The organism is Pseudomonas fluvialis, from assembly GCF_002835605.1.
Classification (GTDB): domain Bacteria; phylum Pseudomonadota; class Gammaproteobacteria; order Pseudomonadales; family Pseudomonadaceae; genus Aquipseudomonas; species Aquipseudomonas fluvialis.
The window spans coordinates 1-113496 of record NZ_PIYS01000023.1 but is presented as its reverse complement, the minus strand read 5'-3'; the positions used below and the strand labels follow the sequence as shown (position 1 = coordinate 113496).

Genomic DNA, 113496 nt, shown 5'->3' with positions numbered 1-113496 from the left:
TTTCGCGTGAGCGATGCTCACAGGTATAGACGCAGATCAGCCCGGCCCGTCGTTACCGCAGCAAGGCGCGCAACTCGGCCTGCACCGCTGCCGTCTGCGGGCGCACGCCACGCCACAGGGCAAAGGCCTCGGCGGCCTGCTCGACGAGCATGCCCAGGCCATCCAGGGTACGCGCCGCGCCCTGGGCGGCCGCCCACTGGTTGAAGGCGGTCGGCGCGGCGCCATACATCATGTCGTAGCACTGGCTGTGTCCGGCGACGATCAGCCCGTCGGGGAGCGCCGGCAGCTCGCCGGCAAGGCTCGCCGACGTGCCGTTGATGATCAGATCGAACGGCTCACTGAGCGCGGCAAAACTGCTGGCGCGCAGCGCACCGAGGTCGGCGAAGTCCACGGCCAGCTGCTCGGCGCGGGCCAGGGTGCGATTGGCCAGCACCAGCTCGGCCGGCTGCTCGGCGAGCAGCGGCGCCAGCACGCCGCGCACCGCCCCGCCGGCACCAAGCAGCAGGATGCGCTGGCCGGCCAGGCGCAGCCCGGCATTCTCGCGCAGGTCACGCACCAGGCCGGCACCGTCGGTGTTGTCGCCGAGCAGGCGGCCATCGGCCAGCTTCATCAGGGTGTTCACCGCACCGGCGCGCTGGGCCCGCGCACTGAGCTGGTCGGCCAGGGCAAACGCCTGTTCCTTGAACGGCACGGTGACATTCGCCCCCGCGCCCTCGCGGAAGAAGGCCCGCAGGCTGCCGGCAAAGTCATCCAGCGGCGCGAGCAGCGCCTCATAGCTGAGCTGCTGGCCGGTCTGCGCGGCGAACAGACGATGAATCAGCGGCGATTTGCTGTGGCTAATCGGGTTGCCGAACACGCAATAACGGTCCATCAAAAACCTCTGCATCAAATGTGTGCTGAACGCCTCGCGAATGAAGTTCAGGCACGGCGAAAGCGCGCGAGGCAGCGGCGCTTACGGGGGGTACAGCCGCCCGCCGAGCCCGCGTTCAACGCCGCCTGGCCGAACACCGCAGCGTTCAGGACGGATTGGCCAGCCAGTCGCGATCCTGCAGGAAGTATTCGGTCAGGCGCGCTTCCTCGCTACCCGGCGCGGCCTTCCAGTCGTAGCCCCAGCGCACGCGCGGCGGTAGCGACATGAGGATCGACTCGGTTCGCCCGCCGGACTGCAGGCCAAATAGCGTGCCACGGTCGAATACCAGGTTGAACTCCACATAGCGCCCGCGGCGGAACGCCTGGAATTCGCGCTCGCGCTCACCGTAGGGGGTCAGCTTGCGGCGCTGCACGATCGGCAGGTAGGCCTCCAGGTAGGCATCGCCGATGGCACGCATGAAGGCGAAGCAGGTCGCGAAGTCCCACTGGTTGAGGTCATCGAAGAACAACCCGCCGATGCCGCGCGGCTCGCCCCGGTGCTTGAGGTGGAAATAGCGGTCGCACCACGCCTTGAACTTCGGATACACCTCGGCACCGAACGGCGCGCAGGCGGCACGCGCCACGCTGTGCCAGTGCACGCAGTCTTCCTCGAAGGCGTAGTAGGGGGTCAGGTCGAAACCGCCACCGAACCACCAGACTGGCTCCTCGCCGGGCTTCTCGGCGCTGAAGAAGCGCACGTTGGCATGCGAGGTCGGCACATAGGGATTCTCCGGGTGCATCACCAGCGATACGCCGAGCGCCTGGAAGCCCCGCCCGGCCAGCTCCGGGCGATGGGCGCTGGCCGAGGGCGGCAGGCTGTCACCAAAGACATGCGAGAAGTTGACCCCGCCCTTCTCGATCAGCGCGCCATTTTCCAGCACCCGCGTCCGTCCACCGCCACCGCCGGGGCGCTGCCAGGCGTCCTCGATGAAACACGCCTGGCCATCTTCGGCCTCCAGCGCCGTGCAGATGCGCGTCTGCAGGTCCAGCAGGTAGGTTTTGACGTTGTCGATGATCTCGCTCACGCGGGGTACTCCGGGCCAATTCAGGCGCGCAGCATAGCACTGGGCAGCACCGGCTTGACGCCAGCCGCGCCAGGCGTTTGCATGACGGCCCTGTGTAGCCCTGTCGAGGAGTCCGCTCATGTCCTGGCGTATCCAGTTTTCCCAGCACGGCCCTGCCGAAGTCCTGCAATGGCAGGAGCAGCCCGACACGCCGCTGGCCGCCGATGCCGTGCGCGTGCGCCTGCAGGCGATCGGCGTGAATTTCATCGACTGCTACTACCGCAGCGGCCTGTACCCGGTAGCCAGCCTGCCCAGCGGCCTGGGCAGCGAGGGCGCCGGGGTGATCGAGGCGGTCGGCAGCGCCGTGCAGGGCTGGCAGGTGGGTGAACGGGTGGCCTATGCCACGGCGCCGCTGGGTGCCTATGCCGAGTACCAGGATGTGCCGCCGGGCTGCCTGCTGCGCCTGCCGGAACAGATCAGCTGCGAGCAGGCCGCCGCCGGCCTGCTCAAGGGGCTCACCGTGCAGTACCTGCTGCGCCAGACTTACCCGGTGCAGGCCGGCCAGTACCTGCTGTGGCATGCCGCCGCCGGCGGCGTCGGCCTGCTTGCCTGCCAGTGGGCGCGTGCCCTGGGTGCCCGGCTGATCGGCGTGGTCAGCTCGCCGGCCAAGGCGGCGCTGGCCCTGCAGCACGGTGCCTGGGCGGTGATCGACCGCAGCTGCGAGGATGTCCGCGAGCGCGTGCTGGAGCTGACCAACGGCCAGAAGTGCCCGGTGGTCTACGACTCGGTGGGCCAGGCCAGCTGGAGCACCTCGCTGGACTGCCTGCAGCCGCGCGGCCTGCTGGTCAGCTTCGGTAACGCCTCGGGCCCGGTGGAGGGCGTCAACCTGGGCCTGCTGGCGCAGAAAGGCTCGCTGTACGTCACCCGCCCCAGCCTGTTCCACTACGCCAACAGCCCGACCGCGCTGCAACAGATGGCCGACGAACTGTTCGGCCTGGTGGCCAGCGGCCAGCTACACCTGCAGGGCAGCCAGCGCCTGGCCCTGCGCGATGCGGCACAGGCGCATCGCCTGCTGCAGAGCGGACAGAGCAGCGGCTCGCTGGTCCTGCTGCCCTAGTGGCCCGCAGCGGATCACGATCCGCCGCTAGCAGGCCGTTGAAAAACGTGGGCGAGGCAGCCAGTGCAAGGCAAAAACAGGCGAAAAAGCGGAGTTTACGAGCTGTAAATGAGCATTTTGAGCCTGTTTTTAACGCAGCAATGGCAACGTAGGTAGTTTTTCAACAGCCTGCTAGGCGTTGAAGCGTTGCTCCAGCGCCGCCAGCACATCGCGGCGCTGCTGGATGAAATCGGCAAAGGCGCGGGCCACCGGCGACAACTGCCGGCCACGCTGGCTGACCAGGCACCAGCTGCGTTGCAAGGGCAACTCCTGCACCGGCAACTGGCACAGCAGCCCACTGGCCAGCTCGCGCTGCACGGCATGCCGCGGCAGCAGGGCCAGGCCCAGGCCGGCCAGTACGCCTTCGCATTGCGCCTCGCTGGAGCCGATTTCCAGTTGCTGGGCAAAACGCACGCGCTTCTGCTGGCAATATTCCTCGCACGCCCGGCGGGTGCCGGAACCCACCTCACGGACCAGCAGCGGATAACCGCTGAGATCGGCCAGCGACAAGCTCGACGCCGCGCAGAGCGGATGCCCGGCGGCAGCCACGGCAATGATCGGGTTGCTCAGGAAGGGGTAGAAATCCAGGGCCATGTCCGTCGGCACCTGGGTCATGATCAACAGGTCATCGCGGCTCTGCCCCAGGCGGCGCACCGCCTGCGCATGGTTGACCACGGCCAGTTGCAAGCCGACTTCCGGATACGCCTGGCGAAAGGCCGCGAACAGGTGCGGCAGCATGTACTTGGCGCTCGATTCCAGCGCCAGGTTGAGCTGGCCCTGCAGGCTGCCGGCCAGGTCGGAGAGCTGCATGTCGAGCACCTCAAGGCGGGCAAACAGGTCGCGGCTGGCCGCCTGCAGGGCTTCCGCGGCGGCGGTCAGGTGCAGCTGGCGGCCCTGGTAGTCGAACAGCGGCTGACCGAGGAGCTCTTCCAGCTGGCGCATCTGCAGGCTGACCGCCGGTTGGCTCAGCGCCATTTCCTCGGCCGCACGGCTGTAGGAGCGGCTTTCGCATACCGCGCGAAACACCTGCAACTGGCGCAGGGTCAGGCGACTAAGGGCTTTGCGCATGGGCTTCTCCGGCGCGTTTTCCAGAAAATATAAGTTTTAACTTATACACCGCCTAATAAATTGTGATTTTTATTTATCAAGGCCGGCGACTAGCCTGTCGGACAACCGCCTGAGCGGCCCCGCAGCCAAAGGAGCCTGCCCCTTGCTGAAGAAAATCCTCATTGCCAACCGTGGCGAGATTGCCGTGCGCATCGTGCGTGCCTGTGCCGAGATGGGTATCCGCTCGGTTGCCGTCTATGCCGAAGCCGACCGCCATGCCCTGCACGTCAAGCGCGCCGACGAAGCCCACTGCCTGGGTGACGACCCGCTGGCCGGCTACCTGAACCCGCGCAAGCTGGTCAACCTGGCCGTGGAAACCGGCTGTGATGCGCTGCATCCCGGCTATGGTTTTCTCTCGGAAAACGCCGAACTGGCGGAAATCTGTGCCGAACGCGGGATCAAGTTCATCGGCCCCAGCGCCGAGGTGATCCGTCGCATGGGCGACAAGACCGAGGCGCGACGCAGCATGATCAAGGCCGGCGTGCCGGTCACCCCAGGCACCGAAGGCAACGTCGCCGACCTCCGCGAGGCGCTGCGCGAGGCCGAGCGCATCGGCTACCCGGTGATGCTCAAGGCCACCAGTGGCGGCGGCGGCCGTGGCATCCGCCGCTGCAACTCGCGCAGCGAGCTGGAAGCGGCCTATCCGCGGGTGATCTCCGAGGCCACCAAGGCCTTCGGCAGCGCCGAGGTGTTCCTCGAGAAGTGCATCGTCAATCCCAAGCACATCGAGGCGCAGGTGCTCGCCGATCGCTTCGGCAACACCGTGCACCTGTTCGAGCGCGACTGTTCGATCCAGCGGCGCAACCAGAAGCTCATCGAGATCGCCCCCAGCCCGCAGCTCACCCCCGAGCAACGTGCCTACATCGGCGACCTGGCGGTACGTGCCGCGCAGGCGGTGGGCTACGAGAATGCCGGTACCGTGGAGTTCCTGCTCGCCGACGGCGAGGTGTACTTCATGGAGATGAATACCCGGGTGCAGGTGGAACACACCATCACCGAGGAAATCACCGGGCTGGACATCGTCCGCGAGCAGATCCGCATCGCCAGCGGCCTGCCGCTGTCGGTACAGCAGAGCGACATCATCCACCGTGGCTATGCCCTGCAGTTCCGCATCAATGCCGAAGACCCGAAGAACAACTTCCTGCCCAGCTTCGGCAAGATCACCCGCTACTACGCCCCCGGCGGCCCCGGCGTACGCACCGACACGGCGATCTACACCGGCTACAGCATTCCGCCGCACTACGACTCGATGTGCCTGAAGCTGATCGTCTGGGCGCTGACCTGGGAAGAAGCCCTGGATCGCGGCCTGCGCGCCCTCGACGACATGCGCGTGCAGGGCGTGAAGACCACCGCACCCTACTACCAGGAAATCCTGCGCAACCCGGAGTTCCGCAGCGGCCAGTTCAACACCAGCTTCGTCGACAGCCACCCGGAGCTGCTGGATTACTCGATCAAGCGCAACCCGTCGCACCTGGCCATCGCCATCGCCACCGCCATCGCCGCCCACGCCGGCCTTTAAGAAAAAGCCGCCTGAGACTAGAGGCTGAACGATGGACTCGTTCTCCGTCCAGCTTTCAGCCTCTAGCCTTCAGCGAGGAGAAAAACACATGAGCATCAAAAAGATCACCGTCACCGATACCATCCTGCGCGATGCCCACCAGTCGCTGATCGCCACGCGCCTGCGTCTGGAGGACATGCTGCCGATCTGCGCCAAGCTCGATCAGGTCGGCTACTGGTCGCTGGAGGTGTGGGGCGGCGCCACCTTCGATGCCTGCGTACGCTTTCTCAAGGAAGACCCCTGGGAGCGCCTGCGCCAGCTCAAGGCGGCACTGCCCAATACCCGCCTGCAGATGCTCCTGCGCGGGCAGAACCTGCTCGGCTATCGCCACTACAGCGATGACGTGGTGCGCGCTTTCGTCGCCAAGGCGGCGGTCAACGGCATCGAGGTGTTCCGCATTTTCGATGCGATGAACGATGTGCGTAACCTGCGCACCGCTATCGAGGCGGTGAAGGCCGCCGGTAAACATGCACAGGGCACCCTCGCCTACACCACCAGCCCGGTGCACGACACCGCAGCCTTTGTCCGCCAGGCCGAAGCCATGGCGGCGCTGGGCGTGGATTCGCTAGCCATCAAGGACATGGCCGGCCTGCTCACCCCCTACGCCACCTTCGAGCTGGTGCGTGCGCTCAAGGAGCGGGTCAGCCTGCCGGTGTTCATCCACAGCCACGACACCGCCGGCATGGGCGCGATGGTGCAACTCAAGGCCATCGAGGCCGGTGCCGACCACATCGATACCGCCATCGGTGCCATGGCCTGGGGCACCAGCCACCCGGCCACCGAGTCGATGGTCGCCGCGCTGCGCGACACGCCCTGGGATACCGGGCTGGACCTGGCCCTGCTGCAGGAGATCAGCCAGTACTTCCAGCAGATCCGCCTCAAGTACCACCAGTTCGAAAGCCCCTTCACCGGCGTGGATACCCGCGTGCAGGTCAACCAGGTACCGGGCGGGATGATGTCCAACCTGGCCAACCAACTGAAGGAACAGGGTGCCCTGGGACGCATCGACGAGGTCTTCGCGGAAATCCCGCGGGTCCGCGAAGACCTTGGCTTCCCGCCGCTGGTCACGCCCACCTCGCAGATCGTCGGCACCCAGGCGGTGTTTAACGTGCTGGCCGGCGAGCGCTACAAGACCATCACCAACGAGGTGAAACTCTACCTGCAGGGCCGCTATGGCCAGGCGCCCGGCCCGGTCAACGAACAGCTGCGCGCCCAGGCCATCGGTCACGAGGACGTCATCGAGGTGCGCCCGGCCGACCTGCTCAAGCCGGAGCTGGCCCGCCTGCGCGAGGAAATCGGCAGCCTGGCGCGCAGCGAGGAGGATGTGCTGACCTACGCCATGTTCCCCGACATCGGCCGCAAGTTCCTTGAGGAACGCGCCGCCGGTACCCTCAAGCCGGAAGCCCTGCTGCCGCTGCCGCAGGCCGGCGCTCCGGCAACGCCCGGAGGTGACGGCGTGCCCACCGAGTTCGTCGTTGACGTGCACGGCGAAAGCTACCGCATCGATATCACCGGGGTCGGCGTGAAAACCGACGGCAAGCGCCACTTCTACCTGTCCATCGACGGCATGCCGGAAGAAGTGGTGTTCGAGCCGCTCAACCAGTTCGTCAGCGCCGGCGGCAGCAAGCGCCAGCAGGCCAGCGCCGCCGGGGATGTCAGCACCAGCATGCCGGGCAATATCGTCGAGGTGCTGGTCAAGGTCGGTGACCCGGTCAAGGCCGGCCAGGCACTGCTGATCAGCGAGGCGATGAAGATGGAAAGCGAGATCCAGGCGCCGATCGACGGTATCGTGCAGGCCGTGCATGTCGCCAAGGGCGACCGGGTCAATCCGGGCGAGCTATTGCTGGAGATTGCCCCGTAAACTACCACCCGCCTGTTACCTGCGGAGCGCGTCATGGGTCTTGATCCCGTCGTACTGTTCTTTGTCTTCGGCCTGGCGGCCGGGCTGCTGAAAAGCGAGCTGAAACTGCCACCGGCGCTATATGACACCCTGTCCATCGTGCTGCTGCTGGCCATCGGCCTGCACGGCGGCGTGGAGCTGGCCGAGCAGGCCAGCCTGGCGCTGCTCGGCCAGTCGGCACTGGTCCTCGGCCTGGGCATCGTCCTGCCGCTGCTAGCCTTCGCCCTGCTGCGCGGGCTGCGCTTCGACCGCATCAACGCGGCGGCGGTGGCAGCCCACTATGGCTCGGTGAGCGCCGGGACCTTCGCCGTGGTGGTGGCCTACCTGGCGGCGCGGGAAATCTTCTTCGAAAGCTACATGCCGCTGTTCGTGGCCATCCTGGAGATTCCGGCGATCCTCGTCGGCATCCTGCTGGCCAAGGGCGTCTCGCGGGATACCCAGTGGAAGGAGCTGGGCCGGGAAATCTTCCTCGGCAAGAGCATCATGCTGCTGCTCGGCGGCCTGCTGATCGGCGCGGTGGCCGGCAAGGAAGCCATCAAGCCGCTGGAGCCGCTGTACACCAGCATGTTCAAGCCGGTGCTGGCGTTCTTCCTGCTGGAAATGGGCCTGATCGCCTCCGGCCAGCTCGGCACCCTGCGTCGTTTCGGCCTGCGCCTGGCCGCCTTCGCCCTGCTCATGCCGCTGCTCGGCGCCCTGCTCGGCGCCCTGCTGGCCCGGGCCATGGGCCTCAGCCTGGGCGGTACGGCGATGCTCGCCACCCTGGCCGCCTCGGCGTCGTACATCGCCGTGCCGGCGGCCATGCGCCTGGCCTTGCCGGAGGCCAATCCGTCGCTATCCTTGACCGCCTCACTGGGGATCACCTTCCCCTTCAACATCCTGATCGGTATCCCGCTCTACTGCTGGCTGGCCGAACAACTGATCGCCTGGGGATTGTGAGATGACCGCCCATACCCGCACGCTGCTTACTGTGATTTGTGAGGCAGCGCTGGAAAAGAAACTGCTGGCCGACCTGGAAAACCTCGGCGCCCCGGGCTGGACGCTGTCCGATGCGCGCGGCCGCGGCTCGCGCGGCGTGCGCAGCGCCGGCTGGGATACCGAAGGCAATATCCGCCTGGAGGTGATCGGCTCACGCGAACTCGCCGAACGCATCGCCAGTCACCTGCAGGCGCGCTACTACGCCAACTACGCCATGGTCTGCTACCTCGCCGAGGTGCAGGTGCTGCGCCCGGAAAAGTTCTGAGTCAGCGACGCGCAGCACGTACACCCTCGGCGAGTTGCCGGCACAGCCGCAGCACCCCGTCGATGGCCTGCTGCGGGGTGGCCGCCGTGGCGATCTGGTCGACCAGCGCCGAGCCCACCACCACGCCCTCGGCGCGCCGCGCCACCTCGGCGGCGTGCGCCGGGGTGCGGATGCCGAAGCCGATGCACAGCGGCAAATCGGTATGCCGGCGCAGCCGGGTGACGGCCTCCTCGACCTGCTCCATGCTCGCCGCGCCGGCACCGGTCACGCCGGCCACCGAGACGTAGTAGACGAAGCCGGAGCTGCCGTTGAGCACCACCGGCAGGCGGGCATCGTCGGTGGTCGGCGTGGTCAGGCGGATGAAGTCGATGCCAGCGGCCTGCGCCGGCTCGCACAGCTCGTCGTTATGCTCCGGCGGCAGGTCGACGATGATCAAACCATCCACCCCGGCGGCCTGGGCGTCGGCGACGAAGCGTTCCACGCCATAGGCGAAGATCGGGTTGTAGTAGCCCATCAGCACCAGCGGCGTCTGGCTGTCGTCCTGGCGGAATTCGCGGACCATCTGCAGGGTCTTGAGCAGGTTCTGGCCATTGCCCAGCGCACGGATGTTGGCCAGCTGGATCGCCGGGCCGTCGGCCATCGGGTCGGTGAACGGCATACCCAGTTCGATCACATCGGCGCCGGCGGCCGGCAGGCCCTTGAGGATGGCCAGCGAGCTGGCGTAATCCGGGTCGCCGCCGGTGACGAAGGTCACCAGGGCGGCGCGGTTCTGCTGTTTCAGCTCGGCAAAGCGGCTCTGCAGGCGGCTCATACGTGCTTCTCCTGTTCGCTCATGTGGTGCATCACGGTCTGCATGTCCTTGTCGCCACGGCCAGACAGGTTGACCACCATCAGGTGCTCCTTGGGCAGCTTGGCCGCGCGCTTGAAGGCTTCGGCCAGGGCATGGGCGGACTCCAGCGCCGGGATGATGCCTTCCAGGCGGCAGCACTGGTGGAAGGCTTCGAGGGCTTCGTCGTCGCTGATCGGCACGTATTCGACGCGTTTGATCTGGTGCAACCAGGCGTGCTCGGGGCCGACGCCGGGGTAGTCGAGGCCGGCGGAAATCGAGTGCGCGTCGGTGATCTGGCCGTCGGCGTCCTGCAGCAGGTAGGTGCGGTTGCCGTGCAGCACGCCCGGCATGCCGCCGGCCATGCTCGCGGCATGCTTGCCGGTGTCCACGCCATGCCCGGCCGCTTCGACGCCGACGATCTGCACGCCTTGGTCATCGAGGAACGGATGGAACAGGCCGATGGCGTTGGAGCCACCACCGATGCAGGCGACCAGCGAGTCGGGCAGGCGGCCTTCCTTCTCGAGGATCTGCTCGCGCACTTCGTTGCCGATCACCGACTGGAAATCGCGGACCATGGCCGGGTACGGGTGCGGGCCGGCGGCGGTGCCGATCAGGTAGAAGGTGTTGTGGACGTTGGTCACCCAGTCGCGCAGCGCTTCGTTCATCGCATCCTTGAGCGTGCCGGTGCCGGCGGTGACCGGGATCACCTCGGCGCCGAGCAGCTTCATGCGGAACACGTTGGCCTGCTGGCGGTCGATGTCGGTGGTGCCCATGTACACCACGCACTGCATGCCGAAGCGCGCCGCCACGGTGGCGGTGGCCACGCCGTGCATGCCGGCGCCGGTCTCGGCGATGATGCGTTTTTTGCCCATGCGCTTGGCCAGGAGGATCTGGCCGATGCAGTTGTTGATCTTGTGCGCGCCGGTGTGGTTGAGGTCTTCGCGCTTGAGGTAGATCTTCGCCCCGCCGAAGTGCTCGCTCAGGCGCTCGGCGTAGTACAGCGGGCTGGCGCGGCCGATGTAGTCGCGGTGGAAGTAGGCCAGCTCTTCGAGAAAGGCCGGATCGACCTTGGCCTTCTCGTACTCGGCGGCCAGCTCGTTGATCAGCGGCATCAGGGTTTCGGCGACGAACTGGCCACCGAAGCGACCGAACAGGCCCTTGTTATCCGGGCCGGTGCGTAATGAACTCATGGCAGTGCTCCTGCGCTTACCCGCCGACACAGGGCGGCGGGCCTGGGGTAAAGGTCGGTGCGCCACGGCAAATCCCCGCCACACACCACAGCCAGCTTCTCGCAAAGAGAAGTACATGCCGGCCATTCTACCCCTGGCGAGCCACTGGAAAAGCGATTAGATTGCCACAACCCGTCAGGAAATCTCACAGATACCATGAGCCGCGACCTGCCTCCGCTGAATGCCCTGCGCGCCTTTGAAGCCACCGCCCGCCTGCTCAGCGTCAGCAAGGCGGCTGAGGAGCTGAACGTGACCCACGGGGCAGTCAGCCGGCACCTGAGTGCCCTCGAAAGCCAGTTGGGGATCGCCCTGCTGGGCAAGGAGGGGCGTGGCATAAAACTCACCGATGCAGGACGCCGCCTGCGCGACGCCAGCAGCGAGGCCTTCACCCGCCTGCGCGACTGTTGGGGCGAATTGCAGCAACAGCAGGCCGATGCGCCCTTCGTCCTCGGCTGCCCCGGCAGCCTGCTGGCGCGCTGGTTCATCCCGCGCCTCGACCGCCTGCAACGTGACCTGCCGGAGCTGCGCCTGCAACTCTCGGCCAGCGAGGGTGAACTGGACCCGCGACGCCCCGGCGTGGATGCCACGCTGTGCTTTGCCGAAGCGCCCTGGCCGGCCGACATGCAGGTGCTGGCACTGGCCGAAGAACGCATCGGCCCGGTACTCAGCCCGCGCTATGCCGGCTTTGCCCGCCTGGCCGCTGCCGCACCGACGGTGCTGCTCGGTGAGCCGCTGCTGCACACCACCTCGCGTCCGCAGGCCTGGCCACAATGGGCGCAGGCGCAGGGCCTGGACGCCGGGCAGCTGCAACGGGGCCAGGCTTTCGAGCACCTCTATTACCTGCTGGAAGCCGCCGCCGCCGGACTGGGCGTGGCCATCGCCCCGCAAACCCTGGTCGCCGACGACCTGGCCGCCGGGCGCCTCGCCGCGCCCTGGGGGTTTGTCACCACCCGCGCCCAGCTCAGCCTGTGGCTGCCGGCACGCCAGGCCGACCCACGCGCGCTGCGCCTGGCACAGTGGTTACAGAAGGAACTGGCCTCAGCGGGCCAGTGACTGCTCGCCGAGCGTGGCCGGTTGGCTGGCTGGCGGATCGATGCGCGCCATCTGCTCGGCAATCCACGCCTCGGCGCGCTGGTTCAGCTCGGCAATCGAGCGCGAGTCCTCACCCTTGGCATACAGGGGCGGCCCGTAGATCACATCGATGCAGCCGGGGGTCTTGCTCCAGCCCTGCTTGGGCCAGAAACGTCCGGCGTTATGCGCCACCGGCAGCACCGGCAGGCCGGCATGCGCGGCCAGCGCCGCGCCACCGCGCGAGAACTTGCCCATCTGCCCCACCGGCACCCGCGTGCCTTCCGGGAAGATCAGCACCCAGGCACCGGCGCGCAGGCACTCGTCACCGCGCCGGGCCAGTTGCTTGAGTGCCGCCTTGGGATTGCTGCGGTCGATGGCAATCGGCTTGACCATGGCCATCGCCCAGCCGAAGAACGGCACATAGAGCAGCTCGCGCTTGAGTACCTGGGTCAGCGGGGCCACGCGGGCGGAGAGAAAGAAGGTTTCCCAGGTGCTCTGGTGCTTGGCGAGGATCACGCAGGGTTGCTGGGGAATATGCTCGGCACCCTGCTCGCGGTAGTCGATACCCGCCACCCATTTGCACAGCCACACCGCCAGCCGGCACCAGGCCTGGGTGATGAAGCGGGCGCGCTGAGCAAACGGCAGGAAGGGGCCGATCAGTACGCTGAGGGTGCCCCAGATGCAGGCACTGGTCGCCAGCAGCAGGTAGAAGACAACGGTTCTTGCGGCCTGCACTGTCGACATTCCCATGATCCTTTATAAGAGCAACTGGTCAGCGATCGCCGCCAGATCTTCGAACACCAGCGTCCCGGCTGGCAAGGACTTGCCCAGGGTGCGCAGGCCTTTGCCGGTTTTCACCAACACAGGCTGGCAATGGACGGCGCTCGCCGCCTGCAGGTCACCGATACTGTCGCCGACAAACCACACCCCGGGCAGCGCGCAGCCATAGTGCGCAGCGATCTGCTCGAGCATGCCGGGCAGCGGCTTGCGGCAACCGCAGCCGTCATCGGGGCCATGCGGGCAATGCACGATCAGCCCGACCTCGCCGCCCTGCTCCGCCACCAGCTGGCGCAGGCGGGCGTGCATCGACTCCAGGGTCGCTGCATCGTAGTAGCCGCGGGCCAGCCCCGACTGGTTGGTGGCCACCGCCACGGTCCAGCCGGCCTTGCTCAGGCGCGCGATGGCGTCGATCGCACCGGGGATGGGAATCCACTCGTCGAGCGACTTGATATAGGCGTCGGAGTCTTCATTGATGACCCCGTCGCGGTCGAGAATCAGCAGCTTCATAACCACAAGCTCCCAGCGATACACGCCAGGCCACGGCGCACAACCTGCCGCCGCCCGCCTGGCGCGTGCCGCTGCCGGGGTCAGCCCAGCAGTGAAATATCCGCCACGCCGAGGAACAGGCCACGCAGCTCGGCCAGCAGGGCATAACGGTTGGCGCGTACGTTGGCATCCTCGGCGTTCACCAGCACCGCTTCGAAGAAGCCATCCACCGGCTCACGCAGGCTGGCCAGCTGGCTCAGGGCCAGGTGGTACTGGCGCTGCACGGCCAGCGGCTGCACCGCATCGCGGGCATGGTGAATGGCCGCATTGAGGGTGAACTCGCTGGGATTGTCGAAGAAATGCGCCGACGCCGAGGCCGGCAGCTGGCCTTCGGCCTTGGCCAGGATGTTCGACACGCGCTTGTTGGCGGCCGCCAGGGCAGCGGCTTCCGGCAGCTGACGGAAAGCCTGCACGGCCTGCACGCGCTGGTCGAAGTCCAGCGGCGACGCCGGGTTGACCGCACGCACCGCCTGGTAGACGGCAACGTCTACGCCTTCGTCCTCGTAGCGCGCACGCAGGCGGTCGAAGATGAAGTCGAGCACCTGTGCGGCCAGGCCGGCGGCCTTGACGCGCTCGCCGTACTGTTCGATGGCAAAGGCCACTGCCTGCACCAGGTCGAGGTCCAGCTGCTTCTCGATGAGGATGCGCAGCACGCCCAGCGCGGCGCGGCGCAGCGCGTAGGGGTCCTTGGAGCCGGTGGGCAGCATGCCAATGCCGAAGATGCCGACCAGGGTGTCGAGCTTGTCGGCCACCGCCACGGCCGCGCCGGTCAGGGTCTGCGGCAGCTCGGCGCCGGCGCCACGCGGCATGTACTGCTCGTTGAGCGCCTTGGCCACGTCCTCCGGCTCGCCGTCGTGCAGCGCGTAGTAGTAGCCGGCAATGCCCTGCATTTCCGGGAACTCGCCGACCATCTCGCTGGCCAGGTCGCACTTGGAGAGCAGGCCGGCACGCTCGGCGCGCGCCGGGTCAGCGCCGATCTGCCGAGCGATAAAGCCGGCCAGCGCGGACACCCGCTTGGCCTTGTCGAACACGCTGCCCAGCTGGGCCTGGAACACCACGTTGGCCAGGCGCTCGTTGCGTTTTTCCAGCGGCTGGCGCTTGTCCTGCTTGAAGAAGAACTCGGCGTCGGTGAGGCGCGGACGCACCACCTTCTCGTTGCCGGAAACGATCTGTGCCGGGTCTTTCGACTCGATGTTGGCCACGGTGATGAAGCGCGGCAGCAGCTTGCCGTTGCCATCCAGCAGGCAGAAGTACTTCTGGTTGTCCTGCATGGTGGTGATCAGCGCTTCCTGCGGCACCTCAAGGAAACGTTCCTCGAAGGAACAGACCAGCGGCACCGGCCATTCGACCAGCGCGGTCACTTCATCGAGCAGCGCCGGCGGCACGATGGCGCTGCCGTTCTCGGCCTGGGCCAGCTGCTCGACGCGCGCGGCGATCTGCGCGCGGCGTTCGGCGAAGTCAGCCAGCACATAGGCGCTGCGCAGGTCCTCGGCATAGCTGGCCGGGCTGCTGATACGCACTTCGTGGTTGGCATGGAAACGGTGCCCGCGCGACGTGCGCCCGGCCTGCTGGGCGAGAATCTGGCAATCCACTACGGCATCACCGAACAGCATCACCAGCCACTGGGTCGGGCGCACGAACTCTTCCTTGCGCGCCGCCCAGCGCATGCGCTTGGGAATCGGCAGGTCGGCCAGCGAGGCCTCGACAATCCCCGGCAGCAGGCTGACCGCCGCTTGCCCGGCAATGCACTGGCTGAACTTGAGCTTGGCGCCCGAGCGGTCGATCTCGGCCAGGTCGACACCGCACTTCTTGGCAAAGCCCAGCGCGGCCTGGGTGGGGTTGCCGTCCTTGTCGAAGGCCGCCTGTACGGGCGGGCCATCGAGGTTCAGCGTGCGATCCGGCTGCTGCGCCTGCAGGCGCTCGACAAGCACGGCCAGACGGCGCGGCGCGGCGTAGTAGCGGGCCTGCAGGTAGTCCAGACCGGCACTCTTGAGGCCTTTCTCGACGCCGGCCAGGAAAGCCTCGCCGAGGCTCTTCAGGGCTTTCGGGGGCAGCTCTTCGGTGCCCAGTTCAACCAGAAAATCTTGGGCGCTCATTATTCGGCCTCCTTCAGCTTGGCCAGCACTTCATCACGCAGTTCGGGGGTGGCCATCGGGAAGCCGAGCTTGGCGCGGGCCAGCAGGTAGCTCTGCGCGATGTTCCGCGCCAGGGTACGCACACGCAGGATGTACTGCTGACGCGCGGTCACCGAGATGGCACGGCGGGCATCCAGCAGGTTGAAGCTGTGGCTGGCCTTGATGACCATTTCGTAGGCCGGCAGCGGCAGCTGCAGCTCCATCAGGCGGTTGGCTTCCGACTCGTAGAAATCGAACAGCTCGAACAGCTTGTCGACGTTGGCGTGTTCGAAGTTGAAGGTGGACTGCTCCACCTCGTTCTGGTGGAACACGTCGCCGTAGGTGACCTTGCCGAACGGGCCGTCGGAGTAGACCAGGTCATACACCGAGTCGACGCCCTGCAGGTACATGGCCAGGCGCTCCAGGCCATAGGTGATCTCGCCAGTGACCGGGTAGCACTCGACGCCGCCGACCTGCTGGAAGTAGGTGAACTGGGTGACTTCCATGCCGTTCAGCCAGACTTCCCAGCCCAGGCCCCAGGCGCCCAGGGTCGGCGATTCCCAGTTGTCCTCGACGAAGCGGATGTCGTGCACGCTGGTGTCGACGCCGATGCGGCGCAGCGACTCCAGGTACAGGTCCTGGATGTTGTCCGGGTTCGGCTTGAGTACCACCTGGAACTGGTAGTAGTGCTGCAGACGGTTGGGGTTCTCGCCGTAGCGGCCGTCGGCCGGGCGGCGCGAGGGCTGCACGTAGGCAGCGTTCCAGGTCTCCGGGCCGATGGCGCGCAGGAAGGTGGCGGTGTGGAACGTACCCGCGCCCATTTCCATGTCGTAGGGTTGCAGGATCACGCAGCCCTGCTCGGCCCAGTAACTCTGCAGGGCGAGGATCAGGCCTTGGAAGGTGCTCACGTCGGGCGTAGTCTGGCTCACGAATATCACCGGTTTGGATGCTTGGGCGTAAAACCGGCGAGTATACCCGATCAACCCCGCCCGCAACGCATGGACAGGCCGATGCCCCGCTGCTCCTGGTGTAGCCAAGACCCCCTGTATATCGCCTACCACGACGAAGAGTGGGGCGTACCCCTGCGCGACCCGCAGCGGCTGTTCGAGTTGCTGTTGCTGGAGGGCTTCCAGGCCGGCCTGTCATGGATCACCGTACTGAAGAAACGCGCGCGCTACCGCGAGGTGCTGTGGCATTTCTCAGCCGAGCGGCTGGCACGGATGAGCGACGCGGAGATCGAGGAACGCCTGCAGGACCCGGGGATCATCCGCAACCGCCTCAAGCTGCGCGCCGCCCGGCAGAATGCCCAGGCCTGGCTGCGCCTGGATGACCCGGTGGCGATGCTCTGGTCGTTCGTCGCCGGCACACCGCAGATCAACCACTACGCCAGCCTCGCCGAAGTGCCCAGCGTCACCCCGGCTGCCGAGGCGATGAGCAAGGCACTGCGCAAGGCCGGCTTCAGCTTCGTCGGCCCGACTATCTGCTACGCCTTCATGCAGGCCGCCGGGATGGTCATGGACCACACCCTGGACTGCCCGCGCCACGCGCAACTGGCCCACGCAACGCGCTGAACGCCGCGCTCAGCGACCCTCACGCAGGGCCAGCACATGGGCCATCAGCGCCTCGCTCTGGCGGCGCTGCTCGGCGGCATCCAGCGTCGGGTTGTCCAGCACCTGGTCGATCTGTGCCAGCAACGCCGCCTGCCGCTCCACCTTGGCTTCCAGCTGGCGAATGCGCTGCAACTCCCGCCAGCCCCAGAGGCCAAGCAGCAGCAACACGCCCAGCAACAGCCCCGCCATCGTCCACAGCCAGCCCGCCTGCATCATTGAGTTCCTCCAGCCTTTGCATGCCCGCCACCTTAGCAGCCCGCCCCGCAGGCGTCTGTGCAGACGACGAATGAGACTTGCCGGCTCCCCGGTGCGCATGTTTTGATTCGCGCACTTTTTCTTACGAACCGAAACTTTCGCATGTCGAAACGCAACACGCCGCAACGTCGCCACGCCATTCTGGCCCTGCTCAACGAGCAGGGTGAAGTCAGCGTGGACGCCCTGGCGCGGGCCTTCGCCACCTCGGAAGTGACCATTCGCAAGGACCTCGCCGAACTGGAGAAAAACGGCCTGCTGCTGCGTCGCTACGGTGGCGCGGTGACCATGCCCCAGGAACTGATCGGCGAGCCGGCGCAGCCGGTATCCGCTGGCAAGCAGGCCATCGCCCGCCTGGCTGTGGGGCTGATCCGCGAGCACGCACGCATCATCATCGACAGCGGCAGCACCACCGCGGCGATGATCCCCCAGCTTGGTCATCAGCCCGGCCTGGTGGTGATGACCAACTCGCTGAACGTGGCCAATGCACTGCGCGAGCTGGAGCACGAGCCGGTGCTGCTGATGACCGGCGGTACCTGGGACCCGCATTCCGAGTCGTTCCAGGGCCAGGTTGCCGAACAGGTGCTGCGCTCCTACGACTTCGACCAGCTGTTCATCGGCGCCGCCGGCCTCGACCTGGCCCGCGGCACCACCACCTTCAATGAACTGCTCGGGCTGTCGCGGGTCATGGCCGAAGTGGCCCGCGAAGTGATCGTCCTGGCGGAAAGCGACAAACTCGGGCGCAAGATGCCCAACCTGGAGCTGCCCTGGGGCAGCATTCATACCCTGATCAGCGACGAGCGCCTGCCCGGTGCGGCGCGTCGCGAACTGGAGGCGCGCGGTATTCGTGTACTGCTGGCGCCCCTTCCTCACTGACAAGGAGCATTGCCTATGTGTGGCATCGTTGGCGCCATTGCCGAGCGGCAGGTTAGCGCGATTCTGGTCGAAGGCCTCAAGCGCCTCGAATACCGTGGCTACGACAGCGCCGGGGTAGCGGTATACACCGACGCCGGGCAGCTGCAGCGCTGCCGGCGCACCGGCAAGGTCGTCGAGCTGGAACAGGCCCTGCAGGCCGAGCCGCTGGTCGGCCGCCTGGGCATCGCGCACACCCGTTGGGCCACCCACGGCGCGCCGAGCGAAGCCAACGCCCACCCGCACTTCTCCAGCACTGACCTGGCCGTGGTGCACAACGGCATCATCGAGAACCACGAAAGCCTGCGCGGCGAACTGCAGGCGCTGGGCTATGTGTTCAGCTCGCAGACCGACACGGAAACCATCGTCCACCTGCTGCACCACCTGCTGAAAAGCCACGCCGATCTGGCCGATGCGCTCAAGGCCGCAGTCCGCCAACTGCATGGTGCCTACGGCCTGGCGGTGATCAGCGCCGCTCAGCCAGACCGCCTGCTCGCCGCGCGCAGCGGCAGCCCGCTGGTGATTGGCCTGGGCCTGGGGGAAAACTTCCTCGCCTCCGACCCGCTGGCCCTGCGCCAGGTCACCGACCGCTTCATCTACCTGGAAGAAGGCGACATCGCGGAAATCCGCCGCGACAGCCTGCAGATCTGGGACGCCCAGGGTCAGGCCGTGCAGCGCGACATGGTGCAGTACCACGAGCAGGCGGAAGCCGCCGACAAGGGCGAATACCGTCACTACATGCTCAAGGAAATCCACGAGCAGCCCAAGGTGGTACAGCGCACCCTGGAAGACCGCCTGGCCGCCGACCACGTGCTGACCCAGGCCTTCGGCCCGCAGGCCGGCGAGCTGTTCGGCCGCGTGCGCAACGTGCAGATCGTCGCCTGCGGCACCAGCTACCACGCCGGTCTGGTCGCCCGTTACTGGCTGGAGGCGCTGACCGGCGTGCCCTGCCAGGTGGAAGTGGCCAGCGAGTTCCGCTACCGCCAGGTGGCCGTCCAGCCCGACGCGCTGTTCGTGACCATCTCGCAGTCCGGGGAAACCGCCGACACCCTGGCCGCCCTGCGCAATGCCAAAGATGCCGGCTACCTGGCCAGCCTCGCCATCTGCAACGTCGGCACCAGCTCGCTGGTACGCGAATCCGACCTGACCCTGCTGACCCGCGCCGGCCCGGAAATCGGCGTCGCCTCGACCAAGGCCTTCACCACCCAGCTGGTCGGCCTGCTGCTGCTCACCCTGGCCATCGGCCGCGCCCGAGGCAGCCTGCCGGCCGCCGTCGAAGCCGATGCGGTGCAGGCCCTGCGCGGCCTGCCGGGCCTGCTCAAGCAGGCGCTGGACATGGACGGGCAGATCGAGAAAGTCGCCGAAGCCTTCGCCGAGAAGCACCACAGCCTGTTCCTCGGGCGTGGCGAGCAGTACCCGGTGGCCATGGAAGGTGCGCTCAAGCTCAAGGAAATCTCCTACATCCACGCCGAAGCCTACCCGGCCGGCGAGCTCAAGCATGGCCCGCTGGCGCTGGTCGACAGCGACATGCCGGTAGTCACCGTGGCGCCCAACAACGAGCTGCTGGAAAAGCTCAAGTCCAACCTGCAGGAAGTACGCGCGCGCGGCGGCCAGCTGATCGTCTTCGCCGACCGCGACGCCCAGCTGGAAAACGGCGAAGGCACCCGCGTCATCAACATGCCGCACAGCCACGCGCTGCTCGCGCCTATCCTCTACACCCTGCCGCTACAGCTGCTGTCCTACCACGTCGCCGTGCTCAAGGGCACCGACGTCGACCAGCCGCGCAACCTGGCCAAGTCGGTGACCGTGGAATAAGCAGCGCCAAGCCACGCTCTGCGGGGACGCCAGCCAAGCGGCTCGCGTCCCCGCCGTCTTTGCGGGCCTGCCTGTTCTATGTAGCGGGGGCGCCACAAACACGCTGCCGTGAGCGCAGCGTTTTTAATCCGATCGCCAAACACCGGACACGCGAGGCCTGCCCCTGTTGTCCTTGCCTATCGTGCAATGTGCGCTGTGCTGTAGCTGCTGATGCGCGGCGTTATGCACGCAGCACTTCGATAAACCACTTGGGCTGCATGGCGTCAAAGTCATAACGAATATTGGCAGGCAGGTAGCTCGCCGAGTCCAGCACACACGGCTTGTTATCCATACGCCTGAACACAACCCAGTGCCAGAAATGAATACCCTGTTCCTGATGATGCTTGATGGACAACAACGCCAAATCCGGCAAGGTCTCCCAGGCTACAAAAGGAATTTCGCTCGTCGAAGTTTGCACCCCGGCCTGTGCCAACAGCCGGCGAACATACTGGGTATCGGACCACAAGGCTTCATCCGACGCATAAATGCCCATGCCGTTAGCGATAGCCTGCATCTCCGCATAGGTCTTGCCAAGAATATTGGCAACCGCAGCAATGCCGCACCCGCTGGTTTCTTCCTGTATGACCGGAGTATGCATTGGCCGTCCTTAATATTTGGCCAAGGGACGCGCTTAAAGCCGTCCCAGTGAGCAAATTTAATTAGTTGTTAGGTACTTCGCTATCTGATCTGCGCAACAGGGAACAGGCCACGATTTAAGCAGAGCGAAAACGTGACCTGCCCTCTATGTCTCTTTTTAGCCCTATTCGTACTCGATATAACCATTCATTGCGTTTTCAGCATCATGGTTAAAACTGATTTCCAGCCTGGTTTTACCCTCGGCAGACTTGGACAGTCGGTAACTACCCTGAGTAACCATGACATTGTTGCCTGGCGGCGTATAAAGCGTGACGTTTTTCTTGTTATCAAGATTCCCGCCCGCCCCGGAAAAATCCAGCTTGCTTATCAGGATGCTCGGTGTAGCCACCATGAAGCAGTTATCTTGCGGGCACGCGTCGGCATAGATAGCGATTTTCTCTTCCGTTCTATTGCCGAAATCCACCACTTGGCGATGCACATGCCGGGCCTGCCAAGGCTGGCCGTTGATCACGCCCTGCATGGGCTGATCTTTAAACTCATAACAATACTGCTGGGTGGGTTCTACTCCCGCCATCTGCTTCATCTGGGCTTGCAGCGTTGCCATGAAATTAACCTTGGGCACGCCATCTTTCTGGACAACGATGGTCGGCACAATTACCTCAGGGTAACAGTGCCGGACAAATTTAACGTTGACCCCATCCTGGGTGGCATCGAGGACTTCATAGCTTTCAATGGCCAGACTGATATTGGCCAGGAATTCAGCCTGCCGCGGGTCACTCAGCAGCGGCTTCAGGGCTTCCGAATCACCGGCCGCCATGGCCTGCCAAAACTGCTTGACCAGATCGACATTGGCGTCCTGCTTGGCACAACCCAGCAAGAGTGAAGCCATGAGAACCATCCAGACAACTTTCATATCGATATTTCCTTATGAACCAGAGTTATTTCAGACTTTATATAAGCGCAGCCAAATGGAATTCTTCATAACCCCACAACCAACGCCGCCTACTTCAATAAAATCATAATAAATCAAAGCGTTACCCTTCACTCGAACCACTTCCCACTATTCGCGCGCAACCTTTCTATACGATTTGATTGCTGGCACGAACCGCTGTTTGCTTCAGCGGCACCATTGCTGTTCGCAGGGTACGCCGTCGCGGTTGCCATCCATTTTTGTTGCAGGGCAGTTGTGCAGGAAAAAGCGGGCTTCTTCGCACGAGGTCATTTGTGAGCAGTGCGTGCGCCCATCGCAACGATAACGGCTGGCGCTGGCCTGCTGGGGCGCCAGGCGGGATGGGGTGGTGCTGGCGGGCGAGCTTTCCGGGGTTAGCCAGGCAAACAGCCTGTCCACTGACAGCCAGGACAGGGCTGGCTGAATAACCACCGGGCTGCCCAGGGTTGAGCCGTCTGCCGCGATATTGGTAATCACCGGGCTAGCACTATGCCCGGGGTAGAAGTGCCAGCCCGCTGCGGCCAGCAATATCAGTACGAGGAGTTTTTTCATGCTGCAGTCCTTTGCATAAAAGGTGGCCGCGCTCTGCTGGGGTGCGCAGGCGTTACCGGAGGATGGGGCCACGCAGTATCGCGGATTTGCCCAGCCCCCGGCCACGCGCCTCTTTAGCGCCCTGTTACAACTGGCGCTTGTCGGATTATGACCAACAGTCATAGCATGACCGGCAGTCACGATCACTCAGGCCTGCCTCATGCGTTATCAGGAACACCTCTTTCAACAACGTGAAGGGCTCTTGCTGGCCGCCGCGCGCCAGTTGTTCCAGGCACAGCCCTGGGACCGCGTGACCATTGCCGAGCTGGCCCAGCAGGCGGGGATCGGCAAGGGTACGGTGTACAAGCACTTTCCCAGCAAGGAGGCACTGTATGCGCGGCTGGTGCTGGACCGCTCGCAGCAGCACCTGCAGGAGCTGCGCGAGGTAGCGCGCCAGGCCCCGGCCGGGCAGGCCATGCGCCAGGTGATCCAGCGCGCCTTTGCCCAGTTGCTCGCCGACCCCCTGCAGGCGCAGTTGTGCCAGTTGTGCGACCGACCGGCCTTTCAGGCGCGCCTGGAGGAGGATTGCCGGGCGCAGTTCATCACCCTGGAAGGGCAGTACCTGGCGCTGTTCAGCGAGCTGCTGCAAGACAGCTTTGCCGAGCTGGCGCTGACCCCCGAGGCTGTCCAGACGCTGCTGTGGGGCATCGAGGCCTGCTTCAACGGGGTGATCGCGCGAATTGCCTCCGGGGGCTTTGCCCACTGGGCCGAGCCGATCGAGCTGGAGGCGTATTTCGCCCGAGTCACCGACTTCATCATCGCCGGCCTGCATGGCCAGGCGGCTGCGCAGCACCGCGCGCCCATCCCTCACGAGTAATCGCCATGTTCGCCTTGTTGCGTCAACGTCCCTGGATCATCGCGCTGCTGATTGCCCTGCTGTTGCTGGCCTGGCTGTTCAGTGGCGAACGCCTGGTCGCGCGTGACGACGCGGCGCCGGACAGCCCGTCCAGCGCGCCGCCCGCCGGGCTGGCGCGGGTTGCGGTGGAGTGGCTGGAAGCCCAGCCGATGCAGCGCGAGCAGGTGGTGCAGGGGCAGATCGAAGCCTGGCGGCGGGTCGAGCTGCGCGCCCAGGTCAGCGCCCGCGTGCAACGCCTGGACCAGGACAAGGGCCAGCGCGTGGCCGAAGGCCAGTTGCTGCTCAGCCTGTCGCCCGATGAACGTCCTGCGCAACTGGCGCGCAGCGAGGCCGAGGTACGCCAGCGCGCCAGCGATGTGCGCGCCGCCGAGCAATTGCGCCAGCGCAGCCTGATCTCCGCCAACGAACTGCTGCGTCTGCAGAGCGAGCTGGCCAAGGCCCGCGCCGAGCTGGACAGTGCGCGCCTGCAAATGCAGTACACCGCCGTGCGCGCGCCCTTTGCCGGCATCTATGACCAGCGCATGGTCGAACTGGGCGATTTCGTGCAGCCGGGGCAGGCCCTGCTGACCCTGGTGGATATCGACCAGCTGAAGGTCAGCGCGCAGATTGCCCAGCAGCAGGTCGGCCAGTTGCAGCTCGGCCAGACAGTGCGCGTGGTGCTGCTGGATGGCCGCGAGCTGAGCGGCGAGCTGCACTTCATTGCCGCCGCCGCCGACCCCGGTTCGCGCAGCTTCCGTATCGAGGTGAAAGTGGCCAATCCGCAGGGCCTGCGCCTGGCCGGAGCCAGCGCCACCCTGCATATCCGCACCGGCGAGGTGCCAGCACATCGCCTGTCGCCGGCGCTGCTTAGCCTGGATGCCGCCGGCCGCCAGGGAGTGAAGTGGGTGGATGAGCAGCAGCGCGTGGTGTTCAGCCCGGTCGAACTGCTCAGTGTCGACAGCCAGGGGGCCTGGGTAAGCGGGCTGCCGCAGCGCCTGGCGCTGATCACCCTCGGCCAGGGCTTTGTCGAGCCGGGCCAGCAGGTCGACAGCCAACCACGCGAGGCCCACTGAGATGCATGGCCTGATCGCCGCCGCCCTAGACCGTAGCCGCACCAGCCTGTTGCTGCTGGCGTTTCTCATGCTCGGCGGCCTGGCCGCCTATATCGCCATGCCCAAGGAATCCAACCCGGACGTGGCGATTCCCATCATCTATGTCTCGGTGAGCCTGGAAGGCATCAGCCCGGAAGATGCCGAGCGCCTGCTGGTACGGCCGCTGGAGCAGGAGCTGCGCAGCCTGGAGGGGGTCAAGGAAATGCGCGCCATGGCCAGCGAGGGACATGCCTCGGTGACCCTGGAGTTCGATGCCGGCTTCGACGCCAAGCAGGCCCTCGCCGATGTCCGCGAGAAGGTCGATACGGCGCGCAGCAAGCTGCCCGAGGAAGCCGACGAACCGACGGTCAACGAGGTCAACGTGGCGTTGTTCCCGGTGCTCTCGGTGGGCCTCTCCGGGCCCATCGCGGAAACCGAGCTGGTGTACATCGCCCGGCGCCTGAAGGAGCGCATCGAGGGCATCCCCGAGGTGCTCTCGGTGGAGATCGGCGGCGACCGCGAAGACCTGCTGGAGATCGTCGTCGACCCGCAGGTATTGGACAGCTACGGCATCGACTACAACACGCTGTTCACCCTGGTCAGCCGCAACAACCGGCTGGTTGCCGCCGGCAGCCTGGATAACGGCGCCGGGCGACTGAGCATGAAGGTTCCAGGGGTCATCGAAAACCTCGACGACGTGCTGAGCCTGCCGGTCAAGGTGGTGGGTGACAGCGTGGTGACCTTCGGCGACGTGGCGACCATCCACCGCACCTTCAAGGACCCCACTGGCTTCGCGCGCATCAATGGCCAGCCGGCCATCGTCCTGGAGGTATCCAAGCGCAGCGGCGCCAACATCATCGCCACCATCGAACAGGTCAAGGCACTGTTCGCCGAGGCCGCCCCGCAGCTGCCGGCCGACCTGCAGGTCAGCTACATCATGGACCAGTCGCAGGAAGTGCAGAGCATGCTCAGCGACCTGCTCAACAACGTGCTGACCGCCATCGTCCTGGTGCTGATCCTGGTGGTGGCGAGCATGGGCCTGCGCTCGGCGCTGCTGGTCGGGCTGACCATTCCGGGAGCCTTCCTGGCCGGCATCCTGCTGATCTGGATGCTCGGCTTCACCCTGAATATCGTCGTGCTGTTCAGCCTGATCCTGGTCGCCGGCATGCTGGTGGATGGCGCCATCGTGGTTTCCGAACAGGCCGACCGGCACCTGCACGAGGGCCAGAGCCCACACCAGGCCTGGCTGAATGCCGCATCGCGGATGGCCTGGCCGGTGATCGCCTCGACCGCCACCACCCTGGTGGTGTTCCTGCCGCTGCTGTTCTGGCCGGGCGTGGTCGGCCAGTTCATGAAGTACCTGCCGGCCACGGTCATCCTCTGCCTGCTCGCCTCGCTGGCCATGGCCCTGGTGTTCCTGCCGGTGCTCGGTGCGCTGAGCGGCGGCCAGGCCGCCCCCCAGGCGCCGCACGCCAGCCGCGCCGGGCAGGCCTACCGGCGCGTGCTGGCAAGCCTGCTGCGCCGCCCCGGCCTGACCCTGCTGGGAATGCTCGGGCTGATTGCGCTGATCTATGTCGGCTACGGCCGGTACAACCATGGTGTGGAATTCTTCCCCGATGTCGAGCCGGAAAGCGCACAGATCTGGCTGCGTGCGCGCGGCGACCTGTCGGTGCAGGAAAAGGATGCGCTACTGCGTCAGGTGGAAAGCCGCGTGCTGGGCATGCGCGAGGTCAAGGCACTGTACGCCCGCTCGCTGGCCCAGGCGGATGGCCAGTTGGGCGCCGATGTGGTCGGCGTGCTGCAGTTCCAGTTTGTCGACTGGCACCAGCGCCGCCCGGCCAAGGCAATCCTCGCCGACATGAGCCAGCGCACCGCCGGCATACCCGGGGTAGTGCTGGAATTTCGCAAGCAGGAACAGGGCCCCAGCGACGGCAAGCCGGTGAAGTTGCAGATCAGCGCGCAGGACCCGGCGCTCGGCGAGCAGTGGGTCACGCGTATCCGTGAGGAAATGGCCCGCCTCGGCGGCTTCACGGATATCGAGGATGACCGCGCACTGCCCGGCATCGAATGGCGCCTGCAGGTCGACCGCGAAGCCGCTGCGCGCTTCGGCGCCGACGTACTGAGCGTGGGCAACGCCGTGCAAATGCTCACCAACGGCCTGAAGCTGGCCACCTACCGCCCCGAGGACGCCACCGACGAGGTGGATATCCGCGTGCGCCTGCCCGGCAGCTGGCGCTCGCTCGACCAGTTGGGCCGCCTGACCCTGAATACCAGCGCCGGCCAGGTGCCGCTCAGCCACTTCGTCGACCTGCAGCCGGCGCCCAAGGTCGGCACGCTGCGCCGTGTCGACGGTAACCGCACCATCACCCTGCAGGCCGACCTGGCCGAAGGTGCGCGCCTGGACGAACGCCTGCGCGCACTGCGTGCCAGCCTCGACAGCCTGCCGGCCACAGTGCAGGTGCAGTTTGCCGGCGAGGATGCCGACCAGCGCGAGGCAGCCACCTTCCTGATGACCGCCTTCGTGGTGGCGATCTTCCTCATGGCCATCATCCTCGTCACCCAGTTCAACAGCCTCTACCAGGCCGGCCTGGTGCTGTCGGCCATCGTGCTGTCCACCGCCGGGGTGCTGCTCGGCCTGCTGGTCAACGGCCAGTCGTTCGGCATCGTCATGGTCGGCATGGGGCTGATTGCCCTGGCGGGTATCGTGGTCAACAACAACATCATCCTTATCGACACCTACAACCTGCTGCGCCGCCAGGGCCTGCCTGCCGCACAGGCGGCGCTGGAAACCGGCTGCCTGCGCCTGCGCCCGGTCCTGCTCACGGCGGTCACCACCATCCTCGGCCTGGTGCCGATGGTACTGGGCGTGAATGTCGACCTGCTCAGCCCCAGCCTGGGCTTCGGCGCACCCTCAACCCAATGGTGGACCCAGCTATCCAGCGCAATAGCCGGAGGCCTGGCCTTCGCCACCCTGCTGACCCTGCTGCTGACCCCCTGCCTGCTGGTACTCGGCGCACGCTTCGAGCGCCGCCCGGCCAACCAAGCGGTGCCGGACGAGGGCTAGCCAAAGGCGTATGCGATAGGCGGCAGACCACGATTTCAGCAGAGCGGAACGTGGTCTGCTCCCTCATTTTGACCTGTGATCGATTGAGCGCTTGGCCCCGCTACGCGAACTACAGAATGGCCAGGGCAAGAAGTCCACAACAGGCCGGATAGTCGAATGCAACCGCGCTGACGGCAGGTGCAAAAGCAACGCTTTGCTCACTACTTGCGGGGAGAGTCCATATACAATTGTTATGCTCGCGGTTTCACTGCTACCTTCTTTTTCCTGCCCCAAAACTGCCCTTATAAAGTAATCGTGAGTCGAGCAGGTCTTCACTTTTTTCTCTGACTGGCTCGGAGGTGGGTAATATTTCTGGCGTCGGTTTTTTCTTTTTCGTCTATTTTCTTTGCGCCGAATTTTCTTTTCTAACGCGCCAATACTTTTTAGATTGAAATCTTTAAGAAGATTTTTGGCCTTTATTGAAAGGGGGCTAGCTTTGGTTTCTGGATAGTTCTCATTTAGGCTGGATAAGCACTTGTGGAGCTCTAGTAGGAATGCTTTCGAAGGTGTCTGGTCTGAGCGCTCATGACCTCGTAGTAAATCTCGAATTTTTTCAAGAGCTATTTGTTTTTCAGTGAGATCAATGCGAAACATCAGGCAGCCCTTAATGCATAACGTGTAGCTAAGGGGCGCGCCGAAGGCGCGTCCCAGCGACCAAAGGGAGCGAACTTGAGCGTAGGGTTAGAGCTTTGCATACTCAATTTGCTGGCCTGGTTGGATATAGCCATACACACGAAACCCATCTGAGATTTCTTCTGTTGGTACATGGACTCTGTCGAGCACAGAGAGCACGCTATGCCTTTGTTCATTTGATTCGGTACGAATTTCAACCCATTCGGTAAGTTCGTACCCTCCTTCTCGAAAGTGGTAGTACCACTCACGATCCCACGGGGTGACGAATCCGTTTTCCCAGCACTTTGTGCGCCACGCGGGTGCTGGTTCAAGTTCATACATAGCCAAGCGCAATTCATCCCACTTCGTGTTGTTCATCACAGGAATAAGGTGGGGCGGAGTTTTCATGATTGGCTCTAACAGTGATTAGACGGAATTCTTTACTAACGCGATAGTAGCGACTTCCATCTAACTGCGCAGCCTACGCCACTCCACCCACCACAAAACCAAAACAAATCAATACCTTACCCGCCCCATCCCGCCGCTTAACGTATTCGCGCGACGTCTGTTTTATGCCTGGCCTGTGCCAAATACCGCGAGCGCGTAACGTCGCCGGGTGGCGGGGTCAGCATGGCTTGGCCGCTTGCGTTGTGTTGCCGGGGCTGGCGCTGCGCCCCCGCCGCCCGGCACACGGGAAAAATGCGGAGTTGTGCCTGTTTCGCGTGTCTGCCGGCGGCTGGCTAGTGCTTCGCTGGCGGGCCGCGACTACCATGCCGCATCGACAAGGATGCCCCTCCATGACCTGGCTGTTCTATACCCTGCCACTGCTTCTGCTGCTCGCCGCCATCTGGATTTACAACCGCCTGGTGTTCAACCGGCAGCGGGTGGCCGAGGCCTGGAGTGGTATCGAGGTGCAGCTCAAGCGCCGTTCCAGCCTGATTCCGCCGCTGGTCGAGTGCGTGCGCCAGTACCAGCAGCATGAGCAGGACACCCTGCTGCAAGTAACCCGTCTGCGCGAACAGGCCGAGGCCCTGCAGGGTGCGGCCAGTGCGGCGCGCAGCCAGGCGGAAAGCCGCCTGGGGCAGAGCCTGCGCCAGCTCTGCGTGCGCCTGGAAAGTTATCCGCAGTTGCAGGCCGACCGTCACTACCTGGAGCTGCAACAGGCGATCAGCGACTGCGAGCAGCATATCCAGATGGCCCGCCGCTATTACAACGGGGCGGTTCGGGCGCTCAACGTGCTGGTCGAATCCTTGCCGAGCAACCTGGTGGCGCGCCTGTGCGGCTTCCAGATGGCGGCCTATTTCACCCTGGACGACGCCAGCCAGGGCGAGTCCCCCCGTCTGGAGTTCTGAGATGCGCCATTACTGGAGCCGCCTGCTGCTCTGCCTGGGCCTGTGTCTACTGGCCGCCGGCCTGCACGCCGAGGAGCGCGAGCTGATCGAGGACTTTGCGGTGACCCTGCGCCTGGATACACAGGGCATGCTGCAGGTCAGCGAGCGCATCACTGTGTATGCCACCGGCCAGCAGATCCGCCGCGGCATCTACCGCGACCTGCCGGTGCGCTACCGCCTGCCGGGCGGTTTGTGGCGGCAGACTCCGATCGAGCAGTTCAGCGCCAGCCGCGATGGCCGCCCGGAAAGCGTGCACCGCGAGCGCCAGGGCTCCTACGAGCGCTTCTACCTCGGCTCGCCCTATGAGCTGCTGAAGCCGGGGCGCTACACCTATCAGTTGAATTACCGGGTCGATGCCCAGCTGATCGCCCATGCCGAGCGTGACGAGCTGTACTGGAACGTCACCGGCAACGACTGGCAGTTCCCGATCCTGCGTGCCTCGCTGTTCTTGCAATTGCCGGATGGCGCGCAGATCGCCCAGGTGGCCGCCTATACCGGCAGCCGGGGTGAGCAGGGCGAATCCTTTGCCGTGCTGCAACAGGGCAACAACAGCTTGCGCCTGCGCACCAGCGCGCCTCTCGCGGTGCAGCAGGGGCTGACCGTGACGGTGGACTGGCCGCGCGGGGTGGTCGTGCGCCCCGACTTGGCCCAGCGCAGCCTGCGCCTGTTGTTCGACAACCCCGGCAGCAGCCTCGGCCTGCTCCTGCTGCTGGTCAGCCTGGGCTATTACCTGCACCAGTGGCGCCGCGTGGGCCGCGATCCGCAGGCCGGCCTGGTGATTCCGCGCTTCCAGGGGCCGCACGGGCTGCTGCCCGCAGAAGTTGGCTACCTGTGGCGGCGTGGCCGGCAGAGCGAGGCCGAGGCGCTCAGCCTGAGCTTCACCGACTGGGCGATTCGCGGCCTGCTGTTGCTCAAGGACCGGCCCCGCGCCGAAGGCTTTGTGCTGCAACCCGGCAAGCTCGACAGCGCCGAGCAGCAACCCGCCGAACAGGCGCTGCTGCGCGAGCTGTTCCCGCAGGGCCGGCAGAGTGCGGCGCTGACCCTCGGCACGCGCTATGAAAAGCGCCTGGCGGCACTCCAGGATGCGCTGCAGGAGCACCTGCAAAGCCGCGCCAAGGCGTGGTACGCGCGCAATCGCCGCGACTGGGCCTATGGCCTGTTGCTGGCGTTGCCCGGCATGCTGCTCAGCGTGGTACTCAGTGTCGAACCGGGGGACGAGCTGGGCATGGCCATCGCCGGCATGCTGTTCAGCGTCGGTTTCGGCCTGCCGGGCGCGCTGGTGGTGCGCGTTGGGCTCAGCGATAACCAGTGGAGCGGGCGGCTGATGCTGCTGTTCTTCGGCGGGATGTTCGTGCTGGCTGCCTGCCTGGGCCTGGCCTTTTTGCTGTCGGCCACCAGCCTGCCGGTCTGGCTGCTGCTGGCCGGCTACCTGGCGCTGCTCATTGGCTTCTATTTCTGGCTGGAAGCGCCCAGTGCGCTGGGCCAGCAACTGCTCGATGAGCTGGCCGGCTACCGTGAGTACCTGAGCCTGGCGGAAAGCGACAGCCTGGCCCGTGCTGGCGATGCCCCGGCGATGAGCATTGCTCTCTACGAGCAACACCTGCCCTATGCCATGGCCCTGGGCGTGGAGGCGCGCTGGACCGCGCGTTTCAGCCAGGCCATCGCCACCGGGCTGATCGAACCCGGCGAGCAGGGCTACCAGCCACGCTGGTACGACTCGCGGCGGCCGATCAGCTCGCCTGCGGCCCTCACCGCCAGCCTGGGCAGCAGCCTGGCACTGGCCAGCAGCAGCGCCAGCACACCGCCGGCGAGCAGTTCGTCGAGCAGCGGCAGCTCCGGCGGCGGCTCCTCCGGGGGTGGCAGCGGCGGCGGCGGTGGCGGCGGCTGGTAGGGGCAACATGCCGCAGGGCGCGGCCCGTCTGCGCGCCTGCGCTACACTGTTCCTTTGTCGGGGTTGGCGTATCATGAGCGCCGCTTCCCGGCTCACGCCAACCGCAGCGGGTGCCGACCGACTCCCAGAGCAAGGCCCGACCTTGCCCAACGCTTTCATTCAGGATGCCAACGCATGGGGCCACATCGCGTACACCAGCAGATCTTGCGCAGCCACCACCTGTTCGAACCGCTCAGTGAAGAACAGCTCGACGAACTGCTGGAGTCCAGCCAACTGCTCAACCTGGAGAAAGGCGACACGCTGTTCATCCAGGGCGAGAAGGCGCAGTCCTTCTACTTCATCATTTCCGGCTGCGTGAAAATCTACCGCCTGACCCCGGATGGCCAGGAAAAGATCTTCGAGGTGATCGGCGACCGGCAGACCTTCGCCGAAGCGATGATGCTGATGGACACCCCCAACTACGTGGCCTCGGCGCAGGCGGTGGGCCCCAGCCAGCTGTTCCGTTTCTCCAACGCCGCCTACATGCGCCTGCTGCAGGCCAACCAGCGGCTGACTTTCGCGCTGATCGGCAAGCTGTGCATCCGCCTGCACCAGCGCCTTAACGAGATCGAAACCCTGTCGCTGAAGAACGCCACCCACCGCGTGGTGCGCTACTTCCTCGCGCAGCTGGCACAGCTGCCGGACGGCGAGACGCGCATCGAGCTGCCGGTGACCAAGCAGCTGGTGGCCGGGCACCTGTCGATCCAGCCGGAAACCTTTTCGCGGATCATCCGCCGCCTGAGTGACGAGGGCATCATCGACCTCGATGGCCGGCAGATCACCGTGCTCGACCGCGCGCGCCTGGAGCAGTTCGAGTAAGCCTTGATCGCCGTCATGCACGCTCGCCCTGGCCGGCTGGCACTGTAGCGACACAGGAGGGCAGCATGGCCAAGTGTTTGTATTGTCAGCAGGACAACCCCGCCACGGCGGATGAATGCGAGAACTGCGGGATGCCGCTGCCGCGCCTGGCCGAACAGGCCGCCGAGCGCAAGCAGCGGCGCTTCCTGTGGTTCTGCATCGGCTTGACGGTGTTTTGCGCGGTGATCATCGTGTGGTTCCCGCGCACCATCAGCTGAGTGTTCCGCACCTTGCACAACGCCCCGCCAGTCCTGCTGGCGGGGCGTTGTCGTTTCAGTCGCGGGTCAGCTGGCGATACAGCTGCGGCAGGCGGGTCGGCAGTTGCTCGGGCTGGTGGATCAGCGTGTAGCCATTGGCGCCGAACATGTACGGCAGGTAGGCACCGGCCTCGCGGTCGATGGTGATGCAGAACGGCAGCAGGCCCTTGCTGCGCGCCTCGAGCACCGCCTGGCGGGTGTCCTCGACACCGTAGCGGCCTTCGTAGAGGTCGATATCGTTGGGCTTGCCGTCGGTGACCAGCAGCAGCAGCTTGCGCCGTTGCGGGCAGCCTTCCAGTTGCCGGGTGGCCTGGCGGATCGCCGCGCCCATGCGCGTGTAGTAGCCGGGCTTGAGCGCCTGGATGCGCCCGCGGGTGTCGTCGTTGTAGCGCTGCTGAAAGCTTTTCAGCTCCTGCAGACGCACCTGCTGGCGACGCAGCGAGGAAAAGCCGTACAGCGCAAAGTCATCACCGACCGCCGACAGGGCCTCGCCAAACAGCAGCAGGCTGTCGACGATCACGTCGATCACCCGGCTGTGGTTGTTGAGGTGCGCATCGGTGGACATCGACAGGTCGGCCAGCAGCAGGCAGGCCAGGTCGCGCCGGGTGTTGCGCTGCTCCATGAACAGGCCGCGCTCGGCACACTGGCCGTGCTGGCGCTCGACGTGGAAGTCCAGCCAGGCCTGCAGGTCCAGCTCGCTGCCCTGCGGCTGGCCGCGCAGCCACTGGCGGGTATGCCGCAGGTTCTCGAATTGCCGGCGCAGGCGCCGGGCCAGCGGCGCGAGGTGCGCAGGCAGGCCCTTGGGTTCGCTGCCACGCGGCAGCATCAGTTGCAGGTTGACGAAGTCATCGATGAGCTGCTGCTTGCGGTAGTCCCACTCCGGCAGCTTGATGCCCGGGCCCAGCGGCAGGTCGTCGAAATCCGCGGCCGGCAGGTCGAGGTCGAGCTTCAGCCCGCCGCCCTTGCGCATGCGCTTGCGCGACAGGGCCAGTTCGTCGAGGTCTTCGGCAACCCGGCTGGCATCGAGGTCTTCGCTGTCGTCTTCGCAGCGGTCCAGCTCGACGTGCTCGGACCAGCTGAACAGGTTTTCCAGGCGGAACAGCAGCAGACCGTCCTTGCCGCTCTGCTCCTCGATACGCTTGCCGCGCTTGCGCAGCTTGCTGTCCTGGCGCGGCGGCTGGCCGCCCTGCTCTTCGCCGTTGTCTTCGCTCAGCTCGCTGCTTTGCGGCGCGCCGAGGTTTTCCGCCGGGTACAGCCACATCGGCAGCGGCCAGGGCGCCCGCTCGCTGCGCGGGAACTGGCTGACACTGCCCGGCTCACGCAGCGCCTGCTGCAGGGCGCGCTCCAGCGCGGCTTCCTCGCGCGGCAGCTGCGCGGGGTCCGGGCGCAGAGGCAGGTGCGCTTCGACCAGGCGCTGATAGCGCGGCCGTAGCGCGGGGAATTGTTCCAGCAGTTGCTGGGTCCAGCGCTGGTTGTCGCGTGCCCAGTGGCGCATCGGCCCGGACTGCGCGGCGAGCAGCGCCAGCCAGCGGTACAGCTCCTGGTTCAGCGCCACCTGCGGGTACACCGCCAGGCTGGCCGGCAGGCGCAGGTTGTTGCTGTCGCACCAGGCCACCGGCAGTTGCTGGCAGGTGCCGGCGACCTGTTGCACCAGGTTGCGGCGCACCAGCAGTTCGCGAGCACTGGCGGCATCGACACTGACCCCGGCGGCACCGCCGAGGGCTCTGAACAGTAAGGCCAGGGAACGCTGCATGCTCTGCAGCTCGACCCGGGCCTCGGGGAAATCGGGGCTGGCGCGGCGGGTGATGAAGCGGTGCCAGGCACTGCCGACCCATTCTTCCAATTCGACGGTAAAGGCCATGATTCACCTGCACAGTCGGGGCACCCCCCGGCCAGTTGTGGCGTTTCCCGCAGGGAACGCTCCGTTACAGACGACTACGGCCCGCTGTACCAGCCGGGCCGTAATCCGTGGCTAGCTACCCAAGGGGTCAGGCGCTGGCCACTACACCACCTTCACGACGCTGACGGAAGCTCATCAGGTAGCAGATCAGGCCTACCAGGAAGAACACCCCGGCAACCAGACGCAGCCAGAAGAACAGCGCCAGCTGGTCAGCCGTGTTCATGAAGGACATGGCCGCCCCGTCAGCCGGGATACGCTGCAGCCATACCTGCACCACGCCAGCGGCCGTCAGGAACAGGGTGATCAGCACCATCGAGATGGTCATCAGCCAGAAGCCCCAGACCTCTACGCGCTGTGCCTTCGGACCCGGTGCTTCACCCAGGCCACGCAGGCGCGGCATGGCGTAGCTGATCATGGTCATGACGATCATCGCGTAGGCGCCGTAGAAGGCCAGGTGGCCGTGTGCGGCGGTCAGCTGCGAACCGTGGGTGTAGTAGTTGACCGGAGCCAGGGTGTGCATGAAGCCCCACACGCCCGCGCCGAGGAAGGCAGTGACCGTGGTGCCCATGGCCCACAGCGAAGCCACCTTGTTCGGGTGTTCGCGACGGCGACGGTTAACCATGTTGAAGGCGAACAGCACCATGGCGAAGAACGGCAGCGGTTCCAGGGCCGAGAAGATCGAACCCAGCCACAGCCACACGGGCGGCGCACCGATGAAGAAGTAGTGGTGACCGGTACCGATGATGCCGGTGATCAGCGCCATGGCGATGATGACGTACAGCCACTTCTCGACCACTTCGCGGTCAACGCCGGTGACCTTGATCAGCACGAAGGCCAGCATCGAACCCATGATCAGTTCCCACACGCCTTCTACCCACAGGTGTACGACCCACCACCAGTAGTATTTGTCGCGCGCCAGGTTCTCCGGGTTGTAGAAGGAGAACAGGAAGAACACCGCCAGGCCGATCAGACCGGTCATCATCACCACGCTGACGGTGGTCTTGCGACCTTTCAGCAGGGTCATGCCGATGTTGTAGAGGAAGCCCAGGGCCACCACGACAATACCGATCTTGGTAATGGTCGGCTGTTCAAGGAACTCCCGGCCCATGGTTGGCAGCAGCTCGTTGCCAGTCATCTTGGCCAGGCCGGCATAGGGCACCAGCAGATAGCCAAGGATGGTCAGCACGCCAGCGCCGGCGAACACCCAGAAGAGGATCAGCGCCAGTTTCGGGCTATGCAGTTCGCGGTCGGCTTCCTCGGGAATGAGGTAGTAGGCCGCGCCCATGAAGCCGAACAGCAACCAGACGATCAGCAGGTTGGTATGCACCATGCGCGCTACGTTGAACGGAATGAGCGGGAACAGGAAGTCACCGATCACGTATTGCAGACCCATGATCAGGCCGAACAGTACCTGCCCGACAAACAGCATCATGGCAAACACGAAGTAGGGCTTGGCCACGGCCTGCGATTGGAATTTGAGATGCGGATTCATGACGGTCATCTCTCAGCCCTCCTTGTTCGGCGGCCAGTTGTTGGTATCGATCTTCGAGGTCCACTTGAGGAACTCGGCCAGATCGTCCACTTCCTGCTCGCTCAGGTTGAACTGCGGCATCGCCCGACGACCGGGTACGCCCAGCGGCTGCGCCTTCATCCACGCGTGCAGGAAGGGCACGAAGGCCGCATCGCCGCCGCGACGGACGAACACGTTGCCCAGCTCGGGTGCGAAGTACGCACCTTCACCCAGCAGCGAGTGGCAGCCCACGCAGTTGTTTTGTTCCCAGACCAATTTGCCGCGAACCACTGATTCGTTCATTTCCGATTCATTGGTTCGTTCTGGAAAGGTCTGCTCGGTGTGATAGGTCAAGGCCAGGAATAACAGGAAGAAGAACACGCTTCCCCCGAAGTAGATATTCCGGGCCATACCCTTGGTGAAGGTCTCGGACATGATTGTCCTCCTAGTGGCTGTGCGATTCCATTGTAGGGAGGGGGGGTCGCCAATCCGCTTGATGGGAATCAAGAAGTCCTTGATCGAATTACTCGGATTAGCCGTCCTACAGGCGCTGGCGCGCCACGCACCGGCTCAGCGCAGGGCGATGCTGAGCCAGATGGTCAGGCCCAGGCTGAGCGGCCAGCCGAGCATCAGGCCACGCCAGAACCAGTTGGCGTGGCGCATCTCCATGAAGCCGTCGATGATCAGCCAGGCCTTGCCCAGCGCCACCAGTAGCACCCCGCCGGCCAGCAACGGCGTGGCCCCGGCCGCGCCCAGCTCGACGGTGAGCAGGGACAGCAGCAGCAGGCCCAGCCAGCACAGCAGCAGGTATTTCCAGGAAGCCATGCGTTACCTCAGTTGAGTACGTAGACCAGCGGGAACAGCACCACCCACACCAGGTCGACCATGTGCCAGTACAGCACCCCGGACACCAGGCCACTGCACTGCTGCGGCGCATAGGCCAGGCGCCAGCAGCGCCAGGCCATGAAGGCGAGGATCAGCATGCCCAGCAGCACATGCAGGAAGTGGAAGGCGGTGAGAATCCAGTACAGGGTGAAGAAGGTGTTGTGCTCCATGTCCAGCCCGGCCTGCAGCAGGTGCGCGTACTCCTGCAGCTTCAGCCACACGTACACGCAGGCGCTGCCCAGCGCGGCCAGCAGCCAGCCCGCCGCCTGCCGCGAACGGGCGGCACGCACCTGTTCCACGGCCAGCGCGGCAAACAACCCGGAGGTCAGCAGGCTGAGGGTCAGGGCCAGGCCGGTGGAGGTATCCAGCAGCGCCCGGCTGGCCTGGAACAACTCCAGGCGCAGCGCCTGGGTGACCGCAAAGGCCACGATGCAGATACCGAACACCGTCAGCTCGGCGAGGATGAAGAACCACATCGCCAGGTCGCCAGGCAGGCTGGCGAACAGGCCGGGACGCTGCAGATCGGAACCCTGCAGCGCCTCAGGTGAAGTGGACATCGACCACGTCCATCAGCGCCGCCACGGTCTGCGGATCATCCGACAGCGGTTCGGCCAGGCAGGCCAGGCAGGCCTCGCGCGGTGCCATGCCGGCCTTGATCATGCGCGCGGCGAAGATCAGCAGGCGGGTCGAAGCCACTTCTTCCAGATCATGCTGTTCCAGACGGCGGAGTGCCTGACCGAGCTTGACCACCTGCGCCGCTAGCGCGGCATCCACCTGTGCCTCGTTGGCGACGATGCGCTCTTCCTCCGCCGCCGGCGGGTAGTCGAAACGCAAGGCGACAAAGCGCTGCCGGGTACTCGGCTTCATGCCCTTGAGCAGGTTCTGGTAACCGGGGTTATAGGACACCACCAGCATGAAACCGGGCGGCGCCTGCAGGGTTTCCCCGGTGCGTTCGAGGAACAGCTCGCGGCGGTTATCGGCCAGCGGGTGGAGGACCACGGCGGTGTCCTGGCGCGCCTCGACCACTTCGTCGAGGTAGCAGATGCCGCCTTCGCGCACCGCGCGGGTCAGCGGACCATCCTGCCACCAGGTGCCCTGCGCGCCGATCAGGTGGCGCCCCACCAGGTCGGCGGCGGACAGGTCGTCATGGCAGGCCACGGTGTACAGCGGCAGGCCCAGGCGGTGCGCCATGTACTGCACGAAACGGGTCTTGCCGCAGCCGGTAGGCCCCTTGATGAGGACCGGCATGCCATGTTTCCAGGCCTGCTCGAACAGGGCTTCTTCGTTACCCAGGGACTGATAGAACGGCGTTGCAGTGCTCACTGGGGGCACCTCGCAATAGCTGAAAGACGGCTGCACGGTAGCTGCGACAAGGCGTCACGCTCAAGGCCCATAGCAGATTCTCTTGATTGCAATCAAGCGAGCATTTACGCGGCGCTGAATAGGATGGCAACGCGCACCAAGCATTTACCCGGGAAACAGCAAGAAAGCCGTCACTTAGCCGGAGTCGCCTACGGCTCCACAGGAGAAAGACCATGAGCATTGCAGGAAAACCCATCTTGGCTGGCGTTGTCGCCGGCTTTTCCCTGCTCGGCCTGTCCATTGCCCAGGCGAACACCGCGCCGGCGATGACCGATGCCGAGAAGGAAGCCGCCAAGCAGATTTATTTCGAACGTTGCGCCGGTTGCCACGGCGTGCTGCGTAAAGGCGCCACCGGCAAGAACCTTGAGCCGCACTGGAGCAAGACCGACGCCGACGGCAAGAAGACCGAGGGCGGCACCCTCAAGCTGGGCACCAAGCGCCTGGAAAACATCATTGCCTATGGCACCGAGGGCGGGATGGTCAACTATGACGACATCCTCACCAAGGAAGAAATCAACATGATGGCGCGCTACATCCAGAACACCCCGGATGTGCCGCCGGAGTTCTCCCTGCAGGACATGAAGGACAGCTGGAAACTCATCGTTCCGGTTGACCAGCGTCCGAAGAAGCAGCTGAACAAGATCAACCTGAAGAACGTCTTCGCCATCACCCTGCGTGACGCCGGCAAGCTGGCCCTGGTCGACGGCGATACGCACAAGATCTGGAAGATCCTCGACACCGGCTACGCGGTACACATCTCGCGCCTGTCGGCTTCCGGCCGCTACGTCTACACCGTGGGCCGCGACGGCCTGACCACCATCATCGACATGTGGTACGAAGAGCCGACCACCGTGGCCACCGTACGCCTCGGTTCCGACGCCCGCTCGGTAGACACCTCCAAGTTCAAGGGCTACGAAGACAAGTACCTGATCGGTGGTACCTACTGGCCGCCGCAGTACTCGATCATGGACGGCGAAACCCTGGAGCCGATCAAGGTCGTTTCCACCCGTGGCCAGACGGTCGACGGCGAATACCACCCCGAGCCGCGCGTGGCGTCCATCGTCGCCTCGCACATCAAGCCGGAGTGGGTGGTCAACGTGAAGGAAACCGGGCAGATCATCCTGGTTGACTACACCGACCTGAAGAACCTCAAGACCACCACCATCGAGTCGGCCAAGTTCCTCCACGACGGCGGCTGGGACATCTCCAAGCGCTACTTCATGGTTGCTGCCAACGCCTCCAACAAGGTCGCGGCGGTGGACACCAAGACCGGCAAGCTGGCCGCGCTGGTCGACACCGCGAAGATCCCGCACCCGGGTCGCGGCGCCAACTTCATCCACCCGCAGTTCGGCCCGGTATGGACCACCGGTCACCTGGGTGATGACGTGGTTTCGCTGATCTCCACCGCTTCCGATGATCCGAAGTTCGCCAAGTACAAGGATCACAACTGGAAGGTGGTGCAGGAACTGAAGATGCCGGGCGCCGGCAACCTGTTCGTGAAGACCCATCCGAAGTCGAAGAACCTCTGGGCTGACGCGCCGATGAACCCTGAGCGGGAAGTCGCCGAATCGGTCTACGTCTATGACCTCAACGACCTGAGCAAGGCACCCAAGCGCCTGGACGTGGCCAAGGACTCCGGCCTGCCGGAAAGCAAGGCGATCCGTCGCGCCACTCACCCCGAGTACAACGAGGCGGGTGACGAAGTGTGGATCTCCCTGTGGGGCGGCAAGACCGACCAGTCGGCCATCGTGATCTACGATGACAAGACCCTGAAGCTGAAGAAGGTGATCACCGATCCGGCCATCGTCACGCCGACTGGCAAGTTCAACGTGTTCAACACCATGCACGACGTGTACTAACCAGTCCACTGGCGCCTGAAAGACCATCCCACGCCCTGTGCGTGGGATGGTTAAGGACATCACCATGAAACTTTTCAAAGGCAAAGACAGCCTGTGGGGCAAACTCAAGCAGCCGAGCGTTCGCTACTCGCTGGGCGTACTGCTGCTGGTTGGCTTCGTCAGCGGGATCATCTTCTGGGGCGGTTTCAACACAGCCATGGAGATGACCAACACCGAGCAGTTCTGCATTTCCTGTCACGAGATGCGTGACAACGTCTACCCGGAATACAAGGAAACCATTCACTACACAAACCGCACCGGCGTCCGTGCGGTCTGTTCCGATTGCCACGTCCCCAAAGAGTGGACGTACAAGATGATCCGCAAGATCGAAGCCTCCAAGGAAGTCTGGGGCAAGCTGGTTGGCACCATCGACACCCGCGAGAAGTTCGAAGCCAAGCGCCTGGAGCTGGCTCGCCGCGAGTGGAAGCGCATGAAGGCCAACGACTCGCGTGAGTGCCGCAACTGCCACAGCCTGGAAAGCATGGCCAGCGAAAAGCAGAAGCAGCGCGCGCGCAAGCAGCATGAAATGGCCCGCGAAGACAACCTGACCTGCATCGATTGCCACAAGGGTATTGCCCACCACAAGCCCGAAGGCATGACCGACGAAGACGAAGAATAAGCGTCGCCGCACATGTGGATTGGCCCAACGTACCGAATGAGGAACACGCTATGCACAAGACCCTGATGGCTACCGCGGTTAGCGCCGCCCTGAGCCTGGCCGCCGGCACCGCCCTGGCCGCTGCACCGGCCGACTGGAGTGGCATCCAGGCCAAGGAAATCACCCTGTTCTATCCCGGCACCTCGGCGATGGAATGGATCACCAAGGGCACCGAGCACGGCGGCGCACGCGCCCTGAGAAAAGGCGAGACCTGCGCCGACTGCCACTCCGAGGAAGCCGCCGATGTCGGCAACCTGATCGTCAGCGGCGAGAAGAACGAGCCCAGCCCGATCGCCGGCAAGGCCGGCTTCATCAATGCCAAGGTGCAGGCCGCGCATGACGGCGAGCAGCTCTACCTGCGCTTCACCTGGCAACAGCCGAAAGCCTCCGGGGCAGCGCCCATGGATGCCGACAACCCGGTGAAGATCGCCTACCTGCTGGAAGACGGCGGCAAGGTTGAGCTGGCCGAACAGGGCGGCTGCTGGGGCAGCTGCCACGGCGGTGTACGCACCATGCCCGGCGGCGACGAACAGAAGACCAAGTACGTCAAGGATGGCTCGCTGGCCAACGGCGTGTACTACGACCTCAACCAGTGGCGCAGCGGCGAGAACAAGGCCTACGACGGGCATATCGCCGAGGCACGGGTCATGGAAGGCGGCACCGCCCTGGTCGGCGCGGAAGGCAGCCAGAATGGCGACACCTGGAGCGTGGTATTCACCCGCAAGTTCACTGGCGGTGAAGGTGACGTGAGCCTGGCCTCCGGCAAGGTCTACAACTTCGGCTTCGCCATCCACGATGACAGCGCCACCGGGCGTTATCACCACGTCTCGCTCGGCTACAAGCTGGGTATCGACGCCGAGGCCGACATCACGGCCAGCAAGCAGTAAAGCGTGGCGTTGTCGGGCCTCGACAAGCGGCCCCGCAGCGCCCAGGCCGACCTACCCGGTCGGCCTGGTTTTCCTCGGCCCTGCGGCCATGGCCGGCCGGGCAGATGCCAGCGGCTTGACTGGAGTCAAGGACTCCCCGCCTACCCGCCGGCATCCTGTAGCCATGTTGTACGGCAACATCGTGGTGCTGGTGACACTGACCGCTAGGCGGATATGATCAAATTTCGAGCAGGATGCTCTGTCGACTGATCAGGGAAGCCGTGTCGAGCCACTACCGTGCTGCCTTGTGCACACACCCGGTACAGCCTGTGCCGAACAAACCGGCACGCGGCCACGCCTTGTGCCCATAAGCCTTGAGGAAACCGTTCATGAAAAAACTGCTGATTCCGCTGTTTGCCGCCGGTGCCGCCCTGGCCTTCCAGCCGGCCATGGCCGCTGATGGCGAAGCACTGTTCAAGAGCAAGCCGTGCGCGGCCTGCCACAACGTCGACATGAAAATGGTCGGCCCGGCCCTGAAGGACGTCGCCGCCAAGTACGCCGGTCAGGAAGGCGCTGCCGCGCTGCTCGCCGGTCACATCAAGAATGGTATCTCGGGTGTCTGGGGTCCGATCCCGATGCCGCCAAACCCGGTTACCGAAGAAGAAGCGCTCACTCTGGCCGAGTGGGTGCTTAGCCTGAAATAAGCCATAAGGAGCACGCCATGCACGCCCTACGCAACGCAGTTCGCGCCCTGGGCCTGGTTACGGCGTCGCTCCTGCTGGTTCCCTCCAGCCAGGCCGAGGCGCTGTCGACGGCGCAACAGGCCCGGCTGGAACACCTGCTGGTCCAGGACTGTGGCTCATGCCATGGCCTGCGCATGACCGGCGGCCTCGGCCCGGCGCTGACCCTCGACGCCATCGGCCACAAACCCCGTGACAGCCTGATTGCCACCGTGACCCACGGGCGGCCCGGCACCGCCATGCCCGCCTGGAGCGCCCTGCTCAACGAGCAGGAGATCGCCTGGCTGGTCGACACCCTGCTGCAAGGATATCCCAAGCCATGAAGCGTCCCCTGTTGACCCGCCTGCTGGCCCTGGCAGCCGGCAGCCTGCTGCTCAGTGCCTGCATCAGCCAGCCCGGCCCCGCGCCCCGCGCCACCGGCGACCTCGGCCTGGTCATCGAACGCGCCAGCGGCAGCGTGCAGCTGATCGAAAGCACCGGGCAAAGCAGCCTGGCGCGCATCGAAGGCCTCGGCGACCTGTCGCATGCCTCGGTAGTGTTTTCCCGCGACGAACGCTACGCCTACGTGTTCGGCCGCGACGGCGGACTGACCAAGATCGACCTGCTCGAGCAGCGCATCGACAAGCGGGTGATCCAGGGCGGCAACAGCATTGGCGGCGCCATCAGCCAGGACGGCCGGCTGATCGCCGTGGGCAACTACGAACCGGGCGGCGTCAAGGTCTTCGATGCGCAGAGCCTGGAGCTGGTTGCCGACATCCCCAGCACCGCGCTGCCCGATGGCAGCCGCAACTCGCGCGTGGTCGGGGTGATCGACGCTCCCGGCCAGCGCTTCCTGTTCGCCCTGTTCGATACCGCGGAAATCTGGATCGCCGACTTCAGCCAGGGTGATACCCCGCAGATCACCCGTTTCGAGCAGATCGGCAAGCAGCCCTATGACGACCTGCTGACCCCGGAGGGCCGCTACTACATCGCCGGCCTGTTCGGCGAGGACGGCATGGCCCTGCTCGACCTGTGGTACCCCGAGCGCGGCGTACAGCGCATCCTCGATGGCTACGGGCGTGGCCAGCAGGCCCTGCCGGTGTACAAGATGCCGCACCTGGAAGGCTGGGCCATCGCCGGCAACAAGGCCTTCGTGCCGGCCATCGGTCAGCACCGCGTACTGGTCATGGACACCGAGCGCTGGCAGCAGCAACACGCCATCGAGGTTGCCGGCCAGCCGGTATTCGTCATGGCCCGCCCGGACGCCCGGCAAATCTGGGTCAACTTCGCCTACCCGGACAACCATCGCGTGCAGGTGCTGGACAGCGAGACCTACGAAATCCTCGCCGACCTGGAACCCGGCCCCGGCGTGCTGCACATGGAATTCACCCCGCGCGGCGAGCAGCTCTGGCTGTCGGTGCGCGATGCCAACGAAATCCAGGTCTGGGACCCCTATCGCCTGGAGCTGATCAAGCGCCTGCCCGCCGACAGCCCGAGCGGCATCTTCTTCACCAGCCGCGCGCACAAGACGGGGCTCTGACATGCACCTCGACGACCTCAGCCGCCGCCTGATCGACCGTTTCCAGCACGGCCTGCCACTCTGCGCCGAGCCCTACGCGGCGATGGCCCGTGAACTGGACTGCAGCGAAGCGGCGGTACTCGACGCGCTGGCCCTGCTGCAACAGGCCGATGCGCTGTCGCGGGTCGGCCCGGTGTTTGAACACAGCCGCGCCGGGGCCAGCACCCTGGTGGCCCTGGCCGTTCCCGAGGAACGTCTGGAGCAGGTGGCAGCGCAGGTCAACCAACACCCCGAGGTCAACCACAACTACCTGCGCGAGCATCGCTACAACCTGTGGTTCGTCCTTACCGCGCCGCACCGCGCGCAGATCGACCAGGTGCTGGCACAGATCGCCGCCGAAACCGGCCTGGCCCCTCTGGACCTGCCGATGCAGCGCGCCTACCGCATCGACCTGGGTTTCCCCCTAGGAGACGCCCCATGAGCCCAACCCTCGACACAGCCCAGCAACTGCACCTGCGCAGCCTCCTGGAAGTCGGCCTGCCGTTGCACAGCCAGCCCTTTGCCGTGCTCGGCGAGCTTATCGGCGCCACCCAGCAACAGGTGCTGGAGCAGGTGCAGGACTGGCAGGCACAGGGCCTGTTCCGCCGCTTCGGCCTGGTCCTCAAGCACCGCGCCCTGGGCTTCCGCGCCAACGCCATGCTGGTGCTGGACATTCCCGACGCGCTTGTCGAACGGGTCGGCGAACAGCTCGGGCAGACGGCCGGCATCAACCTCTGCTACCAGCGGCCGCGGCGTCTGCCGCACTGGCCGTACAACCTGTTCTGCATGGTGCATGGCCGCGAGCGCACCCAGGTCGAGGCGCGTATCGCCGCGATTCTCGCCGCGCACGGCCTGCAGGACTACCCGCACCGCCTGCTGTTCAGCAGCAAGGCCTACAAGCAATGCGGCGGCCGCTATGCCCCGCAACAGCCGGAGCGTGCCTGTGGATGACTTCGACCGCCGCCTGATCAACCGCCTGCAACACGGCCTGCCGCTGCTTGCCAACCCCTGGCGGGTGCTGGCCGAGGAACTGCAGAGCAGCCCGCAACAACTGCGCCAGCGTGTGCAGGAGCTGCTCGATGACGGCACGCTAACCCGCTTCGGGCCGATGTTCGACATCGAGCATTTCGGCGGTGCCTTCACCCTGGCCGCCCTCTCGGTGCCGGAAGCGCGCTTCGACGCCGTCGCCGAGCAGCTCGCCGCCCTGCCCGAAGTGGCACACAACTACCGCCGCGAACACGCCTGGAACATGTGGTTCGTGCTGGCCTGCACCACCCCGCAAGGCATCGACGCGTGCGTGGCGCGCATCGAAGCCCTGACCGGCCTGCCGGTACTCAACCTGCCCAAGGAGGAGACCTATCATGTCGGCCTGCATTTCCCCCTCTGAACAGGCGCTGCGCCAGCAACTGCTGGCACTCAGCGAAGCCGGCCTGCCGCTGGTCGACGACCCCTGGGCCTGGCTCGCCGAACGCCTCCAGTTGTCCCTCGATGACTGCCTGGCGCTGCTCCAGCGCCTGCAGGGCGAAGGCGCCATCCGGCGCATTGCCGCGGTGCCCAACCACTACCGGCTGGGCTATCGGCACAACGGCATGACCGTATGGGACGTCAGCGACGAGGAAATGGCCCGCCTCGGCCCGCTGGTCGGCAGCCAGCCCTTCGTCAGCCACTGCTACCGCCGACCGCGCCGCGAAGACTGGCACTACAACCTGTTCGCCATGGTGCATGGCCGCACGGCCGAGGAAATCGACGACTACCGCCAGCGCATCCGTGAGCTGCTCGGCAACGCCTGCCGTGCCGACGACATGCTGGTGAGCAGCCGCATCCTCAAGAAAACCGGGTTGCGCGTAGCCAGCCGCACAGCGGGAGATACACCCACCGTTTAAGTTGTTTTTGGTCAAGGAGCGCCTGCCGCCCCTGGGCAATCCTGAACGCCAACAACCCCTGTTGCTGGCCGACTGCCCTGAAGGAGCGCGCCATGTTGAGAATCAGCCAATACCTCCGCGCCGTTGCCGGCCACAGCCCCGCCCCGCGCGTGGCCAAGCCCGGCAGCACACGCGCGCCGGTGGTGATCTGGAACCTGTTGCGCCGCTGCAACCTGACCTGCAAGCACTGCTACGCCACCTCGGCCGACAGCGAGTTTCGCAACGAACTGGACACCACCGAGGCGCTGGGGGTCATCGACCAGCTGCACGAGGCCGGGGTTCGTGTGCTGATCCTCTCCGGTGGCGAGCCCCTGCTGCGCGACGACATCTTCCAGCTGGCCGACTACGCCCGCGACAAGGGTTTCTACGTGGCCCTGTCGACCAACGGCACGCTGATCGACGAACAGAACATCGAACGCATTGCCGCCGCCGACTTCGACTATGTCGGCATCAGCATCGACGGCCTGGAAGCGGTGCATGACGAATGGCGCCAGCTCAAGGGCAGCTTCGCCGCGTCGATGCATGCAATCGACCTGTGCCGCGCGCGTGGCATCCGCGTCGGTCTGCGTACCACCCTGACCCAGCACAACTACCCGCAACTGCCGGCACTGCTGGAACTGATGCGCGCGCATGACGTGCAGAAGTTCTACCTCTCGCACCTCAACTACAGCGGCCGTGGCAAACGCAGCCGCGGCGCCGACGCGCACGCGCAGATGACCCGCGACGCCATGTGGCAGATCTTCGAGCGTGCCTGGCAGGACGTCGAGGCCGGCCGTGACACGGACTTCGTCAGCGGCAACAACGATGCCGACGCCATCCTCCTCCTGCAGTGGGCCGCCGAGCGCCTCACTGCCGCGCAGGTCGCCGCGCTGGAAGACATGCTGCGCGCCTGGGGCGGCAATGCCTCGGGGGCCGGGATTGCCAACATCGACAACATTGGCGATGTCCACCCGGACACCTACTGGTGGCAACACACGGTCGGCAACGTGCGCCGCCAGCGCTTCCGCGACATCTGGCTGGATAACCCGCAGCCCCTGCTCCAGCAACTGCGCCAGCACCCCCGCGCCGTCGGTGGCCGTTGTGGCGAATGCCGCTGGCTGGCGATCTGCAACGGCAACACGCGGACCCGCGCCTGGGCGGCCGGCGACCTGTGGGCGGAAGACCCCGGTTGCTACCTCAGCGATGCGGAAATCGGCCTGCCCACGGCCACCCAGATTCCCTGCCGTGCGGTGTCCTGAACACCCCGGCCCACCCGAACAGCCAGGCCTGCCACAGACGGGCCAGCCACCGATGAGAAGCGAGGAGCTCGCATGGACCGTTCAATTCATCTGCCCGCCGCCCTGCAGGCCAGCCTGCAGCCCGGTGAAGTCGCCCTGGTCGGTGCCGGCCCCGGCGACCCCAGCCTGCTCACCCTGCGTGCCTGGAGCCTGCTGCAACAGGCCGACACGGTGGTCTACGACCGCCTGGTGAGCAGCGAGCTGATGGCCCTGCTGCCCGAGCAGCTGACCCGCCACTACGTCGGCAAGGCCAGCGGCTATCACAGCCTGCCGCAGGAACAGACCAACCAGTTGCTCGTCGACCTGGCTCGCCAGGGCCTACGTGTGGTGCGTCTGAAAGGCGGCGACCCGTTCATCTTCGGCCGCGGTGCCGAGGAACTGGAGTTCCTCCTCGCCCACGGCATCGACTGCCAGGTAGTCCCCGGCATCACCGCCGCCGCCGGCTGCACCGCCTATGCCGGCATCCCGCTGACCCACCGTGACCTGGCCCACTCCTGCCAGTTCATCACCGGCCATCTGCAGCAGGATGGCGAACTGCAACTGCCCTGGAGCAGCCTGGCCGACCCGGGCAAAACCCTGGTGTTCTACATGGGCCTGGCCAGCCTGGGGGTGATTTCCCGGCAACTGATCGCCGCCGGGCTGCCCGCCGACACCCCCGCCGCACTGATCGGCAAGGGCGCACGCGCCGACCAGCAGGTGGTGCGCGGGCACCTCGGGGGCCTGGCCGAACTGGCCCAGGCCAACCAGTTGGCCACGCCGACGCTGACCGTGATCGGCCAGGTGGTCGGGCTGTTTGCCGGGCAGGACCTGCAATTTCCGGCGCGCTACCTGGCGCAGCGGGCCGCCGAGCAGAGCGCCGACAGTCCGGCACTGGTCTGCTGCAAGTAACTCATTATCCAAGGAGGCCCCATGCGCCTGATTCCCTTCGCCCTGCTGCTGGTGGCCAGCAGCCTGCAGGCCGCCAATGCGCCGGCCACGGCCGACAGCGCCGCGCTGTACCAGCAACACTGCCAGGGCTGCCATGGCCTGGAGCGACTGGGTGGCGCCGGGCCAGCGCTCCTGCCGGAAAGCCTCAGCCGGCTGAAGCCAGCCGAGGCCCACCAGGTAATCCGCGACGGCCGCCCGGCCAGCCAGATGGCCGCCTATGGCGCGCTGCTCGACGAAGCACAGATCGCCGGGCTGGTCGACTACCTGTACCAGCCGGCCGCCCAGCCACCGACCTGGCAAGCGGCGGATATCCGCGCCAGTCAGCGCCTGCTGGTCGACCCGCAGACCCTCAAGGACACCCCGCAACACGGCGCCGACCCGCTCAACCTGTTCGTCGTGGTCGAGGCCGGCAACCATCATGTGCGCATCCTCGATGGCGACCGTTTCGAGGAACTGGCGCGTTTCCCCTCGCACTTTGCCCTGCACGGCGGGCCGAAGTTTTCCCCCGATGGCCGCTTCGTCTACTTCGCCTCGCGCGATGGCTGGGTCAGCGTGTATGACCTGCACAACCTGACCATGGTCGCGGAAACCCGCGCCGGGCTGAACACCCGCAACCTCGCGGTGAGCAACGACGGGCGCTGGGTGCTGGTTGGCAACTACCTGCCCGGCAACCTGGTGCTGCTCGATGCGCGCGACCTGTCACTGGTCAAGATCATTGATGCACGCGGCCAGGACGGCACACCGTCGAGGGTCAGCGCGGTGTATACCGCACCGCCGCGCGACAGCTTCGTGGTCGCCCTGAAGGATGTGCAGGAAGTCTGGGAGCTGTCCTACGCCGGCGAGCCGGACTTCCAGCCGCGGCGCATCGTCGCCCGCGACTTCCTCGATGACTTCTCCTTCACCCCGGACTACCGCCACCTGCTGGCCACCTCGCGCAAGGCGCATGGCGGGCAGGTGATCGACCTCGACGCCGGCAAGCCGGTCGCCGACATCGAGCTGCCGGGCATGCCGCACCTGGGTTCGGGAATCTACTGGAAGGTCGATGGGCGCTGGGTGTTCGCCACGCCCAACGTCAGCAAGGGGCTGATCTCGGTGATCGACCTGCAGACCTGGAAGCTGATCAAGGAGATCCCCACCGAAGGGCCGGGCTTCTTCATGCGCAGCCACGCCAACTCGCCCTATGCATGGACCGATGTGTTCTTCGGCCCCAACCAGGAAGCAGTGCACGTGATCGACAAGCAGAAGCTGGAGATCGCCCATACCCTGCGCCCCATGCCCGGCAAGAACGCCGCGCACGTCGAGTTCACCCGCGATGGCAAGCACCTGCTGCTCAGCGTATGGGATACCGATGGCGCGCTGATCGTCATCGACGCGCAGACCCTCAAGGAGGTCAAGCGCATCCCCATGAACAAACCGTCGGGCAAGTACAACGTCGGCAACAAGATCGAGTACGCCGAAGGCACCTCGCACTGAGTGGCGCCCCAGGCCCCCGTCGCGACAGCGGCGGGGGCCTTGTTTTTTACACGGTGCGCGAGAAGCGGCCCTTCTGCTCGCCGCCCAGGTAGGCGTCGAAGGCCATCGCCACGTTGCGCATCATCAACTGGCCCTGCGGCAGCAGGATGACTGCCGTGTCGGTGATCTGCACCAGACCGTCGGCTACCGGCTCGGCGAGTTTTTCCAGCGACTCGGCGAAGTACTCGCGGAAGACGATGGCGTGGTTGGCCTCGATCTTGGCGAAGTCGATACGCCCGTGGCACATCAGGTCGACGATCACTTCGCGGCGCAGCCGGTCATCGTCATTCAGACGGTAGCCGCGGTGCACCGGCAGCAAGCCCTGGTCGATGCGCGCGTAGTACTGCGAAAGCTCCTTGACGCTCTGGCTGTAGCTGTCGGCGACCATGCCGATCGACGACACGCCGAGGCCGATCAGGTCGCACTGCGCATGGGTCGAGTAACCCTGGAAGTTGCGCTGCAGGGTGCCTTTTTCACGGGCGATGACCAGCTCATCGTCGGGCAGGGCGAAGTGGTCCATGCCGATGTACACATAGCCGGCGGCGGTGAGCCGGGCGATGGTCAGTTCGAGCAGTTCCAGCTTGCGCTCCGGCGGCGGCATGTCCTCGCGGCGGATCAGCCGCTGCGCACGCACCAGCTCAGGCAGGTGCGCATAGCTGTAGGCGGCGATGCGGTCCGGGCGCAGGGCGATGATCTTGCTCAGGGTGGTGTCGAAGCTCGCCACGGTCTGCAGCGGCAGGCCGTAGATCAGGTCGACCGACACCGACTTGAACTTCGCCGCGCGGGCAGCAGCAACCAGGTCGTAGACCTGCTGCTCGCTCTGCAGGCGATTGACCGCCGCCTGCACCTTCTCGTCGAAATCCTGCACGCCGAAGCTCAGCCGGTTGAAGCCCTGCGTACGCAGTTCGGCGATACGCGCGGTATCGATGGTGCGTGGGTCGACCTCGATGGAAAACTCGTGGTTGTCGCTCTCATCGAGGTTGAAGTGCTCGCGCAGGCAGCTCATCAGCTCGCTGAGCTGCTCGCTGGTCAGGTAGGTCGGCGTGCCGCCACCCAGGTGCAGCTGGGTCAGCTTGCGCGACCTGTCGAACAGCGCAGCCTGCAGGGCAATCTCGCGCTTCAGGTAGTCGAGGTACTCGACCGCGCGGTGGGTCTTCTGGGTGATGATCTTGTTGCAGGCGCAGTAGTAGCAGAGGCTCTTGCAGAACGGGATATGGATATAGATCGACAACGGCTTGGCCGGCGCCTGGTTGCTCAGGGCGGCGGCACGCTTGTAGTCATCCTCGGCGAAGGCCTGGTGGAACTGCGGCGCTGTCGGGTAGGAGGTGTAGCGCGGCCCGGGGCGGTCATATTTCTCCACCAGCGCGCGGTTGAAAGTCAGCGTTGAGTCCATCGGTAACCTCGAACATCGAATGGGGCGGCCCGTCACGGCGGGCAACGACCGGGCAGCAGGCTGCTGCACCGGGCCATGTCGTAGCGGCAACACGTGCCGCGCTGGCTGCAAGGATACCGTCTTGTGCAGGGGATTTTCTTGATCCGACCCCAGCCTTGCGCCGAATGGCGCAGGCCGGGGTGCCGGCTGTCAGCGTCCGTCGGCGAGCACCGCGCCCTCGACCGCACGCACGCGGATGCCATCGCGCTCAACCTGCTGGCCTACGCTGAACTCGGCAGCCGGCGAGCGCACCTGGTACTGGGCGCCGTCGTCGCCCTGCACCAGGTAGCCGTTGCCGCTCAGCCCGGCGCTCTGTTGCACGCTGCCGCCGGCAAAGAATCCGGCGCCGGCGCCGACCAGTGCGCCGATCGGGCCGCCTGCCGCGCCGCCCAGCAACAGGCCGGTGAGGCTGCCCGCCACGGCACCGCCGGTGTTGTCCGGTACTTCGGCAACGATCTGGTCAGCCTGCAGCGCGCCGCTGCCGGCCAGGGTGATAGTCAGAACCAGGGTACGGATTGCTTTCATGGCACTACTCCAGGGGTTGGCCGGGATATCCGGCCGCTGTTTTTTTCCAGTCCATGATTCGTGCCAAGGCGCAGGGCTTGCCAAATCAGTAGTTTGCTGATGCATGTGTTAAGGGAACAACACGGTTTTGCTGTTAAACGCACAACAGGTTGTCGATATGACCCCCAGTCCCTTGATTCCGGTTCTGCTACCCCTGCTCGATGACCTGGCCCGCGACATGCCCCAGGACGAGCGCTACAGCCGCCTGCTGCAGGCCCTGCAACAGCTCATGCCCTGCGACGCGATCGCCCTGCTGCGCCTGGAGGACGAGCAACTGGTGCCGCTGGCGGTGCGCGGCCTGTCGGCCGATGCCCTGGGCCGGCGTTTTCGCCTCGACGAGCACCCGCGCCTGGCGGCGCTGCTCGACAATGGCCAGGCCATGCGTTTCGCCGCCGACTGCACGCTGCCCGATCCCTACGATGGCCTGGTCGAAGGCCCTCATTCGCAGCTGGCCGTGCATGACTGCCTGGGTTGCCCGCTGTATATCGACGAGCGGCCGTGGGGCCTGCTGACTCTGGACGCCCTGGATGCGCGCTGCTTCGGGCGCATCGCCCTCGACCAGCTGGATGCCGTGGCCCGCCTGGCCGCCGCCACGGTGAAGGCCGGCGAACGCCTGAGCAGCCTGCAGCAGCGTGCCGACGACCAGCATCGCCTGGCCGAGAGCTATCGCCAGGTCGCCGGACAGGTCGCGCCACGCGAGCTGATCGGCAACAGTGCGGCGATGCAGCGCCTGCAGGAAGAAATCAACCTGCTCGGCAAGAGTGAGCTGCCGGTGCTGATCAGCGGGGAAACCGGGGTAGGCAAGGAACTGGTGGCACTGGCCATCCAGCGCAGCTCGCCGCGCGCCGGCAAGCCGCTGATCAGCATCAACTGCGCCGCACTGCCGGAAACCCTGGTGGAAAGCGAATTGTTCGGCCATGTGCGCGGCGCGTTCTCCGGGGCACACAGCGAGCGGCGCGGCAAGTTCGAGCTGGCCCACGGCGGCACGCTGTTCCTCGATGAAGTCGGCGAGCTGCCACTCAGCGTACAGGCCAAGCTGTTGCGGGTGCTGCAGAGCGGCCAGCTGCAGCGGGTCGGCTCGGACCGCGAGCACCAGGTGGATGTGCGTGTACTGGCAGCCAGCAACCGCAATCTGCCCGAAGAAGTACAGGCCGGGCGCCTGCGCGCCGATCTCTACCACCGCCTCAGCGCCTACCCGCTGCACGTACCGCCGCTCCGCGAGCGCGGCCGCGACGTGTTGCTGCTGGCTGGTTTTTTCCTCGAACAGAATCGCCCGCGCCTGCATCTGCGCGGGCTGTGCCTGAGCCTGCCGGCACACAGCGCCCTGCTGGCCTACCACTGGCCGGGCAATGTGCGCGAGCTGGAACATCTGATCGGCCGCGCCGCGCTCAAGGCGCTGGGCCGGCAGCGCGGCGAGCGCCCGGAGATCCTCAGCATCGAGGCCAGCGACCTCGACCTGCCGCATACCCGGCCCTGCCAGCCCTGCCCCGCCGATCCGCCGATGCCGGCCGCGCCAATCCGCGACCTGCGCCAGGCGGTGGATGACTACCAGCGCCAGCTACTTTCCGGCGCCCTGCAACGCCAGCAGGGCAACTGGGCGGCGGTGGCCCGCGAGCTGCGCGTCGACCGCGCCAACCTGCATCGCCTGGCCCAGCGCCTGGGGCTCAAGGATTAATCGCGTACCTGCCAGTTATGCCGGCTGCACGCCACCGCGTCGTGGGCATGCAGACTCTCGGCATGCACCACGCGCACCTGGAAACCGCTCAGGCCCGGCTGATCGAGCAGGCAACCATGCAGGCGCCGCGCGGCGTCTTCGCAGAACATCAGGTTCTGCCCGTTGGCCAGGGCAAAGGCCTGTTCGTCGGCGCGCTTGACCGCGGTCTGCACGGCGGTGCCCAGCGCGGCTTCGCAAGCCTCCAGCAGACGGCGCGCCGGCAGCTCGTCCTGCGGCATCTGTAACTGCACCGCAACCTGTGCCTGGCTGCGTTGGCTGTGCGGGGTGGCCAGGATGCCCTGGCTGCTGCCCAGCCACTGGCGCACGGCCTCGGCCTGCAAGGGCTGCTCGGCAAAGTCTGCGGCAAACTGCTCCTGAATCAGCTGGCGGGCCAGGGCGGCCGAGCAGGGGCAGGTCGAGGAATAGGCAATCTGCACCTGCAGTTCCACGTGGAACCCCTGTTCATCACGCTGCGCACGCACCTGCAGGGGGTAGTGCTTCCAGCCCTGCAGCGGGCTGAGTAACGCCGGCCGGCGCAGCAGCCAGTCAATCTCCAGCTCCAGGTAGGCGCGTTGCGACAACCCCTGATGACTGCTCAGGAACTGTTGCAGCAGCCGTTGCAGCACAGCCGGAGTAAGCGGCTCATGCTCGAGCACCTGCAACGCCAGGTACAGGCGCGACATATGGATGCCGCGCGCATCCGCCTGGTCCAGGCTGACCCCGGCATGCGCGCGCGCTGCCAGGCGCTGACCGTCCAGCAACAGGGGAATGGCAATCTCGCGCATGCCAACCCAGCTCAGGGTCTGCTGGAGGGTGGCACCTTGCGCGGCAATATCGGGAAGTTTCAGGGTGGTCATGCGTGGTTATCGAGCCCGGACAGATAAAGTGTTATGTTATAACACAGAAAACCTACCCGGCGATCCTGCCACCCCACGAGGCCCCCATGCACCCGCGTCTTCCTGTCACCCTGCTCTCCGGCTTTCTTGGCGCCGGCAAAAGCACCCTGCTTGGCCACCTGTTGCGCAACCGTGAAAACCTGCGGGTCGCGGTGATCGTCAACGACATGAATGAAGTGAATATCGATGCCAGCGACCTGCGCCAGGGCGTGAGCCTGCAACACGGCGAGGAACGCCTGGTCGAGCTGAGTAACGGCTGCATCTGCTGCACCCTGCGCGAAGACCTGCTGGAGCAGGTCAGCCAGTTGGCCCGTGAAGGGCGCTTCGACTACCTGCTGATCGAGTCCAGCGGAATTTCCGAGCCACTGCCGGTGGCGGAAACCTTCACCTTCCGCGACCAGCAAGGCCACAGCCTGTCCGACCTGGCGCGCCTGGATACCCTGGTCACGGTGGTCGATGGCGTGAACTTCCTGCGCGACTACCAGGCCGCTGAAGAGCTGCCCAGCCGCCTGGGCACGCACGATGCCGAAGAGGAACGTGCCGTGACCGATCTGCTGATCGATCAGGTGGAATTTGCCGACGTCATCCTGATCAGCAAGTGCGACCTGATTTCCCAGGCCGAACGCGAGGAGTTGCAGGCGATTCTCGCCGGCCTCAACCCACACGCCGAGATCTACCCGATGGTCATGGGCCAGGTACCCTTGTCACGCCTGCTCAACACCGGGCGCTTCGACTTCGCGCGCGCTGCCCAGGCCCCCGGCTGGCTCAAGGAACTGCGCGGCGAACATATCCCGGAAAGCCAGACCTACGCCATCCGCTCGCAAGCCTACCGCGCCCGCCGCCCGTTCCATCCACAACGCTTCCATGACTTCGTCGCCCGCGAATGGGACAACGGCCGTCTGCTGCGCTCCAAGGGCTACTTCTGGCTGGCCAACCGAGCCGAGGAAGTATGCAGCTGGTCGCAGGCCGGCGGCCTGTTGCGCCATGGCTACGCCGGTCGCTGGTGGCGCTACACGCCGCGCGAAGACTGGCCAACCGATGACGACTCGCTGCGGGCCATCCAGCGCGAGTGGCAGGCCGAGAGCGGCGACTGCCGCCAGGAACTGGTGTTTATCGGCCAGCACATCGACTTTGCCCGGCTGCACGCCGAACTGGATGCCTGCCTGCTCGACGACACGGAAATGGCCGCCGGCGAGGCCGCCTGGCAGCACTGGCCAGACCCGTTCGGCATCACCCACAGCAGCCTATAGGTCATCCTCAACCGGCCATCTTCAGCCCCACCACCCCGGCGATGATCAGCCCCAGGCTGAACAGACGCAGGGGGGTGAGGGTTTCACCAAACAGCAACACCCCCAACAGCGCGCTACCCAACACACCGATGCCCACCCACACCGCATAGGCCGTGCCCAGTGGCAGGTGGCGCAAGGCCAGGCTGAGCAGCCACAGGCTGACCAACAGTGCCAGCAGGGTAGCCAGGCTCGGCCAGGGCCGGGTAAACCCTGCGCTGTACTTGAGCCCCACCACCCAGGCCACTTCGAACAGCCCGGCACACAGAACAATCCACCAACTCATAGACGACGCTCCTCATGGGGTCGTCCCCGGTATGGGTTAACTGCCTGTGCGGCGTATCCGTCAGGCCGATCACCTGGCCGGGCGCAGGTCGTCCCGCGCGGCTGCCAAGGATAGCGCCTTTGCCCGGCAAGGCCAGCCGTTTCGCCGTGTTGCCCGGCGCACAGGGCAAGTGCCGACCACTCGGCAGTTTTGCGTATTCGAGTGTGAACCGTTGCCGGCTCTGGCGGTGCGCCGCTGTCGACAGGCCGGCCACTGGGAAATACTCGCAGCCCGTGCCTTCCCCCTGCCGACGAGGTTTCCATGTTTCCGGCTCACCGCCTGCTGCTGGCCATGGCCGCAGCTTCCAGTATCGCCCTGTCGCCTTCGGCCCTGGCCCTCGGCCTGGGCGAGGCCAACCTGCACTCGGCGCTGGGCCAGCCTCTGCGCGCAGACATCCCGCTGCTGGACAGCCGCGACCTGACTGCCGAAGAAATCATCGTGCGCCTGGCGTCGCCTGAAGCCTATGCACGGGCCGGCCTGTCGCGCCCCGATCAATTGCTTGGCCTGCGCGTCGCCGTGCAGCGCCAGGGCGGCCAGTTCCAGGCCCGCCTGAGCACCCCGCAAGCCATTCACGAGCCGTACCTGGGCCTGCTCCTCGAAGTGGTCTGGCCGGGCGGCCAGCAGGTGCGGGAATACAGCCTGCTGCTCGACCCGCCGCATTACCAGCCGCAGCTGCCGGCCGGCACCCTGCTCGCCCAACCGGCCAGCCCGCACGCAGCGCTCAGCAAGGCGCCGACGCAGTCGGCCAGCCGCCCGGCTACACAGCACGCCGCACAGCCCGGCGGCCAGTACCGTACCCAGGCCAATGACCGTCTGTGGGACATTGCCCAGGCGGTGCGCGGCGCAGCCACCCCGCACCAGGCGATGCTGGCGATCCAGCAGCTCAATCCACAGGCGTTCATCGACGGCAATATCAATCGCCTCAAGCGCGACCAGACCCTGCAACTGCCCAGCACCGAGCAGATGCAGGCCATGGCCGCCGGCCAGGCCTTGCAGCTCAGCCAGCAACAGCAGCAGGCCTGGCAGAGCAGCCAGCGCCAGCTTGATGCGCGTCCCCGTCAGCAGGCCGCGACCGCGCCCTCGCACAGCAACAGCGGCGATACCCTGCGCCTGGCCGGCAGTCCGGGTAGCCAGCAGGGGCGCGGCGAACAAGGTAGCGAAAACACACAACTCAGCGAGCAGCTGGCCAAGGCCGAGGAAGGCCTGGACCTGGCACGCCGCGAAAACGCCGAACTGCACAGCCGGATTGCCGACCTGCAGTCGCAACTGGACAAGCTGCAGCGCCTGCTGCAGCTCAAGGACAGTCAATTGGCTACCCTGCAGGCACAACTGGCAGCCCAGCAAGCGGCTCAGCAACCGCTGGCACACACTCAGCCCTGATCCTCACCACGTCTTGCGACAATGCCCGCGCTTGCCTAGTCTGCCCACAGCAGGCCAGGCAGGCACGCGCTGCCAGCCCCTCTCGGCACATGGAGCATGACATGGACCCTCTGTTCAACGGCGACAGCAAGATCGACGTCTATCCCCTACTGCTCAAGCTCTTCGAGCTGGGCGGCTCGGACATGTTCTTCAGCGTCGGCACGCCCCCCCAGGTGAAGATCGAAGGACACATGCATGCCCTGCCGCTGCCCGCGCTGAAGGCCGGTGAAGTACGGCAGATGGCCTACCAGTTGATGAACGAAAAACAGGCCGCCGAGTTCGAACGCGATCTGGAAATGAACCTGGCGGTGAGTGTCAGCAACTCCGGGCGCTTCCGCATCAACCTGTACTACCAGCGCGGCGAAGTCTCGATGGTCGCGCGACTGATCAAGAGCCAGATTCCCAGCATTCGCCAACTCGGCCTGCCCGCTCCGCTGGAAAAACTCGCGTTGCTCGACCGCGGGCTGATCCTCGTTACCGGCGCCGCCGGCTCCGGCAAGTCAACGACCCTGGCGGCCCTGCTCGACCTGCGCAACCGCAGCAAGGCCGGACACATCATCTGCATCGAAGACCCGATCGAGTTCCTCCACCAGCACCAGAAATCGGTGATCGACCAGCGGGAAGTCGGCCTGGATACCCACAGCTTTGCCGCGGCCTTGCGCAACGTACTGCGCGAGGCACCGGATGTGATCATGCTCGGGGAAATCCGCGACCTCGACAGCATGCAGCACGCCTTGCACTACGCGGAAACCGGCCACCTGTGCATCGCCACCCTGCATGCCACCAGCAGTACCCATGCCCTGGAACGCGTGGTGCGCTTCTTCCCCGAAGAGGCTCGCCAGCAGATTCTCGCCGACCTGGCGCTCAACCTGGCCGCCGTAGTCGGCCAGCGCCTGGTGCCGACCCTGGATGGCAAGCGGGTCGCCGCCGTGGAGTTGATGCTGGCCAGCTCGCACATCCGCGACCTGATCCAGCGTGGTCTGCTGGAAGACCTGCGCGAAGCGGTGTCCCGCTCGACCACCCAAGGCATGCAGACCTTCGACCAACACCTCTACCAGCTCTACAGCAGTGGTCGCATCAGCGTCGAGGAAGCCATTCGCCACGCTGATTCACGCACCGACCTGACCCTGAAGATTCGCCTCGGCCACGGCCAGATCGGTGACAGCGGCGAACTGCAGCTGATGGATGAGCATGCCCCTCAATAGGCTGTCCAGACACCGCGATACTGTCGCTCGCAGGCCGGCTTGAGCAGGCGGGCATCGCTGGCCACCCCGTAGTAGTGCACATCCTGGCGATACAGCGTGCCGGCCACCTGGGCGTCACGACAGATGCCGAAGGCACCGATCGGGCACTGCTCGACAAAACTCACGGTAACCTGCTGCCCCTTGAGTTGCGGCGCACAGAAACCTTCGCGGAACATAGTGGCAGGAATGCTGCGATTCTGCTGGCAGACCTTGACCTGCACCCCGGCGCCCTGGCTCTCGACCACGCAGGCCTGCGCCAGCACCTCGGCCGATCCCAGCAACAACCCCCACAACAGCCAGACACGCATACTCGCCACCCCAGCAGGAAAACCGCGACTCTAGGGGCTGCGCACCCGCTGGCGCAAGCCATGGCCAGCACGCCCCGTTGCATTAAGCCAATCAGCCACTAGCATGCGCACATCCCCATTGCGAACCCACGCCATGCTCGCGCACATCCCCACACACCTGATCGCCGGTCCACTGGGCGCCGGCAAGACCAGCCTGATCCGCCAGCTGCTGGCCGACAAACCGGCCGACGAACGCTGGGCCATCCTGATCAACGAGTTCGGCCAGATCGGCCTGGATGCCGCCCTGCTGGGTGGCAGCCGCGATGGCATCAGCCTCAGCGAAGTTCCCGGCGGCTGCCTATGCTGCGTCAACGGTGCGCCCTTCCAGGTCGCCCTGGCGCGCCTGCTACGCCAGGCCCGCCCTGATCGCTTGCTGATCGAACCCTCCGGGCTTGGCCATCCGGCGCAGCTGCTTGAGCAACTGCGCGACAGTCCCTGGCAGCAGGTGCTCGCCCTGCAGCCGCCAGTTGTGGTGCTCGACGCCGCCGCACTGGCACACGGCGAGACACTCGCCGACAGCCAGGCAGATAGCCTGCCGCTGGCCGGCCTGGTGCTGCTCAATAAACAGGAACAACTCGATGCACCTCAACGCGCGGCCCTGCAGCAACGCTTCGCCGCCTATCCGCTGCACTGGACCAGCCAGGGCCAGTTGCCCTTCAGCGCCCTGCCAGGACATCAGGCGCGGGCGGGCGAAGCGGCCGATGCCAGCCTCCCCGACAGCCCGCCGAGTAGCCCCGGATTGCTCTGGCGTGACCCGCATCACCCCCTCTGCCAGTACCAGCAACAGGAGGCGGGCTGGAGTATCGGCTGGCGCTGGCACCCCAGCCAGCGCTTCGAGCTAGCACACCTGCAACACTGGCTACAGGCCCTGCCCTGGCGGCGTGCCAAACTGCTGGTCCACAGCAATGCCGGCTGGCTGTCGGCCAACGCGCTGGCCGGACAGCCATTGCACTGGCAGGCCAGCGAGTGGCGCCGCGACTCGCGTATCGAGCTGATTTTCCACGAGGCCCAGGCGCTTGCCGCGCTGCAGGAGGGCCTGGCCGCCTGCCGGCTGGAGAGCCCTCAGGGGTAACGCCGGAACCAGTCGAGGATCAGCTCCGGCGCCTGTTCCAGCCATTCGTGCCCGGCCAGCCAGTCGGTATGCCGGGTACTGCTGATGCCTTGCTCCTGCAGACGCTGGTAGTACAGATTCATGCTCCACCAGGGCACCGTCATGTCGACGAAACCATGCAGGAACAGCGTCGGCGGATGATCCGCGGGCAACACCTGCGGCACAGTGCACAACGGCCCGCTGCAGGTCGCATAAGAAGCCGACTGGATGGCCAGCGCACGAAACTCCCCGGCAAAGGACACGGCCATACGACTGCTGTTGTAACCGCCGCTGGAAATTCCCGTGGCGTATTTGCGCTGACTGTCCAACGGACCAAACTCGCCCGCGGCGATGGCCGCAAACACATTGCCGAGGAAGTGATAGTCCGTGCTGTGCGTGTAGTGCTGGGCCAGTCCGGGGAGATTGGTTTGCCAGAACAGATCGGCTGGCGCGCTGGGTGCCACCACGGCAAAGCCGTTATCCAGCAGACGCTTGATCAACTGTCCTTCGTGGTAACCGCCAAAGGGCATCACGCTGTAATAGGTGAAATCATTGAGCGGGAAGAACGACCCCTGGTAGACCAGCACCACCGGCCAGCCTTGTGCCGGCGGTACGCCCAGCGGCAGCTGGTAGATCACCTTGCGCTGGCCGACCAGCCCGGAATCAATCCAGCGACTCTGGTAGCTGCAACTGATCTTGCCCATCAGCAACAGCGAAGGCTTGCGTTCGCTGCAACGCGACGCCGCCCACGCCTGGCCACAGGCCAGACAGCACACCACCAGCAGACAACACACCCTGCTCCACGCTGACATTCGCTCACTCCCTTGCCAAGAAAGCACTAGCTTAGCAAGGCGCTGGCGGGGTACTTAGAGCCTGAAGAAACTGACCCGTTCAGTGAGCCGGTTGGCCAGGGTAGTCAGCTCGCGGCTGGCCACCGCCACCTGCTCGGAGCCCGCCGCGGTTTCCAGGGTCGCACGATGAATGCGATTGATGTTCTGGTTCACCTCTTCGGCCACCGCACTCTGCTCTTCGGAGGCACCGGCAATCTGCGCATTCATGCTGTTGATCGCCGTAACCTCACTGCGAATCTGGTTCAGCGCCTGCTCGGCCTGCCCGGTTTGCTGCACGGTCTGCTGGGCCAGCTCACGGCTGCTGCGCATCACCTCGGCCGCCTTGCCGGCGCCCTCCTGCAGCTTGCCGATCATGCCGCGGATTTCCCGCGTGGAATCCTGGGTACGGTTGGCCAGGGAGCGGACTTCATAGGCCACCACGGCAAAGCCACGACCATGTTCGCCAGCCCGTGCTGCTTCGATGGCGGCATTCAGCGCCAGCAGGTTGGTCTGTTCGGCGATCGAGGTAATCACCTCGATGATCTTTCCGGATCAGCGTAATCAGCAGCATCAGCGAAAGAATCAGGCCGAAACCAAGGCTCAGGCGTTGGGCGATAGTCAGTTGTACGGGCATTCAATGCGCTCCTCGAGCCATTCAGGCTGCGACAACGTGCTGCGAACCAAAAGACAGAAGATCAAGCAGAGCAGACTTATACAAAACAATCATAATTGTCCAACCATGAGCTAGGCGGAACATCAAAACTACTTGAACAACCCAGAAAACAAGGGCACGCCTACTAAGACTAGGTGGACAAGTCAGCTCATGTTGTACAAATTCTTCTATCGCACCCATCGCGGGAATGCATGACGACGGCCCGCGCTTTACACTCCCAAGTCAGTTCAACGACGAGACCCGCCATGCACTTGCTGCCTTGGTCGCACCCCACTTCAGCCGGTTTCACCCTGCGTGGCTGGCACACCCCACCCTCCGGCAAGCCACTGCTGCATTTTCTGCACGGCAATGGTTATTGCGGCCGGGTGTACAGCCCGCTGCTCAATGCGCTTTGCGAAGACTTCGACCTGTGGCTGTGCGATGTTCAGGGGCACGGCGACAGCGATCATGGCGGCCGCTTCCATGGCTGGAACCGTAGCGCCGAACTGGCTCTGGAAGCCTTTACCGCCGGCTCTGGCGACTTCGCCGACGCACCGCGTTTCGCCCTCGGCCACAGCTTCGGCGGCGTGCTGACCAGCCTGATGCTGGCCCAGCAGCCGCAGTTGTTCAGGCGCGCCGTGCTGCTCGACCCGGTACTATTCAGCCCGGCGATGATCGGCGTGATGGCCTTGTCCGACGTGGTCGGCCTGAGCCGTCGTACCAGCCTGGCCAGCAAAGCGCTGAAACGCCGCAGTAGCTGGCCGGATCGCGCCGCCGCCCACGCCGCATTGCATGGTCGGGGCATGTTCCGTGGCTGGGACGAAGCGGCCTTCGACGCCTACATACAGCATGCCCTGAAAGACACTGCGCAAGGCGTCGAGCTGAAGTGCCGACCCAGCCGCGAAGCGGATATCTTCAGCTCCTTCCCCAAGCGCCTGTGGCCGTCGCTGAGCAAAGTCACTACGCCCACCCAGGTGCTCTATGGCCAACACAGCTATCCCTTCGTGGCCCGCTCGGTTGCCCGCTGGTGCGCCGGCAATGCGCATGTCAGCGCCCAGGTAGTGGCCGGTGGGCATTGCTTCATGCAGGAGTTTCCCGAGGACAGCGCGGCACGCGTGCGCGCTTTCCTGCTGGACGCTCGCTGATCAGTCGGCCTTGCGCTGATCGATACGCGGGTGGCTGCGCCGCCAGTCATCCATCTGGATGACCTTGCCGCCCGCCTCGCTGGCTGGATTGAAGGGATGCGCATCCAGTTCGATACGCGCCAGCTGGCGACCATAGAGTGTCAGTCGACCGTGCAGCCGCTGCTCGCCGGTCACCGTGAACTCGAAGGCATAGCGCCGCGCCAGGCGCCAGCGCCCCTGGCTGTCGCGCTGCCAGCTGAGCCCCTGCAAGGCGACATTGCCGTCCAGCAGCTCGATATCCAGCCGCTGACAATGCTGTCGCGCATAATGCAGGGCGCACTCGCCGATGCCACGCCCACGCCACCACCAGGCCGCCAGGCTGCTCAACAGCAGCAGTACGAAGATATCCGCCAAGCTCAGCATCACGTCCTCCCCTCTCTACCAGGCAGCTTAACCCAGGCCGCCACAGGCTGCCGCCTCCCCTGGCATCTGCGACAACTTGTCACTATGCTCATGACAACCCGCCTCCTAGCATGCAGGCGTACCCCCGTTTCCTCGCAAGGAATTTGGCACTTGTCCAAACCTGCTCGTCTCCGTCCTGGCAACTGGCTGGCCATCTTGGCCATGTGCCTGCTGCTGAGCGGCCCCTGGCTGTCCCAGGGCCTGCTCACGGAAGCGGCTGCCCTGCCGGGCTGGCTGAACGAGCTGGCCTGTGGCGAGCAACACGATGGCGCACCGGCGAGCATGCCGGAAGCGTGGGAGAAATGCGGATACTGCGTACTGCTGTTCAGCGCGCCAACCCTGTCTCCCGACCTGCATCCCGCCACGTTGCATGCCCTGCGCACAGCACATGTGCTGCATAGCCGCCTGCCGGATAGCCCCTTCGCGCGTGCCCCCTACCCCGACGCCCCAACCCGCGCACCACCCCGCGCTGTCTAGGCGCTGCCTGCCTCGCGTTACGCCCGGCTTCCGGCAAGTTGCCCGGCGTCCAGCCCAATCATGCGCGGTGAGCGCTACAGGGGGCGCGGAGCATGCACACCACCCCCGAGCTTGTGTTTCCACTGTTTTGCGCTCTCTTAGCTGCCGTGCCGCAAGGTCCGGCAACTTGGGAAGGGGAGAGCAAAGCGCCTGCCGTCAGGCAGGTTCTTTGACCGGGCGCCCCGTCGCCCGGTCTTTTTTCGCGCCCCGCCATACTCCAACCGCCTCACCCTCCTCGATGGCCGCAACAGCCTCTTGATCAATCGCAAGGTTATGCCTCGCCTCCCCGGCTAGTTTAGTGCTCCGGGTACCGTCGCCTGGCTGTTTAGCGCACGGTCATCCACCCAGCCCGTGCCACTTGCGCGAGATTCCTTGCCATGAAGATCAACCTGCCGGTCAGCCAGCGTGAAGTACCGGTCGATGCCCAGGCCAATATTCTCTCCACCACCGATCTCAAGGGTGCCCTGACCTACGCCAACGATGACTTCGTGGAGATCTGCGGCTTCAGTCGCGACGAATTGCTCGGCCGCAATCACAATCTGGTACGCCACCCGGACATGCCAGCCGCAGCCTTTGCCCATCTCTGGCAAACCCTCAAGGCCGGCAAAAGCTGGATGGGTCTGGTCAAGAACCGCTGCAAGAACGGCGATCATTACTGGGTCAGCGCCCATGTCACGCCGGTTTTCCGGCATGGCCAGGTGGTGGAATATCAATCGGTACGCCGTGCGGCCAGCGCCGAGCAGGTGGCCCGTGCCGAGGCACTTTACGCACGCCTGCGCGACGGCCAGTCACCTGCTGCGCTACGCCGGCCACGCCTCTCGCTGGCCATGCGCCTGAGTTTGCAAGCCGCACTGCTGAGCGGCAGCGCCAGCCTGCTCGGCCTGTTTTGCGGCGCACTCTCGGCGGCTAGCGCGCTCCTGCTCGGTGCAGGCCTCAGCCTCGGCCTGGGGCTGTTGTTGCATCTCGCCCTGCGCCCTTTGCAGGCGCTGTTACGTGAGGCCCGCGAAGTGGCCGACAACCCGCTCAGTCAGTACCTGTACTGCCAGCGTAATGACGAATTTGGCCAGCTCGGCTTTGCCCTGCTCAGCCTGCGGGCCGAGGCGGGCTCGGTGATCGGGCGAATCGCCGATGCCACCCGCCAGTTACGTAACGAGGCCGGCGAACTGGCCGGCGCGGTGGAGTGCAGCTCACACGCAACCCTGCAACAACAAGGGGAAACCGAACAGGTAGCCAGCGCCATCAGCCAGTTGGCCGGCAGTGTGCAAGAAGTTGCTCGCCACGCCCAGCACAGCGCCTGTGCGGCCAGCGAGGCCGATGCGGAAGCCTGTGACGGGCTACAGATGGTCGAACAGACCTGCCAGCTACTCGACAAGCTGGCCGAGGAAGTGCAGCAAAGTCACCAGGTCATCGAACAGCTGGCCGAGCATAGCCACACCATCAATCAGGTGCTGGACGTAATCCAGGGTATCGCCGAGCAGACCAACCTGCTGGCGCTGAACGCCGCCATTGAAGCGGCGCGAGCCGGTGAGCAGGGTCGCGGCTTTGCCGTCGTGGCGGATGAAGTGCGCGGCCTGGCCTCGCGCACCCAGCAATCCACCGCGCAAATCAACAGCATGATTAGCCAGCTACAGGAAGGTGCCAGCCAGGCCGTGCAGACGATGCAGCGTAGTCGTAGCCAGGCCGAAGCCGCCGTGCACCAGGCCCTGCAAACGGCCAATGCCCTGCAGGGCATCAACCAGCGGGTGACCCGCATCAGCGACATGAGCTTGCAAATCGCCGCTGCCGTGGAGCAGCAGAGCGCCGTCGGCGAGGATATTCAACGCAACCTGGGCGGTATTCGCCAGGCCAGCGAAAGCAGCGTGGTCGCCAGTAGCCAAAGCCGTCACAGTGCGCGCCAGCTGGCCGATCTGGCCAGTCGCCTGCAGCTGCTGGTCGAGCAGTTCCATGGTTCAGCCCAGGGCACACGCTTGCCGCCCACCTGACAAGTCGGTAAAACGCCAGCCATCGATGCCATCTGGGCCTGGCCATGCTGGTTGCTCCCTTATCTCCTCGCCCGTCTCGGGCCACCTGGCTGTTGCTGGCTTCGCTGTACTGCGCCCAGGGTTTGCCCTCCGGCCTGGTCGCGCATGCCCTGCCCGCCCTGCTGCGCCAACAGGGCGTTGACCTGGCGCTGATCGGCCTGCTCAAGTTGCTCGCCCTGCCCTGGCTGCTCAAGGCACTGTGGGCGCCCTGGGTAGATCGCTGGCGGCATCCCCGCCTCGGCCATGCGCGCGGCTGGATTCTTCCCCTGCAAGGTAGCGTGGTGCTCTGCCTGGCGCTGCTCGCCCTGCTCGATGGGCCGCGTCTGCTGAGTGAGCAGTTCAGCCTGCTGCTGGGCCTGCTGCTGTTGATCAACCTGGCTGCCGCCACCCAGGACATCGCCACTGACGGGCTTACCGTGCGCCTGCTCAGCGAGCGCTGGCGAGGCCTGGGCAACAGTGTGCAGGTCGGCGGCTACAAGATCGGTATGCTGCTGAGTGGCAGTGGCCTGTTGCTGCTGGTCGGGCAGATGGGCTGGAACCTTGCGCTGGCCAGCCTGGCCCTGTTGCTGGCCGCGCTAACCCTGCCGGTGTGGCACTGGCAGGAACGCCCCAACCCGGCACCCGAACAGGCCGCCAGCGGTCCTGCGCTGTTGTGCCAGCACTATCGCGGCTTGCTCAGGCAACCGGGCATGGGCGCCTGGCTGGCCCTGCTGATGAGCTTCAAGCTGGGCGACTCCCTGGCCTCCCCCATGATCAAACCCATGCTGGTCGACCTGGACTGGGGCCTCGGTGCACTGGGGCAACTGACGCTGCTCAGTAGCCTGTGCGGCATCCTCGGTGCACTGGCCGGTGGCTGGCTATATGCCCGTCTGGGCGCCTGGCGGGCCCTGCTGCTGGGTGGCGTGTTGCAAGCGCTGACCTTGGCCAGTCTGGCCAGTCTGACGCAAGGTGCGGCGGATAGCCTGGTGTATAGCCTGGCACTGCTTGAGCAGGCCGCCGATGGCTTATCCAGCGTCGTGCTATTCGCCGCCATGATGCGCCAGTGCCGGAGCGCCCATGAGGGTGCGGACTTCACCCTGCAGGCCAGCCTGCAATTGCTGCTGGCCGGACTGGTCGGCGCCACGAGCGGCCTGCTGGCCAAGGCTATCGGCTACCCGGGGCTGTTCCTCACGGCCGGGCTGCTCGGTCTGCTGGCGCTGCTGTTGCTTTATCCGGCGCGCTTGCGACTCAGCGCGAACACGCCAGCCAGAGCGTCTGTTGACGCTGCACCGCACCACTCAACTCCAGTTCGGTAAGCTGCGCCAATACCTCGGACAAACTCTGCCCGCTGGCCGCTGCCAGGCTTTCACTGCTTTGTGGGGCGGCATGCAGCAAGGCCAGCAAGGGCGACTCGCTGATAGGCAGCTCAGGCAGGACCGCTGCGGCTGGTGGCTGATACTGCCAGTTGTGCAGGCTCTGCAGCAGATCATCGACACGTTCCACCAGTTGCGCCCCATCGCGAATCAACTGGTGGCAGCCCTTGGCACCCGGATGATGGATAGACCCGGGAATGGCCCAGACCTCCCGCCCCTGCTCGGCAGCCAGGCGTGCAGTAATCAGCGAGCCACTGGCCAGGCCCGCCTCGACCACCAGCACACCCAGCGAGAGGCCGCTGATGATGCGGTTGCGCCGGGGGAAGTTACTGGCCTGCGGCGCACTGTCCAGTGGCAACTCGGAAACCAGTGCGCCACCCTCGGCGGCGATACGCAGCGCCAGGGCCTTGTGGCGCGGCGGATAGATCTGGCATAGACCCGTGCCCAGCACCGCGACGGTACGCCCACCCACCTGCAAGGCTCCCTGGTGTGCCGCGCCATCGATACCCAGCGCCAGCCCGCTGGTAATGACAAAGCCGGCCGAAGCCAGACTACGGGCAAACGCCTCGGCCGTCTGCAGGCCAGGACGGCTGGCATTGCGACTGCCCACCAGAGCCAGCTGCGGACGCTCCAGCAACCGCGCATCCCCCTGCACAAAGAGCAGCGGCGGTGCATCGTCCAGCTCGGCGAGCAACGCTGGGTAGTTGTCATCATCGAACATCAGTAGCTGTTGACCGGGCTGTTCCAGCCAGGCCAGCGCGGCGGCGGCCCGCTCGCGGACCTCGTCGCAACGCCGCGCCGCGGCACTGCTGGCCGGCAAGCCCAAGGCGCGCCAGGCCGACGCCGGCGCACTGAGCGCGGCACTGGCACTGTCGAAGGCGGAAAACAGTCGGCGGAAACGCTTGGGCCCAAGTTGCGGCAGGCAATGCAGGCGCAGACGCGCTTCCAGTTCGGCAGGCGAAAGGCAGGTCATGCGGATCATCCTTGATCGGCAGGCAGAATGAAAAACCCCGGCAGTGCCGGGGTCGGTGGTTCAGGGGTTCTTGACCTTGTCGTTGACGCTGAGCTGTCGGTTGGCCATCAACACCAGGCCGTAGCTGAGCTTGTCATAGGTGCGGAACACCATGAGCAGGCCGGAGCGCTCGTCCGGGATCTTCACCCGGTCGCCAGCCACTACGTCACGCACGGTTTCCCCGGTCTTGTAGATGGCCAGTACGTGGCCCTCGGCCAGGCCGTCACGGGTGCCCTTGTTGATGGTCACCACATCGAACTGGCCGATCTGGTTGACGCCGCGCGGCACATCGAGGATCACCCCGTCGATGGTTTCGCTCGGCTCGCTGGGCATGAAGGTGGAGTTGATCGGACGCTCTTCGCTGACGAACAGGCGATCACCCAGACGAACTTCCTGGGTAGTCCGGGTCAGCTGCAGGGTAGCAATATCACCTTCGACCTCTGCCAGGTCAGCACCACCGATGTCATCGGCGTTGATGCCGAGGAACTCCTGGGTCACCGGGTCGGTATAGGTCTTGCCCTGGCGGAACAGACCGTAGGAAGGCTGCTGGTCATCGAAAGAACCGCGGGCATAAATACGATCGCCAGCGCCACTGACCACCCGCTCCTGGTTGCCCGCTACCACGTAGGGGCGCTGCGCGAACTCTTCCGCGGTATTGATGATGCGGTTGCTGAGCAGGAAGCTGTTGATCTTCTCCAGCGGGATCGCCGGGATAGCTTCAGCCAGCGGCGTACTGCGCACCTGCGGCGACAGCTTGATGGTGCCGCGCGATTCGCCGCGGTTGAGCACCAGGCGCGGCTGGCCATCGATATACACCAAGCTGAGCACGTCACCCGGGTAGATCAGGTGGGGGTTCTTCACTTGCGGATTGGCATGCCAGATTTCCGGCCACTTCCAGGGCTGACTGAGGAACTTGCCGGAGATGTCCCACAGGGTGTCACCACGGACCACGGTGTAACTCTGCGGATGGCCATCCTTGAGCTGGACTGCTGCCTGGGTCAGGCCGCTGGCGGCCAGCATCAGCAGGGCGAGTAGTGATTTCCTCATGCGGTGAATCCCTTTATTATGTGGCGGACGCCTGAAAGCCGCAGAACTCGCGGCCTGAAGCCGTTTTTCAATGCTGCTCATCATCTTAGCAGCGGATTTTGACTTTATTCCACAAGTGCATCACAAACGTATATGGCGATTCTGAACATACTCGAATTCCCCGATCCCCGTCTGCGCACCATCGCCCAGCCGGTGGACGTGGTCGATGATGCCCTGCGTCAGCTGATCGACGACATGTTTGAAACCATGTACGCCGCGCCCGGTATCGGCCTGGCCGCGACCCAGGTCGACGTACACAAGCGCCTGGTGGTCATGGATCTTTCGGAAGACAAGTCCACACCGCTGGTGTTCATCAACCCGGAGTTCGAAGCGCTGACCGAGCAGATGGACCAGTATCAGGAAGGCTGCTTGTCGGTACCCGGCTTCTACGAGAACGTCGACCGTCCGCAAAAGGTCCGTATCAAAGCCCTGGATCGTGACGGCAAGCCCTTTGAAATGATCGCCGACGGCCTGCTCGCGGTGTGCATCCAGCACGAATGCGACCACCTCAACGGCAAGCTGTTCGTCGACTACCTGTCGCAACTCAAGCGCGATCGCATCAAGAAGAAGCTGGAAAAACAGCATCGCCAGCGCGCCTGACCGCGACATGCCAAAGGCTTGCCACAGCAAGCCTTTTTTATTTTTACCGGACCCCGATAGCCATGCGTATTGTCTTTGCCGGCACCCCGGAATTTGCCGCCCAGCACCTCGCCGCCCTGCTCGCCGCCGGCTTGCCGGTCGTCGCCGTGTACACCCAGCCGGACCGGCCCGCCGGGCGCGGTCACAAACTCATGCCCAGCGCCGTCAAGCAACTGGCCTTGCAGCACGGCATCGCCGTGTACCAGCCGCAGAGCCTGCGCGATCCGCAGGCACAGGCCGAGCTGGCCGCGCTCAAAGCGGATCTGCTGGTGGTGGTCGCCTACGGCCTGATCCTGCCGCAGGCCGTACTGGACATTCCACGCCTGGGCTGTATCAACAGCCATGCCTCGCTGCTGCCGCGCTGGCGGGGTGCTGCGCCGATCCAGCGCGCCATCGAGGCCGGCGATCAGCAAAGCGGCGTGACCGTCATGCGCATGGAAGCCGGGCTGGACACCGGCCCCATGTTGCTCAAGGTCAGCACACCGATCAGCGCCACAGACACCGGCGGCAGCCTGCATGATCGCCTGGCTGAGCTGGGCTCGGCGGCCGTCGTCGAGGCGGTCAGCCAGCTGGCGGCTGGGCAACTGCCCGGCGAGGCACAGGACGATAGCCTGGCCACCTACGCACACAAACTGAACAAGGACGAGGCGCGCCTCGACTGGAGCCGTCCCGCCGTCGAGCTGGAACGCCTGATCCGCGCCTTCAACCCCTGGCCACTGTGCCACAGCAGCCTCAACGGCGAGCCGCTGAAAGTCCACGCCGCCCAGCTGGGCGATGGCCATGGCCAGCCCGGCAGCATCCTCGCTGCCGACAAGAACGGCCTCTCTGTCGCCTGCGGCACAGGCGCATTGCGCCTGACCCGCCTGCAGCTACCCGGTGGCAAGCCACTGAACTTCACCGACCTGTACAACAGTCGTCGCGAGCTGTTCGCCATCGGCCAGGTGCTGGGCGCATGAACCCGCGTCTGGCGGCTGCCCGCGCCCTGGCCACGGTTCTGCAGGGCAAAGCCTCGCTGGGTAGCAGCCTGCCGCCGCTGTTGGACAAGGTCGAGCCGCGCGATCGGGGCCTGGCCCAGGAGCTGGCTTTCGGCACCGCCCGCTGGCAACCGCGCCTGCAGCTGCTCGCCGAAAAACTGCTGCAAAAGCCCTTCAAGGCCGCCGACCGCGACGTCGAAGCACTGCTACTGGTCGGTCTGTATCAGCTGCTGCATACCCGTATCCCCGCGCATGCCGCCATCGGTGAGACGGTGGCCTGTGTCGACAAGCTGAAGAAATCCTCGCTCAAGGGTCTGCTCAATGGCGTGCTGCGCAACGCCCAGCGCGACCATGAGGTGCTGTTTTCCGAGCTGGACCGCGACCCGGTATTGCACACTGCACATCCGCGCTGGCTGCAGAAACGCCTGAAGGCCGACTGGCCGGAACACTGGCAGGCGATCTGCGCGGCCAATAACCAGCATCCGCCGCTGATCCTGCGCGTCAATCGTCGCCAAGCCAGCCGCGAGGCCTACCTCGCCGAACTCCATAACGCCGGCATCGAGGCCGCGCCCTGTATCTTCAGCCGCGACGCTATCCGTCTGCTGCAGCCCTGCGACGTGAAGACCCTGCCGGGCTTCATGAACGGTCGGATCAGCGTGCAGGACGAAGCCGCCCAGCTGGCCGCCGACCTGCTCGACCTGGCCCCGGGCCAGCGCGTGCTGGACGCCTGCGCCGCACCCGGCGGCAAGACCTGCCACCTGCTCGAAACCGAGCCCGGCCTACAGGAAGTCATCGCCCTGGACCTGGAGCCCAGTCGCCTGGCCCGCGTCGAGGAGAACCTCGCTCGCCTGCAGCTGCAGGCCACCCTGGTCGCCGCCGATGGCCGCGACGTGGCCGCCTGGTGGGACGGCAAGCCGTTCCAGCGCATCCTGCTCGACGCCCCCTGCTCAGCCACCGGGGTGATCCGCCGCCATCCGGATATCAAGCTGACCCGCCAGGCCGAGGATATTGCTGCGCTGGCCACCCTGCAGGGCGAACTGCTGGATGCCCTGTGGCCGACCCTGGAGGTCGGCGGCGTGCTGCTGTATGCCACCTGCTCAGTGCTGCCTCAGGAGAACAGCGACAACATCGCCGCCTTCCTGCAACGCACGCCCGGCGCGCGCGAGCTGGATATCACCGGTACCTTCGGCCTCAAGCAGGCCCATGGCCGCCAGTTGCTGCCGCAGGCCGATGGCCACGACGGTTTCTACTATGCCAAGCTGATCAAGATTGCCGCGTCGCCTCGCGGTTAAGGAGCGCTTGTGAAGATCATCATCCTCGGTGCCGGCCAGGTCGGCGGCACGCTCGCCGAACACCTGTCCGGGGAAGCCAACGACATCACCGTGGTCGATACCGATGCCGAGCGCCTGCGCGATCTGGGCGACCGCCTGGATATCCGCACCATTGTCGGTCGCGGCTCCTTCCCCACCGTGCTGCGCCAGGCCGGTGCCGACGATGCCGACATGCTGGTAGCCGTCACCAACAGCGACGAGATCAACATGGTCGCCTGCCAGGTGGCCTATACCCTGTTCCACACCCCGACCAAGATCGCCCGGGTGCGCGAAGCCGCCTACCTGACGCGCAGCGGCCTGTTCGACAACGAAGCCATCCCGGTGGACGTACTGATCAGCCCGGAACAGGTGGTGACCAACTACATCAAGCGCCTGATCGAATACCCCGGAGCCCTGCAGGTTATCGACTTCGCCGAGGGCAAGGCGCAGCTGGTGGCGGTGCGCGCCTACTACGGCGGCCCGCTGGTCGGCCAGCAATTGCGCCAGCTGCGTGCGCACATGCCCAACGTGGATACCCGCGTGGCGGCGATCTTCCGCCGCAACCGGCCGATCATGCCGCAGGGCGATACGGTGATCGAAGCCGATGACGAGGTGTTCTTCATTGCCGCCAAGGGACACATCCGTGCGGTGATGAGCGAAATGCGCCGCCTCGAGGACAGCTACAAGCGCGTGGTCATCGCCGGTGGCGGACATATTGGCGAGCGCCTGGCGGAAGCCATCGAAAGCCGCTACCAGGTGAAGATCATCGAGATGAATCCGGCGCGCTGCCGTTACCTGTCGGACACCCTGGACAGCACCATCGTCCTGCAGGGCAGCGCCTCGGACCGCGATCTGCTGGTTGAGGAAAACATTGCCGAAGCCGACATTTTCCTCGCCCTGACCAACGACGACGAGGCCAACATCATGTCCTCGCTGCTGGCCAAGCGCCTTGGCGCACGCAAGGTGATGAGCATCATCAACAACCCGGCCTATGTCGACCTGGTGCAGGGCGGCGAGATCGACATCGCCATCAGCCCGCAGCTGGCCACCATCGGCACCCTGCTGACCCACGTGCGCCGCGGCGACATCGTCAGCGTGCACTCACTGCGCCGTGGCGCGGCGGAAGCCATCGAGGCCATTGCCCACGGCGACGCCAAGTCCAGCCGGGTAGTCGGCCGGATGATCGAGGACATTGCCCTGCCTCCCGGCACCACCATCGGCGCGATCATCCGTGACGAGGAAGTGCTGATCGCCCACGACGATACGGTGATCGAGTCAGGCGACCATGTGATTCTCTTTCTGGTGGACAAGAAGTACATCCGCGATGCCGAGCGGCTGTTCCAGGTCGGCCTGACCTTCTTCTGAGGCAGGCCTGCGGCGGCGTGTTGCATGGCCGGGGCTGCTCTGGCACCCGGCACACCCGGCGGGTTATTCGCTCACAAAGCGCAGGCCGACGCCCATCGGCTCGACACGCACCACTTCCATGAGCAGGATCGGCGCTTCCATCGGCAGCCCCTGCACCTGACCGCGCACCCGGTCACCCACGGCGAGCAGGCCGCTCTGTTCGAGCAGCACATAGACACCGCTGTCGGAGATATCGCGGGTCATCACCATCAGCTCACCATGCTGCGGGTGTTCGATGCGCAAACGTACCTTGAGCGGGGTACGTACGGTCTTACGCTGGTTATCCATGCCAGGCCTTTTATTCTGTGACAGGAGGCTGGGGCTGACAGTACCCGAGGCGGCAAGCGGCCATCAATACAATTTCGCGGCACCCGGCGGGCGCTTCTTGAAACGCTTCATGCTCCACATGTACTGACTGGGGCAGGCACGTACCTGGCGTTCGATACCCTGGTTGAGCGCCGCCACCGCCGCCTCGACATCCTCGCCATACAGTGCCTCTGGCGCCGCCTCGATCACTACCCGGTAACCCTTGCCGTCATCCAGGCGCAACGCATGAATGAATAGCGCCGTAGCCTTGTGCCCCTGCACCAGGGAGGGTACGAATTTGCTGGTCAGCGTTGGCACGCCAAAAAACGGTACGAACACCCCACTGGACAGGCTGGGTTCGGGGTCGGCGGCAATACCGGCCACCCCCCCCTTGCGCAGGGTCTTGATCAGATTGAGGATGCCTTCCTTGGTCGAGGGTGCCAGCTGGTTACCCAGTTGCGTACGCTGGCGCACCAGCAGTTCATCCACCGCACGCAGCTTGGGCGGACGGTAGAGAATGATTGGCTGGCACAGCGAACAGACGTATTGCAGCAGCAGTTCCCAGTTCCCCAGGTGGCTGCTCACCAGAACCACGCCCTTGCCCTCGGCCAGCGCCTGCTGGAGCAGTTCGCCTCCCTCGACCTGGCGAATCTGCTGCAGCGACTTGGCCGCCGGCCAGATCCACGCACAGGCGCTCTCCGTCAGAGTCCGGCCGATGTCACGCAGACTCTGTGCCGCCAGGCGTTCACGAGCCGCTTCGTCCAACTCGGGGAAACACTGCGCCAGGTTGATGCGTACCACCTCGCGGGAGCGATTGGGCAGCTTCCACATCAGCCAGCCAATCAAGCTGCCCACCGCCTGGGCAGCACGCCACGGCAACAGCGCAAACAAACGCAGGAAGGCCACTACCAAGGCGCCTTTGATTCTTTCCACGGCACACTCCTCACTCGGTGCAGGTCCGCATTGTAGCCGCAAGGTACGCCTGGCCGGGACAAATAGCCCACGAATGGTTAAGGTTTGCCCCTGTGCCATGCCCGCACCACGAGGCCTTGCCATGCAGATCGAGCTTCTGGAAATCCACGATCACCTGAGCCGTCATCCACCCTTCGATACGTTGCCCGAGGCGGCTCTGCAGCAGCTCGCCCAACAGGCCCAGGTCAGCTACCACAAGGCCGGCAGCCCGCTGCTGGAACTCGGTCAGCCGCTCAACGAGCTGTATTACATCCGCAGTGGCGCCGTGGAAACCTACAAGCGCAACGGTGACCTGCATAACCGCCTGGGCGAAGGCGATGTGTTCGGCCAGGCCGCCCTGCTGGGCCGCCACAAGGTACGCTTTGCCGCCCGCGCCATTGAGGACTGCCTGCTGTACTGCCTGCCCGGCGCGCTAATCGAAGCGCTTTGCGAGGAGCACGACAGCCTCGCCGAGTTCCTCGAAGCCGAAGGCCAGTCACGTCTTAAGTCCGCCGTAGAAAACCAGGGCCAGGCCAGCCAGCTGATGCAGATTCGCCTGCGCAAGCTGCTTAGTCGCGAGCCGGTCAGCGTGGCCCCGGATTGCCCGGTACAAGAGGCTGCGCAGGTAATGGTCGAGCACAGCGTATCCTCGCTGCTGGTTGTGCAGGAGCAGGCCAACCAGCCCCCCGCCATGCTGGGCATTCTTACCGATCGCGATTTCCGCAGCCGGGTGCTGGCCGCCGGTTTGCCGCCCAGTACGCCAGTCAGCGCGGTGATGAGCGCTGAACCGATCAGCCTGCAAGCCGACGCCTCAGTGTTCGACGGCATGCTGTGCATGTTGCGCCACAACATCCATCACCTGCCGGTCATGCAACGCCAGCAACCACTGGGCGTGATCAACCTGGCCGATATCCTGCGCTACGAATCACGTAGCAGCCTGTACCTGGTCAACAACATCTTCAACCTGCAGTCCGTGGAAGAGCTGCAGCGCCTGGTACCCGACCTGCAGGCCACCTTCCTGCGCATGGTCAATGACCAGGCTACCGCACAGATGATCGGCCAGGCCATGAGCAGCATTGGCCGGGCCTTTTGCCAGCGCCTGCTGGAGCTGGCCGAGCAGCGTCTGGGACCGCCCCCGGTGCCCTACTGCTTCATGGTCGCCGGCTCGATGGCCCGTGACGAGCAACTGCTGGTCACCGATCAGGATAACGCCCTGGTACTCGATGACCGCTTCGACCCGGCCCTGCATGATGAGTACTTTGCCGAACTGGCCCGCCTGGTGTGCAACGGCCTGGCGGCGTGCGGTTATGCCTATTGCAAGGGCGGCATCATGGCCAGCAATCGCCAGTGGCGACAGCCGCTGCATGTCTGGCAAGGCTATTTTCGCCAGTGGATCGAACATCCCGAGCCGCGGGCACTGCTCAACAGCTGCATTTTCTTTGATCTGGATGCCGTTTACGGGCAGCACGAACTGGTCGCACAACTCCAGGAACAGCTCGCCGAACAGGCCAGTCGCACCCCGCACTTTCTCGCCAGCATGGCGCGCAACGCCCTCAACCGCACCCCGCCACTGGGCTTCTTCCGTACCTTCGTGATGGAGAAGGATGGTCGGCAGAAAAACATCATCAACCTCAAGGGCCGCGGTACCGCGCCGCTGACCGACCTGATACGTGTACATGCGCTGGCCTGTGGCAGCACCGCGCAGAACAGCCTGGCTCGCCTGGAAGCCCTTGCCCAGGCCCAATGGCTGCAACCCCAGGTCCTTGAGCAACTACGCTATGCCTTTGAGTTTCTCTCGCTGGTGCGGATCCGCCATCAGGCGCGGGCACTGGAAGCCGGCCAGCCGCCAGACAACTACATCGAGCCGGAACACATCAGTGCCCATGAGCGACATAACCTCAAGGAGGCCTTTCAGGTGATCAGCCATGCGCAGAAATTCCTGCGCTTCCGCTACCCCAGCGTACCCATGCGCGGCCTATGAACCTGCATCCCGGCAAGTTGGGCTGGCCGGCCTTCTATGCGTTGCAGGCCCGCACCTGCCGGAATCCGGCCTTGCGCGCCTATTATCAGGCCGGCTGCCCGGCGGCCGAACTGGCCATCGGCGCAGCGCCGCTGCTGGCTCTCGACGTGGAAACCACCGGGCTGGATGCCCAGCGCGATGCCATCGTCAGCCTCGGCCTGATTCCCTTCGATCTGCAACGCATCCGCTGCAGCGAGGCACGCTACTGGGTCGTCAACCCGCAACGCGAACTGCCGGAACGCTCGGTCACCATCCACCGCATTACCCACTCGCAGATCCACCAGGCACCGCCTTTCGCGGCTATCGCCGAAGAGCTGCTGGAGGCTCTGCGGGGTCGCCTGGTGGTTGTCCACTATCGCACCATCGAACGCCTGTTCCTGCACAAGGCGGTACGCCAGGCACTGGGCGAGAGCCTGAGCCTGCCGATGATCGATACCATGCAGCTAGAGGCCAGTCTGCAACGCCGGCAGCACCCGCCAGGCTGGCTTGACCGCCTGTTCGGCCGGCACCCCGTCTCAGTGCGCCTTGCCGATAGCCGCCGGCGCTACAACCTGCCCGCCTAACAGGCACACCATGCGCTGAGTGATGCGCTGGCCTGTGCCGAGCTGCTCCAGGCGCAGATCGCCCATCACTACAGCCCGCACACGCCACTGCGCCAACTCTGGTACTAGCCACGCGGCTCGCTGGCCAGGCCCTTGACGATCGCCACGCAGCCTACCAGCAGCACCAGGGTGAACGGCAGGCCAGTGGACACCGCCATGGCCTGCAAGGCATTGAGACCGCCTCCCAGCAGCAGGGCAATGGCGATCAGGCCGATCATCAATACCCAGAACACCCGCTGGGCGAGTGGCGCATTGACCTTGCCACCGGCCGTGATGGTATCGATGACCAAGGCCCCGGAGTCCGCTGAAGTAATGAAGAACACCAGTACCAGGACAATACCCAGCAGGGATGTCAGGGCCTGCCAGGGTAGCTCGCCGAGCATGACAAACAACTTCAGCTCAAGGGCCGCCTGTTGCACGCCCGGGAAGCCCTCGACCAGCCACTGGTGCAAGGCCGTGCCACCAAAGGCACTCATCCACAGCACCGAGACCAGCGTCGGCACCAGCAACACCGCGACCAGGAATTCGCGTACCGTGCGGCCGCGACTGACCCGCGCAATGAACATGCCGACAAATGGCGACCAACTGATCCACCAGGCCCAGTAGAACGCCGTCCAACCCTGGCTGAAGTTCAGATCCTCCCGGCCCAGCGGGTTGGCCAGCGCCGGCAGGTAGTGCAGGTAGGCCAGCAAATTATCGATAAAGCCGCTGGCAATCAGCAGGGTTGGCCCGGCGATGATCACAAACAGCAAGAGCAACACTGCCAGCCCCATGTTCAGTTGTGACAGGCGCTGCACTCCACGATCCAGGCCGGCTACCACTGACAGCAGGGCGATCCCGGTAATGCTGAGGATCAGCAAGACCTTGCTGGTATCGCCCACCCCCCAGCCAAACAGGCGGTCAAGCCCGGCCAGGGCCTGCTCGGCACCAATCCCCAGCGACGTCGCCAGACCGAACAACGTGGCAAATACCGCGAGGATATCCAGCAGATGTCCCGGCCAGCCCCAGACCCGCTCACCCAACAGCGGGTAAAAGATCGAGCGGATCGACAACGGCAGGCCCTTGTTGAAGGAAAACAGCGCCAGAGCCAGGGCCACGATGGCATAAATGGCCCAGGGATGTAGCCCCCAGTGGAAGATGGTTGCCGCCATGCCCAGGCGCACGGCTTCTGCGGGGTTACCGGCGGCCGCCCCCAGCGGCGCCCAATCGCCACGCAGGCCATTGTCCTGCAGTTGCGTCCCGCCCAGGGCGGCACTGGCATGTGACATGGGCTCGGCCACGCCATAGAACATCAGGCCAATGCCCATGCCGGCAGCAAACAGCATGGAAAACCAGCCCAGGTAAGTGTAATCCGGCTGGGCCTGCACGCCGCCCAGACGCACGCGGCCCAGTGGCGAAATGATCAGCCCCAGGCAGAGCAGCACAAACAGATTGCCAGCACTCAGGAAGAACCAGGCCAGCTGGCTGGTCAGGGTATCGCGCAGGGCATTGAACAGCGGTGCAACCTGATTCTGCAAGGCCAGGGTAAGCAGCAGAAAGAGCAGGACGCTCAGCGCAGAAATGCTGAAAACCTTGCCATGGATATCGAGGGCGATGGAGATACGCCCCTGGATGTTGTCCTGGCCGACTACATAGTCGGTGTCGATCAGGTTGGCAGCCCCGGTCGGGGCGGGAATACCGTCGGCAGTGACGGTGGCGGCGTTGAATGTCGTGTCCGACGTAGGGTGTTGGCCCATAGGGTTGCTCCTGTAACGTTGGCACGCGTAAAGCGCACAGCGGGCAGTAGCGCCCGAACGAAAGGTCGCCTGATAGCGGCGACCTATTACAGGGTAACAAATGATTGCTTTTTTGTGGGCTTGGCGCGATCAGCTGTGCACCACCCGACACGCAGCCAGGTAGTACACAGGTGAAGATTCAGCGCTGCTTCTGCGGACGTTTCCAGCTTTCGATGACCCGCTGCCGGGCACGCGCTACCGCCAGACCCTGCTCGGGCACATCACTGGTCACCACCGAACCGGCTCCGGTGGTCGCACCGTCACCCAGGCTGAGCGGCGCGACCAGCGCGGTATTCGAACCAATGAACACATCCTCGCCCATCACCGTACGGTGCTTGTTGGCGCCATCGTAGTTGCAGGTGATGGTGCCGGCGCCAATGTTGCTGCGTGCGCCGACCTCGGCATCGCCCAGGTAGCTGAGGTGGCCGGCCTTGGCGCCTGCGCCGAGCACAGCGTTCTTCAACTCGACGAAGTTACCGACATGCGCGCCCGCACCCAGCCGGCTGCCCGGCCGCAAGCGGGCGAACGGCCCGCAGTCGGCGCCCTCACCCAGCTCGGCACCGTCCAGATGGCTGTTGGCTTTGACCTGTGCCCCGCGGCGCAGAATGGAGTCCTTGATCACGCAGTTGGCACCGATCTGTACCCCGTCCTCGATAAGCACCTTGCCTTCGAGGATTACGTTGACATCGATGAGCACGTCGCGCCCGGCCTGCACTTCGCCACGCACATCGAAACGCGCCGGATCGCGCAGCGTCACACCCTGCGCCATCAACTGGCGCGCCCCACGCCACTGGTAGTAGCGCTCCAGCTGGGCCAGCTGCAAGCGGTCGTTGGCCCCCAGTACTTCCATTTCCTCGGCCGCGGTTTCCGTGGCCACGCGCAGGCCATCGGCAACCGCCATGGCAATCACATCGGTCAGGTAGTACTCGCCCTGGGCATTGCTGTTGGACAGGCGACCCAGCCACTCGCCCAGACGCTTGCCCGGTACGGCGAGGATGCCAGTATTACCTTCGCGAATCGCCCGCTGCGCCTCGCTGGCGTCCTTGTGCTCGACAATCGCCTGCACCTCACCCGCCGCATCGCGAATGATCCGCCCATAGCCGCTCGGATCGGCCAGCTGCACGGTAAGCAGGCCCAGTTGCTGCTCGTTGACCTGCTGCAGCAGCGCCGCGAGGGTTTCCACTCGGGTCAGCGGCACGTCGCCGTAGAGGATCAGCACCTTGTCGGCGTCCACCTGGGGCATCGCCTGGGCCACCGCATGGCCGGTACCGAGCTGCTCGGCCTGCAGCACGAAATGGATATCCTCGGCCGCCAGGCGCTGGCGTACCTGCTCGGCGCCGTGGCCAATCACCACATGGATCTTGCGCGGTGCCAAAGCGCGCGCCGTATCGATGACATGCCCCAGCATGGACTTGCCCGCCACCTCATGCAGTACCTTGGGCAATGCCGAGCGCATGCGGGTACCTTGTCCGGCGGCGAGAATGACGATATCCAGCGACATCAGGGCTACTCCTAGAATCGGCCCCGGCAAATACACCCGGGCGTAGAAAAAGAAAAAGGGTAGCCAAGGCTACCCTTTTACCAAACCGCGCTAAAGAGCCTGGGCTTAGCCGTGGCCGAACTTCTTGCGCAGTTGCTGCACGGTACGCAGCTGGGCCGCTGCTTCGGCCAGACGCGCCGCCGCAGAGCCGTAGTCGAACTCGGCACCCTTCTCGTGCAGAGCCTTTTCCGCGGCCTTGACCGCTTCCTGGGCTGCTGCTTCGTCGAGGTCCTTGGCACGCGTGGCGGTATCGGCCAGCACCTTCACCATGTTCGGCTGCACTTCGATGAAGCCGCCGGAGATGTAGAAGATGTCTTCCTCGCCACCCTGCTTGATCACACGCACCGGACCGGGCTTGAGATCGGTCAGCAGCGGCGCGTGCCCCGGGAGAATACCCAGGTCGCCAAGGTGCCCGTGGGCGATGACCATTTCCACCAGCCCCGAGAACAGCTCTTCTTCCGCACTGACGATGTCGCAATGGACTGTCATAGCCATGATTTTGCCTCGGTTATCAGGTCGAACGGCGGGCCAGCCCGCCGTCCGCTCGAACGCCCGTTACCGGGCGCACGCCAGTTACAGTTTCTTGGCTTTCTCGATGGCTTCGTCGATACCGCCAACCATGTAGAACGCTTGTTCCGGCAGGTGGTCGTAGTCGCCATTGAGGATGCCGGAGAAACCACGGATGGTTTCCTTCAGCGAAACGTACTTGCCCGGCGAACCGGTGAAGACCTCAGCCACGAAGAACGGCTGCGACAGGAAGCGCTGGATCTTACGCGCACGGGATACCAGCTGCTTGTCCGCTTCGGACAGTTCGTCCATACCGAGGATGGCGATGATGTCCTTCAGTTCCTTGTAGCGCTGCAGCACGTACTGCACACCACGTGCGGTGTCGTAGTGCTCCTGGCCAATCACCAGCGGGTCGAGCTGACGGCTGGTGGAGTCCAGCGGGTCAACGGCCGGGTAGATACCCAGGGAAGCGATGTCACGCGACAGTACGACGGTGGCGTCCAAGTGGGCGAAGGTGGTCGCCGGGCTCGGGTCGGTGAGGTCGTCCGCAGGAACGTATACGGCCTGGATCGAGGTGATCGAACCGGTCTTGGTGGAGGTGATGCGCTCCTGCAGAACGCCCATCTCTTCAGCCAGGGTCGGCTGGTAACCTACTGCCGACGGCATACGGCCGAGCAGTGCGGATACTTCGGTACCGGCCAGGGTGTAACGATAGATGTTGTCGACGAACAGCAGTACGTCACGACCTTCGTCACGGAACTTCTCAGCCATGGTCAGGCCGGTCAGCGCCACGCGCAGACGGTTGCCCGGCGGCTCGTTCATCTGGCCGTAAACCAGGGCTACCTTGTCGAGAACGTTGGAGTCCTTCATCTCGTGGTAGAAGTCGTTACCCTCACGAGTACGCTCACCCACGCCGGCGAACACGGAGTAACCGCTGTGCTCGATGGCGATGTTACGGATCAGTTCCATCATGTTTACGGTCTTGCCGACACCGGCACCACCGAACAGACCGACCTTACCCCCCTTGGCGAACGGGCAAACCAAGTCGATTACCTTGATACCGGTTTCCAGCAACTCGTTGCCACCCGCCTGGTCGGCGTAGGACGGCGCAGCGCGGTGGATTTCCCACTGCTCTTCTTCGCCAATCGGACCGGCTTCGTCGATCGGGTTACCCAGCACGTCCATGATCCGGCCCAGGGTCGCTTTACCGACCGGTACGGAGATGGCCTTGCCGGTGTTGGTCACATCCAAGCCACGCTTGAGGCCTTCGGTGCTGCCCATGGCAATCGAGCGAACCACGCCGTCACCCAGCTGCTGCTGGACTTCCAGGGTGGTTTCCGCGCCGACTACTTTCAGCGCGTCATAGACATTCGGCACGGCATCGCGCGGGAATTCCACGTCGATTACGGCGCCGATGATTTGAACGATACGTCCGCTACTCATCTTGGGTTCCTCTGAATATTTGAACCGTTCTTAAACCGCGGCAGCGCCGCCGACGATTTCCGAAATTTCCTGGGTGATCGCCGCCTGACGGGCCTTGTTGTAGACCAGTTGCAGGTCGCTGATGAGCTCACCGGCGTTGTCGGTGGCGTTCTTCATCGCGATCATCCGTGCGGCCTGCTCGGCTGCACAGTTCTCTACCACGCCCTGATACACCTGGGACTCGATGAAACGAACCAGCAGAGCATCCAGCAGTTGCTGGGCATCCGGCTCGTACAGGTAGTCCCACTTGCCCTTGCGTGCGTCCGCTTCTTCCTCGTTGGAGGCCAGCGGCAGCAGCTGATCGAGGGTCGGCTTCTGGGTCATGGTGTTGATGAACTTGTTCGACACCAGGTACAGACGATCCAAACGTCCTTCGTTGAAGGCATCCAGCATCACCTTGACGCTGCCGATCAGGTCATTGATCGACGGCTCTTCACCGATGTTGCCGACTGCCGCCACGACGTTACCGCCGTAGCTACGGAAGAAGCTGGCACCCTTGTTACCGATCACGCACAGGTCGGCTTCAACGCCGCTGTCGTGCCACTCTTTCATGTTCTTGATCAGGGCTTTGAACAGGTTGATGTTCAAGCCACCGCATAGACCACGATCCGAGGAGACGACGATGTAACCCACGCGCTTGACCGGGCGATCGACCATGTATGCATGGCGGTATTCCGGGTTGGCATTGGACAGATGGCCAATTACCTGACGGATCCGCTCAGCATAGGGGCGGCTGGCAGCCATGCGCTGTTGGGCCTTGCGCATCTTGCTGACCGCCACTTTTTCCATGGCGCTGGTGATCTTCTGCGTGCTTTTGATGCTCGCAATCTTGCTGCGAATCTCTTTTGCGCCTGCCATTTGACACCTATCGGGTTAGCAGGCGGGAGCCTTGCGGCTCCCGCTGCGGCTTACCAGGATTGGGTGGCCTTGAACGACTCGATACCGGCCTTGATGCCTGCATCGATTTCGTCGTTGAAGTCGCCCTTCTCGTTGATCTTGGCCATCAGGTCGGCCTTCTCACGGTTGAAGTAAGCGATCAACGCCTGTTCAAAGGCGCCCACCTTGGCCACTTCCACGTCGGTCAGGAAGCCACGCTCGGCGGCATACAGGGACACGGACATGTCGGCGATGGACATCGGCGCATACTGCTTCTGCTTCATCAGCTCGGTAACGCGCTGACCATGCTCCAGCTGCTTACGGGTGGCTTCGTCCAGGTCAGAAGCAAACTGGGCGAAAGCCGCCAGTTCACGGTACTGAGCCAGGGCGGTACGGATGCCACCGGAGAGCTTCTTGATGATCTTGGTCTGCGCTGCACCACCCACACGGGATACCGAGATACCGGCGTTGACGGCCGGACGGATACCCGAGTTGAACATGGCCGATTCCAGGAAGATCTGACCGTCGGTGATCGAAATCACGTTGGTCGGAACGAACGCGGAAACGTCACCCGCCTGGGTTTCGATGATCGGCAGAGCGGTCAGAGAACCGGTCTTGCCCTTCACGGCGCCATTGGTGAACTTCTCGACATACTCTTCGGAAACGCGGGAAGCGCGCTCCAGCAGACGGCTGTGGAGATAGAACACGTCGCCCGGGTAGGCTTCACGGCCCGGCGGACGGCGCAGCAGCAGGGAGATCTGGCGATAGGCCACAGCCTGCTTGGACAGGTCGTCATAGACGATCAGGGCGTCTTCACCGCGATCACGGAAGTATTCGCCCATGGTGCAACCCGAGTAGGGTGCGAGGAACTGCAGGGCAGCGGATTCGGAAGCCGAAGCAGCGACCACGATGGTGTTGGCCAGCGCGCCGTGTTCTTCCAGCTTGCGTACCACGTTGGCAATGGTCGACTGCTTCTGACCAATGGCAACGTAGACACACTTAATGCCGCTGTTCTTCTGGTTGATGATGGCGTCGACGGCCAGAGCGGTCTTACCGATCTGACGGTCACCGATGATCAGCTCACGCTGGCCACGGCCGACCGGGATCATGGCGTCAACCGACTTGTAGCCGGTCTGTACCGGCTGGTCGACCGACTTACGCCAGATCACACCCGGTGCCACTTTCTCGACCGCGTCGCTGGCTTGAGCATTGATCGGGCCTTTGCCATCGATCGGGTTGCCCAGCGCATCGACTACGCGACCCAGCAGTTCCGGACCTACCGGAACTTCCAGGATGCGGCCGGTGCACTTGGCGCTCATGCCTTCGGTCAGGCTCAGGTAGTTACCCAGAACCACGGCACCGACGGAGTCTTGCTCCAGGTTCAGCGCCATACCGTAGACGCCGCCAGGGAATTCGATCATCTCGCCGTACATCACATCGGCCAGGCCGTAGATGCGGACGATACCGTCGGAAACGCTGACGATGGTGCCCTCGTTACGGGCCTGGGCAGACACATCCGATTTCTCGATGCGCTGCTTGATAATTTCACTAATCTCGGAAGGATTCAGTTGCTGCATGCCATGACCCTCAAATCAGGATTTCAACGATTCGGCCAACTGGCTCAGTTTGCCGCGGACCGAACCGTCGACAACCACGTCGCCGGCGCGGATTACCACACCACCGATCAGCGCAGGATTGACTACCTGCTGGAGGTTGACGGTGCGATCTAGCCGCTTGGAAAGGGCGGCAGCCAAGGTATTCAGTTGCTCGGTGCCGAGCTCAAAGGCAGTTTCAACCTGCGCTTCAAGGGTTTTCTCGGCGTCAGCCTTGAGCTCTTCATAGAGCTCCCGCACGGTCGGCAGGACATCCAGGCGATCATTCTCGCCCATGGTCAGGACAAAATTGCGGAAGGCTTCGTCGATGTCGCTGCCAAACAGGCGAACCACGCTCTGTACCTTGCTTTCGCTGGTCAGGCGCGGATCTTTCAGCAACGCTTCGACTTCCGGAACTTCGACGGCCACAGCCGCCAGGTTGAGCATGGCAGACCAGGCATCAGCCTTGCCTGCAGCCCTGGCAAACTCGAAAGCGGCTTTCGCGTAAGGCCGAGCAAGCGTCTGGGTATTGATCATCGCTTGCCTCGCTTAGAGTTGGGAGGCCAGTTTTTCGACCAGATCGTTATGTACCTTGGCGTCCACCTGGGACTCCAGAATCTTCTCGGCACCCAGCACAGCCAGAGCGGCTACCTGGGCACGAAGCTGATCCTTGGCACGATTCACTTCCTGTTCGATTTCAGCGCGAGCCGCATTGACCAGTCGCTCGCCTTCGGCGCGCGCCTGCTGCTTGGCTTCCTCGACGATTGCGCTGGCGTGCTTGTTCGCCTGCTCGAGGATTTGAGTAGCCTGCTCCTTGGTCTCACGGAGGGTGTTGGTCACCTTTTCCTGAGCCAGTTTCAGGTCTTGCTGCGCGCGGCCTGCGGCATCCAGACCCTCGGCAATTTTCTTCTGGCGCTCCTGCATGGCCTTGGTAATGGGCGGCCATACGAACTTCATGCAGAACCAGACGAAAATAGCGAAGGCGAACGTCTGACCGAACAGCGTCAAGTTAATGTTCACAGCGATTTACCTCGTGCTATCTCGTTCGACGCGGTTGTCAATTTCACGGCGACGGGGCTCGTCGCGAGACGAACCCCGTGCATAACCAGAAAATGCTTAGGCAGCGACAACGAAGATGAGGTACATCGCGATACCAACACCGATCATCGGTACGGCGTCGAGCAGACCGGCCATCAGGAAGGTCTTGGTTTGCAGCTGGGGAGCCAGCTCCGGCTGACGGGCGGTGGATTCCAGCAGTTTGCCACCCAGCAGGGCGAAGCCAATGCCGGTGCCCAGAGCACCCAGACCGATCATGATAGCGGCGGCGATGTAGACGAGTTCCATGTAAAGCTCCTGAAGCTAAGGGTTAAGGTTTTTGGTTAAAGCGTTGCACTGGTTTCAGTGATGTTCTTCATGGGCAGAGCTGAGATACACCACCGTCAGAACCATGAAGATGAAGGCCTGCAGCGGAATCACCAGGATGTGGAAGATCGCCCAAGGCACATTCAGTGTCCACTGCACGTAGAACGGCAGCAGCGCAATCAGGATGAACACTACTTCACCGGCATACATGTTGCCGAACAGTCGCAGCGCCAGGGAAAGCGGCTTGGTCAGCAGGCCAAGGATTTCCAGGAACAGGTTGAACGGAACCAGCGACCAGTGGTTGAAGGGGGTGAAGGCCAGCTCCTTGGTGAAGCCGCCAAAACCCTTGACCTTGACGCTGTAGAACAGAATCAGGATGAACACGCCCAGCGACAGACCAAAGGTGCCGTTCGGATCGGCGGTGGGCACGATCTTGAAGTAGGGCAGGCCCATCGCCGAAGCCAGGCCGGGGATGTAGTCGACTGGGATCCACTTCAGGCTGTTCATCAGGAACACCCAGACGAAGATGGTCAGGGCTAGCGGGGCAATGACCGGGTTGCGACCGTGGAAGGTGTCCTTGACTACGCCTTCAACGAACTCGACGCACATTTCCACAAGATTCTGCAGCTTGCCCGGCACACCGGCAGTAGCACTCTTGGCCGCCATGCGGAACAGCAGGACAAAAATCAGGCCCATGAACACCGACCAACCCAAGGTGTCGATATGCAATGCCATGAAGCCCATCTGCTTCACGTCATCCGGGGTCTGGGCAATGATCCAGCCTTTCTCGGGGTGTGCACCGAAAACCAGGTTTTGCAGGTGGTGCTGGATATATTCAGCGGGAGTGTTAGCCATACAAGCCTCAAATGCTCAATGCTTCGGATTTTTATTCAGCAGTAGCAACGCACTGGCTCCCACCGCCAGTACCACCAGGTAACCGGCGAATACGGCGAGCGGCTCAAGCGGCCTGACTACCACAAACAGCAACGCAAACAACGCTGCTGCGAGAATCTGTTTTCCCATCTCGCCAGCCCACAGGGACTGGACGATGGCTTTGGCCGAGCGTGCGCCAAAGTAACGAAAGGCCTTGAACGCAAAGTACACATTGGCCAACCAGGCAATCAGGCCACCCAACAGGCCCGAGTATCCGGCTACCCAGCCCCACAGGCCGGCACACAACAATGCCAGTAGAACAGCCGCCAAAGCCTGGCATTGCAACACACGAAAAACCGGCAGTCGGTGCAGTGCTGTCTTGTTGCGTATGTTCACCGCAAGATCCTGAACCGCTGCTCAAGCAGAAAAAAATGCGCGCCGAGTATAGGGGTGCCGGCACCCCTATTCAACCGTTAGGTAGTGATTTCCGACCATCCGCTACATAGGCAGATCATGTGTAAGTGTTTCAGCCGTCAGCGAATATGCGCCAACACGCCCTGTAGCTCATCCAGGCTGCTGTAGCGAATGACCAGTTGTCCCTTACCTTTGCTGCCATGGCGGATCTGCACCGGTGAGCCGAGCTTCTCGGCCAGACGCTGTTCCAGGCGGGCAATATCCGGATCAGCCTTCTCCTGCTTGGCGCCGGGTTTGCCGTTCAGCCACTGGCGCACCAGGGCTTCGGTCTGCCGCACGGTCAGGCCACGTGCCACCACCTGGCGCGCCGCCTCACTCTGCTGTTGCGCCGGTAGCCCCAGCAGGGCACGCGCATGGCCCATCTCCAGATCACCGTGGGCGAGCAGGGTCTTGATGTCTTCCGGCAGGGCAATCAGGCGCAGCAGGTTGGTAACACTGGTACGTGACTTGCCGACGGCATCGGCCACCTGTTGCTGGGTCAGTTCGAATTCCTGTTGCAGGCGCTGCAGGGCCACCGCTTCTTCGATCGGATTAAGGTCTTCGCGCTGGATATTCTCGATCAGCGCCATGGCAATCGCCGCCTCGTCCGGCACTTCACGGACCATCGCTGGAATCGTGTCCAACCCAGCCTGCTGGCTGGCTCGCCAGCGCCGTTCACCGGCGATGATTTCATAGCGGCCCGCGGCAATCGGTCGCACCACGATCGGCTGCATGACGCCCTGGGCACGGATCGAGTTGGCCAGCTCCTCGAGCATGGCCGGATCCATATCGCGGCGTGGCTGATATTTGCCGCGCTGGATCAGCTCAAGCGGCAGGTATTGCAGTTCGCGGCTGTCTGCCTGGCTGGCCTGCTGTTCGAGAGCGGCGGGGGTTGTGCCGCCGAGCAATGCGTCCAGGCCTCGGCCAAGGCCACGTTTCTTGATCGCCATGGAAATTCCTTATGCGGTTTCGCGACGGGCGGCGTTGCGCTGGCGGCGCACCAGTTCACCAGCCAGCGCCAGGTAGGCCAGGGCGCCACGCGATTGCTTGTCGTAGACCAGTGCCGGCATACCGTAGCTGGGGGCTTCAGCGAGACGTACGTTGCGCGGAATAACCGCATCGTAGAGCTTGTCGCCGAAGTGCTGCTTGAGCTGTGCAGAGACATCGTTGGTCAGGCCGATGCGCGGGTCGTACATGGTACGCAGCAAGCCTTCGATCTTCAGCGAAGGATTGAGGGCCTGGGCAATGCGCTGGATGCTGTTGACCAGGTCGGACAGGCCTTCCAGGGCGTAGTACTCGCACTGCATGGGAATGATCACCCCGTCGGCGGCAACCAGCGCGTTGACGGTGAGCATGGACAGCGCCGGTGGGCAGTCGATGAGGATGTAGTCGTAATTGTCGCGGATCGGTTTGAGTGCCTCGCGCAGGCGCTGCTCCTTGCCCGGCATATCGAGCAGCGCCACTTCCGCTGCAGTCAGGTCACGGTTGGCCGGCAACAGCTGATAACCGCCATGCTCGGAAAACTGCATGGCTTCACCGAGGCTGCATTCGCCAACCAGCACGTCGTAGATGGAACGCTCCAGGGCCTGCTTGTCGATACCGCTGCCCATGGTCGCATTGCCTTGCGGATCAAGGTCGATCAGCAACACATGACGCTTGGTGGCGACCAAAGAGGCGGCCAGATTGATGCAGGTGGTGGTCTTGCCCACGCCACCTTTCTGGTTGGCAATTGCAAATACCTTAGCCATGCGCAGCCTCTCCCTGTTCCAGGCGGCGCAGTATCAGCAGATGACGCTGGCCTTGGCAACCGGGAACCTTGAGCACCTGGCAGCTCTGCAGACGGAAGTCTGCCGGCAGGGCCTGCAGTTCATCGTCCGGCTGCACGCCCTTCATGGCCAGCCAGTGCGTTTCGGTATTTCCCAGATGGCGCGTCCAGTTGGCAAAGTCCTGCAGCGAACTGAAGGCCCGCGAACAGATGCCGCTGAACGGCTGCTCCGGCTGGAACACTTCGACGCGGCTGTGGATAACCTGCAGGTTGGACAGCTTGAGTTCCAGTTTTACCTGGGTAAGGAAGCGGGTTTTCTTGCCATTCGAGTCGAGCAGGGTGAATTGCCGCTCGGGGAACAGGATGGCCAGGGGAATCCCCGGCATGCCGCCACCACTGCCCACATCCAGCCAGTTATCCCCCAGTGCCGCGACGTAGGGCACCACGCTGAGGCTGTCGAGCAGGTGACGCGAGACCATTTCATCCGGATTGCGTACAGCCGTCAGGTTGTAGGCCTTGTTCCACTTGATCAGCAGGGCCAGGTAGGCGAGCAGCTGTTCGTGCTGCTCGGCGCTGAGTTCGACGCCCAGTGCGCAGGCACCCTGGCTCAGTTCTTCGGCATGACGGACGCTAACCAGGGACATCAGGCGCTGTGCTCCAACTGCTGACCGGCAGTGCGCTTCTTCAGGTGGATCAGCAGCAGGGAGATGGCCGCTGGGGTCACTCCGGGAATCCGTGATGCCTGGCCAAGGGTTTCCGGCCGGGTATTGCCGAGCTTGAACTGGATTTCCTTGGACAACCCGGAGATGGCCCTGTAGTCGAGGTCTTCCGGCAGACGGGTATTTTCACTGGCGCGCAGCTTGGCAATTTCATCCTGCTGACGGTCGATGTACCCCGCGTACTTGGTCTTGATCTCCACCTGTTCGGCCACCTGGTTATCCACAGGCGGTGCCTCGGTCAGCTCAGCCAGGCTGGCATAGTCAATCTCCGGACGGGCCAGCAGGTTGAGCAGGTTGTATTCATGGGCCAGGGGGGTACCGAAGCGCGCCGCGATGGCATCGCCCTGCGGCGTGCCCGGACGCACCCAGGTACTTTTCAGGCGCTGTTCTTCCTGGACGATGGCTTCACGCTTGGCCTCGAAAGCTGCCCAGCGCACGTCATCCACCAGCCCCAGCTCGCGGCCCTTCTCGGTCAGACGCAGGTCGGCATTGTCCTCGCGGAGTATCAGCCGGTATTCGGCGCGCGAAGTGAACATACGGTACGGTTCCTGGGTACCCAGGGTGATCAGGTCGTCGACCAGTACGCCGATATAGGCCTCATCACGGCGCGGGCACCAGGCATCCTTGCCCTGAGCACGCAGCGCGGCGTTGCAGCCGGCCAACAAGCCCTGGGCACCTGCTTCTTCGTAGCCGGTGGTGCCATTGATCTGCCCGGCGAAGAACAGCCCGCCGATGACTTTGGTCTCCAGGCTGTACTTGAGATCGCGCGGATCGAAGTAGTCGTACTCGATGGCATAGCCGGGGCGCACGATATGGGCATTTTCCATACCGCGAATGCTGCGCACGATGTCCAACTGCACATCGAAGGGTAGCGAGGTGGATATGCCGTTGGGATACAGCTCATGGGTGGTCAGGCCCTCCGGTTCGAGGAATACCTGATGGCTGTCCTTGTCGGCGAAACGATGGATCTTGTCTTCGATGGATGGGCAGTAGCGCGGACCGATGCCCTCGATTACCCCCGAGTACATGGGCGAGCGATCCAGGTTACTGGCAATGATCTCATGGGTGCGCGCGTTGGTATGGGTGATCCAGCAGCTGACCTGCGGCGGATGCAACTCGCGACGTCCTAGGAAGGACATCACCGGCAAGGGCGTATCGCCTGGTTGCTCGGTCATTTGCTGAAAATCCACCGAACGCCCATCGATGCGCGGTGGCGTGCCGGTTTTCAGGCGACCGACACGTAACGGTAATTCTCGCAGGCGTTGTGCCAGGGCGATTGAGGGCGGATCGCCGGCACGTCCGCCGGAGTAGTTCTGCAAGCCGATGTGGATAAGTCCACCCAAAAAGGTACCGGTGGTCAGCACCACGTTATCGGCGAGAAAACGCAGGCCCATCTGGGTGACTACGCCACGTACCTGCTGCTGCTCGACAATCAGGTCATCCACAGCCTGTTGAAATATCCACAGATTGCTTTGGTTTTCCAACATGTCGCGAATAGCTGCCTTGTACAGCACGCGATCGGCCTGGGCGCGTGTCGCGCGCACGGCTGGGCCTTTGCGGCTGTTCAGCACACGAAACTGAATGCCGCCCTTGTCGGTAGCCAAGGCCATGGCACCGCCGAGGGCATCGATTTCCTTAACCAGGTGGCTCTTGCCAATGCCGCCGATGGCTGGGTTACAGCTCATCTGCCCGAGTGTTTCCACGTTGTGCGTCAGCAACAGGGTTTTTACCCCCATGCGCGCAGCGGCCAACGCAGCTTCGGTGCCGGCATGGCCGCCGCCGATCACGATCACCTCAAAACGGGAAGGGAAATCCACCACGCACCTCGTGCCTGTATATCCGGGGGAGAGCTTTCAATAGGAAAAGCGGGAAGGTCGGCAAGTATAGGGAGTTCACTGCAGCGAATGAAGCCTTCTGCACAAAAAATAGCCAACCTTAGGTGATGGCTAACCCGTTGTCTCGCTATACAGATTTAAAATTGAATAAGTACTTAAAGATCTTTTTTATGATTATGTATAGTCACCGATAATTCTGTGGATAACCGGCTGAAAGCCATACAAAGCAAGGCATTGCGAGACATATAAGTCTGTGTTTTGCACGGGGATCAGCTGGGTGCTAGCTGGGATTATCCTGTGTGGCAGTGGCCTTGTTATCCACAGGCCTGGTTATGCGCAGCTTTCAGGGGGGCTTATCCAGACAGCTCAGACCTGTTTACCCACAGGGTTTAATGGACCGTTTCGTGCCCTGCGTTTTGCACAAAACCGTCAGAAAAATTCAGCGACCCAAAGAAAAGGGCCTGATTGGCCCTTTGCTATGTACTCGGTCAGGCATAGCCAGTCTGTGCAGTACGCTGGCTAGCAAGCTGTACGCTTATTTGCCGATACAGAAGCTGGAGAAGATACGTCCAAGCAATTCGTCGGAACTGAAAGCACCGGTTATTTCACCGAGCGCTTGCTGAGCGACGCGCAGATCTTCGGCCAGCAGCTCACCTGCGCCCATCAGGGTTAGCTGCTGATGGCCGTGTTCCAGGCTGGTTCTGGCCCGCTGCAAGGCCTCCAGATGACGCCTGCGGGCACTGAAGCCACTCTCGGCCGTTTGCTGAAAGCCCATGCAGGCCTTCAGGTGCTCGCGCAGTAGTTCCAGCCCGTCGGCAGACTTGGCGGACAGAGCGATGCTCACATGGCCGTCGGCACAGGTTTCCAGAGCTACCGGCTCGCCGGACAGATCCGCCTTGTTGCGGATCAGCGTGACACGTGTCGGATCGGGCTGGCTGGTGAGAAACTCCGGCCACAGGGCAAAGGGATCGGCGGCCTCGGGAGCTGTGGAGTCGACTACCAGCAGCACACGGTCAGCTTCACCAATTGCCTGCAATGCACGCTCTACGCCAATCCTTTCCACCTGGTCATCGGTGTCGCGCAGGCCGGCGGTATCCACGACATGCAGCGGCATACCGTCGATGTGGATATGTTCGCGCAGTACATCCCGGGTAGTACCGGCGATATCGGTGACGATGGCGGCCTCGCGACCGGCCAGGGCATTGAGTAGGCTGGACTTGCCGGCATTCGGGCGCCCGGCGATCACCACGTTCATGCCGTCGCGCAGCAGGGCGCCCTGGCCGGCTTCTCGCAGGACGCTGGACAGGCAGTCGCGCACTTCCTGCAGCTGGCTGAGTACATGGCCATCGGCAAGAAAGTCGATTTCTTCTTCGGGAAAGTCGATAGCTGCTTCGACATAGATGCGCAGTTGGATCAATCGCTCGGTCAGCTCATGTACGCGTCGCGAAAACTCGCCCTGTAGCGAGCGCAGGGCATTGCGTGCGGCTTGTGCGGAACTGGCCTCGATCAGGTCGGCAATCGCTTCGGCCTGGGCCAGGTCGAGCTTGTCGTTGAGAAAGGCACGTTCACTGAACTCACCAGGACGCGCCAGTCGTGCGCCCAGTTGCAGGCAGCGCTGCAGCAGCATGTCGAGCACCACCGGCCCGCCGTGCCCCTGCAGCTCCAGCACGTCTTCCCCGGTAAAGGAGTGCGGGCCGGGGAAGTACAGCAGCAGGCCCTGGTCAATCTGCTGACCGTCAGCAGCCTGCCAGGGGCAATAATGTGCGTGACGTGGGCGTGGCTGCAGGCCGCTGAGCTGTTCGGCAATAGCCCCGGCCAGCGGGCCTGAGACACGGACAATACCGACCCCACCACGTCCCTGGGCAGTGGCAACGGCGGCAATGGTTTCGCGGGGCTGGGACATGACGGCCTCTGATCGGTTGCGCAGATAGCAAAACGCCCCACGAGGGGGCGTTTGTGTCAAACGGAGCGGGCTTTAGCCTTGTGCGGCGGCGCGCTCGATCTGCCGGGTAATGTACCACTGCTGGGCAATGGACAGTACGTTGTTGACCACCCAGTACAGCACCAGGCCCGCCGGGAACCACAGGAAGAAGAAGGTGAAGATGATCGGCATCAGCTTCATCACTCGGGCCTGCATGGGGTCCGGCGGCGTTGGGTTGAGTTGCTGCTGGATGAACATGGTCACGCCCATGATCAACGGCAGGATGAAGTAGGGGTCCTTGATCGCCAGGTCAGTGATCCACAGCAGCCAGGGCGCCTGGCGCATCTCTACGCTTTCCAGGAGTACCCAGTAGAGGGCGAGGAATACCGGCATCTGTACGAGGATCGGCAAGCAGCCACCCAACGGATTGATTTTTTCCTTCTTGTACAGCTCCATCATGCCTTGCGACATCTTCTGCCGGTCATCGCCGTACTTTTCCTTGAGCGCCTGCAGCTTGGGTGCTACAGCACGCATACGCGCCATCGAGCGATAACTGGCTGCCGACAGCGGGAAAAAGATCAGCTTGATGATCACGGTGAGCATGATGATCGACCAGCCCCAGTTACCCAGCAGCTTGTGGATCTGCTCAAGCAGCCAGAAGATCGGCTGAGCGATGAACCAGAGGAAGCCATAGTCGACGGTCAGCTCCAGACCCGGCGAGAGGGTTTTCAGTTCGGACTGGATTTTCGGACCGGCATAGAGGACTGCCGAGGTTTCCGCCTGGGCTCCAGCGGGTACGTTCAGGCTGGGACCAGTGAAGCCGACGATATAGTTGCCCTGGCTATCCTTGCGGGTCTGCACCACATTGTTGCTGTCGGCAGCGGGAATCCAGGCCGTGACGAAGTAGTGCTGCAACCAGGCAACCCAACCACCAGCCACTGTCTGGCGCAGCTGCTTCTCATCCATGTCGCCCATGCTGACTTTCTTGTACGGCTCGTCAGCAGTCCACAACGCAGCGCCTAGATAAGTGGCGGTACCGGTTGCGGTAGTCGAAGAAGGATCACCACTGCCATCGCGCTTGAGTTGGGCAAACATATTGCCTACCCAGGGTTGTTCGCTCTGGTTGTTGATCAGGTAGCTGACCTTGAGGTCGTACTGGCCGCGCTGCAAGGTAAAGCGTTTGGTGTAGTCAACGCCGGCTTCACTGAACTGCAGATCGACTACCAGCTGTTGCTGATCATCGGACAGCTGATAATGCTGTGTTGCCGAGTGGTATAGCGGGCGGCCGCTACTCCGCGCATCCGGGCCATTGCTGCCGGTCAGGCCACTTTGCGCCAGATAAACGCGCTCATTGCCATTGTCGAAGAGCTGGAAGGGGACATCCGGACGATCCTGGCGACGTGGGTATTGCGGCAGGGTCAGTTGAACAATGTCACCACCACGCGGATCGATGGCCAGATCCAGTACGTCGGTTTGTACGCGAATCAGCGACTGACTCTCAGCCGGAGCATCGGCGGTAGGTGCCTGAGCTTCATCCTGGCTGGCCGTCGGCACGTCATCATTGTTGCTGGCAGTCAGTTCCGGGAGCGGACTGGTGGTCGACTGGGTTGCGCTACTGGCAGCTGGCAGGGGCGCCTGACCATAGTCCTGGTTCCATTGCAGCACCAGGAGATAGGACACCACGGCCAGGCCGACGAGCAGGATAGAACGTTGAATATCCATGATTACTCGGCCATCGAAGAGGATTGAGGTTGTTCTACAGGAGGAACCGGATCATATCCACCCGGATTCCAGGGGTGGCAGCGCCCCAGGCGTCGCAAACTCAGCCAGCCGCCCTTGACTACACCATGTAGCTCGATGGCTTGCAGGGCATAACAGGAACAGGATGGATAGAAACGACAGTGACTGGCCATCAAGGGACTGATGGCGTAGCGATAAAACCGGATGGGAAGCAGGGCCAGTTTACGCATGAGTGGTCGAATCGGTCGGAGTGGCTACCTGAGCGCGATTGCGTGCCAGGCGTTTCCAGAGTTTGCCGAACTGTTCGCGCAGTTCTTCATTATCCAGATCAGCCAGCCCTTTGCGCGCAACTACCACGATATCCAAACCCGTTAGCGGAATTTGGTTGAGCCTGAAGCTCTCGCGAATCTGTCGTTTGATGCGATTGCGTTCAACGGCGAGCTTGACGCTTTTCTTGCCGACGACCAGACCCAGGCGGGGATGTTGCAGAGCATTCTCCCTGGCTAGCAGCAGAACGCTCTTGCCTGGAGCCTTGCAGGTAGGTGAGTCGAAGACTGCTTTGAACTGCTTGGGGACAAGCAGGCGCTTTTCCCGCGAGAAATCGCGACTCACCACCTCGACCGGCGAAATCAGACGGTCAGACGCTTACGGCCTTTGGCGCGACGGCGGGACAGTACGGCACGGCCGTTTTTGGTAGCCATGCGAGCACGGAAACCGTGGGTGCGGGCGCGCTTGATGGTGCTGGGTTGGAAAGTGCGTTTCATGGTCAGTTACCTGGTGGTCACTACTTGGTCAAATGGAGGCCAAGAGAGCCCCCCGTTCAAAGAGACCGGCGATTGTAGAGAAAGGCAAGGCGCAGGTCAATTTCCAACCAGTAGCTTATTCAACCGGTGCGTAGCCCCATGCGCTGTGGGCCCGTCAGCAAAGAATAATCAAAGAAGAAATTTAGAAAAGGATTAAAGCTGTGATTATGTATGAGGAGACATGAAACTGTGGATAACCCTGCGTAGCCCTCGCGGTGAAAGGCATTGAATGTTTTGCAACTCTGTGGGTATCAAGTCTGTTTGCTGTGCCTTTGCTGCGGGCAGGCTGTGCGTGGAATGTATTTTTGTCCACAGGGTAGGTCATTCACCGGGTTCTCTGCAGTTTGTTAACAGAGCTCTTCCCTGCTTTATCAACAGCTTTCGTTGATGCTGAGGAGCGCCTTTCTTTGTGGATAACTGTCTGTGGCAAAGGTACAATGCACACCTTTAGCAGGCCGGTCGTTGCTCTCCGTGCGGAGGGTTGCGCTGGGTAATGACCGAGTGAGGAATAGCCGTGTCCGTGGAACTGTGGCAGCAATGCATCGACTTGCTGCGTGACGAGCTGCCGGCTCAGCAATTCAATACCTGGATTCGCCCCCTGCAGGTCGAGGGTGATGAGCAGGAGCTGCGTGTCTATGCGCCCAATCGTTTCGTACTGGATTGGGTCAATGACAAATACCTCAGTCGATTGCTGGAGTTGCTGGGAGAGCGTTGCACGGCTGCGCCCCCTGCCCTGTCCTTGCTGATTGGCAGCCGGCGTAGTGCGGCAAGCAGCCGTTCTGCGGCTCCCATCCAGACGGTTGCCTCGCCTGCCGCGGCGATGACAGCCAAACCGGCGGTTGTCGAAACAGCGGATAGCCCGGCGCCCGAAGAGCCGGTTGCCCCGCTGCGTGGCGAGCGTACCGTACAGGTAGAGGGTGGTCTGAAGCACACCAACTACCTCAATCGCACCTTTACCTTTGAAAACTTCGTCGAAGGCAAGTCCAACCAGCTGGCACGTGCTGCTGCCTGGCAGGTGGCCGACAATCCCAAGCATGGCTACAACCCGCTTTTCCTGTATGGCGGAGTAGGCTTGGGGAAAACCCACCTGATGCATGCGGTGGGCAATCACCTGTTGAAGAAGAACCCCAACGCGAAAATCGTTTATCTGCATTCCGAACGCTTTGTTGCCGATATGGTCAAGGCGTTGCAGCTCAATGCGATCAACGAATTCAAGCGCTTCTATCGCTCGGTGGATGCCTTGTTGATCGACGATATCCAGTTCTTCGCCAAGAAGGAGCGTTCCCAGGAAGAGTTCTTCCATACCTTCAATGCGTTGCTGGAGGGGGGACAGCAGGTCATTCTCACCAGCGATCGTTACCCCAAGGAAATCGAAGGCCTGGAAGAACGCCTGAAGTCACGTTTTGGCTGGGGCCTGACTGTTGCAGTGGAACCGCCGGAGCTGGAAACCCGGGTAGCCATCCTGATGAAGAAAGCCGAGCAGGCCAAGGTTGAACTGCCCCATGATGCGGCTTTCTTTATTGCCCAGCGTATTCGCTCGAATGTCCGCGAGCTGGAAGGCGCACTGAAACGGGTGATCGCCCATGCCCACTTCATGGGGCGTGATATCACCATCGAGCTGATTCGTGAGTCACTCAAGGACCTGCTGGCTCTGCAGGACAAGCTGGTAAGCATCGACAATATCCAGCGCACCACGGCGGAGTACTACAAGATCAAGATTGCCGACCTGTTGTCCAAGCGGCGCTCTCGCTCCATCGCAAGGCCGCGCCAGGTTGCCATGGCTTTGGCCAAGGAGCTGACTAACCACAGCTTGCCGGAAATTGGCGATGCATTCGGTGGTCGTGACCACACCACGGTACTCCACGCCTGTCGTAAGATTGCCGAACTGCGAGAAGCGGATGCGGACATCCGTGAAGACTACAAGAACCTATTGCGTACCCTGACCACCTGATATTTCGAACGCAACCCTATTGATAGGCAAGGGACTAGACCATGCATTTCACCATCCAGCGCGAAGCCCTGTTGAAACCCCTGCAACTGGTCGCCGGTGTCGTCGAACGCCGCCAGACCCTGCCGGTTCTGTCCAATGTTCTGCTGGTGGTGCAAGGCCAGCAGTTGTCACTGACCGGTACCGACCTGGAAGTCGAGCTGGTGGGGCGGGTTACGCTGGAAGAGCCAGCTGAGTCGGGCGAGATCACCGTACCGGCGCGCAAGCTCATGGATATCTGCAAGAGCCTGCCGAACGACACGCTGATCGATATACGTGTCGATGAGCAGAAACTGCTGATCAAGGCCGGGCGCAGTCGTTTCACCCTGACGACCCTGCCCGCCAGTGACTTCCCGCAAGCCGAGGAAGGTGCCGGTGCGCTGACCTTCAGCCTGGCCCAGGGCAAGCTGCGGCGTATCATCGAGCGGACCAGCTTCGCCATGGCACAGCAGGATGTGCGCTACTACCTCAATGGTATGTTGCTGGAAGTCAGCAGTGGTCTGCTGCGTGCGGTAGCTACCGACGGCCATCGCCTGGCGATGTGCTCGGTAGCTGCGGATATTCAGCAGGATGGCAAGCATCAGGTCATCGTGCCGCGCAAGGGGATTCTCGAACTGGCCCGTCTGCTCACCGAGCAGGACGCCGAAGTGAGCATTGTCCTTGGTCAGCACCATGTACGAGCCACCACGGGAGACTTCACTTTCACTTCGAAGCTGGTCGATGGCAAGTTCCCGGATTACGAGCGTGTGCTGCCGCGTGGTGGCGACAAGCTGGTGCTGGGGGATCGCCAGGCATTGCGAGAAGCCTTCAGTCGGACGGCGATTCTTTCCAATGAGAAGTACCGTGGGATCCGCCTGCTGCTGAGTAATGCTCTGTTGAAGATCCAGGCCAATAACCCGGAACAGGAAGAAGCTGAAGAAGAAGTGCTGGTCGATTACAACGGCGGCAATCTAGAAATCGGTTTCAACGTCAGCTATCTGCTCGATGTGTTGGGTGTGATCGGCACCGAGCAGGTACGTTTGATTCTGTCTGATGCGAACAGCAGTGCCCTGCTGCAGGAAGCCGACAACGATGATTCCGCGTACGTCGTGATGCCGATGCGCCTGTAACCTTCCATGGCCCTTAGCCGTCTCACGGTCACTGCGGTGCGTAACCTGCACCCAGTGACCCTGCTTCCCTCCCCTCGCATCAACCTTCTCTATGGCGCCAACGGCAGTGGTAAAACCAGTGTCTTGGAAGCTATTCACCTGCTTGCCCTGGCACGTTCCTTTCGCAGTACGCGTTTGCAACCGGTTATCCAGTACGAGCAGGAAAGCTGTAGCGTATTTGCCCAGTTGCAGCGTGAAGATGGGCAGCTCAGCAGCCTGGGTATTGCCCGTGATCGGCACAGTGATCTGCAGATTCGTATCGATGGCGAAAACGTCCGCAGTGCGGCTCAGTTAGCGCAGTTGTTGCCGCTGCAGTTGATCAACCCGGATAGTTTTCGCTTGCTGGAAGGATCGCCAAAGATACGCCGGCAGTTTCTCGATTGGGGAGTGTTCCACGTGGAACCTCGTTTCCTGTCGGCCTGGCAGCGCCTGCAGAAGGCCCTGCGCCAGCGAAACTCATGGCTGCGGCATGGTACACTTGACAGCGTTTCGCAAGCAGTCTGGGATCGTGAGTTGTGCCTGGCCAGCGAAGAGATTGATGGCTATCGGCGTGACTATCTACAGGCCTTGAAGCCCGTATTCGAGCAAACGCTGGCCGCCTTGTTGCCTCTGCAAGACCTTACGCTCAGCTACTTCCGTGGCTGGGATAAGGAGCGTGAACTGCAAGCCGTACTGGACGCCAGCCTGTTGCGTGATCGCCAGCTCGGACATACACAGGCCGGCCCGCAGCGTGCGGATTTGCGTCTGCGTCTGGCGGGGCATAATGCCGTGGATGTGTTGTCACGCGGCCAGCAGAAGCTGGTGGTGTGTGCATTGCGTATTGCTCAGGGGCATCTGGTTAATCGGGCCCGGCGTAAGCAATGTATTTATCTGGTGGATGACTTGCCATCGGAGTTGGATGAGCAGCATCGCCACGCCTTGTGTGGCTTGTTGCAGGATTTGAATTGCCAGGTGTTTATCACCTGCGTAGACCATGAATTGTTGAGGGATGGCTGGCGCACGGATACGCCAGTTGCCATGTTCCACGTGGAACATGGCCGTATTACCCAGACCACGACCATCGGGAGTGAAGCATGAGCGAGAACCAAACGTACGACTCTTCCAGCATCAAGGTGCTGAAGGGCCTGGATGCCGTACGCAAGCGTCCGGGTATGTACATCGGGGACACCGATGATGGCACCGGCTTGCACCATATGGTGTTCGAGGTGGTGGACAATTCCATCGATGAAGCCCTGGCTGGCTATTGCTCGGATATCAGCATCACCATCCATACCGATGAGTCGATCACCGTGCGTGATAACGGTCGCGGTATCCCAGTCGACATGCACAAGGAAGAAGGCGTCTCCGCTGCCGAGGTCATCATGACCGTGCTGCACGCCGGCGGTAAGTTCGACGACAACAGCTACAAGGTCTCCGGCGGCCTGCACGGCGTGGGGGTCTCAGTGGTCAACGCGCTGTCCAAGGAACTGGTGCTGACCATTCGCCGTAGCGGCAAGATCTGGGAACAGACTTACGTGCATGGCGTACCGCAGGCTCCACTCGCCGCCGTCGGCGACAGCGAAGGAACCGGCACGCAGATTCACTTCAAGCCGTCCGAAGACACTTTCAAGAACATTCACTTCAGCTGGGACATCCTGGCCAAGCGTTTGCGCGAGCTGTCTTTCCTCAACTCCGGTGTCGGCATCCTGCTCAAGGATGAACGCACGGGCAAGGAAGAGTTGTTCAAGTACGAGGGTGGCCTCAAGGCTTTCGTCGAGTACCTGAATACCCACAAGACCATCGTCAACCAAGTCTTCCATTTCTGCGTACAGCGTGAGGAAGACGGTGTGGGTGTGGAGGTGGCACTGCAGTGGAACGATAGCTTCAACGAGAACATCCTCTGCTTCACCAACAACATTCCGCAGCGTGACGGTGGCACCCACCTGGCCGGTTTCCGCTCTGCCCTCACCCGCCACCTGAACAACTATATCGAGCAGGAAGGCCTGGCGAAGAAGTTCAAGATCGCCACCACTGGCGATGATGCTCGTGAGGGGCTGACCGCCATCATTTCGGTGAAGGTCCCGGACCCCAAGTTCAGTTCGCAGACCAAGGACAAGCTGGTCTCCTCCGAGGTGAAGAGCGCAGTCGAGCAGGAGATGGGCAAGTACTTCGCCGACTTCCTGTTGGAAAACCCCAACGAAGCCAAAGCCGTGGTCGGCAAGATGATTGATGCCGCGCGTGCCCGCGAGGCTGCGCGCAAGGCGCGAGAAATGACCCGTCGCAAGGGCGCATTGGATATTGCCGGTCTACCCGGCAAGCTGGCCGACTGTCAGGAGAAAGACCCTGCCCTCTCCGAACTGTACATCGTGGAGGGTGACTCCGCAGGCGGCTCTGCCAAGCAGGGGCGTAATCGCAAGACCCAGGCCATCCTGCCGCTCAAGGGCAAGATCCTCAACGTCGAGAAGGCGCGCTTCGACAAGATGCTGTCCTCGCAGGAAGTCGGCACGCTGATCACCGCGCTGGGCTGCGGCATCGGGCGCGAGGAATACAACATCGACAAGCTGCGCTATCACAACATCATCATCATGACCGATGCTGACGTCGACGGCTCGCACATCCGCACCCTGCTGTTGACCTTCTTCTTCCGCCAGTTGCCAGAGCTGATCGAGCGCGGCTATATCTATATCGCTCAGCCACCGCTGTACAAAGTGAAGAAAGGCAAGCAGGAGCAATACATCAAGGACGACGAGGCCATGGAGGAATACATGACTCAGTCGGCTTTGGAAGATGCCAGCCTGCATGTCAACGAGAACGCCCCTGGCCTTTCCGGTGCAGCGCTGGAGCAACTGGTGGGTGATTATCGTGCCGTTATGCGTACGCTCAAGCGCCTGTCGCGCCTCTATCCGCAGGAGCTGACCGAGCACATGGTCTATCTGCCACGTGTGAGTGTCGAACAGTTGGCTGACCAGGTTGCCATGCAGACTTGGCTGGATGCTTTTTCGGCTCGCCTGAAGGCGGTGGAAAAGTCCGGGCAGACCTATGAAGTCAGTCTGCGCGAGGATCGTGAGCGCCATCTGTGGCTGCCGGAAGTAGCCATCACGGCACACGGTCTGGCCAACTACATCACCTTCAATCGTGACTTCTTTGCCAGCAATGACTACAAGACAGTCACTCAGCTGGGCGAGCAACTGAACAACCTGCTGGAAGAAGGCGCCTACGTTCAGCGTGGGGAACGCAAGAAGCCGGTCAGTACGTTCAAGCAGGCACTTGAGTGGCTGATGACGGAAAGTACCAAGCGCCATAGTATCCAGCGCTATAAAGGTCTCGGCGAGATGAACCCGGATCAGCTGTGGGAAACCACCATGGATCCTGCCGTACGCCGTATGCTCAAGGTGACCATCGAGGATGCCATTGCTGCCGATCAGATCTTCAATACCCTGATGGGCGATGCAGTGGAACCTCGTCGTGACTTTATCGAAAGCAACGCGCTGGCAGTATCCAATCTGGATGTGTGAAGGTTTATTGTAGGCGGGCAAAGTTATTTGCCACTTCGGCCAAAGTTAAGCGGTTCGGCCAAAGTAATTTGCCTGTAGCTTGAAAGTAAAAGCCCCTGCTGACGCGAGTCCGCAGGGGCTTTTTGCTTAGCTGAGGCCTCTACTGGGCTGCGTTCCAATCGGCCAAGAAGGCAACAGTCAGGCGATGCTTGGTCTTGTACTCCTCAACGATCCCGACTGATTTCATTCTGCTGAAGGTCGCATTCATAGAGGCTTTGTTGGTTTTGTTTCCTGGTATGCGCCTGGTTCTCAACGCATCGATAACCCATTGGCTACGAATGCGGGGTCGTTGATCGTTCAACATGTCCACAACCAAGAACGTCATGTAGCCCTTGCTGATGCCCCATTTTTTGGCAAACGCGTCGGGTAGATCTTTGGTCTGCTGGGCAGTGATGTCCAGACCAAACCATGCAACGTAGTCATCAGCATGGAACGCAGTGCCTTCGTGCAGCAGCTTCGCTACTTTGGCTTTCAGGCCATCATTAAGCGCGGGGTGAGTGACTTGCTGTATCGCACGCTCAAGGTCGCCCCCTGCTTGCTTCAATACGCCTGGCTGTAGGCCATCCAGTAATGAACCCCAAAGCGCGTACAAATCTGCAAAAGCAGACCAGCCCTGTTCGATAACACCTGGAAATTTGTATCGAAGATCACCCACTCGACGATCTTCGGCTGGCAGGGAACTCATGCCGACCAAGGTAGCTCTGACGCCATCCACGAGGATGTTGAGCGGAGTTATGTTCCTATGGGTGAACCCCAGTCTGTGTAGATAGCCAAGCCCCGCGAGTAGTTGCTCAAGCCAGTTTCGGAACGCCTCAGCACTGATAGAGGCTTGGTCAAACAGCGTCTCACCACTCGCCCATGCTCGACTGATGAAGTAAGCATCGCTGTTCGGAATTCGAGCAAGATCGAATACCCGCTCCAGTGAAGGATGGTAGATCTGAGCGAGCCGATGATACTGATCAGCCACCAGCTCCCAAACTTCATCAGCATCGTCATAAATCTGAACCGCGCAATCGAAGCGTCCAGCGACGTGGCGAGACCGCCAGATGCTTGAGAAAGCATCCTCATCGACCTGCTCGACCAATTCATAACGATTGTCGAGAACTGCTCCTGGCTCAGCCTCAAAAGGAGCGTCTGATGAGGCAAGTGCAGTTGAAGCTCCCTCGCTCATAAGGCTAGCTATCAAGTGTGATAAGCGTTCTGAGGCCACCTGCCCTTCCGCATCGTTGCTTTCGGAGACTTTCCAGTGAAGAGTGTCGAGCAAGGGTTTAAACAGCGAGGTGATTAGGTCGATATCGTCGCCAGCGCTATGGTTGTTCAGGACATCGATAAAGCAAACCTCACCCGCGTCGGTGAGATAGATCGAGTTTGCGGAAACCCTACCCAGTGTGGCGCCACGGCGATGGATGCCCTGGATAGCTGTCAAGGCAGAAATCAGCGTCGACCTGGCTGACTCATCGGAATACTTCGAGAGATCAACCAGCGAGAGAGGTTTGCCCTTGGGCATGCTGATTGGTAGAACCATCAGCTCACCATCATCAATCAGCGGTGCGCTATAGGTCACACCGGTTAACCCAGCCAGCTCTTGCAGTAACCGAAACTCGTCACGCAATTGCGCTTGCAGCTGTTCGCGCCGCTCTTGGTTTTCGCAATTGGGGCGGTTTACGATTTTCAGCATCCACTTGGAGTTCCAGTTCTCCAGGCGATACTCGGCCATCCATAGCTCAAGGCCATTCTGATCGAGCAGACACTGTGTTTTTTGGTATTGCTGGAATCTATTGTTTTCGGCTATCTGCTGACGCAATTGCCCAAGAGTGGCGAGGACAAGCTCGCGCTGAGCATCGATCAGCTCGTACGCTTTGGCAGCGGTCAGTCCCTCAGCACTGGTCAACGCTTTGGTGATCCCGTCTGGCGTCCACACTTGTAGGGAAGGCTCATCTTTAATGAGCGAGATGCTATGACCTTTATCGCCGGTCACAAGCACTACACCCTGACACCACGGCGCGTACAAACCTATTCCAGCCCGGTTACGAATTCGGCCCGCAAGCACACGGGAGTTCTGGTTGGCCTTGCGCAAAGCATTATCAACCGGGCGACCATCCAGTAGCCAAACGTCCTTCCCCGCTTCTAGCGTCCCGCTGTAGCCCTTCACGTCGATCAAATACACGCCCCAGTCACCGACGACGACAGCATCGATTTCCATTGCCTGACCGGTTTCTGTGAGCAGCTCGATGTTGGTCAGCAGCCAGTAGTGGTCTGGGAGGGCGTTTTTCAGCAGAGAAAATGCCCACTCTTCTGCGACGTTGACTGCTTTGGCGAAGGGGACGTGCTTTGCCATGACTTTCTCCTTGTCCTTACTACCCAAACCATCCGGTAAAATGGCGGATGAATTTTATGAGAGAGACACTGTGAAACTGCTGAATACCTACGACGATCATGACGATGCTAAGGAAGCCGCTGAAAAGCTGGTTGGCGAGAAACGCCTGGCCAGTGAGCGAGATGCAACCGTGGTGATCTACAACCTGTTTGGAATTCCCAGCTGGGGGAATTTTCACCGGCTGGGGATGTATAACTTGGTCGAATTGAAGGGGCTGCTGGAACGAAAAGCCTCTTGGCAAGCTGAAGACGCCAAACGCCATCAGGAGATCCTGGCCACTCTCAATACAGTGGCCAAGAACTACTCTCTAGAGCTGCCCTCTCACTGGTTGTAACAGGTTAAGCCGCGTTTCCTTGAAGCTTGTCCAGGCTGAGTTGATTGAGTTCAACCCCCAGCTTGCTTGGATCCTGAACGACCATGTAATGCCACAGGCCGTGCTCGCCGCTGCGGTTCACTGCATCAACCCAGCGTTGAGCGGCTTTGGCCTTGAGATCCGCGTCATCGTTGTACTGACCCTTCACCTCAATAATGACTTTCATCCCGATATCTAGCTCAGCAATGAAGTCAGGCACATAGCTGTGCTTGATGTTCTGCTTGCGATAGCTGATGGCAAAGCCTAAACGGTCGTTCTTTACCCACTTCACGACGCCTGGGTGAATGTCGAGCAGAAAGCCTGCGCTCTGTTCCCACTTAGCCGTATCGGCCACCATCAAATTCAGATGGCACTTGGTGACTGCGCGCACAGGCTTGGTCGTATGAAAGTCCACGTACAGCGTGCTTCCGAGCCCGGCAGAACCCTGTGGAATGACCGGTAAGAACCCGTGCTTTTCCTCCGTACCGCTTTGCAAGGCGTTGTAGAGGCTGCCAATTACTGACTGGGTGTAGTTACCGCTGGCCAGTACGTCGCAGGCACAAGAGTCGCCCTTCAGAACCAGCTTCTCTCGTAAGAACCGCGCACAGGCATTCAGTACCTTTGGAAACAGCGTTCCAATTGGCACACTGTCACCACGCTCGGTGCGCCACTGCTTACAGATTTCTTTGGCCAGAATGAAGGCAACCTGCTGATCGCGGAAAAGATCGCGCCATTCAGCCAGCGTCACTGAGGACTTCTTCCCTGCGCCAAAAGCGGTCAGGTGGCCATCAGGCGCGACCATCTGGCCAACCTGAACAGTCATGGGCAGAGTCAGCGGGTCGATAGTGACCTGGGCGACTTGAGACCAATCAACCACGACATCGAACTGGTTTACCTCCTGGTAGCCCATGACGATAGGGAAGTCGATGCGGTACTGCTCACGCTCAGGCATCGAGAAAATATGGTGCTGTTCGCGCTCTGAAACCGTCGGGTTAACCGAGCGGGTTTTGAATGGAACCAGCTCAAACGGCACACCAAAGACCTTGGCCGTTTCCTCTGTGAAGAGCCCTGTATCTTCATTGACGACATAGCTCGCACGACGCAGTGCACGCCCTACTACCTGCTCACAGAGCAGCTGAGAGCCAAATGGACGCAACCCGACGATATGGGTAACCGTGTTGGCATCCCAGCCTTCCGCTAGCATGGCTACGGAGACGATGCAGCGAATGTCCCGGCCAGGCGGAATACGCTCGTCGATCCATTGCAGGCCTTGGGTATCGCCCTCTTCTTCATCGTCGTCGCTGTTGAGCTTGTCATTGTGCTTGCGCACCAGTTCTGACCACTCTTCAGGCACTTTATCGCCCGGCCATTTGGCCTTACCGATAGTGTCGAGGATAAAGCGCATACGCCTCACTTCGTCACTACCGCTGCCTGCTTCCATTTCCTCGGCGATCTTGGAGTCAACCCGAACGGTAAGCTCCTTGCCAGGCACATTGCGGAACCACTCGGGTGCCTCACCGTAGCCGCCCTCGTTGTTAGCGAGCCAACCATGGACTTCCTTGGCCACCTTGGTATCGCGGCAAACCACGATGAACACGGGAGGAATGGGGTAGCGCTGTTTCTCTTTATGCAGCAGCTCCCACTCCTGGAACTTCTTGTACCAGTCGGTTGCGAGCAGGGTAATTGGCGTACTGGCGTAGTTCATCACCAACTGTGGGGTGAGCTTTTTACCGTGACCATCTTCTTCGGCTTTGGCTTCTACCCAGCGCCATACGTTGAAGTAAGCAGCTTCCTCGGTGCCGCCAACATCAGCTGTTGGCAGCTCAGGAATCTTCACCAGGCCGGACTCGATAGCGTCGAGCAAGCCGAAGTCGGAAACGATCCAAGGGAAGGGCTTACCGACTTCGTTACCCGAGCCCTGGATGTAAAACGGCGTGGCGGAAAGGTCTAGGCAGAGATTGATGCCGTTCTTGCGACCGTTAGCCAGCTTGTTGATTCGGTCGAGACCTTCGATCCAGATGGTGGCTTCTTTGGCATTCTTCTTGGCGGTGTCTTTATCGTCTTCGAGGGAGGTTTCGCCCTCTTCATCGAGGTTGTCACCGCGACGATAGGCATGGTGAGCCTCATCGTTGAATACCAGCCAATGCGGGCTGCGGCCACGGCCTGTGCCTAGCTCCTGGCGCATGCGTTTGAACCAGGCAGCATCAGACTCAAAGTATTTAACTTCGACCTTGCCTTTGTCCTTACCCGACTGTTTGGTGATCTCGACCGCTTCGCCAGTTTTCACCACCTTGGCCGAGTCACCATTGACGGTGTTGCTCTCCAGTTTGGCGAGTTTGTGCCAGTTGGCGATCATCACCTCACCCCGGCGCAGCTCTTCCATGCGCTGTACGGGCACCAACTGGCGGGTGCGGTAGAGTGACAAGTCGCCCAAGAGCGGATCGAGCTCCTTGAGGCGTTCGCGGATGGTGACGTTGGGGCAAACGATCAGCACCGTATCGGAGAAGCGATCATCTGTTGGCGCTGCAACTCGATTGAGAATCGACCAAGCAGCCAGCATGCCCATAACGGTGGTCTTACCGGAGCCAGTTGCCATCTTGCTCGCGTAACGCGTAAAGGCGCGCAGTCCCTTGGCTTTACCTTCTGGGCCTGGCTCGTCTTTGGGGATACCAAGGAGGCCCTTTTTGTAGACCTCAGCGGCCTCTACCAGAAAAATGATGGTTTCTGCGGCTTCAATCTGGGCAAAGAACAGGCGCTGCCCGCGATCCTCAGACCGCCAAAGCTCGATCAGCTCTTTGCTGATCCGAGAGGCACCGTCATAAGGTGTGCCCGTCAACTTACCCGCTCGCCATTCATTAAGGCGCTGACGGATAAGGTTGACCTGTCCTAGCTCTTCCTGGGAGCCAACATCAGTTGCACCGAGCAGTTCGGCCTGCCGCTTGTTCTTGCGACCAGTACCGGCACCTTCTGGCACCCGGTAAAAGTAGTAGGCCGGGCGGCGGCCTTCTGCTTTGACAGGCGACTTACCGACAGCCACTTGCCAATGGTGAGTCGGTTCCGCATAAGGTGAGTTGATAATGGGTTCCGGTACTTCGCTGACCGGTACGGCGGTACGTCCGGTCATTACTCTGCCTCCGCCACGTTCAACACGCGCATCAGCTCGTTACCGCGCTCATCGATCACCTTGATGGCGATCTGGCCTTTGCTGTCAGCAACAAAGGGCTCACTGGTAGTACCGGCCAGGTGTTCCCATACGCTGTCGTTAAACTGGCCCTTCAGGGACTTTTGCAAGTTGTCCCAGGCACCGGTACGCGGGAAAAACACCTGGCTGGCACAGAAGGCCATGCCGTTATAGCTGGTATCGAGCATCCAGCACGGCAGGTTTTCCGGCTCAACCGACTCTGTATCCATCGTGTCAGGGCGGAAGGTGTCGAGCCCCAGGAGTTCTACCTGGTACATCGCACGGCCATCATCACGCAGTCCGGCAGACACAATACGGGCATCCGGCAGGCCGGTAATGGAGAACAGCTGGTCGGTGTGGCTGGTCTTCAGCAGATCATCCATGGCCACGTCCGGCGTCACACTGATATAGGTACAGGGCAAACGTAGACGCTTGCGGTCATCCACCAGCTCACGGGCTTTGGCCTGGATGGCAAAGCCAAAGAAGAACAGCTGGCTGTATTTGAGGAAGTACGCCTCACTAGCGGCCTCGAACACCTGGTCTGAGCTGATCGCACCGTCCTCAGGGCCGAAGACGATAGCGATACGTTGTTCCTGCTCGTCCACTGCTTCGGCGTGCAGGAATTCATTGTCCAACACGCGAACCTGTTCCAACTTCAGGCTGCGATTGCCTGGCAAACGCAGATTATGGCTGCGACGCAGGATATCGATCATGCGATCCAGATAGCTACGCGCGTTGTAGCCAGCGGCTTGCTCTGCTGCCTGAGGGGTACCTTCCACTTCGAGGGAATGAGCGGCTTGGATGGTGGCTTCGACAGTGAAGGGGCCGCAGACGCGAGTGATGCCTTTGTTTTCTTCTGGGCGATCAACCAGGGTAACGGTTTCGGGCTCCTCGTTATTAGCTATGGATTTGAGAGTTATACGAGGAACCAGACCACCAACTTCTTCGCCCTTACGGTTTTGTCTGCGCTTGTAAACGAAGCCGCCTGCGGGGCCGCGAGCAGGGTTCTTCAGTTCGTACCAGGGGAAGGTAGCCGTCAGCAGGCGCTGACGAGCTAGTGCCAAGGGCACGCGAGAAGTGTCACAAGTAATCCAGCGGCGCCCCCATTGTTCAGCGACGTAGGCTGTAGTTCCAGAGCCACAACTGATATCAAGGACTAAGTCGCCCTCTGTGCTCGTCATATGCATACAGCGTTGAATCAAAGATGTTCCAGTTTGAACCGCATAAATTTTAGGGTCTGATCGACTCTGAACAGCACCACCAATATCTGTCCATATGTTTGTATATTGAGCCATTGGGAAGTCATTAAAATATCGAATATACCTTAACTTTCCCTTTCCTGTTTTCGCAAGGCGACCGGCTAAAGCAAGGGAGTCCATTCCATTGGGAACGCTGGCTTTCCAGTGATTGTTATCGCCACAATCATATTTAATTCCATCATAGAGAAAGTATCTTTTATCTCCACTGGCAGCCCCTTGGGAAATTATATTGTCACATTGGAAAACCTTTGATCCTTCCGGCAATTGTTCGAGGCCAATTTTCTCTTCACGGGTCAATGCTCGCCTAACGCCGTCAGGAAGTTCAACTTGGTCGTATTTGGAGGCAGGATCACCAATGGGCTGATCTTTTTTGGAATAGAGCCTATTAAATTTCATTACAGATTTATTCTTCGCATACCAAAGAATAAAATCGCCCGCTCGACTGAGCTTAGAACTGGCAAACCCACCGGAGGTAGTATATGAAATCATAGATATGAAATTATCTGCACCGAAAATTTCATCCATGATTTCTCTTACGTGATGAATGTTATCCATCGATATTTGAAGAAATATTGAGCCGGATTCATTAAGCATTTCCTTTGCCAAAAACAACCTATCCCTGATATAGGAAAGATAGGAGTGAAGCCCTAACTCCCAAGTATCTCTATAAGCCTTGACCATTTCAGGCTCTCTGGTCAAAAACTCATCCTTTCCATGATCAACTTTATTATTTCTTACGAAAGGCTGAAAGTTAGAACCGAACTTGATTCCATAGGGCGGATCGAAATAGACCATCTGAACCTGCCCTCCCATTCCCTCATACTCCAGCAAGGAGTTCATCACTTGCAGGGAGTCCCCGAGGATCAGGCGGTTGGCCCATTGTTCCTTATGGGTGTAGGCATCGAGTTGGTCGGCAATGTCCTTGTCGGCGTTGTCGCCAAACAAATCCAGCATGGTGCCGGCGGCCCGGTGGGATTCGAGCGTCTTTAGGATGTTCTGTGTCGAATGCCGCTCGTGAACAAAGAGCGGTACGGTGGGCACGCTGATTTGCTGGCGTTCAGCTTTGCCTGCCCAGTTGAGGAAGGGTTGGGTCAGGCTTTTGAGGCGTGCCACGCACTGGCTCAGGCTGTTAAAGCGTTCACCATTGCCTTTCCATACCTGTTCTTCGGTAAAGACGCTGGCTTCGCCTTTTTCTGCGGCTTCAGCCACCAGGTTGAGCAGCCATTCGGCAAAGTCTCGCTCGGCGTTTTCATCCCAGCACAGCTCGGGTGCCAGGCTGGAGTCGTAGCGGTATTGCTTGGGGGGCTTTCTGGCATTGAATTGCTCTTGCACGCCGACATCAGGGCGACTGGTGGCTTTGGTGTCGTACTGATAGGTGCCGTAAGGATCTGCGCCTAGAGCAGCATCCGAAGTCGTCTGAGGGGCTTCAGGCTGTGGGCGATGTTTGGCCACTACCTGGTCTGCTAGGGATGCAGGCTTGCTAGCGGAGGGCTGAGCCAAAAATACCGAGCCACCACGGCCTTGGCCTTTACCCAGCACACCATCGGCAATCAAGGCATCGCGAACGCGCCAGTAGTCCTCTTCGCTGAAGCTGAACGCTGCCGCTTCAGTCAGCTGCTGCTGAAGCTTGATATTGCCGATGCTGCGTAAGCGCTCCATAAACCCCACCTGCCCATAGGCCGCAGATCATTGGATGCTGAGCTCCCGTTTTCACTGGAGTTCATCCCATGATGCGTCCCGATGCCAAGGTGCAGAAGGTCTACCTCTACCCAAAGCCCGTCGACTTCCGCAAATCCATCAACGGCCTGGCCGCCTTGGTCGAGCTGGACATCAAGGTGGAAGTGTTCAACCCGGTGCTGTTCGTGTTCCTCAATCGCACGCGCAGCCAGGTCAAGATTCTCTACTGGGAGCGCAACGGTTTCTGCCTGTGGCTCAAGCGACTGGAAGCCGAGCGCTTCAAGACCAAGCCCGATGCAGGCGACGAGGCCATCGAGCTGACGGTTGACGAACTGAACTGGCTGCTCGACGGAATTGACCTGTGGCGCAATCGTCCGCACCAGGTACTGACGCCGCGGTTCGTGGCCTGAGCCGGTATAATCCAGCGCCATGAAATTTGGCGCCGACAACCTTCCTAACGATCCCGTCCTGCTCAAGGCCTTGGTGCTGCAATTGCAGGAGCAGGTCGCCCTGCTGCGGCACAAGCTGTTCTCACCCAAGTCCGAGCGCAGCCCTGAAGATGCCGACTCACCGCAGCTGGCCATGTTCAACGAGGCCGAAGAGCTGGTCGAAGAGCCGACTGCCGAGCCAGCCGAAGCTGAAGCCGAAGAAGTCGTTGCGCCGATCAAGCGTCGTGGCAAGCGCAAGCCGCTGCCGGCCAATCTGCCGCGCGTCGAAGTCGTCCATGAACTGCCCGAGCACGAACTGACCTGCGCCTGCGGCGCCTGCAAGCAGGTGATTGGAGAAGAGACCAGCGAGCAACTGGAGATCATCCCGATGCAGGTGCGGGTTATCCGTCATATCCGCAAGACTTACGCCTGCAAGGCCTGCGAAACCGCACCGGTCACCGCCGACAAACCGGCCCAACTGATCGAGAAGAGCCTGGCTAGTCCCAGCGTGTTGGCGATGCTGCTGACCACCAAGTACGCCGACGGCATCCCGCTGTACCGTTTCGAGAAAATGCTCGGTCGCCACGGCATCGACATTCCCCGCCAGACCCTGGCGCGCTGGGTGATCCAAAGTGGCGAGCAGCTGCAGCCGCTGCTCAACCTGATGCGCGACAAACTGCTGGACTACCCGGTGCTGCACTGTGACGAAACCCGCCTGCAGGTGCTGCACGAACCCGGACGCGATCCCACCGCGCAGTCCTGGATGTGGGTGCAAAGCGGCGGGCCGCCAGATAAGCCGGTGATCCTCTTCGACTACACCACCAGCCGCGCGCAGGAGGTACCGCTGCGCCTGCTCGATGGTTATCACGGCTACCTGATGACTGACGACTACGCTGGCTACAACGCCGTGGCCGTGCAAGAGGGCATCGAGCGGTTGGCCTGCTGGGCGCATGCGCGGCGCAAGTTCGTCGAGGCGCAGAAAGTGCAGCCCAAGGGCAAGACCGGCCGTGCCGACATGGCGCTGAACCTGATCAATAAGCTCTACAGCATCGAACGTGAACTGAAGGACGCCAGCGATGCCGAGCGGCAGGCCACCCGAGTGCAACGCAGCCAACCGCTGCTCGATCAACTCAAGGCCTGGCTGGACAAGACCCAGCCGCAGGTTGCTGGGCAGACGGCTCTGGGTAAGGCCGTAAACTACCTGGCCAGCAACTGGGGCCGGCTGGTGCGTTACGTCGAAGGTGGAAACCTGCCCATCGATAACAACCGCGCCGAAAACGCCATCCGCCCGTTCGTCATCGGTCGCAAGAACTGGTTGTTCAGCGACACGCCCAAGGGCGCCACGGCCAGCGCACAGATCTACAGCCTGATCGAAACCGCCAAGGCCAACGGCCAAGAGCCTTACGCCTGGCTGCGCCACATCCTCGAACACCTGCCAACGGCACAGAGCGTCG

105 protein-coding genes and 3 pseudogenes are annotated in these 113496 nt (G+C 63.0%); 52 read left to right on the top strand and 56 right to left on the bottom strand.

Annotated features, from left to right (window positions below; genetic code table 11):
• Positions 1-52 precede the first annotated feature (52 nt).
• Positions 53-871 carry a shikimate dehydrogenase gene (gene aroE / locus CW360_RS12605; RefSeq protein ID WP_101193938.1) on the bottom strand — a complete coding sequence of 273 codons (819 nt, stop codon included), beginning with the start codon at positions 869-871 and terminating at the stop codon, positions 53-55.
• A gap of 145 nt (positions 872-1016) precedes the next feature.
• On the bottom strand, positions 1017-1934 hold the full coding sequence (gene hemF / locus CW360_RS12600; RefSeq protein ID WP_101193966.1) for an oxygen-dependent coproporphyrinogen oxidase: 918 nt from the start codon (positions 1932-1934) through the stop codon (positions 1017-1019).
• A 118-nt stretch (positions 1935-2052) separates the two neighbouring features.
• On the opposite strand from hemF, the gene CW360_RS12595 reads away from it, so the two are divergent.
• Positions 2053-3030 carry a quinone oxidoreductase family protein gene (locus CW360_RS12595; protein ID WP_101193937.1) on the top strand — a complete coding sequence of 326 codons (978 nt, stop codon included), beginning with the start codon at positions 2053-2055 and terminating at the stop codon, positions 3028-3030.
• A 171-nt stretch (positions 3031-3201) separates the two neighbouring features.
• On the opposite strand, the gene CW360_RS12590 is transcribed toward CW360_RS12595, so the two are convergent.
• On the bottom strand, positions 3202-4137 hold the full coding sequence (locus CW360_RS12590) for a LysR family transcriptional regulator (protein WP_101193936.1): 936 nt from the start codon (positions 4135-4137) through the stop codon (positions 3202-3204).
• 142 nt (positions 4138-4279) lie between these two features.
• Between CW360_RS12590 and CW360_RS12585 the strand changes: the two genes are divergently transcribed.
• The 4 genes from CW360_RS12585 (at position 4280) to CW360_RS12570 (ending at position 8874) form a co-directional block, all read left to right on the top strand.
• Positions 4280-5695, top strand: a complete 1416-nt coding sequence (locus CW360_RS12585) for an acetyl-CoA carboxylase biotin carboxylase subunit (protein WP_101193935.1) — start codon at positions 4280-4282, stop codon at positions 5693-5695.
• An 88-nt stretch (positions 5696-5783) separates the two neighbouring features.
• Positions 5784-7595, top strand: coding sequence for a sodium-extruding oxaloacetate decarboxylase subunit alpha (oadA, locus tag CW360_RS12580; protein ID WP_101193934.1), 1812 nt, complete (start codon positions 5784-5786; stop codon positions 7593-7595).
• A 33-nt stretch (positions 7596-7628) separates the two neighbouring features.
• Positions 7629-8570 (top strand): sodium-dependent bicarbonate transport family permease, encoded by a 942-nt coding sequence (locus CW360_RS12575; protein WP_101193933.1) that lies wholly within the window; start codon positions 7629-7631, stop codon positions 8568-8570.
• Between the two features lies 1 nt (position 8571).
• Positions 8572-8874: a P-II family nitrogen regulator gene (locus CW360_RS12570; RefSeq protein WP_093986128.1), complete on the top strand. Its 303-nt coding sequence runs from the start codon at positions 8572-8574 to the stop codon at positions 8872-8874.
• Position 8875: 1 nt separating this feature from the next.
• Here the strand turns inward: CW360_RS12570 and trpA are convergent, their stop codons facing one another.
• Together trpA and trpB are read right to left on the bottom strand one after the other, a co-directional pair.
• Positions 8876-9685 (bottom strand): tryptophan synthase subunit alpha, encoded by an 810-nt coding sequence (trpA, locus tag CW360_RS12565; protein WP_101193932.1) that lies wholly within the window; start codon positions 9683-9685, stop codon positions 8876-8878.
• A complete protein-coding gene (trpB, locus tag CW360_RS12560) occupies positions 9682-10893 on the bottom strand; it encodes a tryptophan synthase subunit beta (RefSeq protein WP_101193931.1) in 1212 nt (403 codons plus the stop codon). The genes trpA and trpB overlap by 4 nt, the downstream gene beginning before the upstream one ends.
• Positions 10894-11088: 195 nt before the next feature.
• Here trpB and CW360_RS12555 point away from each other — a divergent pair, with 195 nt between their 5' ends.
• A complete protein-coding gene (locus tag CW360_RS12555) occupies positions 11089-11985 on the top strand; it encodes a LysR family transcriptional regulator (protein WP_101193930.1) in 897 nt (298 codons plus the stop codon).
• On the opposite strand, the gene CW360_RS12550 is transcribed toward CW360_RS12555, so the two are convergent.
• The 4 genes from CW360_RS12550 to glyQ form a co-directional block, all read right to left on the bottom strand.
• Positions 11971-12747: a lysophospholipid acyltransferase family protein gene (locus CW360_RS12550; protein WP_101193929.1), complete on the bottom strand. Its 777-nt coding sequence runs from the start codon at positions 12745-12747 to the stop codon at positions 11971-11973. The two genes, CW360_RS12555 and CW360_RS12550, sit on opposite strands and share 15 nt — an antisense overlap.
• Positions 12748-12759: 12 nt before the next feature.
• A complete protein-coding gene (gene gmhB / locus CW360_RS12545; protein ID WP_093986123.1) occupies positions 12760-13290 on the bottom strand; it encodes a D-glycero-beta-D-manno-heptose 1,7-bisphosphate 7-phosphatase in 531 nt (176 codons plus the stop codon).
• 80 nt (positions 13291-13370) lie between these two features.
• Positions 13371-15425, bottom strand: coding sequence for a glycine--tRNA ligase subunit beta (glyS, locus tag CW360_RS12540; protein ID WP_101193928.1), 2055 nt, complete (start codon positions 15423-15425; stop codon positions 13371-13373).
• Positions 15425-16372, bottom strand: a complete 948-nt coding sequence (gene glyQ / locus CW360_RS12535) for a glycine--tRNA ligase subunit alpha (protein ID WP_101193965.1) — start codon at positions 16370-16372, stop codon at positions 15425-15427. The genes glyS and glyQ overlap by 1 nt, the downstream gene beginning before the upstream one ends.
• Positions 16373-16453: 81 nt before the next feature.
• Here glyQ and CW360_RS12530 point away from each other — a divergent pair, with 81 nt between their 5' ends.
• Positions 16454-17014 carry a DNA-3-methyladenine glycosylase I gene (locus CW360_RS12530; RefSeq protein ID WP_101193927.1) on the top strand — a complete coding sequence of 187 codons (561 nt, stop codon included), beginning with the start codon at positions 16454-16456 and terminating at the stop codon, positions 17012-17014.
• Positions 17015-17023: 9 nt separating this feature from the next.
• On the opposite strand, the gene CW360_RS12525 is transcribed toward CW360_RS12530, so the two are convergent.
• Positions 17024-17269: a hypothetical protein gene (locus CW360_RS12525; RefSeq protein ID WP_101193926.1), complete on the bottom strand. Its 246-nt coding sequence runs from the start codon at positions 17267-17269 to the stop codon at positions 17024-17026.
• A gap of 141 nt (positions 17270-17410) precedes the next feature.
• On the opposite strand from CW360_RS12525, the gene CW360_RS12520 reads away from it, so the two are divergent.
• The gene (locus CW360_RS12520) at positions 17411-18181 is read left to right on the top strand and encodes a DeoR/GlpR family DNA-binding transcription regulator (protein WP_101193925.1); all 771 of its coding nucleotides are present in this window, start codon (positions 17411-17413) and stop codon (positions 18179-18181) included.
• A gap of 15 nt (positions 18182-18196) precedes the next feature.
• Positions 18197-20032, top strand: coding sequence for a glutamine--fructose-6-phosphate transaminase (isomerizing) (gene glmS / locus CW360_RS12515; RefSeq protein ID WP_101193924.1), 1836 nt, complete (start codon positions 18197-18199; stop codon positions 20030-20032).
• Positions 20033-20252: 220 nt separating this feature from the next.
• Here the strand turns inward: glmS and CW360_RS12510 are convergent, their stop codons facing one another.
• From CW360_RS12510 to CW360_RS12500, 3 genes are all read right to left on the bottom strand, one after another.
• Positions 20253-20669, bottom strand: a complete 417-nt coding sequence (locus CW360_RS12510; RefSeq protein WP_093986117.1) for a hypothetical protein — start codon at positions 20667-20669, stop codon at positions 20253-20255.
• 162 nt (positions 20670-20831) lie between these two features.
• Complete coding sequence (locus CW360_RS12505) at positions 20832-21581, bottom strand: hypothetical protein (RefSeq protein ID WP_101193923.1); 750 nt, start codon at positions 21579-21581, stop codon at positions 20832-20834.
• A gap of 204 nt (positions 21582-21785) precedes the next feature.
• Positions 21786-22169 (bottom strand): excalibur calcium-binding domain-containing protein, encoded by a 384-nt coding sequence (locus tag CW360_RS12500; protein WP_165765319.1) that lies wholly within the window; start codon positions 22167-22169, stop codon positions 21786-21788.
• Positions 22170-22368: 199 nt separating this feature from the next.
• Between CW360_RS12500 and CW360_RS12495 the strand changes: the two genes are divergently transcribed.
• The 3 genes from CW360_RS12495 to CW360_RS12485 are packed head-to-tail and all read left to right on the top strand — an operon-like array spanning position 22369 to position 27198.
• Positions 22369-23025, top strand: coding sequence for a TetR/AcrR family transcriptional regulator (locus tag CW360_RS12495; RefSeq protein ID WP_101193922.1), 657 nt, complete (start codon positions 22369-22371; stop codon positions 23023-23025).
• Between the two features lie 5 nt (positions 23026-23030).
• A complete protein-coding gene (locus CW360_RS12490) occupies positions 23031-24116 on the top strand; it encodes an efflux RND transporter periplasmic adaptor subunit (protein ID WP_101193921.1) in 1086 nt (361 codons plus the stop codon).
• A 1-nt stretch (position 24117) separates the two neighbouring features.
• A complete protein-coding gene (locus CW360_RS12485; protein WP_093986113.1) occupies positions 24118-27198 on the top strand; it encodes an efflux RND transporter permease subunit in 3081 nt (1026 codons plus the stop codon).
• A 63-nt stretch (positions 27199-27261) separates the two neighbouring features.
• On the opposite strand, the gene CW360_RS16840 is transcribed toward CW360_RS12485, so the two are convergent.
• Both CW360_RS16840 and CW360_RS12480 read right to left on the bottom strand, forming a co-directional pair.
• A complete protein-coding gene (locus CW360_RS16840) occupies positions 27262-27831 on the bottom strand; it encodes a hypothetical protein (RefSeq protein WP_157825303.1) in 570 nt (189 codons plus the stop codon).
• 87 nt (positions 27832-27918) lie between these two features.
• Entirely contained in the window at positions 27919-28257 is a 339-nt protein-coding gene (locus tag CW360_RS12480; protein ID WP_212633298.1) for a DUF6678 family protein, read from the bottom strand.
• A gap of 389 nt (positions 28258-28646) precedes the next feature.
• Between CW360_RS12480 and CW360_RS12475 the strand changes: the two genes are divergently transcribed.
• From CW360_RS12475 to CW360_RS12460, 4 genes are all read left to right on the top strand, one after another.
• Positions 28647-29201, top strand: coding sequence for a LemA family protein (locus CW360_RS12475; protein WP_101193920.1), 555 nt, complete (start codon positions 28647-28649; stop codon positions 29199-29201).
• A 1-nt stretch (position 29202) separates the two neighbouring features.
• The gene (locus tag CW360_RS12470) at positions 29203-31131 is read left to right on the top strand and encodes a DUF2207 domain-containing protein (RefSeq protein ID WP_101193919.1); all 1929 of its coding nucleotides are present in this window, start codon (positions 29203-29205) and stop codon (positions 31129-31131) included.
• Positions 31132-31305: 174 nt separating this feature from the next.
• On the top strand, positions 31306-31989 hold the full coding sequence (locus tag CW360_RS12465; protein ID WP_101193918.1) for a Crp/Fnr family transcriptional regulator: 684 nt from the start codon (positions 31306-31308) through the stop codon (positions 31987-31989).
• A gap of 65 nt (positions 31990-32054) precedes the next feature.
• On the top strand, positions 32055-32246 hold the full coding sequence (locus tag CW360_RS12460) for a DnrP protein (RefSeq protein ID WP_093986108.1): 192 nt from the start codon (positions 32055-32057) through the stop codon (positions 32244-32246).
• Between the two features lie 55 nt (positions 32247-32301).
• Here CW360_RS12460 and CW360_RS12455 read toward each other — a convergent pair whose 3' ends face one another.
• The 6 genes from CW360_RS12455 to CW360_RS12430 form a co-directional block, all read right to left on the bottom strand.
• Entirely contained in the window at positions 32302-34146 is a 1845-nt protein-coding gene (locus CW360_RS12455; RefSeq protein WP_101193917.1) for a nitric oxide reductase activation protein NorD, read from the bottom strand.
• A 127-nt stretch (positions 34147-34273) separates the two neighbouring features.
• Entirely contained in the window at positions 34274-35686 is a 1413-nt protein-coding gene (locus tag CW360_RS12450; protein ID WP_093986106.1) for a cbb3-type cytochrome c oxidase subunit I, read from the bottom strand.
• Positions 35687-35689: 3 nt separating this feature from the next.
• Positions 35690-36130: a c-type cytochrome gene (locus CW360_RS12445; RefSeq protein ID WP_093986105.1), complete on the bottom strand. Its 441-nt coding sequence runs from the start codon at positions 36128-36130 to the stop codon at positions 35690-35692.
• Between the two features lie 135 nt (positions 36131-36265).
• Positions 36266-36520, bottom strand: a complete 255-nt coding sequence (locus CW360_RS12440; protein ID WP_093986104.1) for a cytochrome C oxidase subunit IV family protein — start codon at positions 36518-36520, stop codon at positions 36266-36268.
• An 8-nt stretch (positions 36521-36528) separates the two neighbouring features.
• Positions 36529-37137, bottom strand: coding sequence for a cytochrome c oxidase subunit 3 (locus CW360_RS12435; RefSeq protein ID WP_093986103.1), 609 nt, complete (start codon positions 37135-37137; stop codon positions 36529-36531).
• A complete protein-coding gene (locus CW360_RS12430; protein ID WP_165765318.1) occupies positions 37121-37903 on the bottom strand; it encodes a CbbQ/NirQ/NorQ/GpvN family protein in 783 nt (260 codons plus the stop codon). Before CW360_RS12430 ends, CW360_RS12435 begins: the two co-directional genes overlap by 17 nt.
• A gap of 212 nt (positions 37904-38115) precedes the next feature.
• On the opposite strand from CW360_RS12430, the gene CW360_RS12425 reads away from it, so the two are divergent.
• From CW360_RS12425 to CW360_RS12365, 13 genes are all read left to right on the top strand, one after another.
• Positions 38116-39801 (top strand): nitrite reductase, encoded by a 1686-nt coding sequence (locus CW360_RS12425; RefSeq protein ID WP_101193916.1) that lies wholly within the window; start codon positions 38116-38118, stop codon positions 39799-39801.
• Between the two features lie 64 nt (positions 39802-39865).
• On the top strand, positions 39866-40459 hold the full coding sequence (locus CW360_RS12420) for a NapC/NirT family cytochrome c (protein WP_093986101.1): 594 nt from the start codon (positions 39866-39868) through the stop codon (positions 40457-40459).
• A gap of 50 nt (positions 40460-40509) precedes the next feature.
• The gene (locus CW360_RS12415; RefSeq protein ID WP_093986100.1) at positions 40510-41385 is read left to right on the top strand and encodes an ethylbenzene dehydrogenase-related protein; all 876 of its coding nucleotides are present in this window, start codon (positions 40510-40512) and stop codon (positions 41383-41385) included.
• Between the two features lie 368 nt (positions 41386-41753).
• Positions 41754-42068, top strand: a complete 315-nt coding sequence (locus CW360_RS12410; RefSeq protein ID WP_093986099.1) for a c-type cytochrome — start codon at positions 41754-41756, stop codon at positions 42066-42068.
• 17 nt (positions 42069-42085) lie between these two features.
• Positions 42086-42427 (top strand): c-type cytochrome, encoded by a 342-nt coding sequence (locus tag CW360_RS12405; RefSeq protein ID WP_170307391.1) that lies wholly within the window; start codon positions 42086-42088, stop codon positions 42425-42427.
• A complete protein-coding gene (locus CW360_RS12400; RefSeq protein WP_093986098.1) occupies positions 42424-43623 on the top strand; it encodes a cytochrome D1 domain-containing protein in 1200 nt (399 codons plus the stop codon). Before CW360_RS12405 ends, CW360_RS12400 begins: the two co-directional genes overlap by 4 nt.
• Before the next feature lies 1 nt (position 43624).
• Positions 43625-44083, top strand: a complete 459-nt coding sequence (locus CW360_RS12395; protein ID WP_101193915.1) for an Lrp/AsnC family transcriptional regulator — start codon at positions 43625-43627, stop codon at positions 44081-44083.
• Positions 44080-44592 carry a siroheme decarboxylase subunit beta gene (gene ahbB, locus CW360_RS12390; protein ID WP_101193914.1) on the top strand — a complete coding sequence of 171 codons (513 nt, stop codon included), beginning with the start codon at positions 44080-44082 and terminating at the stop codon, positions 44590-44592. Before CW360_RS12395 ends, ahbB (CW360_RS12390) begins: the two co-directional genes overlap by 4 nt.
• Entirely contained in the window at positions 44585-45028 is a 444-nt protein-coding gene (locus tag CW360_RS12385; RefSeq protein ID WP_101193913.1) for an Lrp/AsnC family transcriptional regulator, read from the top strand. The genes ahbB (CW360_RS12390) and CW360_RS12385 overlap by 8 nt, the downstream gene beginning before the upstream one ends.
• Positions 45003-45524: a siroheme decarboxylase subunit beta gene (gene ahbB, locus CW360_RS12380; protein WP_093986094.1), complete on the top strand. Its 522-nt coding sequence runs from the start codon at positions 45003-45005 to the stop codon at positions 45522-45524. The genes CW360_RS12385 and ahbB (CW360_RS12380) overlap by 26 nt, the downstream gene beginning before the upstream one ends.
• A 92-nt stretch (positions 45525-45616) precedes the next feature.
• The gene (gene nirJ / locus CW360_RS12375; protein WP_101193912.1) at positions 45617-46801 is read left to right on the top strand and encodes a heme d1 biosynthesis radical SAM protein NirJ; all 1185 of its coding nucleotides are present in this window, start codon (positions 45617-45619) and stop codon (positions 46799-46801) included.
• Between the two features lie 72 nt (positions 46802-46873).
• Positions 46874-47728, top strand: a complete 855-nt coding sequence (gene cobA / locus CW360_RS12370) for a uroporphyrinogen-III C-methyltransferase (RefSeq protein ID WP_101193911.1) — start codon at positions 46874-46876, stop codon at positions 47726-47728.
• 21 nt (positions 47729-47749) lie between these two features.
• Positions 47750-49240 carry a nitrite reductase gene (locus tag CW360_RS12365; RefSeq protein WP_101193910.1) on the top strand — a complete coding sequence of 497 codons (1491 nt, stop codon included), beginning with the start codon at positions 47750-47752 and terminating at the stop codon, positions 49238-49240.
• 46 nt (positions 49241-49286) lie between these two features.
• Here the strand turns inward: CW360_RS12365 and hemN are convergent, their stop codons facing one another.
• Complete coding sequence (hemN, locus tag CW360_RS12360; RefSeq protein WP_101193909.1) at positions 49287-50672, bottom strand: oxygen-independent coproporphyrinogen III oxidase; 1386 nt, start codon at positions 50670-50672, stop codon at positions 49287-49289.
• 189 nt (positions 50673-50861) lie between these two features.
• Positions 50862-51236, bottom strand: a complete 375-nt coding sequence (locus CW360_RS12355; protein ID WP_093986089.1) for a hypothetical protein — start codon at positions 51234-51236, stop codon at positions 50862-50864.
• A gap of 157 nt (positions 51237-51393) precedes the next feature.
• Between CW360_RS12355 and norR the strand changes: the two genes are divergently transcribed.
• On the top strand, positions 51394-52950 hold the full coding sequence (gene norR / locus CW360_RS12350; RefSeq protein ID WP_101193908.1) for a nitric oxide reductase transcriptional regulator NorR: 1557 nt from the start codon (positions 51394-51396) through the stop codon (positions 52948-52950).
• On the opposite strand, the gene folE2 is transcribed toward norR, so the two are convergent.
• On the bottom strand, positions 52947-53846 hold the full coding sequence (gene folE2, locus CW360_RS12345; RefSeq protein WP_101193907.1) for a GTP cyclohydrolase FolE2: 900 nt from the start codon (positions 53844-53846) through the stop codon (positions 52947-52949). The genes norR and folE2 overlap by 4 nt on opposite strands.
• 86 nt (positions 53847-53932) lie before the next feature.
• On the opposite strand from folE2, the gene zigA reads away from it, so the two are divergent.
• Positions 53933-55135, top strand: a complete 1203-nt coding sequence (gene zigA, locus CW360_RS12340) for a zinc metallochaperone GTPase ZigA (protein WP_101193906.1) — start codon at positions 53933-53935, stop codon at positions 55133-55135.
• Between the two features lie 7 nt (positions 55136-55142).
• Here zigA and CW360_RS12335 read toward each other — a convergent pair whose 3' ends face one another.
• Entirely contained in the window at positions 55143-55457 is a 315-nt protein-coding gene (locus CW360_RS12335; RefSeq protein ID WP_101193905.1) for a DMT family transporter, read from the bottom strand.
• A 300-nt stretch (positions 55458-55757) separates the two neighbouring features.
• Here CW360_RS12335 and CW360_RS12330 point away from each other — a divergent pair, with 300 nt between their 5' ends.
• The gene (locus tag CW360_RS12330) at positions 55758-56876 is read left to right on the top strand and encodes a type IV pilus assembly protein FimV (RefSeq protein ID WP_101193904.1); all 1119 of its coding nucleotides are present in this window, start codon (positions 55758-55760) and stop codon (positions 56874-56876) included.
• A 101-nt stretch (positions 56877-56977) separates the two neighbouring features.
• Entirely contained in the window at positions 56978-58120 is a 1143-nt protein-coding gene (locus CW360_RS12325) for a PilT/PilU family type 4a pilus ATPase (protein WP_101193903.1), read from the top strand.
• Here CW360_RS12325 and CW360_RS12320 read toward each other — a convergent pair.
• A complete protein-coding gene (locus tag CW360_RS12320) occupies positions 58114-58467 on the bottom strand; it encodes an NADH:ubiquinone oxidoreductase (RefSeq protein WP_093986077.1) in 354 nt (117 codons plus the stop codon). The genes CW360_RS12325 and CW360_RS12320 overlap by 7 nt on opposite strands.
• Before the next feature lie 133 nt (positions 58468-58600).
• On the opposite strand from CW360_RS12320, the gene CW360_RS12315 reads away from it, so the two are divergent.
• Positions 58601-59578: a CobW family GTP-binding protein gene (locus CW360_RS12315; RefSeq protein WP_101193902.1), complete on the top strand. Its 978-nt coding sequence runs from the start codon at positions 58601-58603 to the stop codon at positions 59576-59578.
• On the opposite strand, the gene CW360_RS12310 is transcribed toward CW360_RS12315, so the two are convergent.
• Positions 59569-60408: an extracellular medium-chain-length polyhydroxyalkanoate depolymerase gene (locus CW360_RS12310; protein ID WP_101193901.1), complete on the bottom strand. Its 840-nt coding sequence runs from the start codon at positions 60406-60408 to the stop codon at positions 59569-59571. The two genes, CW360_RS12315 and CW360_RS12310, sit on opposite strands and share 10 nt — an antisense overlap.
• A gap of 54 nt (positions 60409-60462) precedes the next feature.
• Positions 60463-60957 (bottom strand): annotated as a pseudogene (locus CW360_RS12305) (methyl-accepting chemotaxis protein); the annotation flags it as partial.
• 387 nt (positions 60958-61344) lie between these two features.
• On the opposite strand from CW360_RS12305, the gene CW360_RS12300 reads away from it, so the two are divergent.
• Positions 61345-62223 carry an alpha/beta fold hydrolase gene (locus tag CW360_RS12300; RefSeq protein WP_101193900.1) on the top strand — a complete coding sequence of 293 codons (879 nt, stop codon included), beginning with the start codon at positions 61345-61347 and terminating at the stop codon, positions 62221-62223.
• Here the strand turns inward: CW360_RS12300 and CW360_RS12295 are convergent, their stop codons facing one another.
• The gene (locus tag CW360_RS12295) at positions 62224-62625 is read right to left on the bottom strand and encodes a DUF3301 domain-containing protein (protein ID WP_101193899.1); all 402 of its coding nucleotides are present in this window, start codon (positions 62623-62625) and stop codon (positions 62224-62226) included.
• Positions 62626-62775: 150 nt separating this feature from the next.
• On the opposite strand from CW360_RS12295, the gene CW360_RS12290 reads away from it, so the two are divergent.
• The 4 genes and pseudogenes from CW360_RS12290 (at position 62776) to CW360_RS12280 (ending at position 66496) form a co-directional block, all read left to right on the top strand.
• Positions 62776-63141, top strand: coding sequence for a DUF2946 domain-containing protein (locus tag CW360_RS12290; protein ID WP_245874718.1), 366 nt, complete (start codon positions 62776-62778; stop codon positions 63139-63141).
• Between the two features lie 416 nt (positions 63142-63557).
• Positions 63558-63893 (top strand): annotated as a pseudogene (locus CW360_RS17365) (PAS domain-containing protein); the annotation flags it as partial.
• A 114-nt stretch (positions 63894-64007) separates the two neighbouring features.
• Complete coding sequence (locus tag CW360_RS12285) at positions 64008-65162, top strand: methyl-accepting chemotaxis protein (protein WP_374381760.1); 1155 nt, start codon at positions 64008-64010, stop codon at positions 65160-65162.
• A 44-nt stretch (positions 65163-65206) separates the two neighbouring features.
• Positions 65207-66496: an MFS transporter gene (locus tag CW360_RS12280; protein ID WP_101193897.1), complete on the top strand. Its 1290-nt coding sequence runs from the start codon at positions 65207-65209 to the stop codon at positions 66494-66496.
• Here CW360_RS12280 and dprA read toward each other — a convergent pair.
• Together dprA and CW360_RS12270 are read right to left on the bottom strand one after the other, a co-directional pair.
• A complete protein-coding gene (gene dprA / locus CW360_RS12275) occupies positions 66429-67526 on the bottom strand; it encodes a DNA-processing protein DprA (protein ID WP_101193896.1) in 1098 nt (365 codons plus the stop codon). The genes CW360_RS12280 and dprA overlap by 68 nt on opposite strands.
• Positions 67527-67586: 60 nt before the next feature.
• Entirely contained in the window at positions 67587-68612 is a 1026-nt protein-coding gene (locus CW360_RS12270) for a LysM peptidoglycan-binding domain-containing protein (RefSeq protein ID WP_093985446.1), read from the bottom strand.
• 132 nt (positions 68613-68744) lie between these two features.
• Here CW360_RS12270 and def point away from each other — a divergent pair, with 132 nt between their 5' ends.
• The 4 genes from def to trkA all read left to right on the top strand — a co-directional run bounded on the left by def (position 68745) and on the right by trkA (position 72939).
• Positions 68745-69251, top strand: a complete 507-nt coding sequence (gene def, locus CW360_RS12265; RefSeq protein ID WP_093985447.1) for a peptide deformylase — start codon at positions 68745-68747, stop codon at positions 69249-69251.
• Positions 69252-69313: 62 nt separating this feature from the next.
• The gene (gene fmt, locus CW360_RS12260) at positions 69314-70246 is read left to right on the top strand and encodes a methionyl-tRNA formyltransferase (protein WP_101193895.1); all 933 of its coding nucleotides are present in this window, start codon (positions 69314-69316) and stop codon (positions 70244-70246) included.
• The gene (rsmB, locus tag CW360_RS12255) at positions 70243-71556 is read left to right on the top strand and encodes a 16S rRNA (cytosine(967)-C(5))-methyltransferase RsmB (RefSeq protein ID WP_101193894.1); all 1314 of its coding nucleotides are present in this window, start codon (positions 70243-70245) and stop codon (positions 71554-71556) included. Before fmt ends, rsmB begins: the two co-directional genes overlap by 4 nt.
• 9 nt (positions 71557-71565) lie before the next feature.
• Positions 71566-72939, top strand: a complete 1374-nt coding sequence (trkA, locus tag CW360_RS12250; RefSeq protein WP_101193893.1) for a Trk system potassium transporter TrkA — start codon at positions 71566-71568, stop codon at positions 72937-72939.
• 63 nt (positions 72940-73002) lie between these two features.
• Here the strand turns inward: trkA and CW360_RS12245 are convergent, their stop codons facing one another.
• Together CW360_RS12245 and CW360_RS12240 are read right to left on the bottom strand one after the other, a co-directional pair.
• Complete coding sequence (locus tag CW360_RS12245; RefSeq protein ID WP_101193892.1) at positions 73003-73266, bottom strand: PilZ domain-containing protein; 264 nt, start codon at positions 73264-73266, stop codon at positions 73003-73005.
• A gap of 63 nt (positions 73267-73329) precedes the next feature.
• The gene (locus CW360_RS12240) at positions 73330-74217 is read right to left on the bottom strand and encodes a lysophospholipid acyltransferase (protein ID WP_101193891.1); all 888 of its coding nucleotides are present in this window, start codon (positions 74215-74217) and stop codon (positions 73330-73332) included.
• Positions 74218-74338: 121 nt separating this feature from the next.
• Between CW360_RS12240 and CW360_RS12235 the strand changes: the two genes are divergently transcribed.
• Together CW360_RS12235 and CW360_RS12230 are read left to right on the top strand one after the other, a co-directional pair.
• A complete protein-coding gene (locus CW360_RS12235) occupies positions 74339-76216 on the top strand; it encodes a putative nucleotidyltransferase substrate binding domain-containing protein (RefSeq protein WP_101193890.1) in 1878 nt (625 codons plus the stop codon).
• Positions 76213-76818, top strand: a complete 606-nt coding sequence (locus CW360_RS12230; protein ID WP_245874717.1) for an exonuclease domain-containing protein — start codon at positions 76213-76215, stop codon at positions 76816-76818. Before CW360_RS12235 ends, CW360_RS12230 begins: the two co-directional genes overlap by 4 nt.
• A 104-nt stretch (positions 76819-76922) precedes the next feature.
• Here the strand turns inward: CW360_RS12230 and CW360_RS12225 are convergent, their stop codons facing one another.
• From CW360_RS12225 to rpmH, 20 genes are all read right to left on the bottom strand, one after another.
• Positions 76923-78593 carry a BCCT family transporter gene (locus tag CW360_RS12225; RefSeq protein WP_101193889.1) on the bottom strand — a complete coding sequence of 557 codons (1671 nt, stop codon included), beginning with the start codon at positions 78591-78593 and terminating at the stop codon, positions 76923-76925.
• A gap of 178 nt (positions 78594-78771) precedes the next feature.
• Entirely contained in the window at positions 78772-80133 is a 1362-nt protein-coding gene (gene glmU, locus CW360_RS12220) for a bifunctional UDP-N-acetylglucosamine diphosphorylase/glucosamine-1-phosphate N-acetyltransferase GlmU (protein ID WP_101193888.1), read from the bottom strand.
• Positions 80134-80238: 105 nt separating this feature from the next.
• Positions 80239-80667: a F0F1 ATP synthase subunit epsilon gene (locus tag CW360_RS12215; RefSeq protein ID WP_093985457.1), complete on the bottom strand. Its 429-nt coding sequence runs from the start codon at positions 80665-80667 to the stop codon at positions 80239-80241.
• Between the two features lie 78 nt (positions 80668-80745).
• The gene (gene atpD / locus CW360_RS12210; RefSeq protein ID WP_093985458.1) at positions 80746-82122 is read right to left on the bottom strand and encodes a F0F1 ATP synthase subunit beta; all 1377 of its coding nucleotides are present in this window, start codon (positions 82120-82122) and stop codon (positions 80746-80748) included.
• Between the two features lie 30 nt (positions 82123-82152).
• Positions 82153-83019 (bottom strand): F0F1 ATP synthase subunit gamma, encoded by an 867-nt coding sequence (atpG, locus tag CW360_RS12205; RefSeq protein WP_093985459.1) that lies wholly within the window; start codon positions 83017-83019, stop codon positions 82153-82155.
• Positions 83020-83069: 50 nt separating this feature from the next.
• Entirely contained in the window at positions 83070-84614 is a 1545-nt protein-coding gene (atpA, locus tag CW360_RS12200; protein ID WP_093985460.1) for a F0F1 ATP synthase subunit alpha, read from the bottom strand.
• 15 nt (positions 84615-84629) lie between these two features.
• The gene (locus CW360_RS12195; protein ID WP_093985461.1) at positions 84630-85166 is read right to left on the bottom strand and encodes a F0F1 ATP synthase subunit delta; all 537 of its coding nucleotides are present in this window, start codon (positions 85164-85166) and stop codon (positions 84630-84632) included.
• Positions 85167-85178: 12 nt separating this feature from the next.
• The gene (locus tag CW360_RS12190; protein ID WP_093985462.1) at positions 85179-85649 is read right to left on the bottom strand and encodes a F0F1 ATP synthase subunit B; all 471 of its coding nucleotides are present in this window, start codon (positions 85647-85649) and stop codon (positions 85179-85181) included.
• Between the two features lie 96 nt (positions 85650-85745).
• Positions 85746-85973, bottom strand: coding sequence for a F0F1 ATP synthase subunit C (atpE, locus tag CW360_RS12185; protein ID WP_093985463.1), 228 nt, complete (start codon positions 85971-85973; stop codon positions 85746-85748).
• Positions 85974-86027: 54 nt separating this feature from the next.
• Positions 86028-86846: a F0F1 ATP synthase subunit A gene (atpB, locus tag CW360_RS12180; protein ID WP_093985464.1), complete on the bottom strand. Its 819-nt coding sequence runs from the start codon at positions 86844-86846 to the stop codon at positions 86028-86030.
• A 15-nt stretch (positions 86847-86861) separates the two neighbouring features.
• Positions 86862-87260, bottom strand: a complete 399-nt coding sequence (locus tag CW360_RS12175) for a F0F1 ATP synthase subunit I (RefSeq protein ID WP_093985465.1) — start codon at positions 87258-87260, stop codon at positions 86862-86864.
• A 137-nt stretch (positions 87261-87397) separates the two neighbouring features.
• Entirely contained in the window at positions 87398-88267 is an 870-nt protein-coding gene (locus CW360_RS12170) for a ParB/RepB/Spo0J family partition protein (RefSeq protein ID WP_093985466.1), read from the bottom strand.
• A 9-nt stretch (positions 88268-88276) separates the two neighbouring features.
• On the bottom strand, positions 88277-89065 hold the full coding sequence (locus tag CW360_RS12165; protein ID WP_093985467.1) for a ParA family protein: 789 nt from the start codon (positions 89063-89065) through the stop codon (positions 88277-88279).
• Positions 89058-89726, bottom strand: coding sequence for a 16S rRNA (guanine(527)-N(7))-methyltransferase RsmG (gene rsmG, locus CW360_RS12160; protein ID WP_101193887.1), 669 nt, complete (start codon positions 89724-89726; stop codon positions 89058-89060). The genes CW360_RS12165 and rsmG overlap by 8 nt, the downstream gene beginning before the upstream one ends.
• Positions 89726-91618, bottom strand: a complete 1893-nt coding sequence (mnmG, locus tag CW360_RS12155) for a tRNA uridine-5-carboxymethylaminomethyl(34) synthesis enzyme MnmG (protein WP_101193962.1) — start codon at positions 91616-91618, stop codon at positions 89726-89728. Before mnmG ends, rsmG begins: the two co-directional genes overlap by 1 nt.
• 553 nt (positions 91619-92171) lie before the next feature.
• Positions 92172-93539, bottom strand: a complete 1368-nt coding sequence (gene mnmE, locus CW360_RS12150; protein ID WP_101193886.1) for a tRNA uridine-5-carboxymethylaminomethyl(34) synthesis GTPase MnmE — start codon at positions 93537-93539, stop codon at positions 92172-92174.
• Positions 93540-93611: 72 nt separating this feature from the next.
• Entirely contained in the window at positions 93612-95279 is a 1668-nt protein-coding gene (yidC, locus tag CW360_RS12145; protein ID WP_101193885.1) for a membrane protein insertase YidC, read from the bottom strand.
• Positions 95280-95281: 2 nt separating this feature from the next.
• Positions 95282-95527, bottom strand: coding sequence for a membrane protein insertion efficiency factor YidD (gene yidD / locus CW360_RS12140; RefSeq protein WP_093985471.1), 246 nt, complete (start codon positions 95525-95527; stop codon positions 95282-95284).
• Positions 95520-95912: a ribonuclease P protein component gene (gene rnpA, locus CW360_RS12135; protein ID WP_101193884.1), complete on the bottom strand. Its 393-nt coding sequence runs from the start codon at positions 95910-95912 to the stop codon at positions 95520-95522. The genes yidD and rnpA overlap by 8 nt, the downstream gene beginning before the upstream one ends.
• 14 nt (positions 95913-95926) lie before the next feature.
• On the bottom strand, positions 95927-96061 hold the full coding sequence (gene rpmH / locus CW360_RS12130; protein ID WP_003246698.1) for a 50S ribosomal protein L34: 135 nt from the start codon (positions 96059-96061) through the stop codon (positions 95927-95929).
• 553 nt (positions 96062-96614) lie between these two features.
• On the opposite strand from rpmH, the gene dnaA reads away from it, so the two are divergent.
• The 4 genes and pseudogenes from dnaA (at position 96615) to gyrB (ending at position 102729) form a co-directional block, all read left to right on the top strand.
• Positions 96615-98051 carry a chromosomal replication initiator protein DnaA gene (gene dnaA, locus CW360_RS12125; protein ID WP_093985473.1) on the top strand — a complete coding sequence of 479 codons (1437 nt, stop codon included), beginning with the start codon at positions 96615-96617 and terminating at the stop codon, positions 98049-98051.
• 41 nt (positions 98052-98092) lie between these two features.
• Positions 98093-99196 carry a DNA polymerase III subunit beta gene (gene dnaN, locus CW360_RS12120; RefSeq protein ID WP_101193883.1) on the top strand — a complete coding sequence of 368 codons (1104 nt, stop codon included), beginning with the start codon at positions 98093-98095 and terminating at the stop codon, positions 99194-99196.
• Positions 99197-99202: 6 nt separating this feature from the next.
• A pseudogene (gene recF / locus CW360_RS12115) lies at positions 99203-100305 on the top strand (DNA replication/repair protein RecF).
• 3 nt (positions 100306-100308) lie between these two features.
• On the top strand, positions 100309-102729 hold the full coding sequence (gyrB, locus tag CW360_RS12110) for a DNA topoisomerase (ATP-hydrolyzing) subunit B (protein WP_093985475.1): 2421 nt from the start codon (positions 100309-100311) through the stop codon (positions 102727-102729).
• Between the two features lie 139 nt (positions 102730-102868).
• Here the strand turns inward: gyrB and CW360_RS12105 are convergent, their stop codons facing one another.
• Positions 102869-105106, bottom strand: coding sequence for an NERD domain-containing protein kinase family protein (locus CW360_RS12105; protein WP_101193881.1), 2238 nt, complete (start codon positions 105104-105106; stop codon positions 102869-102871).
• Positions 105107-105176: 70 nt separating this feature from the next.
• Here CW360_RS12105 and CW360_RS12100 point away from each other — a divergent pair, with 70 nt between their 5' ends.
• Positions 105177-105479 carry a hypothetical protein gene (locus tag CW360_RS12100; RefSeq protein WP_101193880.1) on the top strand — a complete coding sequence of 101 codons (303 nt, stop codon included), beginning with the start codon at positions 105177-105179 and terminating at the stop codon, positions 105477-105479.
• 4 nt (positions 105480-105483) lie between these two features.
• Here the strand turns inward: CW360_RS12100 and CW360_RS12095 are convergent, their stop codons facing one another.
• The gene (locus tag CW360_RS12095; RefSeq protein WP_101193879.1) at positions 105484-108621 is read right to left on the bottom strand and encodes a BPTD_3080 family restriction endonuclease; all 3138 of its coding nucleotides are present in this window, start codon (positions 108619-108621) and stop codon (positions 105484-105486) included.
• Positions 108621-111596, bottom strand: coding sequence for a site-specific DNA-methyltransferase (locus CW360_RS17125; protein ID WP_101193878.1), 2976 nt, complete (start codon positions 111594-111596; stop codon positions 108621-108623). Before CW360_RS17125 ends, CW360_RS12095 begins: the two co-directional genes overlap by 1 nt.
• A 68-nt stretch (positions 111597-111664) precedes the next feature.
• Between CW360_RS17125 and tnpB the strand changes: the two genes are divergently transcribed.
• Both tnpB and tnpC read left to right on the top strand, forming a co-directional pair.
• A complete protein-coding gene (gene tnpB, locus CW360_RS12080; protein WP_058151328.1) occupies positions 111665-112024 on the top strand; it encodes an IS66 family insertion sequence element accessory protein TnpB in 360 nt (119 codons plus the stop codon).
• Positions 112025-112043: 19 nt separating this feature from the next.
• Positions 112044-113496, top strand: a 1453-nt coding sequence (gene tnpC, locus CW360_RS12075; RefSeq protein WP_101193244.1) for an IS66 family transposase, incomplete at its 3' end; no start/stop codon positions are given.

Excerpts from the sequence above, each read along its gene's own strand:
- aroE (WP_101193938.1), bottom strand. The coding sequence starts at position 871 with ATGGACCGTTATTGCGTGTTCGGCAACCCGATTAGCCACAGCAAATCG.
- CW360_RS12595 (WP_101193937.1), top strand. The coding sequence starts at position 2,053 with ATGTCCTGGCGTATCCAGTTTTCCCAGCACGGCCCTGCCGAAGTCCTG.
- CW360_RS12590 (WP_101193936.1), bottom strand. The coding sequence starts at position 4,137 with ATGCGCAAAGCCCTTAGTCGCCTGACCCTGCGCCAGTTGCAGGTGTTT.
- oadA (WP_101193934.1), top strand. The coding sequence starts at position 5,784 with ATGAGCATCAAAAAGATCACCGTCACCGATACCATCCTGCGCGATGCC.
- CW360_RS12575 (WP_101193933.1), top strand. The coding sequence starts at position 7,629 with ATGGGTCTTGATCCCGTCGTACTGTTCTTTGTCTTCGGCCTGGCGGCC.
- CW360_RS12570 (WP_093986128.1), top strand. The coding sequence starts at position 8,572 with ATGACCGCCCATACCCGCACGCTGCTTACTGTGATTTGTGAGGCAGCG.
- trpA (WP_101193932.1), bottom strand. The coding sequence starts at position 9,685 with ATGAGCCGCCTGCAGAGCCGCTTTGCCGAGCTGAAACAGCAGAACCGC.
- trpB (WP_101193931.1), bottom strand. The coding sequence starts at position 10,893 with ATGAGTTCATTACGCACCGGCCCGGATAACAAGGGCCTGTTCGGTCGC.
- CW360_RS12555 (WP_101193930.1), top strand. The coding sequence starts at position 11,089 with ATGAGCCGCGACCTGCCTCCGCTGAATGCCCTGCGCGCCTTTGAAGCC.
- CW360_RS12550 (WP_101193929.1), bottom strand. The coding sequence starts at position 12,747 with ATGTCGACAGTGCAGGCCGCAAGAACCGTTGTCTTCTACCTGCTGCTG.
- gmhB (WP_093986123.1), bottom strand. The coding sequence starts at position 13,290 with ATGAAGCTGCTGATTCTCGACCGCGACGGGGTCATCAATGAAGACTCC.
- glyS (WP_101193928.1), bottom strand. The coding sequence starts at position 15,425 with ATGAGCGCCCAAGATTTTCTGGTTGAACTGGGCACCGAAGAGCTGCCC.
- CW360_RS12530 (WP_101193927.1), top strand. The coding sequence starts at position 16,454 with ATGCCCCGCTGCTCCTGGTGTAGCCAAGACCCCCTGTATATCGCCTAC.
- CW360_RS12525 (WP_101193926.1), bottom strand. The coding sequence starts at position 17,269 with ATGATGCAGGCGGGCTGGCTGTGGACGATGGCGGGGCTGTTGCTGGGC.
- CW360_RS12520 (WP_101193925.1), top strand. The coding sequence starts at position 17,411 with ATGTCGAAACGCAACACGCCGCAACGTCGCCACGCCATTCTGGCCCTG.
- glmS (WP_101193924.1), top strand. The coding sequence starts at position 18,197 with ATGTGTGGCATCGTTGGCGCCATTGCCGAGCGGCAGGTTAGCGCGATT.
- CW360_RS12510 (WP_093986117.1), bottom strand. The coding sequence starts at position 20,669 with ATGCATACTCCGGTCATACAGGAAGAAACCAGCGGGTGCGGCATTGCT.
- CW360_RS12505 (WP_101193923.1), bottom strand. The coding sequence starts at position 21,581 with ATGAAAGTTGTCTGGATGGTTCTCATGGCTTCACTCTTGCTGGGTTGT.
- CW360_RS12500 (WP_165765319.1), bottom strand. The coding sequence starts at position 22,169 with ATGAAAAAACTCCTCGTACTGATATTGCTGGCCGCAGCGGGCTGGCAC.
- CW360_RS12495 (WP_101193922.1), top strand. The coding sequence starts at position 22,369 with ATGCGTTATCAGGAACACCTCTTTCAACAACGTGAAGGGCTCTTGCTG.
- CW360_RS12490 (WP_101193921.1), top strand. The coding sequence starts at position 23,031 with ATGTTCGCCTTGTTGCGTCAACGTCCCTGGATCATCGCGCTGCTGATT.
- CW360_RS12485 (WP_093986113.1), top strand. The coding sequence starts at position 24,118 with ATGCATGGCCTGATCGCCGCCGCCCTAGACCGTAGCCGCACCAGCCTG.
- CW360_RS16840 (WP_157825303.1), bottom strand. The coding sequence starts at position 27,831 with ATGTTTCGCATTGATCTCACTGAAAAACAAATAGCTCTTGAAAAAATT.
- CW360_RS12480 (WP_212633298.1), bottom strand. The coding sequence starts at position 28,257 with ATGAAAACTCCGCCCCACCTTATTCCTGTGATGAACAACACGAAGTGG.
- CW360_RS12475 (WP_101193920.1), top strand. The coding sequence starts at position 28,647 with ATGACCTGGCTGTTCTATACCCTGCCACTGCTTCTGCTGCTCGCCGCC.
- CW360_RS12470 (WP_101193919.1), top strand. The coding sequence starts at position 29,203 with ATGCGCCATTACTGGAGCCGCCTGCTGCTCTGCCTGGGCCTGTGTCTA.
- CW360_RS12465 (WP_101193918.1), top strand. The coding sequence starts at position 31,306 with ATGGGGCCACATCGCGTACACCAGCAGATCTTGCGCAGCCACCACCTG.
- CW360_RS12460 (WP_093986108.1), top strand. The coding sequence starts at position 32,055 with ATGGCCAAGTGTTTGTATTGTCAGCAGGACAACCCCGCCACGGCGGAT.
- CW360_RS12455 (WP_101193917.1), bottom strand. The coding sequence starts at position 34,146 with ATGGCCTTTACCGTCGAATTGGAAGAATGGGTCGGCAGTGCCTGGCAC.
- CW360_RS12450 (WP_093986106.1), bottom strand. The coding sequence starts at position 35,686 with ATGACCGTCATGAATCCGCATCTCAAATTCCAATCGCAGGCCGTGGCC.
- CW360_RS12445 (WP_093986105.1), bottom strand. The coding sequence starts at position 36,130 with ATGTCCGAGACCTTCACCAAGGGTATGGCCCGGAATATCTACTTCGGG.
- CW360_RS12440 (WP_093986104.1), bottom strand. The coding sequence starts at position 36,520 with ATGGCTTCCTGGAAATACCTGCTGCTGTGCTGGCTGGGCCTGCTGCTG.
- CW360_RS12435 (WP_093986103.1), bottom strand. The coding sequence starts at position 37,137 with ATGTCCACTTCACCTGAGGCGCTGCAGGGTTCCGATCTGCAGCGTCCC.
- CW360_RS12425 (WP_101193916.1), top strand. The coding sequence starts at position 38,116 with ATGAGCATTGCAGGAAAACCCATCTTGGCTGGCGTTGTCGCCGGCTTT.
- CW360_RS12420 (WP_093986101.1), top strand. The coding sequence starts at position 39,866 with ATGAAACTTTTCAAAGGCAAAGACAGCCTGTGGGGCAAACTCAAGCAG.
- CW360_RS12415 (WP_093986100.1), top strand. The coding sequence starts at position 40,510 with ATGCACAAGACCCTGATGGCTACCGCGGTTAGCGCCGCCCTGAGCCTG.
- CW360_RS12410 (WP_093986099.1), top strand. The coding sequence starts at position 41,754 with ATGAAAAAACTGCTGATTCCGCTGTTTGCCGCCGGTGCCGCCCTGGCC.
- CW360_RS12405 (WP_170307391.1), top strand. The coding sequence starts at position 42,086 with ATGCACGCCCTACGCAACGCAGTTCGCGCCCTGGGCCTGGTTACGGCG.
- CW360_RS12400 (WP_093986098.1), top strand. The coding sequence starts at position 42,424 with ATGAAGCGTCCCCTGTTGACCCGCCTGCTGGCCCTGGCAGCCGGCAGC.
- CW360_RS12395 (WP_101193915.1), top strand. The coding sequence starts at position 43,625 with ATGCACCTCGACGACCTCAGCCGCCGCCTGATCGACCGTTTCCAGCAC.
- ahbB (WP_101193914.1), top strand. The coding sequence starts at position 44,080 with ATGAGCCCAACCCTCGACACAGCCCAGCAACTGCACCTGCGCAGCCTC.
- ahbB (WP_093986094.1), top strand. The coding sequence starts at position 45,003 with ATGTCGGCCTGCATTTCCCCCTCTGAACAGGCGCTGCGCCAGCAACTG.
- nirJ (WP_101193912.1), top strand. The coding sequence starts at position 45,617 with ATGTTGAGAATCAGCCAATACCTCCGCGCCGTTGCCGGCCACAGCCCC.
- cobA (WP_101193911.1), top strand. The coding sequence starts at position 46,874 with ATGGACCGTTCAATTCATCTGCCCGCCGCCCTGCAGGCCAGCCTGCAG.
- CW360_RS12365 (WP_101193910.1), top strand. The coding sequence starts at position 47,750 with ATGCGCCTGATTCCCTTCGCCCTGCTGCTGGTGGCCAGCAGCCTGCAG.
- hemN (WP_101193909.1), bottom strand. The coding sequence starts at position 50,672 with ATGGACTCAACGCTGACTTTCAACCGCGCGCTGGTGGAGAAATATGAC.
- CW360_RS12355 (WP_093986089.1), bottom strand. The coding sequence starts at position 51,236 with ATGAAAGCAATCCGTACCCTGGTTCTGACTATCACCCTGGCCGGCAGC.
- norR (WP_101193908.1), top strand. The coding sequence starts at position 51,394 with ATGACCCCCAGTCCCTTGATTCCGGTTCTGCTACCCCTGCTCGATGAC.
- folE2 (WP_101193907.1), bottom strand. The coding sequence starts at position 53,846 with ATGACCACCCTGAAACTTCCCGATATTGCCGCGCAAGGTGCCACCCTC.
- zigA (WP_101193906.1), top strand. The coding sequence starts at position 53,933 with ATGCACCCGCGTCTTCCTGTCACCCTGCTCTCCGGCTTTCTTGGCGCC.
- CW360_RS12335 (WP_101193905.1), bottom strand. The coding sequence starts at position 55,457 with ATGAGTTGGTGGATTGTTCTGTGTGCCGGGCTGTTCGAAGTGGCCTGG.
- CW360_RS12330 (WP_101193904.1), top strand. The coding sequence starts at position 55,758 with ATGTTTCCGGCTCACCGCCTGCTGCTGGCCATGGCCGCAGCTTCCAGT.
- CW360_RS12325 (WP_101193903.1), top strand. The coding sequence starts at position 56,978 with ATGGACCCTCTGTTCAACGGCGACAGCAAGATCGACGTCTATCCCCTA.
- CW360_RS12320 (WP_093986077.1), bottom strand. The coding sequence starts at position 58,467 with ATGCGTGTCTGGCTGTTGTGGGGGTTGTTGCTGGGATCGGCCGAGGTG.
- CW360_RS12315 (WP_101193902.1), top strand. The coding sequence starts at position 58,601 with ATGCTCGCGCACATCCCCACACACCTGATCGCCGGTCCACTGGGCGCC.
- CW360_RS12310 (WP_101193901.1), bottom strand. The coding sequence starts at position 60,408 with ATGTCAGCGTGGAGCAGGGTGTGTTGTCTGCTGGTGGTGTGCTGTCTG.
- CW360_RS12300 (WP_101193900.1), top strand. The coding sequence starts at position 61,345 with ATGCACTTGCTGCCTTGGTCGCACCCCACTTCAGCCGGTTTCACCCTG.
- CW360_RS12295 (WP_101193899.1), bottom strand. The coding sequence starts at position 62,625 with ATGCTGAGCTTGGCGGATATCTTCGTACTGCTGCTGTTGAGCAGCCTG.
- CW360_RS12285 (WP_374381760.1), top strand. The coding sequence starts at position 64,008 with ATGCGCCTGAGTTTGCAAGCCGCACTGCTGAGCGGCAGCGCCAGCCTG.
- CW360_RS12280 (WP_101193897.1), top strand. The coding sequence starts at position 65,207 with ATGCTGGTTGCTCCCTTATCTCCTCGCCCGTCTCGGGCCACCTGGCTG.
- dprA (WP_101193896.1), bottom strand. The coding sequence starts at position 67,526 with ATGACCTGCCTTTCGCCTGCCGAACTGGAAGCGCGTCTGCGCCTGCAT.
- CW360_RS12270 (WP_093985446.1), bottom strand. The coding sequence starts at position 68,612 with ATGAGGAAATCACTACTCGCCCTGCTGATGCTGGCCGCCAGCGGCCTG.
- def (WP_093985447.1), top strand. The coding sequence starts at position 68,745 with ATGGCGATTCTGAACATACTCGAATTCCCCGATCCCCGTCTGCGCACC.
- fmt (WP_101193895.1), top strand. The coding sequence starts at position 69,314 with ATGCGTATTGTCTTTGCCGGCACCCCGGAATTTGCCGCCCAGCACCTC.
- rsmB (WP_101193894.1), top strand. The coding sequence starts at position 70,243 with ATGAACCCGCGTCTGGCGGCTGCCCGCGCCCTGGCCACGGTTCTGCAG.
- CW360_RS12245 (WP_101193892.1), bottom strand. The coding sequence starts at position 73,266 with ATGGATAACCAGCGTAAGACCGTACGTACCCCGCTCAAGGTACGTTTG.
- CW360_RS12235 (WP_101193890.1), top strand. The coding sequence starts at position 74,339 with ATGCAGATCGAGCTTCTGGAAATCCACGATCACCTGAGCCGTCATCCA.
- CW360_RS12230 (WP_245874717.1), top strand. The coding sequence starts at position 76,213 with ATGAACCTGCATCCCGGCAAGTTGGGCTGGCCGGCCTTCTATGCGTTG.
- CW360_RS12225 (WP_101193889.1), bottom strand. The coding sequence starts at position 78,593 with ATGGGCCAACACCCTACGTCGGACACGACATTCAACGCCGCCACCGTC.
- glmU (WP_101193888.1), bottom strand. The coding sequence starts at position 80,133 with ATGTCGCTGGATATCGTCATTCTCGCCGCCGGACAAGGTACCCGCATG.
- CW360_RS12215 (WP_093985457.1), bottom strand. The coding sequence starts at position 80,667 with ATGGCTATGACAGTCCATTGCGACATCGTCAGTGCGGAAGAAGAGCTG.
- atpD (WP_093985458.1), bottom strand. The coding sequence starts at position 82,122 with ATGAGTAGCGGACGTATCGTTCAAATCATCGGCGCCGTAATCGACGTG.
- atpG (WP_093985459.1), bottom strand. The coding sequence starts at position 83,019 with ATGGCAGGCGCAAAAGAGATTCGCAGCAAGATTGCGAGCATCAAAAGC.
- atpA (WP_093985460.1), bottom strand. The coding sequence starts at position 84,614 with ATGCAGCAACTGAATCCTTCCGAGATTAGTGAAATTATCAAGCAGCGC.
- CW360_RS12195 (WP_093985461.1), bottom strand. The coding sequence starts at position 85,166 with ATGATCAATACCCAGACGCTTGCTCGGCCTTACGCGAAAGCCGCTTTC.
- atpE (WP_093985463.1), bottom strand. The coding sequence starts at position 85,973 with ATGGAACTCGTCTACATCGCCGCCGCTATCATGATCGGTCTGGGTGCT.
- atpB (WP_093985464.1), bottom strand. The coding sequence starts at position 86,846 with ATGGCTAACACTCCCGCTGAATATATCCAGCACCACCTGCAAAACCTG.
- CW360_RS12170 (WP_093985466.1), bottom strand. The coding sequence starts at position 88,267 with ATGGCGATCAAGAAACGTGGCCTTGGCCGAGGCCTGGACGCATTGCTC.
- CW360_RS12165 (WP_093985467.1), bottom strand. The coding sequence starts at position 89,065 with ATGGCTAAGGTATTTGCAATTGCCAACCAGAAAGGTGGCGTGGGCAAG.
- rsmG (WP_101193887.1), bottom strand. The coding sequence starts at position 89,726 with ATGTCCCTGGTTAGCGTCCGTCATGCCGAAGAACTGAGCCAGGGTGCC.
- mnmE (WP_101193886.1), bottom strand. The coding sequence starts at position 93,539 with ATGTCCCAGCCCCGCGAAACCATTGCCGCCGTTGCCACTGCCCAGGGA.
- yidC (WP_101193885.1), bottom strand. The coding sequence starts at position 95,279 with ATGGATATTCAACGTTCTATCCTGCTCGTCGGCCTGGCCGTGGTGTCC.
- yidD (WP_093985471.1), bottom strand. The coding sequence starts at position 95,527 with ATGCGTAAACTGGCCCTGCTTCCCATCCGGTTTTATCGCTACGCCATC.
- rpmH (WP_003246698.1), bottom strand. The coding sequence starts at position 96,061 with ATGAAACGCACTTTCCAACCCAGCACCATCAAGCGCGCCCGCACCCAC.
- dnaN (WP_101193883.1), top strand. The coding sequence starts at position 98,093 with ATGCATTTCACCATCCAGCGCGAAGCCCTGTTGAAACCCCTGCAACTG.
- gyrB (WP_093985475.1), top strand. The coding sequence starts at position 100,309 with ATGAGCGAGAACCAAACGTACGACTCTTCCAGCATCAAGGTGCTGAAG.
- CW360_RS12105 (WP_101193881.1), bottom strand. The coding sequence starts at position 105,106 with ATGGCAAAGCACGTCCCCTTCGCCAAAGCAGTCAACGTCGCAGAAGAG.
- CW360_RS12095 (WP_101193879.1), bottom strand. The coding sequence starts at position 108,621 with ATGACCGGACGTACCGCCGTACCGGTCAGCGAAGTACCGGAACCCATT.
- CW360_RS17125 (WP_101193878.1), bottom strand. The coding sequence starts at position 111,596 with ATGGAGCGCTTACGCAGCATCGGCAATATCAAGCTTCAGCAGCAGCTG.
- tnpB (WP_058151328.1), top strand. The coding sequence starts at position 111,665 with ATGATGCGTCCCGATGCCAAGGTGCAGAAGGTCTACCTCTACCCAAAG.